The sequence below is a fragment of the Amycolatopsis sp. NPDC101161 genome (assembly GCF_044768185.1).
Classification (GTDB): domain Bacteria; phylum Actinomycetota; class Actinomycetes; order Mycobacteriales; family Pseudonocardiaceae; genus Amycolatopsis.
In genome coordinates, this window is record NZ_JBIWPI010000005.1 from 611227 (window position 1) to 724529 (window position 113303).

The following is a 113303-nucleotide window of genomic DNA, read 5'->3' on the forward strand; positions in this document are numbered from 1 at the left end:
CCGTTTTGGGGGGGGGGGGGGGGGGGTTCGGGGGTGTCCCGGGCCCCCCCCCGGGGGGGGGGGCGGGGGCGGGGGGGGGGGCGGGCCCCCCCCCCCCCCCGGCGGGTCGCGCCTCGATCTCTCCCCAGTGATCTACCGGCCACCGCTCTTACTTCTTGGCGGCGGCGACCTTCTTGCGCGGGGCGCGCTTGCGCGGCGCCGCCGGGGCCTCGGTCTCGGCCACCTGGGCCTGCTCGTAGGCCGCGATCACCTCGGACGAGAGGCGGCCGCGCTCGGAGACCTCGTAGCCGTTCGCGTTCGCCCAGGCGCGGATCTGCTGGTTGCGCTCGCGGTCGGTCGTGCTCGTCGTGGTCGACTGCCCGGTGGCGACGCGCACCTTGCGGCCGCCGATGCGCCGGCCGGCCGCGATGTAGCGGGCGAGCTCGTCACGCAGGGAGGCGGCGTTCTCGTCCGAAAGGTCGATCTCGTAAGTGACGCCGTCGAGGCCGAACTGAACGGTCTGGGCGGCGGTGCTGCCGTCGATGTCGTCCAGGATCTCGACGAGGACTTTCTGGGCCACGGGAATGCTCCTCAAGCTGGATGTGCGTCCGGGGAACGTGACGTGTGACAAGTTGCACAATGACCGACGTTCTCAGGTGGAGTGTATCCACCCGGGGATCGGTACGGCAATTTCCCCGGGACTTCCCGCGATTCAGCCGTCCTGATTGGACGCACGGCGGTGGAAACGCGGGCACTAGGTCCCGGACGGCATCGAACCCTGCTCGCCGTGGTGGTAGGGCGGATCCGTCTCGAGCGCCTCGTCGGCCTGCTCGTCGACGGGGTCCGTGAGCTCGGCCTCCCGGGCGGCCTCTTTGGCCTCTTCGATGTGCTGCCGCGAGCGGGCGAGCTCCGCTTCGGGGTCTTCGTGCTTCTCGTTCGCCGCCATCACAACTCCCTTGCCGGGGGCAATTCCGTGGTGTTCGGTTACCCGCTCGGCGGGACGGCAACCGTCGGAACGATTCTTCGGGGGTCATCGCGCAAATCCTGGCCCGGGCGACAGCTGTCCCGGGCGCGTGAGCGGTGAATTCTTCCGCTCTTCAGCGGCCGTGTGGTGAGCGTGTGACCGGGACCGGTTCCGTGTGCCCCCGCAACGCCGAAGGGCCCCGCACCAGCCGGTGCGGGGCCCTTCCGGGGTGAAACCTGGTTACTACTTCTTCTTGGCAGCCGACGTGCGCTTGGCGGGGGCCTTGGCAGCGGCCGGCTTCTTGGCGGCGGCGGTCTTGGTCGCGGCCGGCTTGGCGGCAGCCTTGGCGCGCGTGGTGGTCGCCTTCGCGGTGGTGGCCTTGGCCGCGGTGGTCTTCGCCGCCGCGGTCTTCGGGGCCGCCTTGGTGGCGGTGGCCTTGGCGGCCGGCTTCGCCGCGGTGGCGCGGGTCCGCGTGGTCGTCGAGCGCGTGGTGGCCGGCTTGGCGGCCGCGGCGCGGGTGGTGCGGGTCGTGGTGGCCTTCGCCGGAGCGGCGGCCGCCTTGGTGGCGGTCGCGCGGGTCGTCGTCGCGGCGGTGGCGCGCTTGACCGGCGTGGCCTTGGGCAGCTTCTTGCTGCCGGAGATGACGTCCTTGAAGGTGGTCCCGGCGCGGAAGGCGGGCACGTTGGTCTTCTTGACGCGCACGGCCTCACCGGTACGCGGGTTCCGGGCGGTGCGGGCCGCGCGGGCACGCTTCTCGAACACCCCGAAGCCGGTGATGTTGACCTTTTCGCCCTTGTTGACCGTCCGGATGATGATGTCCACCAGACCGTCAACGGCCTGCGAAGCCACCTTCTTGTCGCCCAGACGCTCCGACAGCGCCTCGATCAGCTGGGCCTTGTTCGTCATTCCAGTCCTCCATAGTGGAACTACTAGTCACGGCCCATCTCGGCCGACACTGCACACGGTATTACCAATACCGCACAAAATCCAACCGGGGGGTGAAATATTTCCTTGCGAGGGCGCTGGTTCCGCCTCCCGAGGGACGTCCGTGCGACGCGACCCGAAATGGAACCCGGACCTCGACCATGGCTCTGAGCAGGCAAAATACTAGGCTGGAGCCGTCCACAGTGGTCGTCCATATAGGACCCGGGGCCCTCCGGGCGACTTTTTGCGCGACACGCCGGTGTGAGGCCTCCCAGTGGGTGGCCGAGGCCGATCCCGCGCAGCGGCGGGGTTCCCGGGCCCGCCGGCGGCCCCCGGATCAGGCTTGCCGGGGCGCCGCCGGGGATCCCGCCGCGGCGCCCGGGAGCGTCACCCAGCCGATCGCGTACGTCTCCTTCACCGCAACTTCGACGGGGCGGAAGGCGGCCGCGTCGATCGACGGTGTCTGCCGGACGACTTCCTCGTGGAACCAAGCGGAAGTGATCAAGGCGAGCGGAGTCGGGGACGCCAGTAAAGCGGCCTTCACCTGCGCGGCTTCCAGTAGCCGGAAGGCGTGGTTGATCGACGGGGCCGTAACGCCGTACTCGTCGTGCACGACCTCTCCGGCGTGCAGGGCCATTCGCAGCCGCAGCTGTTCCTCGGTCCGGTGCCCGGCATTGTGGCGTTCCAGCCTGCGCACCAGTGCGTGCGGCAGGGAAGCTGCGATGGCCCCTTTGGGGATTCCGGGCGGCACCAGGACCAGCACGCCGTCACCGCAGTCGACGTGCCGGCAGTCCTTCCAGGTGACGCCCGAGTCGGCGAAAGCCCGCCGCAGGGCCTGATACAGCGCCTGCCTCAGGACCAGCCGGTGCCCGCTGGTCCGGCGAGCGTCCCCGTACCCGGAGACGTCGACCACCACGATCGTCCGGTGGACCGCCTGGTGGGGCCCGGTTTCGCGCCTGCCCACTCAGATCACCTCCTGCGCGGTCAGGACCTTCCTCAGCCGCGTCAGGGCGCGGTGCTGGGCGACGCGGACGGCGCCGGGAGTGGAGCCGACCGCGTCCGCGGTCTCCTCGGCTGACAAGCCGACGACCACGCGCAGCAGCACGATCTCCCGCTGCTTGTCCGGCAACACTTCGAGCAACCGCGACATCCGCTCGTTCAGCTCCCGCTGCAGTTCGTGCTGTTCGGGCCCGGCACCGTCGTCGGCCTTGTCGGGGATCTCGGCCACCGGTTCGGTTCGATCGCGCGTCGCCGCGCGGTGCGCGTCAGCCACCTTGTGCTGGGCGATCCCGTAGACGAACGCCAGGAACGGGCGGCCTTGGTCGCGGTACGAAGGCAATGCCGTGAGCACCGCCAAGCACACTTCCTGTGCGACATCGTCCGCGGAGGCGAACGACCGCTCCCGCCTGCCGACCCGGGCGCGGCAGTACCGCACCACCAACGGCCGGATGGCCGCGAGCAGCCGTTCCACTGCCCGGGGATCTCCTTCGACCGCGGCGGCGACCGGCTCGTCCAGCCCGTCGACGACGGTGGTCGAACCGGCTCGACGGCCCGCGGAAGCCGTGGCGGCAACCGGCACCGCGACGGTGCGCAGGGCGGCGGCCTGCCGCAGGACATTCCGCCGGAAGGCTTCCGTGCGCACCTCGTTGTCCAGGTCGAGGGTGAAGAGACTGTCGAGGTAGCCGTCCGCGATGGTCATGCGCCGGGTGAGCTCGTCGTGTCGTCGGCTGATCATCGGTCCCTCCCTTCGAGTTTCGCCAGCAACCGTCTGCGGCCCCGGGAGACCCTCTGCTTGGCCGCGGAAAGCGAGATGCCCAGGATCTCGGCGATGGCTTCCCGCGAGTGGCCAGCGAGCGCGAGCGCCACGGCGTGGGCTTGGTCTTCGGGTAGCGCGCGGATCGCGTGCAGCGTCTCCACCACCTCGAGGTGCAAGTCGGGCGAAGCCCAGGTCGTTTGGCACAAGCGGTCGCCGAACTGGTCGATGTCCGCGTTGTCGAACCGCCGCTGATGCCGCCGTGCGCTCATCACCATGTGCCGCACCGTGCGGTACAGCCGAGCGCTCTCGTTCCGGACCGGATCCTGGCCGGGCCGCTTCAGCGGGCGCATGACCAGTTCGACGTCGTAAAGCTTGCGGAGGCTCATCGCGCGCTCGGCCAGCGCGCGGTCTGCTTCACCGGGGCCGTCCGTCACGCCGGATCCGGATGTTCGGGCGCCGGTGGGGCTCCGCGGGAAGACCCGCAGCACCGTGCGGTGTCGGACATCTGTTCGGCCGGTCTGCTCACCGTGGACTTCTTCGTCACACCCATGTCGGTAAGTGACGGAAAAAGGCCTGCGGTGACTGAAGATCTTCCCCGTAGGGTGAACTCACTCGTTCGGCCCAGCGTGACCACTCCGGTACCCAGCACGCACAACGCCGTGTTGGGCGCGGGACTGTCGGTCCGGCGGGCTAGTCTGCCGCGGGAGGAAGACCCGGGCGGACAGGGAGAACCGTGGACCAGGAGACGCTCACCACCGTGGTCGGCCGGGTGGCCGGGACCGAGGACTCGACGCCGCTGCAGTTCCACGTGGCCATCGATCCCGAGGCCTACCTGCAGCTCGACGACGTCGTCGTCACGCGGCGGGAACTCCCCGGGCTCGGCGAAGTCACCTCCTACGGCGTCGTCACGCAGGTGAGCGCGCGGCACGAGGGCGCCAGCTTCGGCAGCGACGTCTTCCTGATCTCCGACGGCGTCCTGCCCGCGCAGGTGCAGGAGATCGCCGAGATCGCCACCACCCGCGTCGAGCCCGAGTGCTACGTGCCGCCGCGGCCGGGGGCCGTCGTCCAGCGGGCCGTGGGGGAGGATCGCGCGCAGGCGCTGTACTTCGACAACATGACCCGCCAGGTGGCCGTCGGCCTGGGGCGGGACGGCGAACCCGTCTACCTCAACATGGACTTCCTCGACGGCACCCGCGGCGCGCACGTCAGCATCAGCGGCGTCTCCGGCGTCGCCACCAAGACGTCGTTCGCGTTGTTCCTGCTGCACTCGATCTTCCGCGGCGGCGCCCTGCCGAACGCCCACAACGCCAAGGCCCTCGTCTTCTCCGTCAAGGGCGAGGACCTGCTGTTCCTCGACACCCCGAACCGCGCGCTCGACGAGAAGCTCAGGGACGAGTACCTCAAGCTGGGCCTGCCCGCCGAGCCCTTCGCCTCCGTCGGCTTCTACGCCCCGCCGACGCCGTCGGACACCACGGGGAAGCCGTACGTCACCGGCCGGACCTCCGGCGTCGGCGCCTTCTGGTGGACCATCGCGGAGTTCTGCGCGAACGACCTGCTGCCCTACGTCTTCGCCGACGCCGAAGACGAGCGCAACCAGTACACGATGGTCATCCACCAGGTCGCGAACCGATTGCGGCTCGACAGCACCCCCGCGGGCAAGGACGGCGCCGCGAACGTCGACGGCGTCCTGTGCCGCACCTACGCCGAGCTCATCGACGTCATCTGCGAGCGCGTCACCGACGAGGAAACCCGCGCGAGCTGGGCGGGTGCGGTCACCGGCGCCGGCACGGTCAACGCGTTCATCCGCCGCCTGCGGTCCAGCCAGCGCGCGCTCAACGGCCTCATCCGCGGCGACCTCACCGACCACGCCGCGCGCAAGCTGTCCACGGAGAACCAGCAAGTCACCGTCGTGGACATCCACAACCTCGTCGAGCGCGCGCAGCGGTTCGTCGTCGGCGTCACGCTCGCCGCGGAGACCGCGCGCAAGGAAGCCGCGGGCCCGGGCGGCCTGCTGTTCACCATGCTGGACGAGCTGAACAAGTACGCCCCGCGCGAAGGCAGCAGCCCCATCAAGGAGGTGCTGCTGGACATCGCCGAGCGCGGCCGTTCCCTCGGCGTCATCCTCATCGGCGCGCAGCAGACCGCCAGCGAGGTCGAACGCCGGATCGTCAGCAACAGCTCGGTCCGGATCGTCGGCCGCCTCGACGCCGCCGAGGCCTCGCGCCCGGAATACGGCTTCCTCCCGGCCAGCCAGCGGGTCCGTGCGACGCTCGCCACACCCGGCACGATGTTCGTGAGCCAGCCGGAGATCCCGGTGCCGATCGCCGTCGGCTTCCCGTTCCCGGCCTGGGCCACGCGGCTTTCCGAGGCCGGGCAGATCCCCGCGACCACCGCGTCGTCGAAGAAGTCCGATCCCTTCGCCGGCCTGCCGACGCGCGGCAGCGACCCGTTCGGCGACGACCCGCCGCCGTTCTGAGCCCGCCGCCCGCCGACCGCACGCAAGAACGGAAGGACGAAGCGTGAAGTTCCTGCACACCTCCGACTGGCACGTCGGCAAGACGCTCAAGGGCCGCAACCGCCTGGACGAGCAGCGTGCGGTGCTCGGCGAGATCGTCCGGATCGCGCGGGACGAGCAGTTCGACGCGATCCTCGTCGCGGGCGACCTCTACGAGACGTCGGCGCCGTCGGCGGCCGCGCAGGAGCTCGTGGTGCGGGCCCTGATGGCCCTGCGCGAAACCGGCGCCGAGGTCATCGCCATCGCCGGGAACCACGACCACGCGGCGACGTTCGAGGCGTACCGGCCGCTGCTCAAGGCGGCGGGCATCCAGCTCACCGGCGACCCGCGCCCGGTCCACGACGGCGGCGTCTACTCGTTCGACGCGCGGTCGACCGGCGAACGCGTCAACGTCGCCGTGCTGCCCTTCCTTTCCCAGCGCTACGCGGTCCGCGCGGCCGAGCTGCTCGCCGGGACCCCGGCGGACAACGTCGGCGAGTACGACCAGCGCGTGCGCGACATCCTGGAGCACCTCAAGACCGGGTTCTCCGCCGGCGCGGTGAACCTCGTCATGGCGCACCTGACGGTGACCGGCGGGACGATGGGCGGCGGCGAGCGCGCGGCGCAGTCCATCTTCGAGTACCACGTGCCGGCCACGGCGTTCGGCGCCGACCCGCACTACGTGGCGCTGGGCCACCTGCACCGGCGCCAGTCGCTGCCCGCCGCGTGCCCGGTGCACTACAGCGGTTCGCCGTTCGCCGTCGACTTCGGCGAGCAGGACAACAAGAGCGTCGTCCTGGCCGTCGAGGTGACGCCGACGACGCCCGCGAAGATCACCGAAATCCCGATGACGCAGGGGCGGCGGCTGCGGACCGTGCACGGCACGGTGGCGGAGCTCGTCGGCCGCAAGGAGGAGTTCGGCGAGGACTACCTCCGCGTCTACGTCCGCGAAGCGACCAGGGCCGGGCTGCGCGAAGAGATCCAGGAAGCCCTGCCCCAGGCCCTGGAAATCCGCATCGACCCGGAGTTCGCCGCCCCGGTGACGACGGCGGGCGGCGACCGCGCGGTCGCGGACCGTTCGCCGGGGGAGCTGTTCGCGAGCTACTGCGAAGAACGCACGGTCGACGACAAGCGCGTCCAGTCGCTCTTCGCGCGGCTGCACGACGAAGAGACGAGCGGGGTGTGACATGCGGCCTGTACTGCTGGAGATGACCGGCTTCGCGTCGTTCCGCGACAAGACCGAAGTCAGCTTCGCGGACACGGACTACTTCGCGCTCGTCGGGCCGACCGGGGCCGGCAAGAGCACCGTGATCGACGCGCTCACCTTCGCCCTCTACGGTTCCGTCGCCCGCTGGGACCACGAAGGCCTCGTCGCGCCCGCGCTCGCCCCGACGGCGAACCGCGCGACCGTGCGGCTGGTGTTCGACGCGGGCGGCGCGCGCTACCACGTCGTGCGCGAAGTCCGGCGCAGCGGCGGGAAGAAACCCACGGTCAGCGTCAAGAACGTGCGCCTGGAACGGCTCATCGACCCCACCGCGCTCGGCGGCCCGGAGGACGACGCCGACCCGGTCGCCGCGGACTCCGAGGTCACCCCGGCCGTCGAGCGGCTGCTCGGGTTGACGTTCAAGCACTTCTGCACCTGCGTCGCGCTGCCCCAGGGCGATTTCGCCGAGTTCCTGCACGCCAAGGCCGCGGACCGGCAGAAGATCCTCATCAAGCTGCTGGGCCTGGAGGTCTACGAGCGGATCGGCCGCCGCGCCGGCGTCACGGCGGAGCAGCAGAAGCAGCGGGCCGCTGTCCTCACCGAGCAGCTCGGCAGCTACGCCGACGCCACCGGGGAAGCCGTCGAAGAGCTGGCCGCGCGGATGGAGGCGCTGGCCGGCTTGGACGCGCGCGTGACCGCGGCCCTGCCGGGGCTCGACGACGCGACCCGCGCGCACGACGAAGCCCGGCAACGCGTCGCGACGCTGACGAAGGAGCTGAGCGTCCTCGACGCGCTGGAACGCCCCGAAGGCGTCGAGGACCTCGAGACCCGGCGGCGCGCCGCGGCGGAGGCGGCGACCACCGCCCGGACCGGGCTGGAGGCGGCCGAAACGGCGGACGAGGCGGCCCGGGCCGCGCTCGCGTCCGCGCCCGCCCGCGGCGAGCTGGAACGGATCCGCGCCGCCCGCACCGAGCTCGCCGAGGCCGAGAAGGCGCTCCCGGACCTGGAAAAGGCCGCGAAAGCGGCGTCGGAGGCGAAAGCGGCCGCCGCCGCCGCGGTCACGGAAGCCGTGTCCGCGGTCGAGGTGGCCCGCAAGACGCGGGACACGACCGCGCGGGCGGCCGAGAACGCGGCCGGCGAAGCGGCCCGCGCCCGCCAGGAGCGCGACCGGCTGGCCGGGCTGCGGCCGCCGGAAGATCTCGGGGACCTGGCGAAGGAAGCGGCACGGGTGGCGAAGCGCACCGCGGACGCCGACACGCGCCTGCGTGCGGCCGAGGCCGCCGACGCCGAAGCGCGCGCGGCGCTGGCCGCGCAGCCGGACGTCGCCCCGCTCGCCGCGGCCCGGTCCGACGCCCGCACGCTCTACACGGTGTGCGACGCGCAACGAAAAGCCGCGCCCGAGCAGGCCGCGCGCCGCACGGAGCTCGAAGCGGCGCGAGCCGCCTTCGCCCGCGCCGACGCCGAAGTCGCCGCGGCGAAGACGGCGGTGACCGAAGCCGAACGGGCCGGGCAGGCGCTGACGCTGCGGGCCGGGCTCGCCGTCGGGCACCCGTGCCCGGTGTGCGAGCAGGAAGTCGCGACGCTGCCCGACGCCGGCGGCCACGCCCACCTGGCCGAAGCGGCGGAACGCCTGGAGCGCGCCGAACGCGAGCGTGCCGCGGCCGAGTCCGCGCTGCGCAAGCTGGAGCGGGCCGTGGACCGCGACGCCGACTCGGCCGCGTCGGCGGCCGCGCAGGCGGAAGAACTGCGTGCGGTGCTCGCGGACGTCGATGGGCCACCGGAGTCGCCGGTGCTGCGGCGCAAGGTCGAGGCGTCTTTTTCCGAGCAGGACTACGCCGACCTCGTCACGGCCGTGCGCGAGCGGGGCGAGTGGCTGTCGGCGACGATCGACGGCCGCACCCGCGTCGCCGAGGCCGCGCACTCAGCCGACAAGGAACTGGCGGCGGCTCGCGCCGACCGCGGGGCGGCGCAAACCGCGGCCGACGGCGTCGAGAAGTCGTTCGCGGCGGCCAGGGAAGCGCTGCGGGCGGCGCGCGACCCGCTGGTGGAGCTGGGCGCGCCCGCGGTCGACGACGCCGACGTCCCGGCGGGCTGGCAGCGGCTGACCGCGTGGGCGGCGGCGACCCTCGAAGACCGGCGGACGGCGCTGGCCGCGCTCGAAGCGGCCGCCGAAGCTGCGGGCAAGGAAGCCGTCGTCGCGGCCGACGACCTCGCTTCGGCCGAGCGGGCCGCCGAGCAACGGCGGAAGCGGGCGCAAGAGGCGGCGCTGGCCGAGCAGTCGGCGACCACCGCGCTCACGACCACCCGGCAACGCCACGGCGAACTGACCGCGAGCCTGGCGGACGCGCCCGCCGCCGAGGTCGTCACCGAGCAGCTCGCGAAGGTCGCCGAACTCGAGCAAGCCGCGAAGAAGGCGGACGCGGACCTGCGGACCGCCCGCGCCGCCGCGAAACAAGCCGCCGAAGCCCAGGCGCGCATCGCCGACCAGGTCGACGCGGAACGGCAGCGGCTGTCCCGGGCGCGCGACCCCCTGGTCGGCCTCGGCGCCCCGCCGATCGACGGCGACAGCCTCCTCGGCGCCTGGACCGCGCTGACGGATTGGGCGGCCGGGCAGGCGAACGAGCACCGCGACCGCCTGGCTGTCGCGACGACGGCCGAGGGCGAAGCGGCCGAAGCGTTGCGAGCGGCCGAACGCGCGGTCGTCGACGACGTCACCGCGCTCGGCGTCGCCCTGCCGGAGGGGCCGGTGCGCGATCGCGTGCCGGTCGCTTTGGCCACCGCGCGGGCGCGCGCTGAAGCCGACCACACGGAGATGAAGCGGCGCGTCGCGCACGTGGCGGGCCTGCACGGCGACATCGCGGCCGCGGAGTCCGAAGCGCAGGTCGCGCGGCTGCTCGCGGATCTGCTGCGGTCGGACAAGTTCCCGCGCTGGCTGATCGCCGGGGCGCTGGACACGCTCGTCGCCGAGGCGTCGGCGTCGCTGCTGGAGCTGTCCGGCGGCCAGTTCGAGCTGACCCACGACAAGGGCGACTTCCTGGTGGTGGACCACAACGAGGCCGACGCCCGCCGTCCGGTGAAGACGCTCTCCGGCGGTGAGACGTTCCAGGCGTCGCTTTCGCTGGCCCTCGCGCTGTCGTCGCAGCTGGGCGCGATGGCCGCGGAAGGCGCCACCAAGCTCGAATCGATCTTCCTCGACGAGGGCTTCGGCACCCTGGACGAGGCCACCCTCGACGTCGTCGCGTCCACATTGGAGAACCTGTCCGCGACCGGCTCCCGGATGGTCGGGGTGATCACGCACGTGCCGGCGCTCGCCGAGCGGGTGCCGGTCCGGTTCCTGGTCACCCGCGACGGCTCCGGCTCGCACATCAGCAGGGAGGGCGCATGACGGCGGTGGCCGGGATGCACTTCAGCGTCGACTCGTGGGACCCGGGCTACGGCAGCTCGATGGAGGCCGAGGAGCTGGCGCGGTCCGGGGCGGAGGTCGAGCTCGAAGTCGAGGTGCCCATGGCCGAATGGGCCCCGATCGACCCGTCGCCGGTTGCGCCGCCCGACGCGGTGTTGTTCGTCGACGGCGTCCGCCGGATCGACGCCCGCGTGTGGATCGACGACCCGGCCGGGACGAACTCGGCGTCCATCGGGCTGTGCGCGTCCTACGCGGCCGGGGTGGTGTGCTGCTGCGACGGACGCGCGCACGTCGTCGGGACCGACGTCCGGCGCGGGGTGTTCACGGTGGCCCAGGAAGCCGCCGACATCGTGACGCCGGCGGGGGTCTACCGGGCGTTCCGCGCCGCGGCCAAGGAGGACAAGCCGCTGGCGGTGGTGCTGTCGTCGGCGTTGCAGGAGCAGCTGGCCGAAGCCGAGCTGGACACGGCCACGGCGGCGCGGCAGGCGATCGCCGGCCACGTCGGCAGCGACCTGCTGGTGGTGGACGGCCCGCTGAGCGGCCGCACGCACCTGTCGCGGGCGGTCGGGTTCATCAAGAGCCACCAGACGACGTACCTGCCGGGCGAGCTCAACGCGATGGTCGGCCGGCTGGAGCCCCACCAGCGCACCCCGGTGTTCCTGATGGGCACGACGTGGGTCCGGCATTCGTGGTACCTGCGGCTGCCGTCGGTGGGCGGCCCGCCGTGGTCGGGGGTGGTCCGCGTGGAGGCGGCGCCCCACCTCGGGCGCGAGGAGGTGGCGGGCCTGGCGAACCTGACGCAGTCGGTGCTGGGCCGGTTCGCCTCGGTGGAGTACAAGGACTCGCGGGCCCCGCAGAACCTGTACCCGATCGCGGGCCTGGAGCGCGATCTGCGGCACCGGCTGGGGGACCAGCAGTTCGTCTACCGCGCGTTGCGGCTGGCCGCGGCCCGCTGAGACCGGCCCGGCGGGGGTGATCAGCTCCCGCCGGGCCGGACCCGCCCTCTGGGGTGGGCGGGTCCCCGGGGCGGGCCGCCTGGGGGCACGCGCCCGGCCCGGGGTGTCCTTTGTGGAGGGTCAGCCCGCCGGGCCACCCGCGTGCGCCGGAGCGAGCGTCGTCGCCGCGGCCGTTAGTCCGATCAGTGCTTTCTTCGGCAAGCTCACGCCCCTCTCCTGCGTGCTCCCTCCACGCGTGAGCCGGGGAAACGGTTGAGCCGCTCCGATGTTCAAGTACGTGAACGACTATCGAGTCTATGTTTACTGGTCACGTATGCGTTAACTTGTCCGCCGTTGATCCCGTTCGACGGCGAGGGAGACCGCGATGCGCACCGGCCGGCTCGTTCTTGCGGCGGTACTGGGGTTGTCGCTCGCGGCACCGGCCACGGCGGTCGCGGACGCGCAGCCGTGGCGCGATGCCCGCCAGTCGCCCGACCGCCGCGCCGCGGAGCTCGTCGCCGCGATGACCCTCGACGAGAAGATCTCCCAGCTGCACCTGCAGCCCGACGCCCAGCACCAGCGGTTCGTCCCGCCCATCCCGCGTCTCGGCGTCCCCGGCTTCCGGATCGCCAACGGTCCCGCCGGGATGGGGCCGGCCGACGACAAACCGCAGAAGCCGGCGACCGCGCTGCCCGCCACGATGGCGCTCGCGTCGACGTTCGACACCGACCTCGCGCGCCGCTACGGCCGCCTGATCGGCGACGAAACCCGCGCGCTCGCGCACAACGTGTCCGAAGGGCCCGACATCAACATCGCCCGCGTCCCGCGCAACGGCCGGACGTTCGAGGGCATGGGCGAGGACCCGGTGCTCGTCGGGGCCCTGGCCGCCGCCGACATCCGCGGCATCCAGGAGAACGGCACCATCGCCGAGGTCAAGCACTACGCGGCGAACAACCAGGAGACCCAGCGCCAGAGCATCGACGAGCACATCGACGAGCGCACCCTCAACGAGCTCTACCTGCCGCACTTCGAGCAGGCGGTCACCGAAGGCCACGCGGGCTCGGTGATGTGCGCCTACCCGAAGATCAACGGCGTCTTCACGTGTGAGAACCCGGCGCTGCTGCAGGACAAGCTGCGCGACGACTGGGGCTTCAAGGGGTTCGTCCAGTCGGACTGGGGTGCCGCGCACAGCACCGTCGGCTCGGCGAACGCGGGCATGAACCTCGAGATGATCGACGGCACCTGGTACGGCGAGAAGCTGAAGCAGGCCGTGCTCGCCGGGCAGGTCAGCGAACAGCGCGTCGACCAGCTGCTGCTGCCGCGGTTCCGCACGATGTTCGCGTTCGGGCAGTTCGACCACCCGCCGGTGCTCAGCCCGCTGCCGACCGCGCAGCACGACGCCGCCGCGAAGCAGTTCGCCGAACGCGGCATGGTGCTGCTGCGCAACGAGCACGCCCAGCTGCCGCTCGACCCCGCGGTGAAGTCGATCGCGCTGATCGGGCCGTTCGCCACCAAGGCCAAGACCGGCGGCGGGGGCAGCTCCGCCGTCATCCCGACGTCCACTGTGGACCCGTTGACGGGGCTGCGGGCGCGGGTCCCGGGGGCCGCGGTGACGTCGGACGACGGCAGCGACCCCGCCCGGGCAGCCGCGCTGGCGGCCGGTGCCGAGGTCGCGGTCGTGATGGTCGGCGACAACGAAACCGAGGGCAAGGACCGGCCGAGCCTGGCCCTGGACGGCAACCAGGACGCGCTGGTGGCGGCGGTCGCCTCGGCGAACCCGCACACGGTGGTCGTGGTGAAGAGCGGCGGCCCGGTGCTCATGCCGTGGGTGTCGTCGGTGCCGGCGATCCTGCAGGCGTGGTACCCGGGCCAGCAGGACGGCGCGGCGGTGGCGGGTGTGCTGTTCGGCGACGTCAACCCGTCGGCGAAGCTGCCGATCACGTTCCCCGCGGCGGACGCGGACACCCCGGCGAACACGGCGGCGCGGTTCCCGGGCGTGAACGGGGTCGCGGAGTACTCGGAGGGGCTGCAGGTCGGCTACCGCTGGTTCGACGCGCAGGGCAAGGAACCGCTGTTCCCGTTCGGGTACGGCCTGTCGTACACGACGTTCGCCTTCTCGGGGCTGTCGGTGCGCTCGGCGGGCGACGGCGCGACGGCGACGTTCACGGTCCGGAACACGGGCCACCGCGCGGGAGCGGAAGTGGCCCAGCTGTACTTGGGCTTCCCGGCGGCCGCGGGTGAGCCGCCGCGGCAGCTGAAGGGGTTCTCGCGGGTGGAGCTGGCGCCGGGGCAGTCCCGCCGGGTGACGATCCACCTGGACGCGCGCGACTTTTCGGTGTGGAACGCGGGCAGCCACGCGTGGACGCCGGTGAAGGGCGGGTTCACGGTGCAGGTGGGCGACTCGTCGCGATCGCTGCCGCTGCAGGTACCGCTCGTGCGGCGCTGACCGGCCGCGGCAGGCTCGTCAGGCCTTGCAGCCCGGCGCGCTCGCCGCCGCAGTCAGCAGCTCCGGGGACTCCGCCAGCGGGGCCACCGGGTCGTACGTCCCGTCGATGTCCTGCTGGGCCTGGTTCAGCGCATTCCACGCCGGGTCCTGCGAAGCCGCGTCGCCCGGCTTCGCGCCGTCCAAAGCCGCCTTCGCGTCGCGCGCTCGGTCGTGGGCCGTCGTGTACTTCTGGATGAACGCCTTGCGGACCGTCTCGGCCAGCGGTGCCGGCGCCGGCGGGAGCGCCTTCAGGCGGTCGACCACCTCGCCCGTCCGGTCCGCGAGGCCGCCCAGTTCCCGGCTCAGCGCACGTTGAGCCTCCTCGACCGAGCCCGGCGCCGAGGTTCCGGGGACCGCCTCCGTGTTGTTGCGCTTCCGGTAGTCGTGGATCGCCGAGCAGAACCCGTCCAGCCAGCCGAGCGTCGCCGGGTCCACCGTCGGCGGGGTGGCCGGCGCCGTCACCGTCACCGTCGGCGGCGGGGTCGTCGGACCGGGCTCCGAGCACGCGGTCAGCAGCAGGCAGGCCCCCAGCAGACCCGGCACGATCTTCATGGCGTCCCCTCCCGGTTTGCGAGTACACGCGCGAGGGGCGCCGCCGGTTGCGTCACGCCGCGGCGAGCGTCCCGCCCAGCGCCGAGCGGCCGTCGTCGGTCAGCTCCGCGCGCGCCCACTGCCCGACCGCCACCACGCGGTCCGGCCGGATCAGCCCCGCCCGCGCCAGGTCGTGCGCCGTCGCCTGGTCGCAGCACGGCAGCCCGTCGACCCGCAGGTCCGGTTCGCAGCTGCAGGTCAGCTCGGCCCGCCCGGCGCCGACCGCCCGCAGCATCGCCAGTGCCCTTCTGTTCAACATGGTCGTTCCCCCTCCGTGGTGCTGTCCTGGAAGAGACGTGACCGCCGTCACCGAATACGCGGTTTTCGCGAGGTTCCCCCGAACGGTGCATGCCCGGAACGTGGGCGACCGCACCGCGTTCCGGGCCGCGCCGGCTTCGGACGCCACGATGTGCGACGACGGCACCGACCGCGACCTCGCGAAGTGGTCCGAAAAGGAGATCTTCGCCGGCCGAGGTCACCTCGAAGTGGAGATCGCTCAGGACGAGGCGACGCGGTGGGCGTTCACCGTTCGCGACGGCAAGGTGGCGCGCTTCGAAACCGGCCAAGCCTGACCTTCCCAGCACGCTTTTGTGACTCCTGGGACGGGAGTTACAGGCGTTCCTGCAGCGCGTCCGCCGCGGCGAGCAGGTCCGCGGCCCAGCGCGCGCCCGGCTTGCGGCCGATGCGCTCGATCGGGCCGGACACCGACACCGCGGCCACGACCGTGCCCGCGGAATCGCGCACCGGCGCCGAGATGCTCGCCACGCCGGGCTCGCGCTCGGCGACGCTCTGCGCCCACCCGCGGCGCCGCACCTCCAGGAGCGTCCGCTCGCCGAAGACCGCGTCGGCCAGGATCGTGCGCTGGGTGTGCGGATCCGCCCACGCGGCGAGGACCTTCGCGCCGGAGCCGGCCGTCATCGGCAGCCGCGAGCCCACCGGGACCGTGTCCCGCAGGCCGGACGGCGGTTCCGCCGTCGCGACGCACACGCGCTGGACGCCGTCGCGGCGGTAGAGCTGCACGCTTTCGCCCGTGACGTCCCGCAGTTTCGGCAGCACCACGCCCGCCGCGTCGAGCAGCGGATCGGTCGAACCGCCGGCCAGTTCGGCCAGCGCCGTACCGGGACGCCAGCGGCCGTCCGGACCGCGGCGCAGCAGCCGGTGCACCTCGAGCCCGACCGCGAGCCGGTGCGCGGTGGCCCGGGGCAGGCCCGTCCGCGTGCACAGTTCCGCGAGGCCGCAGGGGTCGTCCGCGACCGCCTGCAGGACGGCCACTGCTTTGTCCAGTACTCCGATACCGCTATGCTGTCCCACGACCCGATACTAGCGTCCCGCACTTTGGGAAGTCCAGCATCTGGGAAAACCCTGAACTCGAGCTGCGCCCTTCCTTCGCGGCTCGCATCCGTTCCGCAGGTGCGCGCCCGAGTTCCGACGTCGAACCGTGGAAGGAGCCGGAGATGACCAGCCCGACCGGCAAGGCCCGCACGCTGGCGGAGAAGGTGTGGGAAAGCCACCTCGTGCGCCGAGGCGAAGGCGCCGAGCCGGACCTGCTCTACATCGACCTCCACCTGCTGCACGAAGTGACCAGCCCGCAGGCCTTCGACGGCCTCCGGCTGGCCGGGCGGCCGGTGCGCCGCCCCGACCTGACCATCGCGACCGAGGACCACAACGTCCCGACCGTCGACATCGAGCTCCCCATCGCCGATCCGGTCTCGCGCACCCAGGTCGACACCCTTCGCCGCAACTGCAAGGAGTTCGGCGTCCGGCTGCACCCGATGGGTGACGCCGAGCAGGGCATCGTGCACGTCATCGGCCCGCAGCTCGGCCTGACGCAGCCCGGGATGACCGTGGTCTGCGGCGACAGCCACACCTCCACGCACGGCGCGTTCGGCGCCATCGCCTTCGGCATCGGCACGTCCGAGGTCGAGCACGTGCTCGCCACGCAGACGCTTCCGCTGCGTCCCTTCAAGACGATGGCGATCACCGTCGACGGCGAGCTGCGGCCCGGCGTCACGGCGAAGGACATCATCCTCGCGGTGATCGCCAAGATCGGCACCGGTGGTGGCCAGGGCTACATCCTGGAGTACCGCGGCCAGGCCATCGAGGCGCTTTCGATGGAGGCGCGGATGACCGTCTGCAACATGTCCATCGAGGCCGGCGCCCGCGCCGGGATGATCGCGCCGGACGAGACTACGTTCGCGTACCTGAAGGGGCGTCCGCACGCGCCGGCCGGCGCCGACTGGGACGCGGCGGTGGAAAACTGGCGGCAGCTGCGCACCGACGAAGGTGCCGAGTTCGACGCCGAGGTGCACCTGAACGCGAGCGAGCTGACGCCGTTCGTGACCTGGGGCACCAACCCCGGCCAGGGCCTCCCGCTGGGCGCCGAGGTGCCCGACCCGGAGCAGATCCCGGACGAGAACGACCGCATCGCCGCTGAAAAGGCCCTGTCCTATATGGACCTGAAGCCCGGCACGCCGCTGCGCGAGATCTCGGTGGACACCGTCTTCCTCGGCTCCTGCACCAACGGCCGGATCGAGGACCTGCGGGCCGCGGCCGAGGTGCTGCGCGGTCGGAAAGTGGCGGACTCGGTCCGGATGCTGGTGGTTCCCGGCTCGATGCGCGTCCGCAAGGCCGCCGAGGAGGAGGGGCTCGACCAGGTCTTCACCGAGGCGGGCGCGGAGTGGCGCCAGGCCGGCTGCTCGATGTGCCTGGGCATGAACCCGGACCAGCTGAAGCCGGGCGAGCGCAGCGCGTCGACGTCGAACCGCAACTTCGAGGGCCGGCAGGGCAAGGGCGGCCGGACGCACCTCGTGTCGCCGCTGGTCGCCGCCGCGACGGCCGTGCGGGGCACGCTGTCGTCGCCGGAAGACCTGCTGACCGCCGCCCGCTGACCCACCCGAGGAGCTACCGACATGGAACCGTTCACCCAGCACACCGGCATCGGCGTCCCGCTGCGCCGGTCCAACGTGGACACCGACCAGATCATCCCGGCGGTCTACCTCAAGCGGGTGACCCGGACCGGGTTCGAGGACGGCCTGTTCGCCGCCTGGCGCGGTGACCAGGACTTCATCCTCAACACCGAGCCGTTCTCGCGGGGCAGCGTGCTGGTCGCGGGGCCGGACTTCGGCACCGGGTCGTCCCGCGAGCACGCCGTCTGGGCGCTGATGGACTACGGCTTCCGGGTCGTCATCTCCGCCCGGTTCGCCGACATCTTCCGGGGCAACTCCGGCAAGGGCGGCCTGGTGGCCGCCCAGTGCGAGCAGCACGACGTCGAGCTGCTGTGGAAGCTGCTGGAGAACGAGCCCGGCACCGAGGTCACGGTCGACCTCGAGACCAAGACCGTGCGGGCCAAGGACTTCACCGCGCCCTTCCAGATCGACGACTACGTCCGCTGGCGGCTGCTGGAAGGTCTCGACGACATCGCTCTCACGTTGCGCCATGCCGGTGAGATCGACGCGTTCGAGTCGGCTCGCCCGTCCTGGAAGCCGACAACCACGCCGATCGCCGCTCCGTAGCCCGTTCAGGGGCGGAATCCCTTGCGCTGCCGGGGATTCCGCCTCTTGTGCGGTCGGCTGCGATACCACACCGAACGGCTCTCGCGGGGATCTCCCGCGAGGCGGAACCCGCCCCGGGACAAGGGAAAGATTCCGCGTACCGTTTGGAATTTGTGCTGCCTTGGTAATACCGTGTCGCTAGTCGGCCCGACGCGGCCGTGGACGAGTACTTCCTTCTTGGAGGACTGGTATGGCCAACAAGGCCCAGCTGATCGAGGCGCTGACGGAGCGCCTGGGCGACAAGAAGGCCGCTTCCGAGGCGGTCGACGGTCTGGTCGACATCATCATCCGGACGGTCAACAAGGGTGAAAAGGTCAACATCACCGGCTTCGGGGTGTTCGAGAAGCGTGCTCGTGCCGCTCGCACCGCGCGCAACCCGCGCACCGGTGAGGCCGTGAAGGTCAAGAAGACCAACGTGCCGGCGTTCCGCGCCGGGACCACCTTCAAGGACGTCGTCTCCGGCGCGAAGAAGCTGCCGAAGGCCACGCCGGTGAAGCGCGCGACTTCCCGCGCCACGACCACGTCTTCCCGCGCGACGACGACCACGCGTGCGGCGGCGGCCAAGCCGGCGACGACGCGCTCGACGACGACGCGAACCCGCGCGGCGGCAGCCCCGAAGGCGGCCACGACAACGCGCGCAACGGCGACGAAGGCCGCCCCGGCCAAGGCGACGACGACCCGCGCGAAGGCGGCCCCGAAGGCGGCGGCGACGGCGGGGCGGACGACGGCCGCGAAGACGACGGCCGCGAAGCCCGCGGCGACGCGGACGACCGCCGCGAAGACGACAGCGGCGAAGTCCACGACGGCCCGCAAGACCACGGCCGCCAAGGCCCCGGCCCGGCGCACCACGGCGGCGAAGAAGAGCTGACCGGCCAAAACTGTCGGACCCCTGCGGTAACGTGAAATCGGGGGTCCCCCAGGGGGTGACCCCCGCTGGGCGTAGGACTTTCACGGCAGGGCCCCGCGCACCCGGTGCATGGGGCCCTGCCGTGTTTTGCGGACTTGGTGGGGGAGTGGCGATCGGGCGTGGTCGGCCCGTGGCCACGGAATCGGCTCGGTGTCCGGGCAAGCTGGCGGGAGAGAGGCGGTCCGGCTCGGGCGGCCCGATGGGCCTGCGGGGGCCGGTTCGGGTGTCCGGATGGAGCTGGTGGGAAGAAGCGATCCGACTCGGGCGGATCTGCGGGGCCGGTTCGGGTGTCCGGATGGAGTGGGGGAGAAGCGATCCGCCCCCACCCACAGAATCGGCCCGGTGCCAGAGGGCCGGTCCGCAAGCCGCCCCTTCGAGCGCGCGAACCGGCCGCACCCGGCCCGACTTCACAGCCACCCCTCAAGCGCGCACAGCCGGCGTTACCCACTGCCAAGATCGGCCGTCCGAACGGGACCCGTGCACCACCCGCTCGGAGCACCCACCCAGGCCGCAACCGGTTCCGCCCAATTTCGCAAAGTTGCTTGAGCGCCCGGCCGAGTGATGCCACGCTGCGTTCCTCGGGGTCCGCGTCCGGCGGTGCCCGGCGGCGCGGCGAACCTGGGGGCGACCACCATCGACATCCGGCTGCTCGGCCCGTTCCAGGCGCTCGTCGGCGGTTCGCCGGTCGTGCTGACCAGCTCCCGGCAACGCGCGCTGCTCGCGACGCTCGCCCTGTCCGCGGGCCGCCTGGTGACGATCGACGCCCTCGCGCGCGGGGTGTGGGGCGAAGCGCCGCCCGCGCACATCCGCGGCAGCCTCCAGACCTACGTCATGCGCCTGCGCCGGCTGTGCGGCGAAGACACCGTCGTCACCGAACCGGACGGGTACCGGCTGGTCGTCGACCCGTCCCGGGTGGACGCGCTGCGCTTCCTCCGCACCCTCGACCAGGCCGCCGCCTCCACCGACCCCACCCGCCGCCGCGCGCTGCTCACCGCCGCCCTCGCCGCCTGGGGCGGCACGCCGCTCGAAGGCGTCGGATCCGCCGTACTCGCCGCCGAATGGGCGCCGCTGCTGACCGAGCGGTACCTCTTCGCCGTCGAACAGCGCATCGACCTCGACACCGGGCTCGTCCCCGACGCCCGGCTCGTCGCCGAGCTCACCGACCTCGTCGCCCAGCACCCGCTGCGGGAATCGTTGTGGGAACGGCTGGTGCGCGTCCTCGCCCGGTCCGGCCGCCGCGCCGAAGCGCTGTCCCGCTACGCCGGGCTGCGCGCCCTGCTGGCCGACGAACTGGGCGTCGAACCGGGCGAGGACCTGCGCCGCCTGCACGCCGAACTGCTCGCCGCCGACGCCGGGCCCGCCGTGCACACCGTGCCGCGCCAGCTGCCCTTCGACGTCGCCGGCTTCACCGGCCGCGGCCCCGAACTCGCCGAGCTCGACCGCCTCCCGCCCGGCGGCGCGTCCGGCATCGTCGTCATCGAAGGGACGGCCGGGGTCGGGAAAACGTCGCTGGCCGTGCACTGGTCCCACCGCGTCCGCGACCGCTTCGCCGGCGGCCAGCTGTTCCTCGACCTGCGCGGGCACTCCGCGGACACGCCCGTCACGCCCGGCGCCGCGCTGGCCGGGTTCCTGCGCGCGCTCGGCGTCCCGCCCGAAACCCTGCCTTCCACAGTGGAGGAACGCTCCGCGCTCCTGCGCAGCCGCCTCGCCGGCAGCCGCACGCTCATGCTGCTCGACAACGCCCGCGACGCCGACCAGGTCCGCCCGCTCCTGCCCGGGCCGGACAACCTCGTCGTCGTGACCAGCCGCAACCAGCTGCGCGGCCTCGTCGCCCGCGACGGCGCCCGCCGGATCGCGTTGCGCTCCTTCGACGACGTCGACGCCGCCGCCCTGCTCGCCGGCAGCGTCGGGCCGCAGCGCCTCGCCGCCGAACCGGACGCCGTCGCCGAGCTCGTCCAGCTGTGCGGCCGGCTCCCGCTGGCGCTGGCGCTGGCCGGGGAACGCGCGTCGCGGTTCTCCGGTGTCTCGCTCGCGGGGATCGTCGAGGAGCTGCGCGACCAGCGGCTGCGGCTCGACACCCTGCGCGACCCGCAGGACGCCGGCACGGACCTGCGGGCCGCGTTCTCGTGGTCGTACAAGGCGTTGCGCCCGGCCGCCGCGCGCTTCTTCCGGCTGCTGGGCCTGCACCCCGGCCACGGCTTCAGCCTGTCCTCGGCCGCCGCGCTGGCCGGGGCGAACCTGCGGGAAGCCCGCGAGCTGGCCGACCAGCTCGCCGCCGCGCACCTGCTCAACCAGCCCAGCACCGACCGCTACCAGTTCCACGACCTCCTGCGCGTCTACGCCGCCGAGCTCGTCGAAACCGAGTCGAGCGCGGCCGAACGCACGGCCGCGCTGCGCCGGCTCCTCGACTGGTACCTCGCGAGCGTCGCCGAAGCGACCAAGCTCGTCCGCCCCGACCTGCTCACCGACGACATCGCGCTCGACGCCCCGCCGCTGCCGGCCGTCCCGTTCACCCAGCACGAACAGACGATCGCCTGGTACACGACCGAACGCACGGCCCTCACCGCGCTCGTCGGCATCGCCGCCGAAAACGGCTTCACCGCGCACGCGTGGAAGCTCGCCTGGCTGCTGCGCGGGTTCTTCGCCGAACGCCACGACCGCGACGACTGGATCACGACGGCCCGCACGGCCGTCACCGCCACCCGCGCCGCCGACGACAACACGGGCCTGCAGTACAGCGCCAACAACCTGGGCTCGGCCTACCTGCGCACGCTGCAGCCCGACAAGGCGCTCGAAGCCCTGGAGGAGGCGCGCGCGGCGTCGGAGCGGGGCGACGGGACGGCGCTGGCCGTGGCGATCCTGTCCAACCTGGCCGGCGCGTACTACGTCCGGGCCGAGTACGCCGAGGCCGAGCGCCACGCCCTGCAGGCGGTCCGGCTCGCCCGCGACCACGGCCAGCGGACGTTCGTGCCGCACGCCCTGCTGAACGTGAGCGCCAGCCGCATCGGCCTGCGCAACTACGACAACGCCGCCGAAGCGGCCCAGGCCGCGCACGAAGCCTTCGAAGGGCTGGGCGACCGCTACCACGCGGCGCTGGCGCTGGGGAACGTCGCCGAAGCGCTCGAAGGGGCCGGGCGGTACGACGAAGCGGAGAAGGCGGGCCTGGAAGCGCTCGCCGAGCTGAAGGACCTGAACGCCGACTACGGCACCATCGACGTCCGGATCACCCTCGGCCGCCTCAAGCTCCGCACGGGCCGCGGCGAAGAGGCGCGGCGGCATTGGGCCGAGGCGCTGAGCGTCTGCCAGCGCCTCGGCGACCCCCGCATCCCGGAGATCCAGGCCCTGCTGGCGACGGTGCCGGCAGTCGGGTCCCCGGCCCGGGATGCGCCGTACCCCTAGCCCGGCGCAGCCCAGCGGGACCCGGGACAAGTACACCAAGATCGACTGTCACGACGCTGTCGCGGGACAGCGGCGCCTCAGCGGTGGCTGGGCGAGGGCGTCGGCAGGGCGCTCGGGTAGTAGTCGGCCGCCAGGAGGAGCGGGCCGTCCTCGGCCGTCGGCGGGCGGAACGACAGGACCCAGAACGAGCCCTTCTTGCTCGGCACCACGCCGCCGCGCGCGGCGGCCAGCTCCACGCCGTCCCGGTCGGCCAGGGCACTGACCAGGTCCGGGATCACGCCGCCCTGGCTGCACACCACCGGGGTGCCGCCGTCGCCCGCCAGCGCCAGCAGGCGCGCGACGCCCAGCACCGGGTCCGGCCAGTAGCCCTCTTCCGACAGCAGCGGCTCGTGGCGCACCTCGGCGCCGAGGTCCTCGGCGACCCCGTGCACCGTCTGCACGCACCGCAGCCGCGGCGCCGACAGCACCCGGTCCGGTCCGAACAACCCCAGCACCCGCCGCAGCGCCGACGCCTGGCGCAGCCCCGCCTCCGACAACGGCCGCAGGTCGTCGTCGCCGGTCCACTCGTCCCGCTTGCCCGCCTTCGCGTGGCGCACCAGCACCAGCGTCGTCAGGCCGACCGGCACCTCGCAGAAAGCGCGCAGCACCCGCACGTCTTCCGGCCGCGTCAGCAGCTTTTCCGCCGCCGTCGGGCCGAGCCAGCGCAGCTCGTCGACCTCGTCGTTCGCGGCGAACTCGCCGGACACGGCTTCGGCGCTGAAGTAGTCGACCGTCTTCGGCACGGTGCCGTGGCCGGTGCGCGCGGGCACCGGGTACCGCGTCCGGGCCAGGTAGCGGCCCAGGACCGCGTCGAACCCGGTCTCCTCGCGCACTTCGCGCACGGCGGCCTCGGCGATCGTCTCGCCCGGATCGAGTTTTCCCTTCGGCAGCGACCAGTCGTCGTACCGCGGGCGGTGGACCAGGGCGACTTCCGTCACCCCACCGGCGACGCGCCACAACACCGCGCCGGCCGCCCGTACCTCGTGGGTCATCCGGCGGCCCCGTGCAGCTTCGCCAGCTCGAGCTGGTGGTCGCGCACCTGCGAGCCCTCAGCCGGGAACGGCGACCACTCGCCGCTTGCGGTCAGCACCCAGCACCGCGTCGCGGGGTCGAGCGCCGAGTCGAAGATGTCGTCGAGCTGCGCGGTCAGCTTCGGGTCCTTGACGCGCACCAGCGCCTCGATCCGCCGGTCGAGGTTGCGGTGCATCATGTCCGCGCTGCCGATCCAGTGCGTGCCGCCGGCGCGGAAGTTGAAGATCCGCGAGTGCTCCAGGAACCGGCCGAGGATCGACCGGACGTGGATGTTCTCCGACAGCCCTTCGACGCCGGGCTTGAGCGTGCAGATCCCGCGCACCACGATCTCGACCTTCACCCCGGCCTGCGACGCGTGGTAGAGCGCGTCGATGACCTGCTCGTCGACCAGCGAGTTGCACTTGATCCGGATCCCGGCGTCCTGCCCGGCCCGCGCCAGCTCGATCTCCTCGCCGATCGCGCGCACGATGCCGCGGCGGATGCCGTGCGGCGACGTGAGGATCGTCCGGTAGGTGTCCTGGCGGGAGTAGCCGGTGAGCACGTTGAACAGGTCGGTGACGTCCGCGCCGATGCTCGGGTCGGCGGTGAACAAACCGATGTCTTCGTAGAGCCGCGCGGTCTTCGGGTTGTAGTTGCCGGTGCCGATGTGGCAGTAGCGGCGGATGGTCGAGCCCTCCTGGCGCACGATCATCGACACCTTGCAGTGCGTCTTGAGCCCGACCAGGCCGTACACGACGTGCACACCCGCGCGCTCCAGCGTGCGCGCCCAGGTGATGTTGGCCTGCTCGTCGAACCGCGCCTTGATCTCGACCAGCGCGACGACCTGCTTGCCCGCCTCGGCGGCGTCGATCAGCGCGTCGACGATCGGCGAGTCACCGGACGTCCGGTACAGCGTCTGCTTGATCGCGAGGACCTTCGAGTCGGCCGCCGCCTGCTCGATGAACCGCTGCACGCTCGTGGAGAACGAGTCGTACGGGTGATGCACGAGCACGTCACCCTCGCGCAGCGTCGCGAAAACGCTTTTCGGCGTCTCGCGCTCGCCGAACGCCGGGTGCGTCGCCGGCACGAACGGCCGGTCCTTCAGCTCCTTGCGGTCCACACTGGACAGCTGGTGCAGGCAGGTCAGGTCGAGCAGGCCGGGCACCTCGACGACGTCCGCCGGGTCGACGTCGAGCTCGCGCAGCAGCAGCTCGAGCATGTGCTCGCTCATGTCCTGCGCGACCTCGAGGCGCACCGGCGGGCCGAAGCGGCGCTGGGCCAGCTCGCGCTCGAGGGCCTGCAGGAGGTCTTCGTCGCGGTCTTCGTCGACCTCGAAGTCGGCGTTGCGGGTGACGCGGAAGACGTGGTGCTCGGTGACGTCCATGCCGGTGAACAGCTCGCCGAGGTGGGCAGCGATGAGCTCCTCGAGGGGCAGGAACGTCGCCGTCCGGCTGGTGCGCTCGGTCTCGACGCGCATCAGGCGCGGCACGTTGCTCGGCACCTTGACGCGCGCGAAGCGCTCAGTGCCGCCTTCCGGGTCGCGGACCGTGACGGCGAGGTTGAGCGAAAGGCCCGAAATGTACGGGAACGGGTGCGCCGGGTCGACGGCCAGCGGCGTCAGCACCGGGAAGATCTGCTCGGAGAAGTAGCTGGACAGCCGGAGCTGGTCGGCGCCGGAGAGGTCGGCCCAGCCGACGATCAGGATGTCGTGCTCGGCCAGCTGCGGGCGCAGGTGCTTCTCGAACGCGCCGGTCTGCCGCTCGACCAGGTCCTGGTTGCGCTTGGCGATGTAGTCGAGCTGTTCGCGCGGGGTGAGCCCGTCCGCGCTGCGCACCAGCAGGCCGGTCTCGTCGCGGCGCTTCAGGCCGGCGACGCGGACCATGTAGAACTCGTCCAGATTGGACGCGAAGATGGCGAGGAACTTCGCCCGTTCGAGCAGCGGCTGCGACTCGTCCTCGGCCAGCGCGAGCACGCGGGCGTTGAAGTCCTGCCACGAGAGCTCACGGTTGAAGTACCGGTCGTCCGGCAGCGTCTCGACGGCGGTCGGCGCGGCGGTGACCGCGGGCGGCGCGGACGGCACGGCCCGGAACTCCTCGGGGCCGCGCGCGTTGCCTTGGGCGGAGCTGCGGCGCCGGGTCGTGGCCGGGGTGGCCGCGGCGGCGGTGGTCTTGCGGGTCCTGGCCTTGCCGGCGGTGGCACGGGCCGCGGTGTCGCGCGCGGTGGACTTCGACGGGACCTTCTTGGCGGTGGTCGCCTTCTTCGCCGTCTCCGAAGATCCGCTCGCCGGGTTCCGTCGCCTCCGCTGTGCGGGCGTGCCGCCGTCTTCTGTGCTCACGGACCCCATTGTTCACCAAGCCCCGCCGAATTGCGCAGGCCGCGGTGAAGGTCAGGTGAACAGCTCCGCGGTGTGTTTCCCGACACCCAGGGTTTTGACGTGGGCGAGGTCTTCGGGGGTGTCGACGTCGCTGCGCAGGCTCGGCAGTTTTTTCCGGAGCGGGACGGCGCCGGAGGCTCGGTGGTGCTGGGCCGAGCCGGGGCCGAAGCGCGGGTCGAGGGGGGCGCCGGGCGCGGAGAGCAGGAGGGTGGTGCCGGTGCCTTGGCGGTCGGCGACGAAGGCCCTCCGGTCGTCGCTTTCGGCGATGGCGTCGGTGAGGTCGATGGCTCGCAGGGCGGGGAGATCGGCTTGGAGCGCTCCGACGACGGAGTGCGGATCATCTCGCCGGAGCAGCTCGGCACCGTGCCGGAAGGCGGCGTTGAGGGTCTTTTCGGCGGGCTCGGCGACGATTTCGATCCCGAGCTCCCCGAACTCGGCCAGGGCGGCCGGATCGGCGGCGACGAGCAGCACGCGCCGCACCCGCGCGGTCGAGGTGACGGCGGCGAGGGTGTCGGCGGCCAGCGCGAGGACGAGCCCAGGGTGCCGCTCGGGCGCGACGGCCCCACGCAGCCGCGACTTGCCGTCGCGGGGGTGTTTCATCGGCACGACCAGGTCCACGTCCACGTGTCCATCTTTACCCGAAACCGCGGGTGGGTGTCGGCGGGAGGGGCGGGTTGTCCACAGGTGATGGGTGTTGTGGACAAGTCGGGGTCGTGGGTGCCTGGGCCAGGGGCGCCGGCTGGCCTCGCGGTTCGGTCGGCGCTTGTGCCGCGCTGATGGCGTCCGCGGAGTCTGAGCCCGCCGAGCGATGCCATGCCCCGGCCCGGTCAGCCCGCGGCGCCCAGCCGAGCCACCGCCCCCGAACCCGGCCCTGACCACTACCGATCACCCGCTGATCACCGGCCAAGGACACCCTCCCTGGACTGCCCTCACCCCGGCGCGGCAGGATCTGGGGAGCTGACGTGGAGGAGGAGATCGTGGCCCGGCGTGAGAAGGGCGGCTTCTGGGTGGGGCTGGCCGCCGTACTGTTCTACCCGCTCACCGGCATTGCCCGGCGGGTCTACGTCGGGGACGAGAAGATTCCGCGGCAAGGGCCCGCGCTGCTCGTCATGAACCACATCTCGCACCTCGACCCCGTTGTCGACGCCGTCTTCGTGCACCGGCAGAAGCGCGTCCCGCGGTTCCTCTTCAAGGAGAGCCTGAAGCGCGCGCCCATCCTCGGGCCGATCGTCTCCAGGTCCGGGCAGATCCCCGTCTCGCGCGGGTCCGCCGCCGCCGGGGACAGCCTCAAAGCCGCGCACCAGGCCCTCGAAGAAGGCAAGATCGTCGTCATCTACCCCGAGGGCACCATCACCAAGGACCCCGCCGGCTGGCCGAAGGAGTCCTTCACCGGCGCCGCCCGGCTCGCGCTGCAGAACGACGTCCCCGTCATCCCGATCGCGCGCTGGGGCACCAACCAGATCTTCAACGGCTACACGAAGAAGTTCACGCCCTTCCCGCGCAAGACGATCACCCACTCCGTCGGCGACCCGATCGACCTGTCCGCCTACCGCGGCGGCAACACCCGCAGCGCGTCGAAGCTGCGCGAGGTCACCAAGGTCATGATGGACGAGGTCACCCGCCTGCTCGGCGAGATCCGCCACGAAGAACCGCCGACGGCGAAGCCGGGGGACCCCGTCTGATGCGCGCCGACGTCCAGCGGGTCACCGTGCTCGGGGCCGGCTCGTGGGGCACCGCCTTCGCGAAGGTGCTCGGCGACGCCGGCCGCGACGTCACGATGTGGGCGCGCCGCGAGCAGGTCGCCGAAGACATCCGCGAGCGGCACGTCAACAGCGCCTACCTGCCCGGCGTCGGCCTGCCGGAGAACATCACCGCCACCAGCGACCCGGCGAAGGCCCTCGACGGCGCCCAGGCCGTCGTGCTGGGCGTCCCCAGCCAGAGCCTGCGGGCGAACCTCACGGAGTGGCGCCCCCTGCTGCCGCCCGACGCGATCCTCGTCAGCCTCGCCAAGGGCGTCGAACTCGGCACGCTCAAGCGGATGAGCGAGGTCATCGGGGAGATCGTCGGGATCGACCCCGGCGACGTCGTCGTCGTCACCGGGCCGAACCTCTCCAAGGAGATCGCCGCCGGGCAGCCGGCCGCGGCGGTGCTCGCCTGCGCCGACCACGAACGCGCCGTCGCGGTCCAGCGCGCCTGCGCCAACTCCTACTTCCGCCCGTACACCAACACCGACGTCGTCGGCTGCGAGCTCGGCGGCGCCTGCAAGAACGTCATCGCGCTGAGCACCGGCATGGCCGCGGGCCTGGGCCTGGGCACGAACACGATGGCGACGCTCATCACCCGCGGCCTGGCCGAGATGGCCCGCCTCGGCGCGAAGCTGGGCGCCGACCCGCTGACCTTCGCCGGGCTCGCCGGCGTCGGCGACCTGGTCGCGACCTGCTCGTCGCCGCTTTCGCGCAACCGGACCTTCGGCGAGCGCCTCGGCCGCGGCGAGACGCTCGAACAGGCGCAGGCGGCGGCCGGCGGGCAGGTCGCCGAGGGCGTCATGTCGTGCTCGTCGATTCGCGCGCTGGCCCAGAGCGTCGGTGTCGACATGCCGATCACCGACGCGATGCACCGGGTCTGCCACGAGGGCGTCGACCCGCGGCAGGCGGGCGCGGAGCTGCTGGGCCGCTCGCAGAAGCACGAGTGGTCCTGATCTCCCGGAAGCTGGGACGGCTTGACCGGGCCGGGGGCGATGCGGAACTCTGGTTGCCATGTTCGCGTACGAGATGACTGAGCTGCGGGGCCGCACGGGCCTCCGCGCCGTCATGTGCGCGTGTCGCTGTTGTCGGTGAACCCCGCCCCGGCCCAGCTCGACACCCCTTTTCTCCCGTGAGGACCCTCATGTTCGCCGTTCCGGACAACACCCTGCTGCGTCCCGAAAACCCCGCGCTGCGCCACCCGGTGCGCGTCGCGCTGGAGGTCGCCGCCGACCGCGACCGCTGGAAGCACCTGCTGCGCTACGACCCCGAAGAGCGCTTCGCGGCGCTCGTCGAGAAGGACGAGCAGCAGGAGGTGTGGCTGATGAGCTGGCTGCCCGGCCAGCGCACCGACCTGCACGACCACGCGTTCGCCAGCGGCGCGTTCACGCTGGTCAGCGGCCGGTTGACGGAGGCGGTGACCCGCCGCGCGCCGGACGGCCGCGCGGTCACCGAGCTGCACGCGCTCTCGGCGGGGCAGTCGCGGGTGTTCGGCCCGGGGTACGTGCACGAGGTGCGCAACGACGGCCCGGACCCGGCGATCTCGGTCCACGTCTACCGCGACGCGGGTCGCGCGATGCGCCCGTACCACCTGGACGCGCTGGGCGGCCCGGTCCTGGACTGAACGACTCAGTCCAGGTCGCCGCGGGCGCGGAACTCGCGCTCGATGGCCGCCCGGTCCGCGCCGGACGCCAGCAGCGCGTGCAGCAGGATCCGCGCCTTGCGCGCGTCCAGCCAGCCGGCCATCGTCGCGCCCATCGCGATCAGGCTCGACTCCGAGCCGTGGAAGCCGTACGTCGACCGCAGCGTCGGGCCGGCGCCCGTCCGCGAAGCCACGACCACCGGCAAGTCGGAGACCAGCCGCGAGAGCACGTCGGCCGTGCCGGCGGACACGTGGCCCACACCGGTCGCCGCGACCACGATCCCGCGCACATCGGGCTGCGTGGCCGCGTGCGCGAGCATCGCCCCCGAGTCGTCCAGACCGGTTTCGACCACGGGGACCAACCCCGAAAAGTCCGTCCCGGCCAGCGCGGGCAGCCGCGGCGGCGACGGGTGGAACCAGTGCACGGCGTGCTCGACGACCATGCCGAGCGGACCCGCCGGCGCCGACGAAAACGCTTCCAGGTGGCTCGAGTGCGCCTTCCGCACCCAGCGCGCCGCGTGGACGTCGTCGTTCAGCGTCACCAGCACGCCCCGGCCGCGGCTGCGCGGGTCGGCCGCCACGGTCAGCGCGTTCCGGAGATTGGCCGGGCCGTCCGGACTGAGCAGCCCCGCGTTGCGCATCGCCCCGGTGACCACGACCGGGACGTCCGACGGCCAGGTCAGCTCCAGGAAGTAGGCCGTCTCCTCCAGGGTGTCCGTGCCCTGGACGACGACGAACCCGTCGGCGTCCTGCCGCATGCCCCACTCGCGGCACCGCAGCAGCGTCGCGAAGTCCAGCGACGCGCTGCCGATGCCGGCGAGCGTCTCGGCCAGGACGTCCATCGGCAGGTCGCCGAGGCCGCCCAGCAGATCGGCCGCGCCGAGCCGGGGCACCGCACCGCTTTCTCCGGGCACCGGGGCCATGGAGATGGTTCCGCCGAGGGTGGCGACCGCGATCAAGGGCATGCGCCCACCCTATTCAGCCGGTCTTGACCGCCTGGAGCGTGTAGCTCGCGGCCACCCGCGACGGCGTGTCCGTCATCCGCCACTCGTCCGTGGCCTCGTCACGCGTCATCTGCCCGGGGATCGCGTTCCACGGCACGCTGTCGTGCTCGGTGAACCCGGTCAGCGTCAGGCCGTTGTCCAGCAGGGCCGTGATGATCTCGCCCAGCGAGTGGTTCCACGAGTGGCTGACGCTGTTCTCCAGCTTCCGCTCCACTTCGACGTACGTCTCGGGCTCGTCGAACACCAGCGGTTCGGCGTGCTCGAAGTAGGGGTACCGCGGCACCGCCGGGTTCGCCGTCTCGTCGAGCGACCAGAGCATCGGGTGCCCCTCGCGGACGAACAGCCGGCCGCCGGGCCGCAGCAGGCCGGCGACCACCGCCGCCCAGCGCGCGATCGACGGCAGCCAGCACAACGCGCCGATCCCGGTGTAGACCAGGTCGAACCGCCCGGCACCGAGTACCTCGACCGCGTCGTAGACGTTGGCCTCGTGGAAGTCGATCTCGGCGTTCGCGGCGGACGCGAACCGCCGCGCTTGTTCCAGCGCCCGTCCGGAGAAGTCCAAGCCCGTCACGGAGGCACCCAGCCGGGACAGGGAAACCGTGTCCGTTCCGAGGTGGCATTGGAGGTGCACCGCGCGCAGCCCGCCGAGGTCGCCCAGGCGCGGCCGGTCGAACCGCACGACCCCGCTCAGGTGCTCCGGATCCGAAACGTAGGTCTCGAAGCCGTAGTCCGGCGACGCCGCGTGCAGCACCGCGCGTTCGTCCCAGTTGGCCTTGTTGACGGCGAACGAATCCGTCATGACGTCGCGGCTCGTTCGGCCGCGCTGCGCAGGACGCAGAACTCGTTGCCCTCGGGGTCGGCGAGCACGGCCCAGCCGGTGCCGTCCGGGTTGCGGCGGTCGTCGACCAGCGTCGCACCCAGGCCGAGGATGCGCTCCACCTCGTCGTCGCGCGGGCCGTCCGGCTGCAGGCACACGTGGAGGCGGTTCTTGACCGTCTTCGGTTCGGGGACGCGCAGGAACAGCATGTCGATGCCGCCCTCGAGCGCGATGCCGCACTCGTCGTCGCCGGGCTGGTCCTCTTCCGGGACCGGCTTCCCGGTGACCTCGCTCCAGAACTGGCACAGCTTGTACGGGTCGGCGCAGTCGACGGACACGTGCAGCACGGACGACGGCATGGCTCTCCTCGGGGCAGACGGCTGCTCCCGAGTCTGGCCGAGCCCCCGGACGAGCGCGACCGGATTACGACGCCAGCGCGAGGCCCGCCGTCCGGTGCACGCGGCGGCTGTCGTCGACGATGAGGATCTCGCAGTCCGGCCGGTCGGCCGCCCACGTGATGCCCTCGGTGCCCATCGCGAACGCCGCCGTCGCGAGCGCGTCCGCGGTGACCAGGTCGCGGGCCATGACCGTGACGCTCAGCAGCCCGGTCGCCGGCGCGCCCGACCGGCCGTCGAGGATGTGCGAGCCGCGCTCGTAGGCCGCCGACGTCGCGATGGCGCCGTTGCGCGACTCCAGCACCGCGCACACGGCCAGGGGTTGCTCGGGGTGCCGCACGCCGACCCGCCACGGCCGTCCGGGCCGCGGCTCGCCGGCGGTGACGACGTCGCCGCCGGCGTTGAGGCAGAACGTCGTCGCGCCGTCGGCCTTGAGCATGTCGGCGGCGCGCTGCACCGCCCAGCCCTTCACCACCGCGCACGGGTCGAGGCCGCGGCCGGGCAGCCGCGCGCGGAACGCGCCGCCGGAGAGCTGCTCGTAGTAGGCGCACAGCTCCAGCACCTCGAGGAGGTCGTCGCTCAGTTCCGCCGCCGTCAGCTCGCCGCGGTCGTAGCGGCTGACCTCGCTGTCCTCCTTGAAGGGGCTGAACTTCGCGTCGACGTCGCGGAGCCAGGCGAACACGTCGTCGACGATCTCGGCGAAGTCGCCTTCGTCCCGCAGGTCGAGGGAGATCGGCAGGCCCATCACCTGCTCCACGCGCGTGGTCATCTGCTGCCCCGCGCGTCGATGGCCGCCCGCAGCGACGTCTTGTAGGACTCGCTCGTCTCGGTCGCCCCGGTGATCGTGTCGATGTCCGCGCTCTGGGCCTTGATCGCTTCTTCCTGCAGGCGCGGCAACGCGGTGAGCGCGCGGCCGTCGTCCGGGGCCTGCAGCAGCGTGACCGCGATCATCCGTGACCCGGTGAACGTCACCTGGACCTGGACGGTGCCGTAGGTGCTCGACTCGGGTGTGCCCTGAGTGGTGACTGTCGCGTTCGCACTGTCCGGAGTGGACGGAGTGGCGCCGGTCGTGGCCGGGGGAGCCGGGGCGGTGGACGGCGCGGCGACGCTGGGCGGCGGCGCGGCGACGGCGGTGTTGTGCACCGGCCCCGGCTCGAACCGCCAGACCGCGATGAACCCCGCGATCGACAGCGCGACGACGAAAATGGTCTTCTTCACGAGAGAATCCCCTTAGGCCGCAAGGCTGAAGCGTTCGGCGTGGACCTGGGTCTTCGGCACCTTCAGCTCGCGCAGGCTGCGCAGCACGGCCGACGTCATCCCCGGCGGGCCGCAGACGAACACGTCCCGTTCATGGACGTCCGGCACCATCATGTGCAGGTTCGCCGGGCCGAGCATCGTGCCGCGCGGGCCGACCGCCTGGTCCGGTCCGGTGAGGACGCTGATGACGGCGCCGCGGGCCTTGGCCAGCCCGTTCAGCTCGGGCAGCAGGACCGCGTCGGCCTGCGTGCGCACCCGGTAGAGCACGACGACGTGGCCGTCGATGTCCTCCAGCAGCGCGCGGATCGGCGTGATGCCGACGCCGCCCGCCACGAGCAGCGCGTTGGGCCGCTGCTGGTGGATCGTCGTGAACGCGCCGTACGGGCCTTCGGCGAACACGCGCGTCCCGATCTTCAGGCTGCGCAGCCCGGCGCTGGAGTCGCCGAGCGCCTTCGCGGTCAGCCGCAGCGTGCGGCCGTCGGGCGCGGCCGACAGGGAGAAGGGGTTGGCCTGCCACCAGCGGTCCTTCGTCAGGAACCGCCACAGGAAGAACTGGCCCGCCCGCGCCGGCATCTTGTCGAGGTGCTTGCCGGTCATGTACACCGAAACGACGTCCGGAGCCTCGGACACCACCGCGGTCACGCGCAGCTGGTGGCGCAGGTTCCGCCACAGCGGGAGCACGACGCGCCCGGCGAGCACGGCGGTGCCGGCGCCCAGCCAGAGCGTCCACCAGTAGGTCTTCGCCGTCTCCGAACCGGCGAACGACTGGCCCAGCGCGATCTGGTGGGTGAACGCCAGCAGCACCGCGGCGTAGGTGTAGAGGTGGATGAAGTGCCACGTCTCGTAGGCCAGCCGCTTGCGCGCGAACTTCGCCGAAGCCGCCCCGACGATCAGGATCACCGCGAACGCGACGAGCGCCCGCAGGATGCCCTCGAGGGTGTTGGCCATCTCGACCAGCTCGTCGACGACGCCCTTGCTCGACACCTCGGCGTAGCCGAACGCGATGAACACCAGGTGCGCCAGCAGGGTCCACAGGATCGTGAAGCCGGTCCAGCGGTGCCACGTCGTGAGCCGGTCCATCCCGATCCGCCGGTCCAGCCAGGGCAGCCGCGCGACGAGCAGCAGCTGGACCGCCATGGCCAGCGCGCCGTACATGCCGGCGAGCCGGCCGATGCTGATCAGCACGTTCTGCGACAGGCCGGCCTGCGCGAACAGCGCCGTGACGGCCCCCACGTTGGCGCCCAGGAAGAGGAAGAGGCCGGATTTCGCGGCGATCCGGGGGCGGATCGCCGGGCGCGTGGCCTCGGCGGTCTGCGTCATGGTGGTCACACGGATCCCCTTCGGTTTCGGTTCACGAAGGCCAGCCTCGCCACGGACCCTGTGGCGAGTCTGGGTACCGGCTGTCGGATTCCTGTCGGCCCGCGCCACCGGTCGCCGGGCGCGCGTGCGCCGGGAGAAGATGGGGTGGTGCAGCCCTCCGAACCCGTGCGCCTGCTCGTCGTCGACGACGAGCCGCACATCGCCGACCTCGTCGCCACCGTCGCCCGGTACGAGGGCTGGCACGCGGTCACGGCCGGGTCCGGGAAGGCCGCGCTGAGCCAGGCCGCGGAGTTCGGGCCGGACATCGTCGTGCTCGACCTGATGCTGCCCGACCTCGACGGCTTCACCGTGCTCGACCGCCTCCGGGAGAACGGCAGCGCGGTGCCCGTGGTGTTCCTCACGGCCAAGGACGCGACGGCCGACCGGGTCGCCGGGCTCACCCGCGGGGGTGACGACTACCTCGTGAAACCGTTTTCCGTCGAGGAGCTGATGGCCCGGCTGCGGGCGGTGCTGCGGCGCAGCTCCGGCGTCACGCACCAGGTGCCGACCCGCGGGGCCGTGCTGCGCGTCGGGGACCTGACGCTGGACGAGGACACCCGCGAGGTCCGCCGCGGCGACCGCCCGGCCGAGCTGACGCCGACCGAGTACGAGCTGCTGCGCTACCTCATGCGCCGGTCGCCGTCGGTGCTGACGAAGGCGCAGATCCTCGACCACGTCTGGGAGTACGACTTCGGCGGGCGGTCCAATGTGGTCGAACTCGTCATCTCGCACCTGCGGCGCAAGGTCGACGCGGGCGGCGGCGAACCGCTGATCCACACCGTGCGCGGCGTCGGGTACGTCGTGCGCCAGGCCAACCGGTGAAGCGCTTCTTCCGCCGGTGGTACGGGGCCTGGCAGCGCACGCGGCTGGGCACCCGGATCACGCTCGGCCTCGGCGCGCTCGCCCTGGTCGTGTTCGCCGCCGTCGGCGTCACCACGGTCGGGATCATGCACGGCTACCTGGACCGGCGGCTCGACGAGCAGCTGTCCAAGAGCCAGAACACCCAGCTGCCGCTGCTGCGCGAGACCCACGGCTCGCCGCAGTCGGTCTACTCGTGGTTCTCGGCGCTCTACAAGGTGCGCGACGGCGTCGCGACGCCCGAGCCCGGCGGCCAGCTGCCCGGCGACGCGAAGGAGCTGGCGAAGATCGCCGCCGACGCGGTGGACGGCGACGTCACGCGCACGATCTCCCTCCCCGAAGACGGGCCGTACCGGGTGCGCGCGTGCCCGGTCGACAACGGGTCGGTGCTGCTTTCGGCCGCTCCGCAGAAGGACCTCGACGGCACGGTGCGGCAGCTGATCTGGGTGGAGGTCGGGGCGTTCGCGTTCGCGCTGGCCGTGCTGCTGGTCGTCGGGCGGCTGGTGCTGAGCCGCGGCCTGCGCCCGCTGGCCGACATGGCCGGCACCGCGCACGACATCGCGTCCCACGACCTCACGGCGAACGCCGACCTGCCGGTGCGCGCGGCGGGCGCCGGCGGCGGCGCCGAGGTCGAGGAGCTGCGGACGGCGTTCAACGTGATGCTGGCCCACATCGACACGTCACTGGCGGCGAAGACCGAGGCGAACGAGCGGCTGCGCCGGTTCGTCGCGGACGCCTCGCACGAGCTGCGGACGCCGCTGACGTCGATCCGCGGCTACGCCGACCTCTTCCGCTACGCCGCGGCGAACGAGCCGGCGGAACGGGAGGCGCACCTGGCGAAGATCCGCTCCGAGACGGCGCGGATGAGCGTGCTCGTCGACGACCTCCTGCTCCTGGCCCGGCTCGACGCGAGCGCCGCCGAGACGCCGTTGCGGCCCGAGCGCGTCGACCTGGCGGAGCTGGCCGGCGACGCGGTGGACGCGTTCGCCGCCGGGCGGCCCGACCACCCGGTTTCCTCTTCGCTCACGCCGGCGTTCGTTTCCGCGGACCCGCTGCGGTTGCGGCAGGTGCTCGACAACCTGCTGGCCAACGCCGCCGTGCACACCCCACCCGGGACCGCGGTGCACGTCTCGGTGGTGGTTTCCGGGGCCGAGGCGGTCGTCGAGGTCAGCGACGCGGGACCGGGGATCGCTTCGGGGGATCAGGAGCGGATCTTCGACCGGTTCTTCCGCGTCGACGACTCGCGCACCCGCGGCAACGGCGGCACCGGGCTCGGGCTGTCCGTGGTCCAGTCCCTGGTGACGGCGCACGGCGGGACGGTCGCGGTGTCGTCGGAGCCGGGCCGGACGACCTTCACGGTCCGGTTGCCGCTCGCTCGGTGACGTGCGCCGGCGTGGTCCAGCCGGGGGAGAGGTCGGTCGACGGCTCGGGCGCGCCGAAGACGGTGCGGACCGGCAGGACTCCGGCCCACGCGTTGTCCGCGTCGAGGTCCTCCGGTTCGTCGTCCGGGCCCTCGGCGCGCATCTTCACCGACGCCTCCGCGAGGTCGAGGGCGAGCACGCTGACCGCGGCGAACTCCTTCGCGTTGACCTCGCGCGCGTGCTCCCACGAGCCCGGTGCGAGGTGGTCGGTGAGCACCTTGAGGCCGTGCATCTTCGCTTCGGCGTCGAGCACCGGCGTCGCCTTCCCGAAGATCACCGCGCTGCGGTAGTTCATCGAGTGGTTGTTGACCGAGCGCGAGTAGACGATGCCGTCGAGGAGCGTCACGGTGACGCAGACGTCGAGGTCCTGCGCCGCCGTGCGGAGGCTGGCCGCGCCGGTGGAGCCGTGCAGGTAGAGCGTGTCGCCGTCGCGGCCGTAGCCGGTCGGCAGGACGAGGGGCGCGCCGTCGCGGACGATGCCGAGGTGGCAGATCAGGCCCTCGTCGAGGACGGCGTGCAGCGCCGAGCGGTCGGTGACGGCGCGGTGCTTCTTGCGGCCGAGCGTGGTGCGGGACGTGGTGGACAGCATGCGACCAGCGTCTCCCAGTGCAGTGGCATCGGAAAACGGCCACTTCTCGTACACTTGGGAAGTCCACTCGAGGAGGTCCCGTGACCCACGCCGACACCGCGCTCCCGGTCAGCCTCGACCGTTCGGCGGTGACGCCGCTGGCCGTCCAGCTCGCCGACGCGTTGCGCGAAGCGGCCGCTTCAGGCCACCTGCGGGGTGGCGACCGGCTGCCGTCGACGCGGGCGCTGGCCGGCCGCCTCGGCGTCAGCCGCACGGTGACGTCGGCGGCGTACGAGCAGCTGCACGCGGAGGGTTGGATCGCCGGCCGGCACGGCTCCGGCACGTACGTGACGACACCGCCGTCCTTCTCGGCGTCGGAGGTCCCGGCCCCGGCCGTCCCGGCGCCCGAAGCGGCGGCGCCGTCGCTTCTCGACCTGGGCCCGGGCACGCCGTGGGCGGACGGCCTGGACCGCGCGGCCTGGCGCCGGGCTTGGCGGGCGGCGGCCGACCCGGATCCCCTGGTCCGCGCCCACCGCGCGGGGCTGCCGGAGTACCGCGCGGCGGTGTCGGAGCACTTGCTGCGCCACCGCGGGCTGGCGGCGGGTTCGGTGCTGGCGACGGGCGGCACGACGGCGGCGGTCGTCGAGCTGGCGGCGGCGGTGCTGGAGCGCGGGGACGTCGTCGCGGTCGAGGAGCCGGGGTACCAGCGGGCGGTGCAGGCGTTCCGCCGGGCGGGCATGCGGGTGGTGGGCGTCCCGGTGGATGACGAGGGGTTGCGGCCTTCCGCGATCCCGGCGGGCACGCGGGCGGTGTACTGCTCACCGGCGCACCAGTACCCCATGGGCAGCCGGCTTTCGGCGGCGCGGCGGGTATCGCTGGTGGAGCTGGCGCGGTCGTCGTCGATGTTGATCATCGAGGACGACTACGACGGAGAGTTGCGGTTCGACGTGGCGCCGTTGCCGATGTTGGCTTCTTTGGCGCCGGACGTGGTGGCGCACCTGGGGACGACGTCGAAGATCCTCACGCCGACGCTGGGGGCGGGGTGGATGGTGGCACCGGAGGCGATCACTTCGGCGGTTTTGGCGTATCGGGATTCGACCGGAACGCGTCCTTCGCCGGCGGGACAGCGGGTGTTGTACGAGTTCGCGCGCAACGGAGATTTGGGCCGGCACCTGCGAAAGCTGCGCCGCGAGATGGCGGAGAGGCGGACGTTGCTGGCGGGGGCGTTGTCGGCGGCGGAGATCCCGGTCCGCGGAGACGACGCGGGGGCGCACTTGGTGGTGCCGTTTTCGTCGGCTTCGGTGGAGGCGTCGGTGATCGCTTCGGCCGAGCGTCGGGGAATCCGGTTGGACGGGTTGGCGCGGCATTTCGCCGGGACACCGTCGGCGCACGGGGTGGCGATCGGGTACGCGGGGTGTTCGCGGGAGGCTTTGGTGGCGGCTTTGCCGACGTTGGTTTCTTTGCTGCGCTGAGGTTTCTCGGTTGTCCACAGGGGCGTTGTGATGTGGACAAGTGTGGGTTTGGTGGTGGCTTTTCGCGGCTTTGGGTGGGTTGGGGGCGATATCGTCAATCCGGTGGAGGTTCCCCCTGGGAGGGCGGGGTCTGTCTCGGCGTGGCGGGGCGGGGCTCGTGGTGGAAGGTCGTTCAGCGCGCGGATGGCAGGGGTGCGGCACGGTCGGCGTCCTGGGGCGGCGGAGCTGCCCGTCGTTGCGACTTTGACGGAACCCTGGTGCGGGATGGTGTGAACGACTCTTCATGTCGCCGGGAGCCGGGAGCCGGGAGCCGGGAGCCGGGAGCCGGGAGCCGGGAGCCGGGAGCCGGGAGCCGGCCGCGCGGGAGCTGGGAGCGCGGAGCTGGCCGCGCGGAAGCGGGGGCGAGAAGCAAGTAGCGCGCGAGCCGAAAGCGCGTGAGCCGGGAGCCGGGAGCCGGCCGCGCGGGAGCGGGGGACGGAAGCGGGGGCAAGAAGCAAGTAGCGCGCGAGCCGAAGGTGCGTGAGCCGAGAGCCGGGAGCAGGCGGCGAGAGCAGCAGCGCGTGAGCCGAAAGCCTGAGTGCGGGAGCGTGAGAGCCGGAGGCGCGGGGGCCGGTAGCGCGGGAGCGGAAGCGCGGAGTCGGCCGCGGGGTGAGCAGCAAACAGCGCGCGAGCCGAAGGTGCGTGAGCCAGCGTGCGGGAGCCGGGAGCAAGAACCAACCCCGAGAACCAAGAGCCGCGAACCACGTACCCCGGCAGCCGAACCCCAAGGCGCAAGCACCGAAGACCAAGCACCACCCACCCCGGAACCCGAACCCACCGCCCCCTCGACCTACCGGACGCACCACCCCCTCCCCGGTTGCGTTCACCGCCCACCACGCACCTCCCGCCGCACCGGGTTGGGCTGTTCCGCGAGGTCACCGGGTACGGTGGCTCACCATGAGCGAGAAGATCCGGGTGGCGGTCGTCTTCGGCGGGCGCAGCAGCGAGCACACCATCTCCTGCCTGTCCGCCGGCAGCGTCCTGGGGAACCTCGACCCCGCGCGGTTCGAGGCGGTCCCGGTCGGCATCACCCGGGACGGCCGGTGGGTGCTCGGCACCGGGGACTCCGCGCAGCTCGCCATCCGCGGCCGCGAACTGCCGTCCGTCGACGACGGCAAGAGCCTCGTCCTCGCCGGTGATCCCTCCAGCCGGGGGCTCGTCGCCGTCGAGCCCGGGCGGGAAAGCGAGCTCCTCTCGCAGGTGGACGTCGTCTTCCCGGTGCTGCACGGCGCCTTCGGCGAGGACGGCACCATCCAGGGCCTGCTCGAGCTCGCCGGCATCCCGTACGTCGGCCCCGGCGTGCTCGCCAGCGCCGCCGCCATGGACAAGGAAACCGCGAAGAAACTCCTGGCCGCCGAAGGGCTTCCGGTCGGGACCTTCGCCGCACTCAAGCGCGGTCAGTCCACTTTGGACGACGACGACCGGGCCAAGCTCGGCCTGCCCGTCTTCGTCAAGCCGTCGCGCGCCGGGTCGTCCGTCGGGATCAGCCGCGTGACGACCTGGGACGACCTCGACGCCGCCATCGAGTTCGCCCGCGCCACCGACCCCAAGGTCCTCGTCGAGGCCGCCGTCGTCGGGCGCGAGGTCGAATGCGGGGTCCTCGAATTCCCGGACGGGCACGTCGAAGCCTCGCTGCCCGCCGAGATCCGCGTCCTCTCCGAAGACGAAAACGCTTGGTACGACTTCGAAACCAAGTACCTGGGCGACGACGCGGAGCTCGACATCCCGGCCAAGCTCGACGACTCGCTCACCGAGAAGCTCCGCGCGATGGCGGTCCAGGCCTTCCAGGCGCTCGACTGCCAGGGCCTCGCCCGCGTCGACTTCTTCGTCGGCGCCGACGGCGAGCTGACCATCAACGAGGTCAACACCATGCCCGGCTTCACGACGAAGTCCGCCTACCCGAAGATGTGGGAGGTCACCGGCGTGGACTACGCGACGCTGCTGACCACGCTCATCGACACGGCCATCGCGCGCGGCACCGGCCTGCGCTGACCGAAGCTCAGGAAAACCGCAGCGGCCGAGCCGGCAGCTTCGCCGCCACCGTGTCGGAGATCGTCTGCAACGGGCCCGTCCCCGCGCTGTCCGGCACGGTCAGCGCCGCGTAGACCTCGCGGTCCACGACGTACCACGTCGACGCGCCCTCGCCCGGCACCTGCAGCCACTGGACGCCGTTCACCAGGCGCAACGCCGCCGTCGGCGTCAGCTCCGGCGGACGGTTCAGCCCGCACCGCAGCACCAGCGGGTCGTCCGTGCCCCAGGCCACCGTCGCGGGCGGCGCCGGGGCGGCCAGCTCGCGCACCTTCAGAGGAGTCCCGTTGGACTTCAGCTCCGTCGGGACCGCGCTCAGCAACGTCGTGCAGGCCGGCGAGGTCGCGAACGGTGCCGGCACGGGGACCAGCGGCAGGGGACCGGCGTCGGAAGCGGGATCCGAGGAGCGCTGGGTCAACGCGAAGACGGCGACGGCGACCGCCAAGGCCACGGCGAGCGCGGCCGCGGTGACGAGGACCACCCGAGGCGGGGCACCGGTGTCGGAATCAGGCACCCGACCACTACACCACTGGTCAGAGGTGGACGACCGGGCAGGTCAGCGTCCGCGTGATGCCCTCCACGTTCTGCACCTTCGCGACCACGAGCTGGCCGAGCTGGTCCACGTTGTCGGCGGCCGCGCGGACGATCACGTCGTACGGTCCGGTGACATCCTCCGAGCTGGTCACACCCGGGATGCTGGAGATCTCGGCAGCCACCGCGGCCGCCTTGCCGACCTCGGTCTGGATGAGGATGTATGCGTGGACCACGGCGCGCCCTTTCGTCGGGATCGATCGGCTCAAGGTAGGAACGTCATCAGCAACGTATCGCCAGCTCACGGAAAAACATAGGGCATCCGACTATCGGTGATCGATCTTTGTCCCGGTAGAGAAAGCAGAGGTGACCGGTGTCACCGAACGACGGAACGGTCGCCGAGACCGGCGAGTTCGCGCTCATCCGCGCCGTCACCGAAGGACGGCGCCAGCCCCCGGGCACGCTGCTCGGCCCGGGCGACGACGCGGCCGTCGTCGCGGCCCCCGACGGCCGCGTGGTCGCCAGCACCGACGTGCTCGTCCAGGGCGTCCACTTCCGGCTCGACTGGTCGCCGCCCGAGTACGTCGGGCGCAAGGCCGTCGCGGTCAACCTGGCCGACATCGCCGCCATGGGCGCCACCCCGACCACCGTCCTGGTCGGGATCGCGTGCCCGCCCGACACCCCGCGTGAGGTCGTCACCGGCCTCGCGGACGGCATGTGGGCCGAAGCCGGACGCGCCGGTGTCGGCGTCTCCGGCGGCGACATGGTCCGCGCCGACCAGCTCGTGATCAGCGTCACCGCGCTCGGCGACCTCGGCGACCGCGAACCCGTGACGCGCTCGGGAGCCCGCCCCGGCGACGTCCTCGCCGTGAACGGGCGCCTCGGCTGGGCCGCCGCGGGCCTCGCCGTGCTCGGGCGCGGGTTCCGCTCCCCGGTCGGCGTCGTCAACGCCCAGCGCTGCCCGGAACCGCCCTACGAAGCCGGTCCGCGCGCCGCGCTCGCCGGGGCCACGGCCATGATCGACGTCTCCGACGGCCTGCTCGCCGACCTCGGGCACATCGGCGAGGCCTCCGGCGTCGGCATCGACGTCCGCACCGCCGACCTCGACGTCCCCGCCCGGCTCACCGAAGTGGGCGCCGCGCTGGGCGCGGACCCCCTCGACTGGGTCCTGACCGGTGGCGAGGACCACGCGCTGGCCGCCACCTTCCCGCCGTTCGCCGAACTGCCCGAAGGCTGGCGCACGATCGGCGTCGTCACGATGGCGGACTCCGGGATCACCGTGGACGGCAAGCCTTTTGCGCGAGAAGGCGGCTGGACGCACTGGCGCTGATCTAGGCTCGGAAAGCGTGAGAATCGTTCCGGTCCCCTACGACCATCCCGACGCGGCCAAGCTGATGGCCGCGGTGCAGCAGGTGTACGTCGAGCGCTACGGCAGTGAGGACGCCACCCCGATGAGCCCGGCGGACTTCGACCCGCCGGAGGGCCTGTTCCTCGTCGGCTACCAGGGCGAGGAAGCGGTCGCCTGCGGTGCCTGGCGCGCCCACGACGGCCCGGCGCCGGACTTCCGGGACGGCGACGCCGAGTTCAAGCGGATGTACGTCGCCGATTCCGCCCGCGGGCGCGGGTTCGCGCGGATGATCCTGTCCGAACTGGAGCGGACAGCGGCGTTGTGCGGCCGCAAGCGCGCGGTCCTGGAAACCGGCACCAAGCAGCCCGAGGCCATCGCGCTCTACACGTCGTCGGGGTACGCCGAGATCCCGAACTTCGGCGTGTACAAGAACGAGCCCGAAAGCCGCTGCTTCGGCAAGGACCTCACCTCGGTGTGAGCTTCAGCAGGGCCGCCGCGTGCGGCCGCAGGGTCGAGGAAACGGAGCCGACGGCAGTGCCCGTTTCCCGGTGGGCCCACAGATCCCGGACGCGCCACGCGCCCGGGATTGACGCGGAGACGGTCGCGGTGGTGCTGCCGGTGTTGAGCAGCACCACCGCGAACCCGCCACCGGTAAGCGGTTTCCCCCACACCTGGTAGCCGGGGCCGGCGCCGAGCTGCCGGCCCTGGCCGCCCGCGAAGTCCTGGTCGACGGCGATCGCCTCGGGGTTGCCGAGGGTCGCCAGGTCGGTGTCGCTCAGCTTCGCCGGGTCGGTGCCGGCGAACAGCGGCGCGTTCAGCACGGCCCAGACGCTGAAGTGCGCGCGGGCCTCGTCCGCGGTCAGCGTGCCGTTGCCGACCTGCAGCATGTCCGGGTCGTTCCAGCCGCCCGGGCCGCCGCTGTGCACGGCGACGGCGGCCTGCTGGTCGATCGTCGCGAGCACCGAGTCCCAGGTCGGGACCAGGTCGTAGGTGGTGCGCCAGAGGTTCGCCACCGGCCGCGCCCAGGTCCACGGGCTCGAGACGCCGTACTCGGAGATCGCGTAGACGATCGGGCGGGGCAGCGCGGCCAGTTCGTCGCGCATCTTCTCGAAGGCGGCCTTGCGGTCGAGGCCGTCGACGGTGTCGGCGTTGCACCAGTCGTACTTGAGGTAGTCGACGCCCCAGCGGTCGAACGTCTCGGCGTCCTGGCGTTCGTGGCCGAGCGAGCCGATGCCGGACGCGGGGTAGGCGTCGTTGGCCATCGCGCAGGTCCGGCTGCCGGGCACGGCGTAGATGCCGAACAGCAGGCCGCGCGAGTGGACGTAGTCGGCGAGGTCGGCGATGCCGTGCGGGAAGCGCGTCGGATCGGCCTGCAACGAGCCGTCGGCGGCGCGCGCGGGGGCCTGCCAGCAGTCGTCGACGACGACGTACTTGTAACCCGCGTCACGCAAGCCGGTGTCGGCGAGCGCGTCGGCCGCCTTCTTGACGACGTCCTCGGTGAGGTCGTAGCAGCGGACCTGGTTCCAGCTGTTCCAGCCCATCGGCGGCGTCCCGGCCAGGCCGTTCGCGAGCGCGGGCGACGCGACCGGCAGGCTGAGCAGCCAGGTCAGCACGACGAGGAGGAGCACGAGGGCCGTGCTCCCGGTACTGGCGTTCCTGTCCGCGGCGATGGCGTGATCCAATCGCACGGGAAGTGAAACCGCAGTCACCCGGAGGCGGCATGCCGATCTACGCACTCGGTTCGCTCGAGCCGACGATCCACCCCGACGCCTACGTCCACCCGGACGCGACGGTGATCGGCGACGTCCGGATCGGCGCGTTCGCGTCGGTCTGGCCGCAGACGGTGCTGCGCGGCGACCACGGCTACATCGAGATCGGCGAGCGCTCGAACGTGCAGGACGGCTGCGTCCTGCACTGCACCGAGCGCCACCCGACGATCCTCGGGCCGTCGTCGGCGATCGGGCACGCGGTGCACGTCGAGGGCGCGGCGATCGGCACCGGCTGCCTGATCGCGTCCGGCTCGGTGGTGCTCAACGGCTCGGTCATCGAGGACGGCGGCATGGTCGGCGCGGGCGCGGTGCTCTCGTACGGCAGCCGCGTCAAGACCGGGGAGATCGCGCTGGGCGTGCCGGCGAAGGTGCGGGAGAACACGTCGTTCGGGCCGGAAAGCATCGCGATGGTGGTGGATTCCTACGTCGAACGCGGGAAGCGGTTCCGCACCGAGCTGAGGCGGCTCGACCCGCTCGGGTGACGTCGGCCACGCCCGGTAGGCTTGCGCGCCGTGACCGCACGACCGCTGCAGGACATCGTCGAGGCAGGCTGGGCCGAGGCCCTCGAACCGGTGGCGCCGCAGGTCGCCGCGATGGGGGAGTTCCTCCGCGCGGAGATCGCCGCGGGCCGGACCTACCTGCCGGCGGGGGAGCACGTCCTCCGCGCGTTCAAGCAGCCGTTCCACGACGTGCGCGTGCTGATCGTCGGGCAGGACCCGTACCCGACGCCCGGGCACGCGGTGGGCCTGAGCTTCTCGGTGGCGCCGGACGTCCGGCCGATCCCGAAGAGCCTGGTCAACATCTACAAGGAGTACGCCGACGACCTCGGCCACCCGCTGCCGTCCAACGGCGACCTGACGCCGTGGGCCGACCAGGGCGTGCTGCTGCTCAACAGGTCGCTGACCGTGCAGCCCGGGAAGTCGAACTCGCACCAGGGCAAGGGCTGGGAAGCGGTCACCGAGCAGGCGATCAAGGCGCTCGCGGCCCGCTCGGAGCCGATGGTGGCGATCCTGTGGGGCCGCAACGCGCGCAACCTGCGGCCGATGCTCGGCGAGGTCCCGTGCATCGAGTCGGCGCACCCGAGCCCGCTCTCGGCGCACAACGGCTTCTTCGGGTCACGGCCGTTCAGCCGGGCCAACCAGCTCCTGGAGCAGCAGGGCGCGGCGCCGGTCGACTGGAAACTCCCGTAGGTTCGGTGTCCGGATCCGCGTGACGGCTCCGACCAGGGGTAAACCTTTGGAGGAAGCATGAACGTCACTTCGGCCGACGGCACGGCCATCTTCTTCGAGCGGCGCGGGTCGGGCGCGCCGGTGATCCTGGTCGGCGGCGCGTTCAACGACCGGACGACGGTCGCGGGCCTGGCCGAGGTCCTCTCCGGGGACTTCACGACGATCGCCTACGACCGGCGGGGCCGCGGTGACTCCGGCGACTCGGCCGAGTACGCGATGGAGCGCGAGATCGAGGACATCGCGGCGCTGATCGCCGAGGCCGGCGGCTCGGCGTCGGTGTTCGGGCACTCGTCGGGCGCCATCCTGGCGCTGGAGGCGGCGGCCGCGGGGCTCCCGATCGACAAGCTGGTGGCGTACGAACCGCCGTACGCGACCGCGGAACACCCGCGTGGCGACGTCCTGGACGAGGTGCAGGCGCAGCTCGCGGCGGGCGACCGCGACGGCGCCGTGGCGACGTTCCTGCGGGTCGCGGGCACCCCGGCGGAGATGGTCGAGGGGATGAAGCAGGCGCCGGTGTGGGGCTGGTTCACGGCGCTGGCGCACACGCTCCCGTACGACCTGACGATCTGCGGCCCGGGCGCCCGGGTCCGCGAGGACCACTTGGCGAAGATTTCGATCCCGACGCTGGTGATCGGCGGCGGGGCGAGCCCGGAGGAGCTGCAGGCAGGTGCCCAGGCGGCGGCCGCGGCAGTGCCCGGGGCGCGGTACGAGACCCTGGCGGGGCAGGACCACGGGGTGCTGCAGGTCCCGGAAACGCTGAAGGACTTGCTGACCGGCTTCCTCAAGTAAAGAAAAGGGCGGGTGCTCCGAGGAGCACCCGCCCTTTTCGAACTCTTCTCGCCTCAGCCGCGAACGACCTTGCCCGCCTTGATGCACGAGGTGCACACGTTCAGGCGCTTGCGCTGGGACACACCCACCTTGGCGTGGACGGTCTGGATGTTCGGGTTCCACCGGCGGTTGGTACGGCGGTGGGAGTGCGAGACCGACTTGCCGAAGCCGGGTCCCTTGCCACAGACGTCGCACACGGCAGCCACGTCGAACTCCTTTGGATCTGGGTCATAGAAATGAGCCCAGATGCACTGGGCAACTCGACCATAGTAACTACTGCGATCGAGGCCCTCGGCACCGGGTCGATACGCTGCCGGAGGACCGGTCAGGAGGTTACGGGGTGCGGGTGCTGGACGCGGCGGCGGTGTCGGCCTGGGCGGCGGGTTGTGTGCACAGCCTGGCGAGCCTGCGGCCGGCCATCGACGAGATCAACGTCTACCCCGTCGCCGACTCCGACACCGGCTCCAACATGCTCTTCACGATGACCGGCGCGGCCGCGGAACTGGCCGGTGCCACCCCGGAAGACGCCGCCGGCGCGTTGAAGGTCCTCGCCCGCGGTGCCGTCGCCGCCGCCAAGGGCAACTCCGGCGTCATCCTGTCCCAGGTCGTGCGCGGGCTGGCCGACCGCGCCGAAGGCGAGCTGGACGGCGCGTGGCTGGCGAAAGCGCTGGGGCACGCCGACGAGGTCGCCACCGGCGCCGTGAGCCGCCCGGTCGCCGGGACCATCCTGACCGTCCTGCACGCCGTCGCGCTCGCCGTGCGCGGCGAGACGCGCAGCCTCGGCGAGGTCGCGCGGAAAGCCGCGGAAGAGGCCGCGCACGCCCTCGAGAAGACGCCCCTGCAGCTGCCCGCCCTGGCCAAGGCCGGGGTGGTCGACGCGGGTGCGCGCGGGCTCGTCGCCGTGCTCGATGCCCTGGTCGGCGTCCTCACCGGCGCCGAGATCGAGCGGGAACACGCCCTCGCAGTGCCGACCGCGCAGGAGCAGGCCTTCGCCTGGGAGGTCATGTACCTCCTCGACGGCGTCGACGAGCAGAGCCTGCCGACCCTGCGCAAGGAGCTGAGCGGCCTCGGCGACAGCGTCACGGTCGCCGGCGACGGCTCGGGCAGCCACGCCGTGCACGTCCACTGCGCCGACATCGGCGCCGCCATCGAAGCCGGGCTCGCGCTCGGCCGGCCGCGCAAGATCCGCGTCGAACCCCTGCTCACGCCGACGCCGATCGAACCCGGTGGCGGGATCGACCGCACGGTCGTCGCCGTGGTGCACGGCGGCGCGTTGGCCGAGCTGCTGCGCGCCGAAAGCATCCCGGTGCTGGCCGTGCCCGAGGGGGAGACGCCGAGCGTCGAAGACGTGATCAGCCTGCTGAACGAAGCCGCCGGCCGGCACGTGACGGTGCTGCCGGGCAGCGTCGGGCTCACCGCGGCGGTCGACACGGCGGCCGGGCACGCGATGGCCGCCGACCGGGACGTCGTGGTCATCCCGTGCGTCTCGCCGGTGCAGGTGCTGGCCGCGCTCGCCGTGCACGACGCCGGGCGCCGCACCAACGACGACGTCGTCGCGATGGCCGAAGCGGCCGCCGCGACCAGGCGTGGCGAACTGCGGATCGCGCAGGAGGAGTCGCTAACCTGGGTGGGCCGGGCCCAGTCCGGCGACGTCGTCGGCCTGGTCGACGACGAGGTGGTGCACATCGAGCCCGCGCCGGCGTCGGAGACGAACCTGGTCGCGGCCGCGATGAAGGTGCTCAACCGGATGCTGGCGCTCGGCGGGGAGCTGGTGACGGTGCTGAGCGGGGCCGACGCCCCGCCCGGGGTCGCCGAGGAGCTCGCGGAGCAACTGCGGGTGGAGCACCCCGAGGTGGAGCTGACCAGCTACGCCAGCGGCCAGGCGGAAGCCGTGCTGCTGATGGGAGTCGAATAGCCGATGGCCGGACTGCGCGACAAGCTGCCGCTGCTGCTGGGCGCCAAGACGGCGAAGGCGCTCGCCACGTCGCTGGGCATCGAGACGGTCAGCGACCTGCTCCGCCACTACCCCCGCCGCTACGCCGAACGCGGCGAGCTCACCGACATCGCCGGCCTCGAGCTGGGCGAGCACGCGACCGTGCTGGCGCGCGTCGAGAAGGTCAGCAAGCGGCGGATGAAGTCCCGCAACGGGACCATCCTCGACATGGTGATCACCGACGGGAAGCGCCGGCTCACCTGTGCCTTCTTCAACCAGGCCTGGCGCGAGAAGGACCTCGTCCCCGGCAAGACCGGCCTGTTCGCCGGCAAGGTGTCCGCCTTCCGCGACACCCTGCAGCTGACCAACCCCGAGTACGAGCTGTTCGAAGCCGACCGCGCCGACGAGGCCATGGACGACTTCCTCGCCGCGATCATCCCGGTCTACCCGGCGGCGCAGGGGATGCCGACGTGGTCGATCGCCAAGTGCGTCCGGCAGGTCCTCGACGTCCTGGAGGTCGACGAAGACCCGATGCCGGCCGAGCTGCGGCGGCTGCACAAGCTGTCCGACCTCGACACCGCGCTCCACGGCATCCACCGCCCGGCCAACTGGGCGCACCTGGAGGCGTCGAAGAAGCGGCTGAAGTGGGACGAGGCCATGGCCGTCCAGCTGATCTTCGCGCAGCGGCGGCACTCGGCCATCTCCCGGCCGGCGAAGGCGAACCCGCACGTCAGCGGCGGCATCCTGGACGCGTTCGACAAGCGGCTGCCCTTCGACCTCACCGCGGGGCAGCGGGGGATCGGCGACGAGATCGCCGCGGACCTCGCCTCCGAGCACCCGATGAACCGCCTGCTGCAGGGCGAGGTCGGCTCGGGCAAGACGATCGTCGCGCTGCGGGCGATGCTGCAGGTCGTCGACAACGGGCGGCAGGCCGCGATGCTCGCGCCGACCGAGGTCCTCGCCGCCCAGCACGCGCGGTCGCTGCGGGAGATGCTCGGCGACCTCGGCCAGGCGGGCGAGCTGGGTGCCGCGGAGAACGCCACGAAGGTGACGCTGCTGACCGGGTCGATGGGCGCGAAGGAACGGAAGAAGTCGCTGCTGGAGATCGTCAGCGGCGAGGCGGGCATCGTCGTCGGCACGCACGCGCTGATCCAGGACCACGTCGAGTTCGCCGACCTCGGCCTGGCCGTCGTCGACGAGCAGCACCGCTTCGGCGTCGAGCAGCGGGACGCGCTGCGCACCCGCGGGGCCGGCGACACCAGCCCGCACGTCCTCGTCATGACGGCGACGCCGATCCCGCGCACGGTCGCGATGACCGTGTACGGCGACTTGGAGGTCTCCGCGCTGCGCGAAATGCCGGTCGGGCGGTCGCCGATCTCCACCACGGTCGTGCCGGTCGCCGAGAAACCCGCGTGGTTCGAGCGGATCTGGCAGCGGGTGCGCGAAGAGGTCGGCAAGGGGCACCAGGGGTACGTCGTGTGCCCGCGGATCGGCGACGAGCCGCCGTCGGACAAGAGCGACAAGCGGCCGCCGCTCGCGGTCCTCGACGTCGCCCCCGAGCTTGAGCACGGCGCGTTGCAGGGCCTGAAGATCGGCGTGCTGCACGGGCGGATGCCGCCCGACGACAAGGACGCCGTGATGCGGGCGTTCTCCGCGGGCGACCTCGACGTCCTGGTGGCCACCACGGTGATCGAGGTCGGCGTCAACGTCCCGAACGCGACCGCGATGGTGATCATGGACGCCGACCGCTTCGGCGTCAGCCAGCTGCACCAGCTGCGCGGCCGCGTCGGCCGGGGCAGCGTGCCGGGGCTGTGCCTGCTGGTCACCGAGGCCCTCGACGGCACGGCGACGCGCGAACGGCTGGCGGCGGTCGAGTCGACGACCGACGGCTTCGAGCTGTCGCGCCTCGACCTGGAGCTGCGCCGCGAAGGCGACATCCTCGGCGCTGCGCAGTCCGGGAAGCGGTCCGGGCTGAAGCTGCTTTCGCTGCTGCGCGACGAGGACGTGATCGCCGCGTCGCGGGCGAGCGCGCAGGAGATCGTCGAGAAGGACCCGGACCTGGAGAAGTACCACGGCCTGGCGCAGATGGTCGCCGACGTCGTCGACGTCGAGCGCGCGGAGTACCTGGAGAAGACGTGATCCGTGAAGCGACGGTGGCCGACGCGCCCGCGATCGGCGAGGTCCACGTGCGGTCGTGGCAGGCGGCTTACGACGGGCTGATCCCGGCGGACTTCCTCGCCGGGCTGTCGGCCGAGCCGCGCGCGGCGTCGTGGGCCCGGCAGATCAGGGACGGCGGCCGGGTGCTGGTCGCGGAGGACGACGGCGTCATCGCGGGGTTCGCCGCCTTCGGGCCCGGGCAGCTCTTCGCGCTGTACCTGCTGCCGGAGCACTGGGGGCGGGGCCTCGGCCGGGCGCTGCACGACCGGGTCGTCGACGAGCTGCCCGGCGACAGCGCCATCCTGTGGGTGCTCTCGACGAACGAGCGGGCGAAGGCCTTCTACGCGCGGCAGGGCTGGGTCGACGACGGCGTCACCCAGACCGAGACGATCGACGACGGCCGCGTCACGCTGGAGGAACGGCGGTTCAGTCGCCGGCTGCGGTGAACACGCCGGCTTTCGCGGCCGCGGCGGCTGCTGCCGCGGCGATACCCGCGTCTTCCGGTGTGACGCCTTCGCGGGAGACGAACAGGCGGTAGAAGACCGGGCCGCACGCGACCCGCACGACCTCGACCGGATCGGTGCCCGCCGGGACTTCGCCGCGTTCGACGGCCCGGTCGACCACCACGGCCGAGCGGGCGTGGCGGTCCACGTAGAACTCACGCAGGGCGTCGGCGGCGCGGGCCGACAGGAACGCCGCCGAGATCGACGCCGTCGGCAGCTCGCGCTCGCCCGGCGAGGTGAAGTAGTGCACCAGCTCCAGGTTGATCCCGCGCAGGTCGCCCTCCAGCGAGCCGGTGTCCGGCGCCGTCCACTCCTGCTCGGTGCCCATCAGCAGGGCGGCGGCGACCAGGCCTTCGGCGGACTCCCAGCGGCGGTAGAGCGTCGTCTTGTGGACGCCGGAGCGCTCGGCGACCGCCTCGACGGTCAGCTCGGCGTACCCGCGTTCGCCGAGCAGCTCGAGGGTGGCGTTCAGGGCGGCGAGGCGGGTCCGCTCGGTGCGTCCGCCCGGCCGTCGCGTGCCGGAAATCTCGGTTGCCAACTGCTACTCCTGTTGCGTTAGTGTGCCCAGTATGCCAGCAACCGTCGCCGTGACCGAGATCGCCGACCTGATCGGCGACGCCGAGGTCGTCGCCATCGGGGAGAACAACCATCACATCCGCGAGTTCGGCGCGCTGCGCGACCGGTTGCTGCGGCACCTCGTCACCGAGCGCGGGTTCACCGTGCTCGGGTTCGAAGGCGGGTTTCCCGAAGGGCGCCTGGTCGACACATGGCTGCGGGGTGGACCGGGCGAGGTCGCCGACGTCGCGCGGGACGGCTTCACGTTCGGCTTGGGCGACTCGGCCGAGGTCCACTCGATGCTGACCTGGCTGCGGGGTCGTGGCGTCCGGTTCTGCGGGCTGGACGTGCCGGGTTCGGCCGGGTCGCCGGTGCCCGCGCTGCGAGCGGTCCGCGAAGTCCTGGCGCGGGTGGACCCGGCCAATGTGTCCCTTGTGGACACAGCGTTGGCGGCCTGCGAGCCGTACGCGTCGGTGAGCAGTGCGGTCGCGCCGGGCCGGTACCAGGGGATGAGCGTCGCGGCGCGGGACGCGGCCACCACGGCGCTGACCGTCCTCAAAGGACACGTCGAGTCGCTGGCGCCCGAAGCCGCGCACGACGCGGAGGGCGCGCTGCGCGTCGACCTGTACCTGCGGGAGCTGGCCGCGCTGATGGCCGGGCAGGCGCCGGAGCCGCAGAGCTCGTCGCGGGACACGTACATGGCGGCCACCGTCCGGTTGCTGCGACGGCGGTTCCCCGGCGAGAAGATCGTCCTGATGCTCCACAACGGACACCTCCAGCGCGTGCCGTTCTCGCCGATGCCGGGCATGACGGCGCCCTCCGCGGGCACGCACCTGGCCGCCGAGCTGGGGGACCGCTATTTCGCGCTCGCGTTGACCGCGGTTTCGGGGACGACGACCGGGCTCGTTCCCGACGAAGGTGCGCGGCTCGGGTTCCGGATGTTCGAGCAGGCGTTGGACGAGCCGGCGGAGGGCAGTGTCGAGGCGGTGCTGGCCGCCGAGGCGCCGTGCGTGGTCGCGCGTCCCGCGGCGTCGAGCATCCGGCACGCGCACATGACTGTGGCGCTCGACGTCCCTTCGGCGTTCGACGCGGTCGTCTGCCTGAACGGGCAGGAAACGATTTTCCGGGCCTGACCCGGTCAGGTGTGCCCGTTCGGCTGATTGCCGCAGTGGGTTCGTGGGCGTTTCCTACCGGTATGGCCGGGCGGAGGCGGGCGTTGATCGTCGCCAACGGCGAGTACGACAACGCGGGGTTGCAGCGGCTGGGCTCGCCCGCGGCGGACGCCGACGCCCTCGCCGGGGTGCTGGCCGACCGCGCGATCAGCGACTTCGACGTGCGGGTGGTCCGCAACGAGACCGCGCACGTGGTCCAGGCGGAGATCGAGGACCTCTGCGCGGAGGGCCGTCCCGACGACGTCCTGCTGCTGCACTTCTCCTGCCACGGCTTGAAGGACGACGCGGGCGGCCTGTACTTCGCCGCGCGCAACACGCGTCCGGACCGGTTGCGGTCGACGGCCGTGCCCGCCCAGTTCGTCCAGCAGTGCATCCGGCAGACCCGCTCGCGCAGCGTGGTGCTGCTGCTGGACTGCTGCTACGGCGGGGCGTTCGGGCAGGGCGTGGCGGTCCGGGCGTCGGGCGACGCGAACGTCCTGGACAGCTTCCGCGGCGGCCGCGGGCGCGCGGTGATCACGGCGTCGAACTCGATCGAGTACGCGTTCGAGGGCGCGACGCTGGCTTCGGACGAGCCGGCCCAGCCGTCGGTGTTCACGGCGGCGCTGGTGGAGGGGCTGCGCACGGGCGAGGCCGACCGCGACGAGGACGGCTGGATCGCGCTGGGCGAGCTGTACGAGTACTTGTTCGACCGCGTCCGCGAGCGCAACCCGAAGCAGACGCCGAGCCGCGACATCGAGATGCAGGGCGAGCTGTACCTGGCGAAGAGCCGGCGCCGGCGCATCAAGCCGTCCCCGGTCCCGCCGGACCTGGCGGGGGCCATCGCGGCGGAGAACCCGTTCACGAGGCTGGGGGCGGTGGCGGAGCTGCGCCGCCGGCTGACGAGCGACAACCTCCCGGTGGCGGTGGGGGCGTTCGAGGCGCTCCGGTCGATGGCGGGCACGGACATCGAGCACGTGGCGGCGGCCGCGGCGGACGCGTTGTCGTCGGCGGTGGTCCGGGTGGACGTGCCTTCGGTGCGGCTGTCGGCGCCGGCGGGGTCCCGGGCATCGGCGTCGCTGCGGGTTTCGGGGCCACCGGTGGCGCGGGAGGTGCGGTTCGACCCGTCGCACGCGTGGATCCAGGCGGTCGAGGTGCCGGGCGGGGCAGAGCTGACGGTGACGGCGGGGGAGTCGGGAGTGCGGCGCGGCAAGGTGGTGGTGACCGGGCCGACCGGGGACGTGGTGGTGGGGGTGGAGATCGAGGCCGAGCCGGTACCGGTGGTGGAGGTGGCTGCGGCTCCGGCTGAACCTGAACCTGCCCGGGAGACGGAACCCGAGCCGGTGGCGGCCGAGCCGGAGCCGCGCACGGTCGGACCCGCGGCCGCCGGCGCGGACCGCGCTGCCGGACCGGGAAGCCCGGCGGAATCCGCGGCCGGGGCGGAGGCCGAAGACCAGGCCGCGGCGGAGCCGGCGGCCGAGCCCGCCGCGCGGCCGGTGGTCGAGCCGGCCGCGGCCGCGGAGCCGGCTGCCGCGGCCAAACCCGCGCCGGTCCCGGCACCCGCGTCCGCTGCGCAATCCGGTGCCATCGATCCCGTCGGGGGGTTCGCCGGGATTCTCGCCATCGCCGGCACCGTCTTCGCCGTCGCCGGGCTTCCGCTCGACTACCGCTACGGCAGCTACACCCTCGCCCAATACCGCCCCGGCATGGAGTACTCCGTCGGCGTCGTCGCCGCGTGCGCGCTCCTCGCCGGTGTCCTCTGCCTCGCTCCGCGGACCCGCTCGCGGACCGGTCCCGCCCTTCTCCTCGGGGCCGGCCTCGCCGCTCTCTTCGGGCTCATGCGCTTCATCGGCGAAGCGCTCACCCTGTCCACCGGCTCGGCGACCGAACTCAACGCCGGGTTCACCTTCGCCCTGCTCGCGCACCTCGCCTGGACCGTCGCCGGGATCTGTGCCCTCGTCGCCCTGCGCCGGAACGGCGTCCTGCGCGCCGGGCCGATCGGCGGGTGGGCCTCCTGGGCGGCCCTCGCGCTGGGGGTCCTGGTCGCCGCCGGCTGGGTGTTCCAGCTCGGCGAACTGGCCGCCTACGACTCCGACGGCGCCGGTCGCAACGGCGCCTACTTCCTGCTCGGGGCCCTGGTGGCCGTCGTCGTGCCCGTGGTCGCCGTGGTGCTGCGGCCCGTCGGGGGCGCCGTGCTCGCCACGGGGCTCGCCGGGCCGGTCGCCGTGCTGCCGCCGACCTTCGCCGCGCTGGCCGACTACTCGTCCCTCACCTACGCCGGGCAAGTCGTCGCCGTGGTGGCGCTCGTGCTGCTGGCCGCCGACGCCGCCGTGCTGGCCCGGCGGAATCAGCCGATCGAGCGACAGCCCTGAGTTGTCGCCCCGGCACTCCCGGGGTACGACGACGATCATGAAGACAGCGACAGTGGCAGCCGCCGTGGCGGTCGTGCTCGCCGGGCAGACCCCCGCCCTCGCCGACGGCGGGGTGCAGGCCGATCCGCCCAGTTGGGGCCTCGACCGGATCGACCAGCGCACCGGGCTCGACCACGCCTACCACTTCGCCACCGCGGCCGAAGGCGTCTCCATCTACGTCATCGACAGCGGCGTCGACGCGAACCACCCCGACTTCCAGGGCCGCGTCGCCCCCGGGCGCGACTTCCTCAACGGCGGCTCCGACACGTCCGACACCAACGGCCACGGCACCCGCCTCGCCGGGCTCGCCGCGGGCAAGGACTACGGCGTCGCGAAGGGCGCGCAGATCGTGCCCGTGCGCGTGCTCGACAAGGACGGCGGCGGCGCCACCGACCAGATCATCGCCGGCATCGACTGGGTCGCGCAGAACGCCCGGCAGCCCGCGGTCGCCGTCCTCGGCATCGGCGGGGTCCCGAACGACCGGCTCGACGCCGCGGTCAAGCGGCTCGCCGCCGTGGTCCCGATCGCCGTCCCGGCGGGCAGCGAGACGGCGGACGCGAGCGGTTTCTCCCCGGGCCGGGTCGCCGAGGCGCTGACCGTCGGGGCCACCGACGCCCAGGACCACCCGGACAAGGCGTCGAACTTCGGCCAGGACGTCGACCTGTACGCGCCGGGCGTCGACGTCCCCGGCCCGATCGCGGGCGGCACCGGCGCGGGGCCCGAGTCGGGCACGTCGATGGCGGCGGCGTTCGCGGCCGGTGTGGCGGCGCTCTACCTCGCCCAGCACCCGGAATCGACCCCGGCCCAGGTGGACCAAGCGCTTGTTCAGGCCGCGACGACGGACGCGCTGAACGGTGTCCCGGACGGCACGGCCAACCGGCTGCTTTACGCACCGGCGGGATCCTGACAAGCTGCCCAGACGCCCACCCGGCCAACCCCCCAGCGGCGCATGATGTCCATCACCCGGGACTGAACTCCCGCAGAGCGGGAAGAACCGGGTAACGTGCGTTGACTTACCGATCCAAATGGGAAGGACCGGGCATGTTCCGCAAGGTGCTGGTGGCCAACCGCGGGGAGATCGCGATCCGAGCGTTCCGCGCCGGCTACGAACTGGGCGCGGGGACCGTCGCCGTGTTTCCGCACGAAGACCGCAACTCCCTGCACCGGCTGAAGGCCGACGAGGCGTACGAGATCGGCGAACCCGGTCACCCCGTGCGCGCGTACCTCTCGGTCGACGAGATCGTCGCCGCCGCGAAGAAGGCGGGGGCCGACGCCGTCTACCCCGGGTACGGCTTCCTGTCGGAGAACCCCGACCTCGCGCGCGCGTGCGAAGAAGCGGGCATCACCTTCGTCGGCCCGAGCGCCGACATCCTCGAACTCACCGGCAACAAGGCCCGCGCGGTCAAGGCCGCGCGCGAGGCCGGCGTGCCGGTGCTCGGGTCGTCCGAGCCCTCCAGCGACGTCGACGCGCTGGTCGCCGCGGCCGAGGAGCTGGGCTTCCCGGTCTTCGTGAAGGCCGTCGCCGGCGGTGGTGGACGCGGTATGCGCCGCGTCGAGGACCCCGCCCAGCTGCGCGAGTCCATCGAGGCCGCCGCGCGCGAGGCCGAGTCCGCCTTCGGCGACCCGACCGTCTTCCTGGAGAAGGCCGTCGTCGAGCCGCGGCACATCGAGGTGCAGATCCTCGCCGACGGCGCGGGCAACATCATCCACCTCTACGAACGCGACTGCTCGGTGCAGCGGCGCCACCAGAAGGTCGTCGAGCTGGCCCCGGCGCCGAACCTCGACCCCGAGCTGCGCGACCGGATCTGCGCCGACGCGGTCAAGTTCGCGAAGAAGATCGGCTACCGCAACGCCGGCACCGTCGAGTTCCTGCTCGACAAGCAGGGCAACCACGTCTTCATCGAGATGAACCCGCGCATCCAGGTCGAGCACACGGTCACCGAAGAGGTCACCGACGTCGACCTCGTGCAGTCGCAGCTGCGGATCGCCTCCGGCGAGACCCTCGACGACCTCGGCCTGTCCCAGGACAAGATCTACCTGCGCGGCGCCGCGCTGCAGTGCCGCATCACCACCGAGGACCCGGCCAACGGCTTCCGCCCGGACACCGGGATGATCTCCGCCTACCGCTCGCCGGGCGGCTCCGGCATCCGGCTCGACGGCGGCACTGCCTTCTCCGGCACCGAGATCAGCGCCCACTTCGACTCGCTGCTGGTCAAGCTCACCTGCCGCGGGCGGGACTTCAAGACCGCCGTCGGCCGCGCGCGCCGCGCCGTCGCCGAGTTCCGGATCCGCGGGGTCGCGACGAACATCCCGTTCCTGCAGGCCGTCCTCGACGACCCGGACTTCCGCGCCGGCCGCGTCACGACGTCGTTCATCGAGGAGCGCCCGCAGCTGCTCACCGCGCGGCAGTCCGCCGACCGCGGCACGCGGCTGCTGACCTACCTCGCCGACCAGACGGTCAACAAGCCGAACGGCGAACGCCCGAAGACGCCGGACGCCACCCTCAAGCTGCCGAAGCTCCCGAAGGACGCCCAGCCGGCGCCGGGGTCGAAGCAGAAGCTCGTCGAGCTCGGCCCGGCCGGGTTCGCGCGCTGGCTGCGGGAGTCGCCGCACATCGGCGTCACCGACACGACGTTCCGCGACGCGCACCAGTCGCTGCTCGCCACCCGCGTCCGCACGAAGGACCTCCTGGCGGTGGCGCCGGTCGTCGCGAACACGCTGCCCGAACTGCTTTCGCTGGAGTGCTGGGGCGGCGCGACCTACGACGTCGCACTGCGGTTCCTCGCCGAGGACCCGTGGGAGCGCCTCGCCGCGCTGCGCGAAGCCGTGCCGAACATCTGCCTCCAGATGCTGCTGCGCGGGCGCAACACCGTCGGGTACACGCCGTACCCGACCGAGGTGACCAACGCCTTCGTCGAGGAGGCCACGAAGACCGGCATCGACATCTTCCGGATCTTCGACGCGCTCAACGACGTCGAGCAGATGCGCCCGGCGATCGAAGCCGTGCGCGAGACCGGGTCCGCGGTCGCCGAGGTGGCGCTCTGCTACACCTCGGACCTGTCCGACCCGGGCGAGAAGCTCTACACGCTCGACTACTACCTCAAGCTGGCCGAGCAGATCGTCGGCGCCGGGGCGCACGTCCTGGCGATCAAGGACATGGCCGGGCTGCTGCGCGCGCCCGCGGCGACCAAGCTGGTCACCGCGCTGCGCAAGGAGTTCGACCTGCCGGTGCACATCCACACCCACGACACCGCGGGCGGCCAGCTGGCCACCTACCTCGCGGCGATCAACGCGGGCGCGGACGCCGTCGACGGCGCGGTCTCGTCGATGGCGGGCACGACGTCGCAGCCGTCGCTGTCGTCGATCGTGGCGGCCACCGACCACTCCGCGCGCACCACCGGGCTGGACCTGCGGGCGATCGGGGACCTGGAGCCGTACTGGGAGAGCGTGCGCAAGATCTACGCGCCGTTCGAGGCCGGGCTGGCCTCGCCCACCGGACGCGTCTACGACCACGAGATCCCCGGCGGGCAGCTGTCGAACCTGCGCACGCAGGCCATCGCGCTCGGCCTCGGCGACCGGTTCGAGGACATCGAGGCGATGTACGCAGCCGCCGACAAGATCCTCGGCCACCTGGTGAAGGTGACGCCGTCGTCGAAGGTCGTCGGCGACCTCGCGCTGCACCTGGTCGGCGCGGGCGTCTCCCCGGCCGACTTCGAGGCCGAGCCGAACAAGTTCGACATCCCGGACTCGGTGATCGGCTTCCTGCGCGGCGAGCTGGGCGACCCGCCCGGCGGCTGGCCGGAGCCGTTCCGCACCAAGGCCCTCGAAGGCCGCGCGGCGGCGAAGCCGGTCGCCGAACTGTCCGAAGAGGACCGGACGGCGCTTTCGGAGCACCCGCGCCGGACGCTCAACCGCCTGCTGTTCCCGGCGCCCACCAAGGAGTTCGAGGCGCACCGCGAGGCCTACGGGGACACGTCCGTGCTGCCCAGCAAGGACTTCTTCTACGGGCTGCGGCCGGGGGAGGAGTACGCGGTCGACCTCGAGCCGGGGGTGCGGCTGCTCATCGAGCTGGAGGCGATCGGCGAGGCCGACGAGCGCGGCGTCCGCACGGTGATGTCGACGCTCAACGGCCAGCTGCGGCCGATCCAGATCCGCGACCGCTCGATCGCCTCGGACGTCCCGGCGACCGAGAAGGCGGAGAAGGGCAACCCGAAGCAGGTCGCGGCGCCGTTCGCCGGCGTCGTCACGCTGCAGGTCGCCGAGGGCGACACGGTCGAGGCCGGCGCGACGGTCGCGACGATCGAGGCCATGAAGATGGAGGCGTCGATCACCGCGTCCGCGGGCGGCAAGGTGGGCCGGCTGGCGATCACGAACGTCCAGCAGGTCGAGGGCGGCGATCTCCTCCTCGTCCTGGAATGACGCTGATCAACGCGGTCCCGCAGCGCCAAGGCGCCGTGGGACCGCGGGCGGCGGAGCTGCCGGACGGGTGCCTCGCGCTCGCGGAGCTGGCCGGGCACGTGCTCGGCCGGCCGGTGCACCACGTCCGGCAGACGCGTGAGGTGTCCGAAGTGGACGCCGGGATCGCGTCACGGGCCGTGCTGACCGGGCCGAACCGCGCGGCGCAGCTGGCGGCCTTGGAGGCCCCGGGCGGCCCGGTCCTGACGGTCGGCGGCGACTGCGGGGTCGAGCTGGTCCCGATCGGCGTGGCCCGGTTCCGCCACGGGCCGGGCCTGGGCGTCGCGTGGTTCGACGCGCACGCGGACCTGAACACGGCCGAGTCGTCGCCGTCGGGAGCGTTCCACGGGATGGTGCTGCGGTCGCTGTTCGGCGAGGGCGACCCGGAGTTCGCGGCCGACCCGGCGTTGTGCCCGGGCAGCGTGGCCCTGCTCGGGACGCGGGTGTTCGACCCGGAGGAACGGGCGGCGGTCGACCGCGGCCTGGCCGGCACGGCACCGGATGCCTTGACGGGCGTGGAAAAGCTGTACGTGCACGTGGATCTCGACGTGCTGGACCCGGGGGAGTTCCCCGGGCTGAACTACCCCGAGCCGGAGGGCTGGACGATCGCCCGGCTGGTGTCCGAACTGGACGCCCTGGCGCGGTTCGAGGTCGTCGGCGCGGGGATCACGGAGTGCGTGGGAACTTCGCGCGAGGTCGAGGTCCTGGAACCCGTCCTGGCCGCGCTCGGCCGCCTGCTCCGTTCGGCGTAGAGACTTGGCCGCTTGGCAGCCTTGTTCTCTACATAGCCCCTATATAGAGTTCTGGCATGCCCCCGCCGAGGATGACGATTCCGACTCAGCTGGTCTTGATGGCGCTCCGTGCGGACCCCATGCGACGCATGTACGGCTTGGAGCTCTGCGCTGAGACCGGTTTGCCGAGCGGAACCATTTACCCGATCTTGGCCCGTCTGGAGAAAGCGGGCTGGTTGGCGTACGAGCTGGAGGACATCGACCCGAGCGAGTCCGGGCGTCCGCGTCGCCGCTACTACCGGCTCGAGCCGAATTGCCTCAGTGAAGTGGACGCAGCACTGCATCGTGCTCACGCCTCCGTGCTGGCGCTCGGACGGTTGAGGCCTGGCCTCCAGGGCGGTGCGTGATGGGATTTGAGAGTCCGTCACTCGCTCCGCCCGGGTCGGAGCTCGGGCAGAGCCAAAAGTGTCCGCGGTGCGGTGCTGGCCTTCGAGTACAGGCCGGCGGCATGATGTTCTGCCCACACTGTCGGAAGGCTTACGACGTGCAGGATGAACTGCCGCGAACGTGCGCGATGTCGTGTCGTCTGATGGAGCGGGCGGTGGCATTGCTGCCCCGCGAACAGCGGGGACTCGCCGATGAGCTCCGGGCGAATCTTGCGGTGACGGCCCACGAGGGGGGCGGCTGGTGGGCTCAGGTACGCCTGGCGCTGAGTAATCTGCGCGGCGCCTGGCGACTGCGTCGCGACTCGAAGAAACCCTGGTCCTTGCCGTGGTGGAGGTATTGATGACGGCACGTCCGGAGCCAGTCGGCGACTCGCCGCATCCCCACGGTGTCGTCGGTTACACGCTCGACGACGACGACCGCACTCGCAACGCGATCCGGCTGGTCCGGTGGGCGGTACTGGGCTTGGCCATCGTGGCCGCCGCGGTAGTCGCCGTGGCCCTGGTTTCGCCGGTTGCGGCGGCCGGCTTGCTGGTCGGCGGCTCGACGGCCACCGGTGCTGCGTCAGCGTGGCGTCACCGCCGGAAAGGCAAGCGCTGAAAATCATCCTTCGTGGGCCGCGCGGACCGCGTTGAGGGCCGTCTCCAGGTCGGCGCCCAGCTCGCGGGCCTGAGCCAAGTAGGCGGTGGCCGCGGCGAGGAGCAACTCCGCGGGGGCGGGACGGCCGGGCGGGAGCGTCACGACCGTGCCGCGGGCGCGGGCCGTCGTCACCCAGCCCGCCGCCTCCAGCTCGCGGTACGCGCGCGCCACCGTGCCGGACGCCAGCCCGAGGTCCCTCGCCAGCTGGCGGATCGGCGGCAGGCGCGTCCCCTCGGCCAGTGCCCCCGTCGTCACCGCGCGGACCACCTGGTCGTGCACCTGCCGCCAGGGTGCCAGCCCGTTTTCGGTGTCGACGACGATCTTCACGCCGCTGCCGGAAGCCGTTTCAGCGGGGCCGTCACGGCCAGGAACGCGGCCAGGCCCACGATCACCATCAGGAACGACACCAGGTTGCCGCCGGGCCAGCCGATCGCCGTCACCGCGCCGATGCCCAGGCCGATCGCCACCCGCGCGCTGCGGCAGCGCAGCGCCAGGTCGGCCCGCGCCGCGCCGGCCGCCGGGCGGCGGACCGCCAGCGCCGTGATCGCCGCGCAGAGCACCACCGTGCCCGCCGCGAACGCGAGGAGTTTCCATTGCGCTGTCACGACGAGGTGCGCGACCGACCCGGCGGCCGCCAGGACACCGAGCACGAGCACCCAGGCCGGCACGATCGCCGACAGCGTGCGCGGGGCCAGGTCGGCCTCGCGGCGCGGCGCGCGGGACGGCCGCTGCGCCAGCACTTCGGCGATCAGGCCGCCCAGCAGGAGGGTGGCGACGACCGAGCCCACCCCGCCGTCGTCGAGCAGCGTCGGGATCGCCAGGAAGAGCCACGGGTACCAGAGCCGGCGCCGCTTCAGGTAGCGGACGGCCAGCGCGACCTCGGCTTCGTCCGGATCAGGGACGCCCCACCGCACCAGCAAGCGCTTTCCGTGCTTCTCGCCCGGCCAGAGCACGATCAGGATCGCCAGGCCGATCAGCCCGGCGAAGAGCGCGACCCCGAGCACGTTGTCCCACGGCATGCGGACCTCCTCGCTTGTATCAACCACACGATACAAGAGTGCCGGGTAACCGCAGCGCGGGGCGCTCGTTGGGTGTTCGACCGTTCGTACGCAGGTGACCGTGCAGTCGGCGGGGCACTTGTCAGCGTTGCGCAGCCGGGTCCGGTGAACTTGTCACGAAGCTGACAAGAAATCGGTTTCCCTTCATCCGGGTGACACATTCGGCGCTAGCTTTCCGATGTGTCCGTTGTCACCCCGCTTCAGGTGCGGGGACCGGTCACCCGGGGTCGGCGGGGCGGAGCGAAGGAGCTGCGATGTCGGTGGAGCGCGGATTCGAACACGCTGCGCCACCGGCCGCACTACCCCGCAAGCTCGCCGACATCCTGCGTCCGGAGCTGGCCAGCCTCGCGGCCGAGATCGTCGACGAGATCCGCGCGACCATCCCCGCCTACGCGCGGCCGCTCGACGGCCCGTACGGCAAGTCGATCCGCGCCGGCGTCGAATACGCGATCACGTTGTTCGTCGCGCAGATCGCCGACCCGACGGTGTCGAAGGAGCAGTCCCACGAGGTCCACCACCGGCTGGGGCAGAACGAAATGCGGGAAGGCCGCAGCCTCGACACGCTGCAGTCGGCGTACCGCGTCGGCGCGCGCGTGTCGTGGCGGCGGATCATGCGCGTGGGGCGGCGCAGCGGGCTCTCGTCGGCGGTGATGTCCCAGCTGGCCGACGCCATGCTGGCGTTCATGGACGAACTCGCCTCCGTCGCGCTCGACGGCTACCTGGAGGCGAAGGCGCGCACGGCGGGAGCGCTCGACACGTGGCGCCGCAAGCTGCTGCACCTGATCCTGGAGACGCCGCCGGCGTCCCCGAAGGCGATCGCCGAGCTGGCCCAGCTGATCGGCTGGCCGGTGCCGACGGACGCGACCCCGGTGGCGGTCTGCCCGGCCGACGGCGTGGCCCCGGCCCGCCGCCACGCGGGCCTCGACGCCGACATCCTCGCCGAGCTGGACACGCCGGACCCGAAGCTGGTGGTCCCGGGCGAGCTCGGCGGCGCCCGCCTGGCGACGCTGCAGGTGGCCCTGCCGGACTGCCGGCTCTCGATCGGCCCGTGCGTCCCGCTGGCGTCGGTGGCGGATTCCCTGCGCTGGGCGCGCAACGCGCTGCACCTGGCCGAGCGCGGCGTCCTGGCCCCGCGCCCGGTGCTGCGCGCGGAGGAGCACCTGGCGACGCTGCTGGTCAACTCCGACACGGGCCTGGTCGGCACGCTGCGGCACCGGCTGTTCGCGCCGCTGGCGGACATGACGGGCAAGCAGCAGGAGCGGCTGTTGGAGACGCTGCGGGCGTGGCTGGACAGCCAGGGCAACGTGGTGGAGATCGCGGAGCGCCTGGGGGTCCACCCCCAGACGGTCCGCTACCGCATGCGACAGCTGCAGGCGACGTTCGGCGACAGCCTCCGCGACCCGGCGGCGCGGTTCGAGATGGAGCTGGCGTTGCGCGCGGGTGCGGCACCGTTGCCGTTGCGGTACCCGGTGAGCGAGCTGCTGCCGTCGCCGCGCGCCGGCGGCTCGCGTCCACAGTGGACGGGCCGCTAGCTCTGAAGCTGACAGAGGTTGTCGACGGTCTGGGCTCCTGATCAAGGGAGGCTCATGACAGAAGAACCTGGTCAGGCGTGCGAACCGGCGCCTGGCCGTCCTGCGTCACGCTGAAGAGATCAGCGACAACCTCGCGGTGACCTGCCGGTGGAAACACCGGTGCGAAGACGAAGGCCTCGACGGGCTGAAAGACCGCTCGAGCGCCCCGCTGCACTGCCCGACGATCACTCCTCCCGAGGTGGTCGAGAAGATCATCCACCTGCGGCAGCACCACTACCGCCTGCTCGACAGTGTCGTCCTCGGGGACATCGGGGTGTTCAACGAGAAGCTGAAGGACTGGGAGGACTACTACAACCACTACCGACCGCACGGCAGCGTGGCCAGCCAGACCCCGTATGAGAGGCTGCTACAGACGACTCAGTCAACGATCAGCAGCAGCACAGCTAGCCCGTCAGGTCACCGGGATCGCCGGGCTGAACGCCGTGTTCTGCGCGGGGTTCGTCACCTTGAGGGTGCACCGCATGGTCCACGGTGTCCATTCGCCGTTCGCCTTCTTGTGGTACTCCAGCGGGAACGCCGCCGTCGTGGCCAGCGACACCGTCGCCGAGCCCGGCGCGCCCGCCGTCAGCGACGGCACCACCGAACTCGCGGACTGCGCGAACGGGACTTCGATGGCCCCGCCGGCGGGGTAGATCGTCTCCGGCACGGTCAGCCCGGTCGCCGACGGCCCGGACAGCGTCGCGCCGGCCGCCGTCAGGCCGAGGTTCGCGCTGCCGCGGAAGCCGTCGTAGCCGTACGCGGTCATGATGGCGTGCGGGCCGACGTCGAACCGCAGCACGCCACCCACGCCGGCCGGGGTGACCGTCGTGCCCGACGGGACGGAGTCCGGTGCGTCGAACCGCGCTTCGACGGTCGCCGGCTGGGGCGAGAGACCGGGGAACAGCTCGCAGAAGTACACCAACGCACCCGTCCGGTGGGTCAGGGTGGCGGCGTCCGCCTCGGCGGCCGTGGGCACCGCCAGCGCGGCGGCGCACGAAACGGTGGCCAGGATGCGCAGGAACATGTCGACTCCCCTTCGAAGTGTGTCCACAGTGGAGCGATCACCGGCTCGCGCGGAACGCCTCCGCGGGGATCGGCGCGACCGGCGGGCAGTTGCGGTGGTCGGCCTCCATGCACAGCTGGATGATCGTCAGCCGCGCCGAGGCCTGGTTGCCCGGGCCCGAGTTCTGGCCCGTGAACAACGAGCTCAGCTTCTCCGCCGCGCCGCAGTTCTTGAACGGGGGCAACGTGAAGCCGCGGTACTTCGGGTCCGCGTTCGCCGGGTCGGTGCCGATCAGGCCGCCGGTGAACGGGTCGTACTCGCCGATCATGTCGATCGGCATCGGCGTCGCCGAGACGCAGTCCGGGCCCGCGTCGAGCGGGACGCCGTTCACCTTGACGTCGCTCAGCCGCGACACCACGTCGAGGTGGTTGCGCAGGATCCCGTCGAACAGCGTGCCGAACGAGTGGATCATCGTCCCGCTGCGGTGGTCGACCGGCAGGAACTCGACCGTGGCGCTGATCGGCAGGAACCCGTAGCCGAGGTAGGACACCGTCACCGGCGCGAACGCCACCTCGCCGGTGATCTCGCTCCGGAGCGGGAACCCGTCGGGTGTGGTGATCCGGAACCAGACGCCGTTGACCAGCGCGGCCGGCTTGCTGTGGATCGTGGCGCCGGTCTTGGTGATCGTGGCCGTGTTGTCGATCTGGTTCGGCTGCAGGGGCAGGACCAGCGTGACGTTCTCGTCGGCCGGTGGCTCTTCGTCCAGCAGTCGGTGCTTCTGCGGGCCGCCGGGCTGAGGCGCCGGCGTGGCTTTCTTGCCGGGCAGCGGTTTGCCGGACGGCGCGGCGGCGGCCGCCAGCACCGCGACCGAGCCGAAGGAGAGGTCCTGGCCGGTCTCGGCGGTGCACGGCACCTGCTCGGCGGGCCGGTCCGCCGGCGCGCCCGTCGGGCCCAGCGCGAGTTTCGGGGCGGTCAACCGGATCTTCAGCAGGCCGGCGGCGGACGGGGAGAACGCCGGGAGCTTCCCCTTGGCCGTCAAGAGCAGGTCGCCGTCGGCCGGGAGCGGCGTCGCGGGGATGGTCAGCGGGACGGCGAGGGTGTCCTTGACCTTCCCCTGCTCCAGCAGCAGCTGGAAGGTCAAGCCGCCTTCGAGGGTGGGGCCCGTGCCCAGCAGCTGCTGGGCGGCGGCGCGCGGCAGCGCGAACGACACGGCCACGCCGTCGATCGTCGCGGGCTTTCCCACGGTCATCGAGGCGGGCAGCGTGGCTTCGGTCTTCACGTCGAGCTTCAGCGGCCCCACCGGATCGGCGAAGGCGCAGGACGCCGCGACCGTCTTCGCGACCTCGCGCCCGCCCTTGCCGGCGTCCGCGGCGGCGGTGCCGGGGGCGGCCGAACCCGTCCCGGTGAACGCGCCGGTGGTGACCGACACCGCGCACACCAGCGCGAGCGCGCCGCGGGTCGCCGTCCGCCGGGTCAGCCGTCGGGCCATGCCGTGCTCCTGTCCGTGCCGCGGGGAAACGAGCCGTAGGGATGGCCGGGGCCCCGGCCATCCCTACGGTGGTGCTAGTTCAGCGCTGTCACGTGATGACGAAGTTCGGCGAGAACGCGAGGTTCTGCGCCGGGCTCGTCGTCTTCGGCGTGCAGGTCATGTTCCAGTTCGCCCAGGTGTTGTTGGACGCCTTGTGGAACTGCAGGGCCGCGGTGATCGGCGTGCCGAGCGACAGGGTGTCGCTGCCCGCGGTCGCCGGGGCGGTGTAGGTCGGGATCGACGAGGTCGCCACTTGGCTGATGACCACCGTGATCGGGCCGCCGGCCGGGTAGATCGTCTCCGGGATGTTCAGGCCGCTCGCCGGGCCGGAAACCGTGCCGCGGGCGGCGGTCACCGGGACCGTCGCCGTGCCGCGGAGGCCGTCGTAGCCGACGGCGGTCAGCAGCGAGTGCACCGCGGCGGAGATCGTCGCGGTGCCGCCCACGTTGGTCGGCGTGACGGTGGTACCGGCGGGGACGGAGTCCGGCCCGGTCAGCGACGCGGTGATGCCCACGTCCTGCTGCGGGATGCCCGGGAACGTGCACCGGTAGGTGGCGGCCGCGTTGTAGGCCGTGTCGGCCGACGCCACGCCGGTGAAGACCATGCCGAGCGCACTCACGGCCGCCGCCGTGGTGACTGCTTTGAGGGACAGGTTCCTGAGTCGGGTCATGACTGTCAATCTCCTTCGATCATCCAGTTGACGTCTCGGGCGGGCGTTGCCCACGCGCCCCGCGGACCGAAGCGGTACCGCGAATTCCCCCGGGTGTTTTCCCTGGTGCAGCCCGAACCCTCGCGAGGTGGCTGTGATAAATGAGGTTACTCGCCAGTCGGTTGCGCAACAAGGATGTCACGTGGTCGGTTTTCACCGGCCATTGCCCGGATGAGTTCTTGTCAACACCGGAGCAGTGCGGTGATGACCTTGGTGCGATTTTGACAAATACTCGACCGCGTTCCGATCGGTGGTTGTCCGCGTTACTATCGATACCACGCGCGCACCGTGACCGCGGGAATCGATTCAGCGAAAGAGGATGCCGTGGCCCCCCGTTTCCGCACCGCCCACCGCCGGGCTTCCGTGCTGCTCGCCGCCACCCTGGCCGCCGTGCCGGTGGTGTCGGCCGCGTCCGCTTCCGCGCAGGCGCCGGGCACCGGCGGCGTCGTCGAATGGGGCTTCTCGAACTACATCATGGGCCCGCCGCCGGAGGCCGCCGAGGGGCTCAGCGCCGTCTCCATGGGCGGGATGGACGCCATGGGCCTGAAGGGCGGCCAGGTCCTGGTGTGGGGCGACAACAACTTCGGGCAGACCGAAGTCCCCGAGGCGGCGATGTCGGGGGTGAGCGCGATCGCCGCGGGCTGGGGCCACGAGCTCGCGCTCAAGAACGGCAGCGTCCTGGCCTGGGGGAACGACTGGTACGGCCAGGCCGACGTGCCCGCCGACGCGAAGTCCGGCGTCACCGCCATCTCGACCAGCGCCATGCACAACCTCGCCCTCAAGGGCGGGCGCGTGCTCAGCTGGGGCCTGCGGTCGGACGTCCCCGCCGCCGCGACCTCCGGCGTCACCGCCGTGTCCGCCGGTGGCGACCACAGCCTGGCGCTCAAGAACGGCGGGGTGCTCGCCTGGGGCGCCGACGACCACGGCCAGACCGACGTCCCGGCCGACGCCAAGTCGGGCGTCACCGCGATTTCCGCCGGTCACCAGCACAGTCTCGCGCTCAAGGACGGCCGGGTCATCGCCTGGGGCCGCAACGACAACCACCAGGTCGACGTCCCCGAAGCGGCGCAGTCGGACGTCGTCGCGATCGAGGCCGGGTGGACCTTCAACTTCGCGCTCAAGAGCAACGGGGACTACGTCGCCTGGGGGTCCAACGACGTGACCGAAGGCGACCCGGTGAGCTGGGGGCTCTGCGGTCCGTTCGTCTCCCTCTCCGCCGGCGACCGGTTCACCGTCGCGATCAAAGAGGATCCCTCCGCACCCTGCTGACCAGCGCGGAAGAGGGGCTTCCCGGCCGGGAAGCCCCTCTTCGCGTACCGGGTCAGCCCGCGTTCTTGGAGGCCAGGTCCAGGGAAATCGTGTTGCCCGGGCCGGACACCAGCGCGCCCAGGGCCAGGTCGGCGATGAAGCAGTTCTTGAAGTCCGGGATGGTGTACGTGCCGGTCACCGTGATCTTCGGGCCGAAGATGTCGACGTCCTTGGCGCTCAGGTCCAGGTCGAGCGGCTTGCTCGCCTTGCAGCTGCCCGGCACCGTCGGCAGCGGGATCACCGGGACCAGCACGCCGGCCCAGATGTCGTAGATCTCCATGTTCGCCTGGGCGTGCGTGGTCAGCGTGCCGTCGGCGATGGTGCCCGTGGCCGGGCCGGTCGGGGTGATCTTGACCTTCGCCTTGATCTTGAAGATGCCCGAGACCAGCGAGATGTTGGCCTGCGACGGCGGCAGCGTCAGGTCGGCGCGCAGGCCGACCGAGCCGGTCTGGTCGTCGATGATCAGGGCGCCGTCGAGGTTGCCCGGGCCCAGGCTCATCGCGCTGCCGGTCTTCTTGATGACGGTGCTGCCGGTGACCGTGTAGCCGACCGGGATCTCGACCACGTCGGCCGAGGCGGGAACGGCGGTGACAACGCTCATCGCGATGCCGGCGGCCGCCGTGACCGCGGCCGCGCGCGCCCATTTCCGGCCGTTCTTCCGAGTGCGCGACAAAGTAGGCATGCCGACTCTCCTTCACATTGTGAAACAGCGGGGAAAACGGGGTCAGCGAGGGGTGAGCCCGGTGATTTTCCAGGTGTTTCCCTCGCGTTCCGCGACCACCGAAAGCTGGGCCGCGGCGGAACTGCTGGAATTGTTGTCGGCGCGGGTCGCCGATTGGTCGAGGAACACGAGCAGCCGGGCGTGGCCGTCGCGGATCTCCTGCACCGCGGAAGACGTCACCCGCGTCGTCAGCACCAGTTTCTGGGCCGGTGCTTTTTCCTTCACCTGCGCGAACAGCCGGTCGTAGGTGGAAAGGGCGTCCCCGCGCAGGACGTCCTTCGCGGCCTGCTCGGTGACGTCGGTCCGGTCGTAGGAGTAGGAGAAGATCCGGTTGAGCGCGAGCGTCACCGCCGAGGTGACCTCCGCGGTGGCCCCGACGTCGGTCAGGGCGTGGTTGGCCGCGGCCGGGGCGTCCGCCGCCGACCGCGCCGCCAGGGTGAACGCCACCCCGGCGCCGGCCAGCAGCACCGAGACGGCGACCAGCAGCGGCAGCAGCCACCTGCGCCGCCGCGGCTCCTCCGCGACGACCTCTTCGACGGCCACCTCTTCGTCGGTGATGGAGGTGCTCATCTCGCCCCCACCGGCAGCTCGTCGAGCGCGCTGAGCTTCCAGCCGCCCTCGGTCCGGGTCAGCCCCGCGGCGAACCGGTTGCGCTTGGTCGCCGGCGCGACGCCTTCCTTCTGCGCGGTGATCTCCACCGACGCGATCAGCTTCGCGGTGCCGGCGTGCTCGTCCAGTTCGCCGATCGCCGCGTCCAGCACCTTGCCGGTGGACACCGTCGCGTCCTGCGTGAGCGTCTTCTTCGTGGCGTCGTCGGTGTGGGCGAGCCGGTCGTGCAGCGGGCCGGTCGACGCGTCGAGCCACTGCGCGAGGCCCTGGTCGAGCTGGTGGTAGTCGAGGGTGCACAGCCGCGCGACCAGCTCGCGCCCGGCGCTCAGCGCTTCGTCGCGCGCGGTGCCGTTGGTGAGCTCTTCGCTGTGCGCCGTGCGGTACCAGGTGAACCCCGACCAGCCCGCGAAGGCGGCGGTGACGACGACGGCGAGCGCCGCCGCCCGCAACGGCCACTTCACTTTCCCAGCCACAGCATCTCCTCGAGGGTCGGGGACACGGCCAGGCCATCGGACGACGCCGTGAGCGGGGCGCCCGAGCCGGGCACCGCGGCGGGCGGCACCGGCAGGTGCCGCGCGTTCTGCGAGCCGCGCACCGACGTCGCGTCGCCCGGCGCGAGCGTGCAGGACGCGCCCGTGTCGAACGGCAGCGGGGAGGTGTCCGTGCTGGGCCGGAACTTCGTGCCCTCGTAACCGGCCCGGCAGGGGAGCGGGTCGTAGAAGGTCAGCGCCATGCCGAGGTTGGCGTCGCCGCCGTCGAACGCCGTCGACGTCGCCGCGACCACCTTCGGTGTCGCGACCAGCAGCTGCTCCAGCTGGCCGGTGCGGGCCTGGAACACCTGCGCCGTGGTCAGCAGGTTGGCGAGCAGGATCGGCAGGCCGGGGTCGTTCTCCCGCAGCAGGTTCCCCAGCTCGGACGCGGCGGGCGGCGCGGTCGCGATCAGCCGCCGCAGGTCACCGTCCGAAGAGGACAGCTGAGCGGCGAACAGCTTGGCGTTGCCGGCGAACGAGCGCCATTCGGCCGACGAGTCCAGCTGCGTGCGCAGCACGGTCGAGCCGTCGTCGATCAGCTTGGTGGTCTGCGGCAGGTTGACCGACGCGTCCTTGGTGAACGACGTCGCGGTGTCGAGCAGGACCTGCAGGTCGGGGCCGGTGCCGCGCAGGGCGTCGTCCAGCTCGTCGACGACCGTGCGCAGGTCGCCGGTCGGCACCGACGCGGTCAGCGAGTCGAGGTCGCCGAGCAGGTGCTGCACCGGCATCGGCAGCGTCGTCTTCTCCCGCGGGATGACCGAGCCGCCGGCCAGGTACGGGCCGTCGGACGTCCGCGGCTGCAGGTCGACGTACTGCTCGCCGACCGCGGACCGGTTGGCCACCACGGCCTGGGCGTTCGACGGGATCGGCGGGGCCGAGCCGTCGATGACCAGGTCGGCCTCCATCCCGGACGGCGTCAGCCGCAGCTCCCCGATCCGCCCGACGGCGACGCCGCGGTAGGTCACCTCGCCGTTCGTGAAGATGCCACCGCCTTCGGCCAGCTCGAGCTTCACGGTGTAGCCGCTGCCGCCGAAGAGCCGGTCGATCCCGGCGTAGTTCGCGCCGACGAAGGCGACCGTGACGAGTGAGATCACCACGAACGCGACGACCTGGATCCGGACGCGGGTGGTCAGCATCACTGGCCTCCCGAGGGCAGCGGCAGGACCGGCAGGCCGGGCGGGGTGCCCTCGCCCGGCGGCGGGAGCGGCACCCCGGGCGCCGGGATGACCGACAGGTAGACGTTGAGGTAGTCGCCCTTGATCGCCGGGATGACCGCGTCGGTGTACGGGAAGGACGGCAGGATCTCCAGGGCCTTCGGCAGCGACGCGCCGGCGTCGGCGAGGCGGTGCAGGATCGGGGCGAGTGCCCGCAGGTCGGCGACGAGGTCGTCCTTGCTCTTGTGGATCACGTCGGTGGCGACGCCGGAGAGGTCGTCGAGCGACTGCAGCATCGCCACGAGCTGGGTGCGCTGGTCGGTCAGCGTGCGCAGGCCCGGCGTCAGGTCGGTCAGCGCGCCCGACACCTGCTTGTCGCGGCCGGCGAGCGTCGTGGCCAGCTGGTTGACGCCTTCGAGGGCCGCGGTGATGTCCTGGCGGTGCGCGTCGAGGTCGGTGGCGAGGGTGTTGACGCCGGAGAGGAACGAGCGGATCTGCGTCTCGTTGCCGGTCATCACCTTGGACAGCTCGCGGTTGATGGTCTGCAGCTGCCCGATGCCGCCGCCGTTGAGCAGCAGCGAAAGCGCGCCGAAGACCTCTTCGAACTCGGGGTTGCGGTTGGTGCGCGCCACCGGGATCACGGCGTTGTCGGCCAGCCGCGCGCTCGCCTTCGTCTCCCCTTCCGGAGCGGCGAGTTCGACGAACTTCTCGCCGAGCAGGCTGGACTGCCGCAGCCGCGCGACGGCGTCGGCGGGCAGCACGACGTCGCCGTTGACCTCGACGACGGCCTCCGCGGTCCAGCCGTCCGCGCCGAGCCGGATGGTCTCGACCCGCCCGACCGGGACGTCGCCGACCTTCACCGCGGCCTGCGGCACCAGGTCGAGGACGTCGGCGAACTGGACGGTGACGTGGTACGGGTGGTCGCCGACGTCGGCGCCGCCGGGCAGCGGGAGGTCGTAGACGCCCTTGAACTCGCCCGAGCAGGCCGTCAGCACCAGGCAGCAGCCGGCAGCCAGGGCCGTGACGCGTCGCCACCGATTTCGGGGGTTCCGGGTGGCGGAGCCCCCGGCCCGGGGCGAAGCCCCGGATGTCACAGTTCTCATCGCCCGCCCGCCTCGTTCGTGTAGACGGACCCGGTCACCGGCAGCGGCAGGTAGTCGAGCAGGTCGGTGCGGCTCTGCAGGGCCCCGGTCGCCGGGTCGATCGTCCGGAGCAGGTTGTCGGCGGCCAGCGGCGCGGTCTCCAGGGTCTCGGCCAGCGACGCGCGCTGGTCGACGAGCGTCTGCGTGGTCACCGCCAGCTTGTCCACATTGGACTTGATGAGCGCGCGGTTGTCCTTGAGGAACCCCTGGATGTCGGCGAGCGCGCCGCCGAGCGAGCGCAGCGCCGACGCCAGTTCTTCGCGGTTGGCCGACAACGTGCCGGACACCGACGAGAGCTGCTGGTTGACCTTCGTCACCTGCGCGTCGTTGTCGGCCAGCATGGACGTGAACCGCTGCAGCTCCCGGACGGTGGTGAACAGGTCGCCGGAGTTGCCGGCCAGCGTCCGGGCCAGCTCGGAGAGCTGCTTGACGGAGTCGTGGAACGCGGTTCCGTTGCCGCGCAGGTTGTTCGCGCCGGTGGTGAGCAGGTCCGACAGCGCACCGTTCTTGTTGGCGCCGTCCGGGCCGAGTGCCTTGGTGAGCGTGTCGAGGCTGGCGTAGAGCTCGTCCAGCTCGACCGGGGTCGCGCTGCGGTCGACGCCGATGGTCGCGCCGTTCACCAGCCGCGGGCCACCGCGCGCGGGCTTGGAGAACTGGACGTACCGGTCGGCGACGACGCTGGGGGCGATGACGACGACGTCGGTGTCGGCGGCGATCGGCGCGGAGCCGTCGTAGGTCAGCGTCACCTCGACCTGCTCGCCGCGCGGGGTCACCGACTCGACCTGGCCGATCCGGACGCCGAGCAGCCGGACGTCGGAGCCGCTGTACACGCCGACCGCGCGCGAGAACAGCACGGTCGCGCGGTCGAGGCCGGTGCCGGAGAAGATCCACCACAGCCCGGCCACGACGACGAGCGCCGTCACGACCGCCGCGGCGAGGAACCGGTAGGTGCGGGTGGCGTTCACTTCGGGGCTCCGAACTGCTTCGGCGGCGTGCACGGGTCGCGGTTCTCCGGCAGCAGGCCGCAGAGGTAGGCGTCGATCCAGCGGCCGTTGCCGAGCGCGTTGTTCGCGAGCCGGAAGTACGGGCCGGCGGCGGCCAGGCTCCGCTCCAGGTTGCCGTTCTGGCGGGACAGCAGGTCGGTGACCGTGTTCAGCTGGCTCAAGGCGGGCTTGAGCGCCGCGGTGTTGTCGGCGACCAGGCCGGAGAGCTGGGTGGCCAGGGCCTGCGCGCCGGTCAGCAGGTCGTGGATGGCCTGGCGGCGCCGGTCCAGTTCGCCCAGCAGGAGGTTGCCGTCGGAGAGCAGCTGCTCGAAGTCCTCGTTGGAGTTCGCCAGCGTCGTGGTGATCTTCTTGGCGTTGGCCAGCAGGTCGGCGAGCTGGTCGTCGCGCGAGGACACGGTCTTCGACAGCGCGGACAGGCCGTCGAGCGCGGTGCGCACGTGCGCCGGGGCGTTGCGGAAGGTGTCGCTGATCGCGGTGAAGCTGTCGGCGAGCTGCGTCGTGTCGATCGAGCCCGCGGTGTTCGCGAGGCCGTTGAACGCCTCGGTGACGTCGTAGGGCGTGACCGTCCGGGTGCGCGGGATCGCCTGGTCCGGGTCCTGCACGGCGTCGCCGGTGGGCTTGAGGGCGAGGAACTTGCGGCCCAGCAGCGTCTTGATCCGGATCTCCGCCGACGTCCGGTCGCCGACCCACGCGTTCTTGACGCGGAAGGTGACGAGCACGTGGTCGTCGGCCAGCTCGACGTCGCGCACCTCGCCGACCTTGATGCCGGCGACGCGGACCTCGTCGTCGGCCTGCAGCCCAGCCGCTTCGGAGAACTCGGCGCGGTAGGTGGTGCCGCCGCCGACGACCGGCAGGTTGTCGTAGTTGAACGTCACGGTCAGCAGCGCGGCGAGCACGACGCTCCCGGCGACGCCGAGGGTGAGCGGGTTGCGTTCCTTGAAGGACTTCACGAGCCGCACCTCTCCGCCGTGACCGGCGTCCCGCGCGGGGGCGTGGTCCGCAGGGTGGCGCTGCAGAGGTAGAAGTTCATCCACGAGCCGTAGGAGGCGATCCGGCCCAGCCCGTTCAGCTTCTCCGGCAGCGTGCTCAGCGTCTGTTCGAGACCGGGCAGCGTCTTCTCGTCGGCGAGGTTCTGCGTGACGCGGTCGAGCCCGGTGATGCTGTCCTTCAACGGCGTCCGCGCGTCGCCGAGCAGGCCCGCGGTGGCCGTGGAGAGGTCGCCGAGGCCGCCGATCGCGTCGCCGATCGCGGTGCGGTCCGCGGCCAGGCCGGAGACGAGCTCCCGCAGCGTCGAGATCAGCGTCGTCAGGGCGGTTCCCTTGCTGTTCACCGTGCCGAGCACGTGGTTGAGGTTGGTGATGACGTCGCCGATGAGCTGGTCGCGGCTCGCCAGCGTCGAGGTCAGCGAGCCGGTGTGGGCGAGCAGTTCCTCGACCGTGCCGCCTTCGCCTTGCAGCACCTGGACGATCTCGCCGGAGAGCTGGTTGACGTCGGTGGGCGAGAGCGCCTGGAACAGCGGCTTGAAGCCGTTGAAGAGGTCGGTCAGGTCCAGCGCCGGTGTCGTGCGGTCCAGCGGGATCTCGCCGCCCACCGGCAGTGTGCCCTTGCCGCCCGCGCCGCGTTCGAGCGCGATGTAGCGCTGCCCGACCATGTTGCGGTACTTGATGACCGCGCCGACGTCGGCGGGCAGCTGCCGGCCTTCGTCGAGGGAGAACTTGACGTGCGCCAGGTTGTGGTCGGCGATCTCGAGCTCCTCGACCTGGCCGACCCGGACGCCGGAGATCCGGACGTCGTCGCCGACGTTCAGCGACGTCGCGTCGGTGAACGTGGCGCCGTAGAGGTCGGTCCGGCCGACGCCGGTGTTGGCGATGGACACGGCCAGCAGCACGGTCGCGGCCGTGGTGACCAGGATGAAGATCAGGCTCTTGACCAGCGGGGCGGCGAACTTCCTCACTTGAGCGTCACCTCCGTGCCGCGGTAGAGCGCGCCGACCAGCACGCTGCTCCAGTCCGCGACCTGTCCGGTCGGCACGCCCAGCTGCGGCGCCAGGATCGTGGCGAGCAGTTCGCGTTCCTGCGGGGAGTTCGCGACGCCGAGGTCGTCGCGCGTGCCGGTCACCAGCGGGTGCTGCGGCGCGCCGGGCGCGACCGCGGCGGTGCCGGTCGTCGGGGCGACGCCGCTGGGGTAGCAGCGCGGCCCGCCGCCGTCGGCCGGGTACATCGGGTCGTCCTTTCCGGGCACGTACTTGCCGCGTGCCTGGGTGACGGTGACCTGCGCGTGCATGCCGGGCTGGTTCGTGCCCTTGCCCAGGGCCTCGTCGACCGGCTCGCGCAGCGCGTCCATCGCCTTGATGGTGCAGGGGAAGCTGGGGGAGTAGCGCGCCGCGACCTCCAGCGCCGAACGGCTGTCGGCGGAGAGCCCGATGATGGTGTTCTTGTTGCGGTTCAAGAACTCCCGGACCTCACCGGCCGAACCGGACACCTCCTGGTAGACCGTCGCGAGGTCGGGTGCCTTGTCCCGCACGGTGTTCAGCGTGACGGCGGAGTCGGTGAGCGCGTCCAGGAGGTCGGGGGCGATGTCGCCGTACAGCCGCGAAACCGAAGCGAGGTCCTGGACGTCCTTGGTGAACGCCGGCAGCTGCGGGTTGAAGTCCGTCAGGTAGTTCGCGGCGGTGGAAAGCGTGTCGCCGATCTGCTCGCCGCGGCCCTGCAACGCTGTCGACACCGCGGTCAGCGTCGTCGCGAGCTTCTGCGGCTGGACGGCTTTCAGCAGCGGCAAGAGGTTGTCGAAGACGCGTTCCAGCTCGATCGCGTTGGCCGAGCGGTCCTGCTCGATCACGGAACCGGCGACCAGGTGCGGGGCCCGGACACCGTCCGGAATGGACAGCTGGACGTACCGCTCGCCGAAGAGCGTCTTCGGCACCAGCAGCGCGGAGACGTTGCCGGGCAGCATGTCCACCTTGTCCGGCTCCAGGGCAAGCGCTATCTCGGCGCCCTGCGGCGTCGCCCGGACGCCGCGGATCTCGCCGACGAGCACGCCGCGGGCCTTGACCTGGCCACCGGCCTGGAGCTGGTTGCCGATCCGGCTCGCCTTGAGCGTCACCGGGACTGTGCTGACGAAGTCCTTGTCGTACACCTTGATCGAGAGCGTCACGAGCACGCCCAGCACCACCAGGAACAGCACGCCCGCGGTGCGGATCCCGGCCTTGCGGCGGGTTTCCCTTCTCATCCGGCCACCTGCACGGTGGTCGTCGCACCCCAGATCGCCAGGGACAGGAAGAAGTCGAGCACGCTGATCGCCACGATCGCGGTGCGCACCGCGCGGCCGACCGCGACGCCGACGCCCGCCGGGCCGCCGCTCGCGCGGAAGCCGTAGTAGCAGTGGGCCAGCACCACGACGACGCTGAACACCAGGACCTTCCCGAACGACCACAGGACGTCGCCGGGCGGCAGGAACAGCAGGAAGTAGTGGTCGTAGGTGCCCGCGGACTGGCCGAAGAACCACACGGTGATCTGCCGCGACGCGAGGTAGCTCGACAGCAGCCCGATCGCGTACAGGGGGATGACGGCGAGGAAGCCGGCGATCACCCGGGTCGTCACCAGGTAGGGGACGCTGGGGATGCCCATGACCTCGAGCGCGTCGATCTCCTCGGAGATCCGCATCGCGCCGAGCTGGGCGGTGAAGCCGCAGCCGACGGTGGCGCTCAGCGCGAGCCCGCTCACCAGCGGCGCGATCTCGCGGGTGTTGAAGTAGGCGGAGACGAACCCGGCGAACGCCGACGTCCCGACCTGGTTGAGCGCGGAGTAGCCCTGCAGGCCGACGACCGTGCCGGTGGCGACGGTCATCCCGATCATCACGCCGATCGTGCCGCCGATGACGGCGAGCGCGCCGCTGCCGAAGCTGACTTCGGCCAGCAGGCGGACGATCTCGCGCAGGTAGCGGCGGAGAGCGCGCGGGATCCAGGCGATCGCGCGGAGGAAGAAGAGGATCTGGTCGCCGAGGGTGTCGAGGAAGCCGAAGCGGCGGTCGACGGCTTCGCGCACGCGCGTCGTTCTCGGGAGGTCCGTGGTCGTCACGATCAGCTCCCCTTGGGCGGCACGAGTTGCAGGTAGACGGTGGTGAGCACCAGGTTCAGCACGAACAGCAGCAGGAACGTGATGACCACGGACTGGTTGACGGCGTCGCCGACGCCCTTCGGCCCGCCCTTGGGGTTCAGCCCGCGGTAGGCGGCCACGACCCCGGCGACGAACCCGAAGATGACCGCCTTGATCTCGCTGATCCACAGGTCGGGCAGCTGGGCCAGCGCGGAGAAGCTCGCCAGGTACGCACCCGGTGTCCCGTGCTGCATGATCACGTTGAAGAAGTAGCCGCCGAGCACGCCGACGACGCTGACCATGCCGTTGAGGAAGACGGCGACCCCCATCGCGGCGAGCACCCGCGGCACGATCAGCCGCTGGACGGGCGAGACGCCGAGGACCTCCATGGCGTCGATCTCTTCGCGGATGGTGCGAGACCCGAGATCGGCGCACATCGCGCTGCCGCCCGCGCCGGCGATGAGCAGCGCGGTGACGATCGGGCTGGCCTGCTGGATGATGGCGAGGACGCTGGCGGCACCGGTGAAGGACTGCGCGCCGATCTGCGTGGTCAGCGATCCGATGTGCAGCGCGATGACCGCGCCGAACGGGATGGAGACCAGGGCGGTCGGCAGGATCGAGACGCTCGCGATGAACCAGAACTGCTGGATCAGCTCACGCAGCTGGAACGGGCGCCGGAACGTCAGCCGGACGACGTCCAGGCCGAGCCCGTAGAGCCGCCCGGTCTGCCGCAGCGCGGCGGCCCCGGGGAACGACGCCGTCGTCGTCCGTTCGGCCATTCGTGTGCCTCCCCAGCGGTTTCGGCGGCACGCCGAATACACCCGAGATGAGCAAGGGGAAATGGTCCGAACGGGGTAACAATGGTCGGCCATTCACGGTCTCGGGGGACACCGTGCCGTTTCCTACTGGTCGGTACGCTAACGACGGCCCTGCTGGGAGACAAGAACTTGAGCGGGATCACGCGGTCACGGGCTGGTAACCGCGCATTTCTTGTCCGGCACTGACAAACGGACCGGATCTTGTTGTCAAAGAAGGAAAAGAAAATACCGACCCGGCTGTCGGAATCGGGGGAAGGGTACCTTTGTAACACCGGACGCGCCGAAGGGCACCTCCAGCGCGCGGAGGTGCCCTTCGGCGTCCTTCAGGACTTGAGGCCGGCCAGCAGCTCGTAGGACCGCACCCGGTCGGCGTGCCCGTGCACCATGGTCGTGACCATCAGCTCGTTCGCGCCCGTGTCGGCGAGCAGCTGCTCCAGTCCCTTGTGGACCGTCTCCGGCGAGCCGATGATGCTCGAGCCGAAGCGGTCGGCCAGGAACGCGCGGTCGATCTCCGTGTACGGGTACTCGGCCGCCTCCTCCGGCGTCGGCAGCGCGATCGGGCGGCCCCGGCGCAGGCTCAGGAACGTCAGCCCGGACGGCCCGGCCAGGAACTGCGCGCGCTCGTCCGTCTCGGCCGCGACGACCGACACCCCGAGCATCACGTACGGCTCTTCGAGCACGCCCGGCCGGAAGTTCTCGCGGTACAGCTGCACCGCCGGGATCGTGTTCTCGGCCGCGAAGTGGTGGGCGAACGAGAACGGCAGCCCCAGCCGCCCGGCGAGCTGCGCGCTGAAGCCGCTCGAGCCGAGCAGCCAGACCGGCGGCTGGTTGCCCTCGGCGACCACCGCGTTGACGCCGCGGGCCTCCGAATGGGTGAAGTAGCCGATCAGCTCCTGCAGGTGCTCCGGGAAGTTGTCCGCGGACAGCCCGCCGGGGCCGCGCAACGCCAGCGCCGTCCGCTGGTCGGTGCCCGGCGCGCGGCCGATACCGAGGTCGATGCGGCCCGGGTGGAACGCCTCCAGGGTGCCGAACTGCTCGGCGACGACCAGCGGCGCGTGGTTGGGCAGCATGATCCCGCCCGAGCCGACGCGGATCCGCTCGGTCGCGTCGGCGACGTGCCCGATCAGCACGGCCGTCGCCGAGCTGGCGATGCCGGGCATGTTGTGGTGCTCGGCGAGCCAGTAGCGGGTGAAGCCCAGCCGTTCCGCGTGCCGGGCGAGGTCCAGGGTGTTGCGCAGCGTCTCGCCGACGGTGTTCCCCTCGGAAACGGGGGACAGGTCGAGCACGGACAGCGGCACATCAGGCAGTGAGCTCACAACCGGGTCCAACGCCCCGGTGCCGCGATTGCTTCCCGGCTCCTGCGCTGTGACGGCTGTGACGGCCTTCACGAACCGGGGAAGATGACGTGTGGCCGAGCTTCCCCTTGCCGACCGTGCGGGCAACCTCCTGCCGGCCGTGCGCCAGGTCGTCGAAAGGATCTCACGCGGCCGGCCGCGGCGGTCCCGGTGCCCGCCTCCCTGGTCGTGACCGTCCACGCCGGCGTCGTCCTGATGATGTTCGACCGGCGGCGGCAGCACCCCGGCCCGCGCGCCGGGAGCTGCTCGCCGTCCACCGCACCGATCTCGGCGCCGCGCCCCGGCTCAGCCCGGGCGAAGAAGGGCTCGGCTTCCGCTGGTGGCCGCCCGGCGGGCGCGCGGGTCCTCGCCGGAGCCGGCTGAACGGGGTTTCGCCGAACGGGCCCGGTCCGGCGCGGGAGCCGATACCGTGGGACGGAAACCGGAACAGGGAGGACGGGGTGCCGCGTCCGGAGCGACCCTTGGATCCCGGGGACGACCCGCTGACCGGATTCGCCGCCGATCTGCGGCGGTTGCGGGAAAGCGCCGGGAATCCGACGTACCGCGAGCTCGGCCGGCGCGCGCACTATTCGGCCGGGACGCTTTCGGAGGCCGCCGGCGGGCGGAAGCTCCCCAGCCTCGCCGTGACCCTCGCCTACGTCCGGGCCTGCGGCGGGGTGCCCGGTGAATGGGAAGAGCGCTGGCACGCCGTCGCCGACGGCACGCGGCCGGACGAGGCCGCCGCGCCCGAGCCGGAAACCGGGGAAAAGCCGCCGTACGTCGGGCTGGCCGCATTCACCCCCGCCGACGCGAGCCGGTTCTTCGGCCGCGAACGGCTGGTCGAAAAGCTCGTCGCCCGGCTTTCGGGACAGCGTTTTCTCGCCGTTCTCGGCGCCTCCGGTTCCGGGAAGTCGTCGCTGCTGCGGGCGGGTCTGCTGCCCTCGGTGAAGGACCCGGTCATCCTGCTGACCCCGGGCGCCCGGCCGCTGCAGGAGTGCGCCGTGAAGTTCGCCGCCGCGCTGGGCCTCGCGCCCGGCGCGCTGCTCGACGACTTCGCCGCGCACCCGCGCAACCTCGGCCTCGCCGCCCGCCAGCTCGCCGAAGTGGACGACACCGACGTCGTCCTGGTCGTGGACCAGTTCGAAGAGGTCTTCACGCTGTGCCAGGACGAGCGGGAACGCGCGCGGTTCCTCGACGCGCTCGTCACCGCGACCACCGAGCCCGGCAGCCGGACCCGGGTCGTCCTCGGTATCCGCACCGACTTCTACACCCACTGCGCGCGGCACGCGGACCTCGCCGAAGCCATGCAGGACGCGCAGGTCCTCGTCGGCCCGATGACCACCGAGGAGCTCCGGCAGGCGATCTCGCGGCCCGCCGTCGACGCCGGGTACCGCGTCGAAACGGCGCTCGTCTCGCAGCTCGTCGCGGACGCGACCGGCCGCCCGGGCGTGCTGCCGCTGCTCTCGCACGCCCTCCTCGAAACGTGGCGACGCCGGCGCGGCACCACGCTCACCCTGGCCGGGTACGAGTCCACCGGCGGCATCGAGCGGGCCATCGCGCAGACGTCGGAAAGCACTTTCGCGCGGTTCTCGCCGCGCCAGCAGCGGCTGGCCCGGCAGGTCTTCCTCCGGATGACCGCGCTCGGCGAAGGCACCGAAGACACCAAGCGCCGGATCGGCCGCGGCGAGCTCGACACCGACGACGAGGACACCGCCGTCGTGCTCGACGGCCTCGCCGCCGCGCGCCTGGTCACCCTCGACGACACCGGCATCGAGATCACGCACGAGGCCCTCATCCGCGGCTGGCCGCGGCTGCGCGAATGGCTCACCGAAGACCGCGAAGGCCTGCGCGTGCACCGCCAGCTCACCGAGGCGACCGACGCCTGGGAAGCCGTCGGCGAGGACTCCGGCTGGCTCCACCGCGGCACCCGGCTGGCCGTCGCGCGGGAGTGGGCCGCGCGCCAGGACACCGCGCTTTCCCAGCGGGAACGGCGGTTCCTCGACGCCAGTCTCGCGGCCGAGCACGCCGAAAAGGAGCGCGACCGCCGGCGCACCCGGCGGTTGCGGCAGCTCGTCGCGCTGCTCGCCGTGCTGCTGGTGGTCGCGGTCGCGGCCACCGCGTTCGCCGTGCACGCGCAGAGCACGGCGACCGACCAGCGCAACAGCGCGCTCGCGCAGAAGGTCGCCGGGCAGGCGCTGGCCATGCGCGCCACCAACCCCGCGCTGGCCGCGCAGCTCGCGCTCGCCGCGTACCGCCTCGACCCGAGCGCCGAAGCGCGCAGCAGCGTGCTCGGGGTGTTCGCGACGCCGTATTCGACCCGCGTGACCGGGCACACCGGCCGGGTCAACACCGTCGCGCTGCGCCCGGACGGCCGCGTCCTCGCGACCGCGAGCTGGGACGGCACCGCGCGCCTGTGGGACGTCCACGACCCGCACCACCCGGTGCCGCTGGGCGTGCTGACCGGCCACACCGGCAACGTCAACAACGTCGCCTTCAGCGCCGACGGCCGGACGGTCGCCACTGCCGGGTTCGACGGCACCGCCCGGGTCTGGGACGTCGGCGACCCGGCCCGGCCGGGTCCGGGGATGATCGTCGAGCAGCACGAAGGCAAGTCCTACGCGGTCGCCTTCAGCCCGGTCGCGCCGCTGCTGGTGACCGGCGACGTCACCGGCGCGCTCCGGCTGTACGACACCACCGACCCCCGCCACCCGCGGCCGGCGGGGGAGCTGACCGGGCACACGTCCTACGTCAACAACCTCGCGTTCAGCCCGGACGGGCGGCTGCTCGCCTCGGCGTCGGCCGACAAGACCGCCCGCCTCTGGGACGTGGCCGGGCGGCGCCCGCTCGGCGTCGCGGCCGGGCACACCGACGTCGTGCACTCCGTCGCCTTCAGCCGCGACGGGCACACCCTCGCCACGGCGAGCGCCGACCAGACCGCGCGCCTGTGGGACGTCACCGATCCCGCCGCGCCGGCGCAGCTGGCGTCGCTCAGCGCGCACAAGGCGATCGTCCGGTCGGTCGCGTTCGGGCCCGACGGGCACACCCTGGCCACGACCGGCTTCGACCGGACCGCGCGGCTGTGGGACGTCGCCGATCCGCGGCAGCCGCGCGAGCTGCAGTCCCTGCCCGGGCACATCGGCGCCGTCGGGTCGGTGGTGTTCAGCCGCGACGGGCGCACGCTCGCCACGGCCAGCGACGACCAGTCCGCCCGGCTCTGGGACCTGCCCGGCCCGGCCCTGCCCGCCCACACGGCGCGGGCCTGCCACGAAGCGTTCGGCCGCGGGGTGCTCGCGACCGGCGGCTACGACCAGGTGGTGCGGCTGCACGACCTCGCCGACCCGGGCGCGCCCCGGACGGTCGCCACGATCGGCGGCTTCGGCGACGCGGTCTGCGGCGTCGCGATCAGCCCGGACGGCCGCACGCTGGCCACCGGCAGCTGGGACCACACGATGACGCTGCGGGACATCACCGACCCGGCCCACCCCGGGCCGCCGACGGTGTTCTCCCGGCCGCGCGACGAGATCGACGCGGTCGCGTTCAGCCCGGACGGCAAGGTCCTCGCGACGGCGGGCGACGGCCACACCGTCCGGCTCTGGGACCTCGCCGACCGCCTGCACCCCGTGGAGATCGCGAAGCTGCAGGGGCACGACGACGACGTCCACACGCTCGCCTTCAGCCCCGACGGCCGGACGCTGGCCAGCGGCAGCTGGGACCACACCGCGCGGCTCTGGGACGTCTCGTCGCCCCGGGCGCCGCGGTCCCTCGCCAAGCTCGAAGGGCACACCGACACGATCTTCTCGGTCGCGTTCAGCCCGGACGGCCGCACGCTGGCGACCGCGGGCGCCGACCGCGTCGTGCGCCTGTGGTCGGTCGCGGACCCCGCCGCCGCGCGGGTGTCAGCCGTCCTCGCCGGGCACACCGACATCGTCATGGGCGTTTCGTTCAGCGGCGACGGCCGGGTGCTGGCGTCCGGCAGCTACGACCGCACGATCCGGCTGTGGGACGTCGCCCGCGCCGAGCCGTACGCGACCCTGCCCGAGGAAGCGGACCGGGTCTACGCCGTCCGGTTCGCGCCGGACGGCCACACGCTGGCGGGCGCGGTCGCGGACGGGAAGGTACGGTTCTCGGAGACCGATCCTGACCGGGCGGCCGACCGGATCTGCGCCGTCGCGGCGCCCCGGATCACCGAAGCGGAGTGGTCGGCGAGCCTGCCGGGCATCGACTACGCCCCGCCGTGTTCATAACGAGTTGTTCGGCGTTGTTGTTCGGTGCCGGCGCGCGGACACCGAACAACTTTTGTCCACTAGACATGCCCTCGGACGGCGTCCGTCCGCGAGACGTTTCTTCACCGGGGGTCTGAAGGGCTCCTTCAAGGGCACGGGAGCCCCCGCATCCCGCCCCTCGAAGGAGCCCTTCAGCGTGTCCGGGGTCGGTCAGGCGGCCGGGATCCAGTCGGGGTTCGAGGCCAGCACGATCAGCTGCTGCGTCGCCCGGGTCAGCGCCACGTACAGCACCCGCCGGCCGGTCGTCGACTCGACGATCAAGTCGTTCGGCTCCACGAGCACCACCGCGTCGTACTCCAGGCCCTTCGAGTCCAGGCTGCCGACGACCTTGAGCCGCTCGTCCGCGTGCCCCGAGACCCAGCCCGCGACCTCCGGTACCCGGTCCATCGCCGTGATGACGCCGACCGTGCCCTCGACCGCGCCGAGCAGCTCCTTCACCGCCGCCTGCGTCGCGGCCGCCAGGCCGGCCGCCTCGACCGGGCGGACCTCCGGCTCGACGCCCGTCTTGCGCACCGCCACCGGCAGCTCGCCCGCCTCCGCGTGGCCCGCGACCACCTTCGCCGCGAGGTCGAAGATCTCCGCCGAGTTCCGGTAGTTCGTCCGCAGCGTGAACCGCCGCCGGGCCGTCTTCACGCCGAACGCCTGGTCGCGCGCCTGGGCCGCCTCCGCCGGGTCCGGCCACGAGCTCTGCACGGGGTCGCCGACCACCGTCCAGCTCGCGTACTTGCCGCGCCGCCCGACCATCCGCCACTGCATCGGCGAAAGGTCCTGCGACTCGTCGACGACGACATGCGAGTACTCGTCGTAGTGCTCCGGCCGCGTCGGCGCCCCGCCGGAGCGCTCCGGCTCGACCTCGATCATCTGGCGCCGCTTCCGCTTCGGCGGCGGCCCGATCAGCACGCGCAGCTCGTCGAGCAGCGCGACGTCCGCGATCGACCAGCCCCGCGAGCGGTCCGCCAGGTCCGCCGCCAGCAGCGAGATCTCTTGCCGGTTCAGGACGCCCTTCGCCACCGACGCCAGCCGCTTCTCCTCGCCGAGCCACTTGAGGATCTGCGCCGGGTACAGCACCGGCCACCACACGACCAGGAACCGGTGGAAGTCGATCCGCTCGCCGAGGTCGGTGATCAGCTCGGCGCGGTCGAGCTGCTTGCCGTCAGCCTTCGCGTACTCCTCGGCCTTCGCCGCCAGCGCGTCGAGCAGCAGCTCCGCCGCCCGGATCCGCGACCGGTTCGGCGGCGCCCCCTGCGTGTGGGCCTTGCGGCGCACCTTCTCCAGCTCGCGCGCGTTCAGCTTCAGGACCTCGCCGCGGTAGACGATCCGCATCTCCTCCGGCGCCTCCGGCGGGGTGTCCCGCAGGGCCCGCAGCAGGATCTTGCGCATCCGCAGCGACCCCTTGATGGCGGCCAGCGGCGCCGCGTCCTGCCGGGTCGCCTCCAGGCCGTCGAGGACCTCGCCGAGCGCGCGCAGCTCGACGTTCGTCTCCCCCATCGAGGGGAGGACGCGCGAGATGTAGCTGGTGAACACGCCCGACGGCCCGATGACCAGGACGCCGGCCCCGCCGAGCTGACGGCGGTAGCGGTAGAGCAGGTAGGCCGCGCGGTGCAGGGCGACGGCGGTCTTGCCGGTGCCCGGCCCGCCGGTGATCTCGGTGACCCCGCGCCACGGCGCCCGGATGACCTCGTCCTGCTCCTTCTGGATGGTCGCGACGATGTCGCGCATCTTCTCGCCGCGCGAGCGCCCCAGCGCGGCCATCAGCGCGCCTTCGCCGACGATCTGCATGTCCTCGGGGACGGCGTCGGCGATCAGGACGTCGTCGTCGACGTCGAGGACGTTCTGGCCCGAGCAGCGGATCACGCGCCGCCGCACGACGTCCATCGGCTCTTCGGCGGTGGCCTGGTAGAACGCGGCCGCGGCCGGCGCGCGCCAGTCCGTGACGAGGTTGTCGAACTCGGCGTCGCGGATGCCGAGCCGGCCGACGTAGGTGCGTTCCCCTTCGCGGTCGTCGAGGCGGCCGAAGACGAGCCCCTCGTACTCGGCGTCGAGCGACTGGAGCGTCTGGTTCGCGTGGTAGACCATCATGTCGCGCTCGAACAGCATCGACGCCTGCTCGAAGATCGCCTCGCGCTGCGCGCCCTGGCCGATCTCGTAGCCCTTGGTGCGCATCGCCTCGGCTTGGGTGCGCAGTTCGTCCAGACGGGTGTACACGCGATCGACGTGGGCTTGTTCGATGGCGATCTCGGCCCGTCTGACCCGAGGTTCCGACACGCATGGCTCCTTGACAGCTCTGGATCGCCTCCGAGGGCGAAGAACGACTCTACGCGTTGGCTCCGGCGGGCACACCGATGTCCCGGCCATCAGTGCTCCGTGTCATCCCCGCACAATCGGGGGGTGACCAGGATCGTGGCCGGGACGGCGGGCGGGCGGCGGCTGAAGGTGCCGCCGAAGGGCACCCGGCCGACGTCGGAGCGCGTGCGGGAAGCCCTGTTCAACGCCCTGGAGACGGCGGGCGAGGTGGCCGGAGCCCACGTCCTCGACCTCTACGCGGGCTCCGGCGCGCTCGGCCTCGAAGCGCTCTCCCGCGGCGCGGCGGACGCGCTGTTCGTGGAGGCCGACCGGCGCGCGGTGGAGGTCCTGCGCGGCAACGTCGCGGCACTCGGCCTGGGTGGCACCGTCCGGGCCGGGCAGGTCGAGGCGGTCGTCGGGGCGCCCGCGCCCTCTCCGTTCGACCTGGTGCTGGCGGACCCGCCGTACGCCGTCGACGCGGCCGCGCTGGGCAAGGTGCTGACGGCGCTGGCGGCGGGCGGCTGGCTGGGGCCGTCGGCGCTGGTGGTCATCGAACGCGCGGCCCGCGACGGCGCGCCGGCGTGGCCCGCGGGCTTCGAACCCACGCGTGAGAAGAAGTACGGCGACACGGCGGTCTTCTGGGCCGAATACACGCCTGTGGCGTGAGCCACGCGGCGGAAACCGGGTGCGGCACGGTAGCGTCCGCGCCATGCGGCGTGCGGTCTGTCCCGGTTCCTACGATCCGGCCACCAACGGCCACCTCGACATCATCGAACGGGCCAGCGTGCTGTTCGACGAGGTCGTCGTCGCGGTGGGGGTGAACAAGAGCAAGAAGGGCCTCTTCGAGGTCGAAGAGCGCCTGGACATGCTGCGCGAGATCACCTCGAAGCTGCCGAACGTGCGCGTCGACTCGTGGGAGGGCCTGCTGGTCGACTACTGCCGCGAGAACGACATCGCGGCGGTCGCCAAGGGCCTGCGCTCGGTCAGCGACTTCGACTACGAGCTGCAGATGGCCCAGATGAACCGCGAGCTGACCGGCGTCGAGACGCTGCTGATGGCGAACAACCCGGCGTACGGGTTCGTGTCCAGCTCACTGGTGAAGGAGGTCGCGGCCCTCGGCGGCGACATCGAGCACCTGGTCCCGGCGGTGGTCTACGAGCGGCTCTCGGAGAAGTTCCCGAAGCTCGGCCGCTGATCGGCCCCCTACGTTCGTCGGGACTTGCGGCCGCTGCCGCCCGAGTTCACGTTCTCGCCTTCTGGTGATCATCCGATCGAGTTACGGTCCGAAAATGACCAACAATCGATCACGCCTGGTCGCGGTCCTCTTCGCGCTCCTGGCCACGTTGTCCATGGGGGTCACCGCTGCCGAAGCGGTGACGAATTCACCCGCGGTCGCCGCGCAGAACGCGTGCGGCAACCTGTCCGGGTTCTCGCACACGACGCTCCCGGCCCTGCCCGCCGAGGCGACGACGACGTACAACCTGATCCAGAAGGGCGGCCCCTTCCCGTACCCGCAGAACGACGGCGTCGTCTTCGACAACCGCGAAGGCGTCCTCCCGTCCTGCGCGTCGGGTTACTACCACGAGTACACGGTGCCGACGCCCGGCTCGAGCAACCGCGGCACGCGCCGCATCGTGACCGGCGGCGGCGGCGAGTACTTCTACACCGGCGACCACTACGCGACGTTCAAGGTCATCGACATCTCCGGCGGCGGCACAACGCACGCCTGCGGCGACCTGTCGGGCCTGACCAAGATCGGCTACTCGCAGCTCTCGTCGGCCGCTCGCACGGTGGTCGACAACGTCCGCGGCGGAGCTTCCAGCAGCACGACGTACGAGAACCGCGAAGGCGTGCTCCCGGCCTGCGCGTCGGGCTACTACAAGCTCTTCACCGTCGGCACGAACGACCGCGTGATCTCCGGCAAGGCGGGCGAACTGGCCTACACGCCCGACCACTACGCCACCTTCAAGCGGATCGACCTGAATTCCTGAGCTCCCGTGCAACGCGCCGCGCTTCCCCGTCCGTGAGTACCGGGGGAACATCGGACGGGGAGGCGCGATGCGGGCTGGGGACGAGGCGGGGTTCCGGGAGTTCGCCAGGGAACGGGCGTTGCCGCTGCGGCGGACGGCGTTCCTCCTGTGCGGCGACTGGCACCTGGCCGAAGACCTGGTCCAGGTCGCGCTCATCAAGCTCCACCGGGTCTGGCCGAAGGTCGCCCGGACGGGGCCCGTCGACAACTACGCGAGACAGGTCCTGCTCCGCTGCTGGCTCGACGAGCGGCGACGACCCTGGCGGCGCAACGAGCGTCGCGACGGCGTCGTCCCCGAAGAGCCGCAGCCCGATGCCGCCGACGCCGGCATCTCCGGTGACCTGCTCCGCGCCCTCGCCGGGGTTCCGCCGAAGCAGCGCGCCGCCGTCGTGCTCCGCTACTGCGCCGACCTCCCGGTCGCCGAGGTCGCGAAGGCACTGCGCTGCTCCGAAGGAACCGTCCGGAGCCAGACCGCGCGCGGGCTCGAAGCCCTGCGCGCGGAGCTGAAGCGGCTCGAGGCCGCCGAGAGGAGCGTGTGATGACCGACCTGGAGACGCGGCTGCGCGAAGTGTCGTTCGCCGAGCCGCCCCTGGGGTTCGACCCCGACGACGTCGTGACGAAGGCGGCGAAGCGGCAGCGCACCCGCCGCGCGACCGTGGCGACCGTGGTCGTGACGCTGGGGATCGCCGGCGCCGCGGTGGTGGCGCTGCGGCCGTCGCCCCCGCCACCCGCGCCCCCGGCGACGACCTACCTGCCGCCCGAGATCGTCGTGAAGCCGCCGCAGCAGCCGCAGACCCCGCTGGAGCGGCGGAACCTGGCCCACCTGAAGGAAGTGCTGCCCGGCGTGATCCCCGGCGCGCGCAAGATCGTCATCGACAGCTTCTACAGCATGGGTGGCGAGCTGCACGCCGACGAGATGAGCACGAGCATCTCCTTCGTCGACCACGAGGGGAAGGGACACGCCTTCAACCTCGCGATCCTGGGGAAGCTCACGGTGACGCGGAACACGCTGCCGGTGTCGCAGGCGTGCCCGCCCGGCGGCCGGATGCGCTGCGACAAGATCTCCCGGCCGGACGGCAGCACGGTCGTGATCTCGGAAGTCTCCGGAGGGGGACTGCCGGGCGGGCCGCCGTCCACCACGGTGGCCGGGCGCGTGGCCGCCCACTACCGCGTCGACGGGACCTCCGTCGACGTCAGCGACCTCGGGCGGGTCCCCCCGATGACGGCGGCCGAGCTGGGCATCCCCGCTCCGCCGATCGACGCCCCCGCCGGGGACGGGCTCGTGCTCGACGACCGGCAGCTGATCGCGCTCGTCACCGATCCGGGCTTCGTCGCCCAGTAGGGGGACGCCGGCACCGGGTGTGGTCCGGGGGGACACGCCCGGTGCCGGTGGCGTTCACCGGTTCCGCGCGGAAAACGGGCAGACTGATCTCAGCGACAGGGGATTGGAGTTGCCGTGTACCGGGTTTTCGAGGCGCTCGACGAGCTCGTCACCATCGTCGAGGAGGCGCGCGGCGTCCCGATGACGTCCAGCTGCGTGGTGCCCCGCGGCGACGTGCTCGAACTCCTCGACGACGTCCGCGACGCGCTGCCCGCGGAGGTCGACGACGCCCAAGACGTCCTCGACAAGCGCGACGACCTGATCCACGCCGCCCGCAAGGAGGCGGGGGAGACGGTCGCGGGGGCGAACGCCGAGGCCGAGCGCGCGATCGCGGAGGCGACGGACGAGGCGGAGCGCATCCTGGCCGACGCGCGGGCGCGGGCCGAGCAGATGCTCGCCGACGCGCACGACCAGGCCGACCGCACGGTGGCGGCGGGTCAGGCGGAGTACCAGAACCTCACGGACCGCTCCCGGGCGGAGTCCGAGCGCATGATCCAGGCCGGCCGCGACGCGTACGACCGGGCGATCGAAGACGGCCGCGCCGAGCAGGGCCGGCTGGTCGCGCAGACGGAGGTCGTCCAGGCGGCGCACGCGGAGTCGGCGCGCATCGTCGACGAGGCGCACGCGGAGGCCGACCGCCAGCGGGCGGACTGCGACGCGTACGTGGACGGGAAGCTGGCGGAGTTCTCGGAGCTGCTGGCGACGACGCTGCGCACGGTCGACTCGGGGCGCAACCACTTGAGGTCGCCGGCGAACCTGCCTGGTTCGGGCGGCCGCCCGACGCTGTACGACTACCAGGTGTGACGCGAATCTCGTCTTGAGCGGGGGTTGTCCCCAGGCCGGGCCGGTTGTGGACAACCGGCCCGCGGCGGCGGCTTTCCCGGCGTTCCGTCGGGCAGCGCCGATAGACTGGACCGGGGAACGCCCCCCTGGGAGTGGCGGGGGTCGCCCCGCCTCCGGACTCCGCGCCGCCCGAGGGCGGGAAAGAGCCGTCCACCGCGTGCGGTGAGGTGGCGGAGCCGTTCACGCCACCTGGGCCGTGCCGTGTTCGGTCGTCGCTGCCCAGCCGGGTTCGAGCGTCGCGAATGTCGCATTCGGGGCTTCGGAGGTCCCGGATGGCCCGTTCGCGGCCTTCTGCGGGGTGCTCGCCCATGCCGGCCCATCGCCGGGTCCTCGCTGCCCGGCGGCGGGAAAGAGCCGGGCCACCCCCGAGGGTCCAGCTCGAAAGAGGTGGCACCCGGTGCGTACTCTGGACTGGATGTCCGAGAACAAGACCCCCCAGCTCGACGACCGCAGCCCGTGGGTGATCGACACCCGTGAGCTCGGCCGTCACGCCGGTCTCAGCCGCGCCCTCACGCGCAGCGTGCCGGTGGAGACGCCGCTCGGCGTCCCCGATGTCATCACCATCGAAGCCGGCTCCGAGCTGGAACTCGACCTGCTGCTCGAGTCCGTCGTCGAAGGCGTCCTCGTCAGCGGCACCGCCAAGGCGATCGCGAAGGGCGCCTGCGCCCGGTGCCTCGACCCCATCACCGAAGAGGTCGAGGTCGAGGTCCAGGAGCTGTTCGCCTACCCGGGGTCGGCCACCGAGGAGACCACGGACGAGGACGAGATCCCCCGGCTGGTCGACGACCGGATCGACCTCGAGCCCACCGTGCGCGACGCGATCGTGCTGGCCCTCCCGCTGGCGCCGCTGTGCACCGAAGACTGCGCCGGGCTCTGCATCGACTGCGGCGTCAAGTGGGCCGATCTCGAGCCCGGACACGGGCATGAGAAGATAGACCCTCGGTGGGCCGCACTGGTCGAGCGTTTCGACGAGAACGCGGGCGAAAAGCCTGGGCCCAGCTGAAGAAGCAAACCTGACGAGCGCCCCAGCTCGATCCGGTGAGAAAGTTCGCTCGCACGACCGCGAGCAGACCGTCTTAAGGAGATCTACTCGTGGCCGTCCCGAAGCGGAAGATGTCGCGATCCAACACGCGCTCCCGCCGCAGCCAGTGGAAGGCGGCTCCGGTGCAGCTGGTGCCCTGCTCCAACCGCGCCTGCAAGCAGCCGAAGCTCCAGCACGTCGCGTGCCCGTCGTGCGGCCAGCACAACGGCCGCCAGGTCGTCGAGCCCGCCTGATCGGGTAGCCGACATGGGGGGCAAGACGCCCGGGGGACCACCCGCCGATCCGGCGCCGTTGCTCGAAGCGCTCGGGGTCACACTCGACCCCGAGCTGCTCCGGCTGTCGCTGACCCACCGTTCGTACGCGTACGAAAACGGGGGTCTGCCGCCGAACGAGCGGCTCGAGTTCCTCGGTGACGCGGTGCTCGGCCTGGTCGTCACCGACCACCTCTACACCACGCACCCCGACCTGCCCGAAGGTCAGCTCGCGAAGCTCCGCGCCAGCGTCGTCAACATGCACGCGCTGGCGCGGGTCGCCCGCGGGCTGGGCGAGGGCGGGCTCGGGGCGCACCTGCTGCTCGGCAAGGGCGAAGAGCTCACCGGCGGCCGGGACAAGGCGAGCATCCTCGCGGACGGCCTCGAAGCCGTCATCGGTGCCGTCTACCTCGAGCACGGCATCGAGATCGCGCGCAAGCTCGTGCACCACCTCTTCGACGGCCTGCTCGCCGAAGCGCCGCTGCGCGGTGCCGGGCTCGACTGGAAGACGAGCCTGCAGGAGCTGACGGCGTCGGCCGGTCTCGGCGTGCCCGAGTACAAGGTCGAGGACACCGGGCCGGACCACCGCAAGGAGTTCACGGCCACGGTGCTCGTCGCCGGCCGTCCCCTCGGGCACGGCACCGGCTCGACGAAGAAGGAAGCCGAGCAGAAGGCCGCCGAGACGGCGTGGCGCTCGCTGTCCGCCGAACTCGAGGCCGAGAAGAAGGACGACACGGAGTCCTGATCACCGGGAACCTCCGTTGACGATTTCCCGAACCGCTCAGTAGCGTGTGGCGATCCGCCGCGCTCGTACCTGACTGAGAGGTTGGCGGAATGCGTCTGTTCTTCGTTCCCTTGATCGCGGCGGCGCTGCTCGTCGTGCCCGGACCGGCGGCTTCGGCCGCGCAGGTCCGCGTCACGTCGCTTTCGGCGCTGCAGTCCGCGATGGACATGGCGAACCCCGGCGACACGATCGTGCTCGCCGACGGCTCCTACTCCGCGGGCTCGACGCTGTCGATCAAGCGGTCCGGCACGTCCGCCGCGCCGGTGACCGTCGCCGCCGAGCACACCGGCCAGGCGACGATCACCGGCTCGAAGACGTTCGCCTTCGCGAGCGGCGTCTCGAACGTCGTGCTGCGCGGGTTCAAGTTCCGGGGCAGCGCCAAGCTGAGCGTCCCGGCCGGCGCCTCGAACAACCGCCTGACCCGCAACGACTTCCAGCTCACCACCGACGGCAACTGGGTCACGGTCAGCGGCGACGACACCGTCGTCGACCGCAACGTCTTCCAGAACCGCACCAGCCAGGGCGTGTTCCTGCAGATCCTCGGGCCGTCCGGCGCGATGGCCAAGCGCGTCCACGTGCACCACAACTACTTCTACAACCACCAGTTCAGCGGTTCGAACGGTGGTGAGTCGATCAGGCTGGGCCTCAGCGACCACCAGTCGTACACGGCCAACGCGCTGATCGAGAACAACCTGTTCGAGAAGGCGGACGGCGACATCGAAGCGATCTCGGTCAAGTCGTCGGACAACGTGGTGCGCTACAACACGATCCGCGACAGCCGGGGCTACATCGTGCTGCGCCACGGCAACCGCAGCACCGTCGAAGGCAACTTGCTCTTCGGCTCGGGAATCCGGTTCCACGGCAACGACCACAAGATCGTCAACAACTACGTGGCGAACTCCGGCGGCCGCGCGATCGTGTTCGGTTCCGGCGACGAGGCCGACAGCGGGCCGACGAGCAAGCTGCACGACCGTCCGGACCGCGTCACGGTCGCGTACAACACCGTGCTGGGCAGCAGCAGCGTGATCGACGGCGACGGCGGCAACTTCAAGCCGAAGGACTGCGTGGTCGCGGACAACATCGTCAAGGGGACGTCGGGGACGCTCGTGACGCTGCCGAGCGGGTCGACGGTCAAGTACGAAGGCAACATCACGTCCGGCGGCACCGCGGGGATCCCGTCGCGGTCGGTGGATCCGAAGCTGGTCAAGGACGCGGCCGGGCTGTACCGGCTGGCTGCCGGCAGCCCGGCGATCGACGCGGGCGTGGGTTCGTACCCGTTCGCCGCGAAGGACTTCGATCTGCAAGCCCGCAGCGGTGCTTACGACGTCGGCGCGGACGAGTACTTCGCGTCGGGCACGACCCGCGTCCCGCTGACGAAGGCCGACGTCGGACCCACCGCGCCGTAGGTGTCTTTTCAAAAAGTGTCGGACCTCCCGGGCACAATGGCCGCATGCCCGAACTCCCCGAGGTCGAAGTCGTCCGCCTGGGCCTGCAGGCGCACGTCGCGGGCCGGACCATCCGCGAGGCGGAGGTCCTGCACCCGCGCGCCATCCGCCGGCACGCGCTGGGCGCGGAGGACTTCACGAAGCGGCTGGCCGGCACCCGCGTCGAAGCGGCGCGGCGCCGCGGCAAGTACCTGTGGCTGGAACTGTCCGACAAGGAGGCGCTGCTGGCGCACCTCGGGATGAGCGGGCAGATGCTCGTCCAGCCCGAGGGCGCGCCGGACGAGAAGCACCTGCGCGTCCGGCTGCGCTTCGCGGACGACGGCCCGGAGCTGCGGTTCGTCGACCAGCGGACGTTCGGCGGCTTGGCGCTCGACGACCTCAGTGACATCGGCAGCGACGTGCTGCTCCCGGACACGATCGCGCACATCGCCCGCGACCCGATGGACCCGGCGTTCGACCTCGACGCCGCGGTCCGCGCGCTTCGGTCGCGGCGCACGGAGGTCAAGCGCGCGCTGCTGGACCAGACGCTGGTGTCGGGCATCGGCAACATCTACGCGGACGAGGCGTTGTGGCGCGCCCGCCTGCACTGGGCCAGGCCGACCGAGAAGCTGACGCTCGCGAAGGGGCGCGAGCTGCTGTCGGCGGCGTCGGACGTGATGAACGCGGCCCTGGGCGCGGGCGGCACGTCGTTCGACGCGTTGTACGTGAACGTCAACGGGCAATCGGGGTACTTCGACCGTTCGCTGGACGCGTACGGCCAGGAAGGCATGCCCTGCCACCGCTGCGGCACGGCGATCCGGCGGGAGCCGTTCATGAACCGGTCGTCGTTCTCCTGCCCGCGGTGCCAACCCCGGCCGCGCGCCAACTTGCGTTGATAAATGGTGTTCAGCTTTCAGCTAGGATGAATGTGCCTGGCAGCTGAGGGAGTGCATCGTGGTCAAGGAGCCCGGAAAGTCGACGCTGGCCGACAAGATCGACCGGCTGTTCCACGTGGTCCGCAGGCCCGATCGGGAGCCGTACAGCAACGAAGAGGTCGCGAAGGCGTGCCGCGAGGCAACGGGCGAGAGCTTCTCGACGACGTACTTGTGGCAGCTGCGCACGGGCCGCCGCGACAACCCGACGAAGCGGCACTTGGAGGCACTGGCCCAGTTCTTCGGAGTCCCTCCGGCATACTTCTTCGACGACGAGCAGAGCACGAAGATCGCGGAAGAGCTGGCGCTGCTGGGAGCGCTGCGCGACGCGGGGGTCCGGGACCTGGCACTGCGAGCGGTGACGCTGTCCTCGGACGGCTTGGACACGATCAGCGACATGATCGACGCGATCGCCCGAAGGGAGGCGGGTCGCGGCGCACCGAAGAGGGAGGGCTGAGGTGGCGGCTCCGCTGGCTGCCGGCCCGAGCCGGGAGCCGAGGGTGGTGGCGGCCGAACGGCCGGGCGCTCGGGTGGGTTGCCGGTCGGGTGTGGCCGCGGGCCGCTGGGCGAGCGCGGATTTCCGTCACCGGCTCGGCGTTCCCGTCGGCCGTTGGCCGGGCGCCGCCCCGAAATCCGCGTTGGCGATCTTCTTCCCCTCGCGTATCCCCGTCGCTGCCCCGGCGTTGAACCGGCCGAGGCCGTGGGGGCGCGGCATGAGGGAGGGCTGACGTGGCGCAACCATCGCGGCGCGCGGGGCGGGCTCTGTGGAAGCGGGCGCGGGAAGTCGCCGACTCCGTCACCCTGCCCGAACCCTTCGATGCCGAGACCTTCGTCGCGAGCCTCGCCGCGACGCGGAAGCGGCCCATCGAGCTCATGCCCGTCAGCGCCCCCGAAGGCGCTCCCTGCGGGCTGCTCATGAGCACCGAACGCGCCGACTACATCCTCTACCCGACCAACACCACCGCCCTGCACCGGCGGCACATCCTGCTCCACGAGGTCGGCCACCTGCTCTGCGGCCACACCGGCGCCGACGGTGGCGCGGACGGCGTCGCCATCGACGCCGCCGCCGGGCGGCAGCTCATGCCGAACCTCTCGCCCGAACTCGTCCGGCGTGTGCTCGGCCGCACCACCTACACCGAGGTCGAAGAGCGCGAAGCCGAGCTCGTCGCGAGCCTGCTCGCCCAACGCGCCGTGCGCCCCGAAGAGCCGCGCGAGCTCGCGCCCGACGTCCCGGACGGCCTGCGGCGCTTCGACTCCCTCTTCGGCGGCCGGTCCCGCCGCCGGACGCCGTGATCGAGACCCTGGCCTACCACCTCTGCGTGGTGGGGTTCGCCGGGTTCGGGTACAAGCTCGTCGAGGCGCGCCGCAGCCAGCCGGTGCGCACCATGTGGCTCCTCGCCGGCTTCGGCATCTGCATCGCCACCGGCATCCTCGTGCTGACCCCCGCGATGGCCGCCCTCGCCGGGCCCGGCCCGGTCACCGAATGGGTGCTGAGCCTGGCCGGCGACGAGCTCAAGCTGGGCGCGATCGGGTTCGCTGTCGCGTTCACGCAGTCGGTGTGGCGCGGTGAAGGCGCCCGGCTCGCGCCGCACGCGCTGTTCACCGGCGCGACCATGGTGCTGCTCGCGGTCTGCTTCACCCTCTCGAAGCCGCGACGCGTCGGTGACGACACGGTCTTCTCGTCCGCGGACCTGCCGTTCGCCCTCGCCGACAAGATCCTCTTCCTCGGCTACAGCCTGATCAGCCTCGGCCTGCTGATCGCGGTGTTCGCCCGCAGCGCGTGGCACGCCGAGCCGGGACCGCTGCGCACCGGGCTCTGGCTGCTGGTGGTCGGCGTGGTGGCCGCGTTCGCGTGGACGTTCTGGGACGTCGACGACGTCCGCCGGCTCGCCGAGACCGCGCGGATCGGCGCGCGCGAAGACCTGCCGTCGTCGGTGCTCGCCGCGACGACGATCGGGTTCGTCACCGCGGGCGCGACGCTCTCCGCGTGGTCGCCCGCGGTGTCGTCGGTGCTCGGCCGGGTGCGGGCGTACCGCGCGTACCGCCGCATCGAGCCACTGTGGACGGCGTTGCGCGCGGCCGTGCCGGGCATCGCGCTCGACCCGGGCCGCGGGCTGGCGGGCGGCGCCGAATTCGCGTTGTACCGCAGGGTGATCGAGATCCGCGACGGCCACCTGGCGCTCCGCGCGCACTTCGACCCGGACCTCCCGGCCCGCGTGGAGACGGCGGCCCGCCGCGCGGGCGTCCGCGACGCCGACCTGGCGCCGACGGTCGAAGCGGTGGTCCTGGCCGCCGCGATCGAGGCGGGCCGCGAGGGACGCCGCTTCGAGCCGGCGCGCGGCGAGCCGGGCGATCTGGCGGAAGCCGACGCGGACGTCGAGGCCGAAGCGGCGTGGCTGGTCCGGGTGAGCCGGGCTTGGCAGCGCGGCGCGGTGGTGGACCGGGTGCGGGCTAGCGCGGGTAGCGCGCCCCGTTGACCGTCACCCGCAGCGTGTAGACCGAGCTCGACGCCGTGATGAACAGCTCGTTCCCCCTCGCCCCGCCGAACGTGAAGTTGGAGCAGATCTCCGGCACCCGCAGCTTGCCGATCAGCGTCCCGTCCGTGGCGAAGCAGTGCAAGCCGTCGTGGGCCGCAGCCCAGACCTGGCCTTCGCTGTCCACGCGGACGCCGTCGAACACGCCGTTGTCGCACGTCCCGAAGATCTCGCCGCCGGACAGCTCGCCTCCGGAACCCACGCCGAACACCCGGATGTGGCTCGGCTGCTGCCGGGTGTCCACTATGTACAGCAGCGACTCGTCGGCCGAGAACGCCAGCCCGTTCGGCCGCGAAAAGTCGTCGGCGACGATCCGCACCGCACCCGACGGGTCGATGCGGTACACGTGGCACGCGCCGATCTCGCTCTCCGCCTTGTACCCCTCGTAGTCGCTGTCGATGCCGTAGCTCGGGTCGGTGAACCAGACGGACCCGTCGGAGTGCTCGACGACGTCGTTCGGGCTGTTGAACCGCTTGCCCTCGAACTCGGCGGCCAGCACGGTGATCGAGCCGTCGTGCTCGGTCCGCGTGACGCGGCGAGTGCCCTGCTCGCAGCTGATCAGCCGTCCGTGGCGGTCGACGGTGTGCCCGTTCGAGTACTGCGACGGCTGCCGGAAGACCCCGACCTGCCCGGTCGTCTCGTCCCAGCGCAGCGTGCGGTCGTTCGGGATGTCGCTGAAGACGAGGTAGCGCCCGGCCGGGAAGTACGCCGGCCCCTCGGTCCAGCGGCAGCCGGTGTGCAGGCGCTGCATCCACTCGTCACCGTTGACGCGCGCGAAGCGCTCGTCGAGCACCTCGAAGTCGGTCTTGACCAGATCCATCCGCTCACCCCTAATGAGATTCTGTGACAAGCATGTATTGCCGAACCTGATATGGTCAAGTAGTGGACGACGTGGATCGCATGCTGCTCGCCGAACTCCAGCAGGACGCGACGCAGGCCTACACCGTGCTCGGCAAGGCCGTCGGCCTTTCGGCTGGAGCGGCCCACGAGCGCGTCCGGAAGCTGCGCGAGCAGGGCGTGATCCGCCGGACCACCGTGGACGTCGACCCGGCCGCGGTCGGCCGCGGCGTCGCGGCGTACGTCCTGGTCGAGGCGAACGCCTGGATGGGGGACGAGCCGGTGCGCGCGGCTCTCGAGGCGCTGCCCGAAGTGGTCGAGGCGCACGTCATCGCCGGGCCGGCGGCCCTGCTGGTCAAGGTGCGCACGCCGACGACCGAGCAGCTCCAAGCCTCGCTGCGCCGGCTCTTCGCGATCGACGGCGTCACCGGTACGCAGACCGTCGTGGTCCTCGAATCCTTCTTCGAACGCCCGGTGGATCCCACCGCCTGACCGCACCCGGCACACCGACGGCACTCCGCCGTGCGCACTACTGCGCAATGCGTGGTACCTTTCCATGCGTAAGACTGGAGGGTGCAGTGGAGATCAGTCAGCTGCTCAAAGGGGTGCTCGATCTCGCCGTGCTCGCGGTGCTCCGCGAGGAAGACGGCTACGGGTACGACGTCCTGCGAAGACTCAGGAGCGCCGGCCTGGACGAGGTGGGGGACGCGTCGGTGTACGGGACGTTGCGCAGGCTCTACAAAGCCGGCCTGCTCACCTCGTACGTGGTGCCCAGCGAAGAGGGCCCGCACCGCAAGTACTACAGCCTGAACGAGCCGGGCCGCGAACGCCTCGCCGAGTCCGGCAAGACCTGGCAGAGCTTCGCATCGACGATGAACGTGCTTTTGGGAGAGGCAGCATGAGCGACAAGCCGACCGCCGTGCGGGTGTATCTGGCGCGGGTCCGCACCGCGCTCGCCGACCTGCCCGCGAGCGAGATCGAAGAAATCCTCGAAGACGTCCGCCCGCACCTGGCGGAGCTCGAAGCCGAGCTGGGGGAGGGCGCCCGCGTCGAGGCCCTGATCGAACGGCTCGGCACGCCCGAAAGCTACGCCGCCGAGCTGCGCGCGTCCGGCGGGTACCCGCCGGCGGCCGAAGGGGCGACGCAGGTGCTCACCACCGCGAAGGCGCCGAGCCTCGCGAAACCGCGGATCGCGTTCTGGGGCCTGGTGCTCTGCGCCGTGGCGCTCGCGCTGTTCGCGTTCGGCGCCGCCGTGCGGGTCGACCCCAGCGGGCTGCTGGGCGCCGTGCTCTTCCTGCCCGTGTTCGTCATCAGCCTCCTCCTGCTGCTGCGCGGCGGGGTCGAGCCGGTGCTGGCGCTGCCGGAGGTGGTGTGGTTGCGGCAGGCCCTCGCCAAGGGGCGCGAGCAGGAGGACTCCGGGAAGGCGATGAGCTACCTCGCGTCGCTCAAGCCGGCGTGGTGGATCCTGTGCGCCGTCGTGCTGATCGCCTTCGGGCTGTTGCTGATGCTGCGGTCCCGCAGCGCGGTGCTGCTGCTGCCGTTCCTGCTGCTCGCGGGTGTCGCGGCGGTGTGGGCGGGTCCGCGCGTGCGCGGTGACCGGCGGCTGCTGTGGCTGGCCGTGCCGATCTCGGCGTTCGTCATCGGCGGCATCCTGGGCGGTTTCGGCGCGGCTGTCGACCTGATCTCGCACGGGCGCTCCTACACGAGCTCGCCGTCGTACTACCCGTCGTCCGACCGGTACGGCAACGAGCAGCTGACCTACGGCGGCGCCGAGGTCGAGAACGTCTACGCCTTCGACGCCGACGGCAAGCCGCTGACCGAGGTCTACCTCTACGACGAACAGGGCCGGCCGCTCACGCTGACCCGCTACGGCTGCGAGCGCTCGAGCGGGACCAAGGAGAAGATCGGGGCGGACAACCGGTTCCCGCGGCCGAAGATCGAGCAGGGCGTCACCGACGACCAGGGCAACTACAACGGCTACAACGGGTACCGCTCGGCCTGCCGCGAGGACGCGGGCGTGCCGTTCAGCGCGGCGATCCCCAAGGTGACGGTCCCGCCTTCCCCGTCCAGCGCACCGACGTCTTCGTCCGCACCGGCCACGCCGACGCCGACGAAGTAACGGGGGAACGAACGCCGGGAGCCGGGTCGGGGCCGCTCCCGGCGTTCACCCGATGCCAACGTGCCCGAAACGTCCCGCGAACGCGGACGTGCTGAGCTGGACCGGTGCCACTCACGGAGGTCGGGGCGGACACCTTCGCCCCGCGCACACGGGTCGTCCACGGGTACGAGCGCGCCTACCGGATCGCCGGGAGCGGACCCGCTCTGCTGTTCCTGCACGGCATCGGCGACGACTCGGCGACCTGGCTGGACCTGCTCGCCTCGCTGTCGGCCGACCACACGGTGATCGCGCCCGACCTGCTCGGCCACGGCGCCTCGGCCAAGCCGCGCGCCGACTACTCCGTCGCCGCCTACGCCTGCGGCATGCGCGACCTGCTGACCACGCTCGACGTCGACCGGGTGACGGTCGTCGGGCACTCGCTCGGCGGCGGGGTCGCGATGCAGTTCGCCTACCAGTTCCCGGAACGCTGCGAACGCCTCGTCCTGGTCGGCTCGGGCGGGGTCGGGGCGAGCGTGCACCCGCTGCTGCGGCTGGCCGCCGCGCCGGGCGCGGGACTGGTGCTGCCGCTGCTGGGCAGCCGGCCGGTGCTGCCGGTGCTGCGCGGGTTCGCCGAGCTGCTGCGGGTGTCGGAGGGCCTGGGGCTCGGCCCGGACCTCGACTACGTGCTGACCCGCTACGTCCGCCTGCTCGAGCCGAGCACGCGCTCGGCGTTCCTGCGCACGCTGCGCTCGGTCGTCGACTGGCGCGGCCAGGTCGTCAACATGCTGGACCGCTGCTACCTGACCGAGGGGATCCCGACGCTGCTGGTGTGGGGCACGGAGGACCGGGTGGTGCCGAGCGGCCACGCGCGGCGCGCGCACCGGGCGATGCCGGGCAGCAGGCTGGTGCTGTTCGAGGGAGCCGGGCACTTCCCGCACCGGTCCGACCCGGAGCGGTTCCTGCGGATCCTGCGCGAGTTCCTGGCGCAGACGCCGCCGGCCGAGTACGACCGGGCGCGCTGGGGTGAGCTGCTGCGCTCGGGCCGCCCGGCGGGGACCCCGGATCCGACGGGGACTCCGGACGCTCCCGCGGTGGCGTCGGGGAGCTGAGCAGCCCCCGTTTTCCACGCTACCGGCGGGCACCGACAGTTCCCGGGACCGCCGGCGGAGTTGTCCCCAGGCACGACGAAGGCCACCTCCCGGGGGAGGTGGCCTTCGCTCGTCAGTGCGTCAGTGCGTCAGTGCGTCAGTGGCCGAAGGCGCTGCGGGCCGCGAGGTCCGCCAGCAGGGCGCGGCCCTTCTCGGCGTTGCGCGGCTGCGACAGCACGTCGTACCGGCGGGCGACCAGCTGGCTCTGCGAGACGAACCCGCGCTTGTTGCGGTTCACGGCGTAGCCGAGCGCCCCGAAGAGCAGGTTGAAGCCGAGGCCGGCGACGAGGCCGAGCACGATCGGCACCAGCCCGGCACCCGGGTTCAGCAAGCTGAGGACCAGGCCGAGGAACAGACCGAACATGGCGCCGGACGTCGCCGCGCTGCCGAGGACCTTGCCCCAGGACAGCTTGCCGGCGATGCGCTCGACGAGCAGCGGCTCCACGCCCACGATCGTGACGTCGGTGACCGGGAAGTCCGCGCCCGCGAGGTGGTCGACCGCGCGCTGCGCCTGCTCGTAGGACTCGTAGGAACCGATCGGCCAGCCGGTGGGCAGGGTGGGCAGCTGCGGCCGCGCCTGCTGCTGTCCGATCGTGCTCTGCTGCGTGAATGCTGTGGTCATCGATCTCACCTCTCCTGCCCGGTTCAACGCCGGAGTACCCGGGATTCCTCCCGGTGAGGCGAATTCACAGACTCTTCTCAGCCGGGCAAACCGCACATACCGGTGGCGGGCGTCCGAGGCCCGCGGTACTAGTCTGACAGCCTCAGTCAATGGGTCAACAAAATACCTTTGTTCCGGTTGACCGCGCGGCTGCGACCGGGTAGGAAGAAGCCGCAAAGGATTCGCATCAAACCTTTGGGGCGGCTGATGGCACGCAGGCGAGGCATGCTCACGCTCGACGACCTCCGGGCGCGCGTGGACGCGGGCACGATCGACACGGTGCTCGTCGCGATCACGGACATGCAGGGCAGGCTCCAGGGCAAGCGCTGCTCGGCGGAGTACTTCCTGGACGAGGTCGTCGGCCACGCGACCGAGGCCTGCAACTACCTCCTGGCCGTGGACGTCGACATGAACACCGTCGACGGCTACGCGCTCTCGTCCTGGGACAGCGGCTACGGCGACTTCGTGCTGCGTCCCGATCTCGAGACCCTGCGCGAAATCCCGTGGCACGAAGGCACCGCGCTGGTCCTCGCCGACGTCGAGCGCGTCGAAGGCGGCCCCGTCCCGATGTCGCCGCGGCAGATCCTGCGCCGGCAGCTCGAGCGGCTCGCCGAGCGCGGGCTCGCCGCCTTCGTCGGCACCGAGCTCGAGTTCATCGTCTTCGACGACACCTACGAAGCCGCCTGGGACAAGCGCTACCACGGCCTCAAGCCCGCCAACCAGTACAACGTCGACTACTCGATGCTCGGCACCGCGCGCCTCGAGCCGCTGCTGCGCCGCATCCGCAACGACATGGCCGGCGCCGGGCTCTACCCCGAGTCCGCCAAGGGCGAGTGCAACCCGGGCCAGCAGGAGATCGCCTTCCGCTACACCGACGCGCTCTCCACCTGCGACAACCACAGCGTCTACAAGAACGGTGCCAAGGAGATCGCCGCGCAGGAGGGCAAGAGCCTCACCTTCATGGCGAAGTACAACGAGCGCGAAGGCAACTCCTGCCACATCCACATCAGCCTGCGCTCCACCGAGGGCCGCGCCGTCCTGGCCGGGGACCACGAGCACGGCTTCTCGACGCTGATGGAGCAGTTCCTCGCCGGCCAGCTGGCCGGGCTGCACGAGCTGACCTACTTCCTGGCGCCGAACGTCAACTCCTACAAGCGGTTCGTCCCCGGCAGCTTCGCCCCGACGGCGATCGCCTGGGGCACCGACAACCGGACGTGCGCGCTGCGCGTCGTCGGGCACGGCGAGTCGCTGCGCGTCGAAAACCGCGTGCCGGGCGGGGACGTCAACCCGTACCTCGCCGTCGCCGCGCTCATCGCCGCCGGCCTGCACGGCATCGAGAACGAGCTGGAGCTGGAAGAACCCTTCACCGGCAACGCCTACCACTCCGACCGCCGCACCGTGCCGACGACGCTGCCCGAGGCCGCCGCGGCCCTCGCGCAGAGCGCCCTGGCGCGCGAAGCCTTCGGCGACGACGTCGTCGACCACTACCTGAACGCGGCGAAGATCGAGATCGACGCCTACAACGCCGCCGTCACCGACTGGGAGCTGATCCGTGGCTTCGAGCGACTTTAAGCCCGTCATCGGCCTGACCAGCTACCTGGAACCCGCGAAGTTCCTGGTCTGGGAGACCGAAGCCGTGCTGCTGCACCGGGTCTACGTCGACTGCGTCGTCGCGGCCGGCGGCATCCCGGTGCTGCTCCCGCCGGTGTCCGACGCGTACGACCGGCTCGTGTCCACAGTGGACGGCCTGGTGCTCACCGGCGGCGCCGACGTCGAACCGGAGCGCTACGGCCAGGAGCCGCACCCCGCGACCTACACCCGGCCGGAGCGGGACGCGTTCGAGTTCGGCCTGTTCGCGGCGGCGCGGGCGGCGGGGAAGCCCGTGCTCGGCGTGTGCCGCGGCCTGCAGGTGATGAGCGTCGCGCTCGGCGGAACGCTGGTCCAGCACCTGCCGGAGGCGACGGAGTCCACCGAGCACCAGCCCGCGCCGGCGACGTTCGGCCGGGGGACCGTCACCCTGGCCGAAGGCAGCCGCGCGGCGGCGATCCTGGGGTCCGAGACCAAGACGCTCTGCTACCACCACCAGGCCGTCGACCGGCTCGGCGCCGGCCTGGAACCGGTCGGCTGGGCCGCCGACGGCACCATCGAAGCCGCCGAGGTGCCCGGTGAGTTCACCCTGGGCGTCCAGTGGCACCCCGAGCAGGACAGCGACGACGTGCGGCTCTTCGCGGCTCTCGTCGACGCGACCGAGGAGAGGCCATGACCAGCACGTTCGACGTCCTGAACCCCGCCACCGAGCAGGTGGTGCGGACGGTTCCGCTGACCAGCGCCGAGGAGACCGACGCGGCGATCGCCCGCGCGCGGGCGGCGTTCCCGGCGTGGCGCGACGTCACCCCCGGCGACCGCGCGCGGCTGCTGCGCCGCTTCGCCGACGCCGTCGAAGCCGACATCGAGCACCTCGCACGGCTGGAGGTCGAGAACTCCGGGCACACCATCGGCAACGCCCGCTGGGAGGCGGGCAACGTCCGTGACGTCCTCAACTACTACTCCGCGGCGCCGGAACGCCTGATCGGCAAGCAGATCCCGGTGCCGGGCGGGGTCAACGTCACGTTCCAGGAGCCCCTGGGCGTGGTCGGCGTGATCGTGCCGTGGAACTTCCCGATGCCGATCGCCGGCTGGGGGTTCGCGCCCGCGCTCGCCGCCGGCAACACCGTCGTCCTCAAGCCCGCCGAGCTGACGCCGCTGACCGCGATCCGGCTGGCCGAGCTGGCGCGCGAGGCGGGCATCCCGGAGGACGTCTTCCAGGTGCTGCCCGGCAAGGGATCCGTGGTCGGCCAACGGTTCGTGGACCACCCGGACGTGCGCAAGGTCGTCTTCACCGGCTCGACCGAGGTCGGCAAGGAGATCATGGCGGGCTGCGCGGCGCAGGTGAAGCGCGTGACGCTGGAGCTGGGCGGCAAGAACGCGAACATCGTCTTCGCCGACTCCGACCTGGAGAAAGCCGCGGCGACCGCGCCCTACGGCGTCTTCGACAACGCGGGCCAGGACTGCTGCGCGCGGTCGCTGATCCTGGTGCAGGCGAGCGCGTATGACCGCTTCATGGAACTGCTCGAGCCCGCGGTGCACGGCGTCGTCGTCGGCGACCCCGGCGACGAGAAGACCGAGATGGGGCCGCTGATCTCGGCTTCGCACCGGGAAAAGGTGGCGTCGTACGTGCCGGACGACGCGCCCGTCGCGTTCCGCGGCAGTGCTCCCACGGGCCCCGGCTACTGGTTCCCGCCGACCGTCCTCACCCCGCCCGACCTGCGGCACCCCGCCGTGGCGGAGGAGGTGTTCGGCCCGGTCGTCGCCGTAGTGCCGTTCGCGGAGGAGGCCGACGCGGTCCGGATGGCCAACGCGACCGAGTACGGCCTGTCCGGGTCGATCTGGACCCGCGACGCCGGCCGCGCGTTCCGCGTGGCGCGCGGCGTCGAAGCCGGCAACCTGTCGGTGAACTCGCACTCTTCGGTGCGCTACTGGACGCCGTTCGGCGGCTTCAAGCAGTCCGGCCTCGGCCGCGAGCTGGGCCCCGACGCCGCGGCGGCGTTCACCGAAACCAAGAACGTCTTTCTCAGCACGGAGGAGTAATGGTCCAGCGTTTCGAAGGCCGCGTCGCGGTGATCACCGGCGGCGCGAGCGGCATCGGGCTCGCCTCGGCCCGCCGCCTGGCGAGCGAAGGCGCGAAGGTCGTCATCGGCGACCTGACGCCGGATTCGGGCAAAGCCGCGGCCGACGAGATCGGCGGCGCGTTCATCCAGACCGACGTGACCGACGCCGAGCAGGTCGAGAACCTGTTCCACAGCACGGTCGAGCAGTTCGGCTCGGTCGACGTCGCGTTCAACAACGCGGGGATCTCACCGCCCGAGGACGACTCCATCCTGACCACCGGCATCGAGGCGTGGGAGCGGGTGCAGCGGGTCAACCTGACGTCGGTGTACCACTGCTGCAAGGCCGTGCTGCCGCACATGCAGCGCCAGGGCAAGGGTTCCATCATCAACACGGCGTCGTTCGTGGCGGTGATGGGCGCGGCGACGTCGCAGATCTCCTACACCGCATCGAAGGGCGGCGTGCTGGCGATGAGCCGCGAGCTGGGCGTGCAGTTCGCGCGGGAGAACATCCGCGTCAACGCGCTGTGCCCGGGGCCGGTGAACACGCCGCTGCTGAAGGAGCTGTTCGCGAAGGACCCGGAACGCGCGGCGCGGCGGCTGGTGCACGTGCCGGTCGGCCGGTTCGCCGAGCCGGAGGAGATCGCGGCGGCGGTGGCGTTCCTGGCCAGCGACGACGCCAGCTTCATCACGGCCTCCCAGTTCCTGGTCGACGGCGGCATCTCCGGCGCGTACGTCACCCCGATCTAACGGCGCGTCGGTTTCTTGACGCCGTAGACCTCCCGGAGGTAGGTCCAGGCGGCGTTGAGCTTCTTGCGCTCTTCGGAAACGAGCCGTTCGCGGCGCCGCAGCACGCGGACGGCGATTTCGGAGGCGAGGAAGGCACCGGCGGCGAAGGTGAGCACGCCGACGATGAGCGTGAGGGCGATGATGGTGGTGGTCATGCTCACAGCGTCGGGCGCGGGTGGGCGATTCGTCCCTGCGCAAAGCTAGCGGGTTTCGTTAGCTTTGTGAGGTGACGCACTGGCGCGCCGGCGAGTGGGCGGAAGCGGTCCGGACCGGGATCCGCTCGCGGGGCCTCTCCCTGGACGAGGCCGCGCGGCGCGTCGGCGTCCCCACCTCCACCCTGCGCAGCTGGATCGAGCACCGGCACGCGCCCAAGGTCACCGTCTTCGACCACTGGGCCCAGCTCGCCGAGGTCACCGGGCTGACCGAAGCCGAGCTGCTGCGCGTCGCCGGCGTGCTGCCCGACTCCCTCGCCAGCCCGGTGCACGTCGCCCAGGCCGCGAAGTCGCTGCGCGAGGGCATCGAGCAGGCCGGGCAGTTCCTCCGGCAGGCCACCGCGCTCGTCTACTCCTCGCCCGGCACCCAGGTCGCCAACGCCATCGCCGCGTCGCCGATCGACTGGGAGATGCGGATCCGCTCCGCCACCCGCGGTGACGAGGTCCGCATCACCTACCACCACTACGTCGGGATCGTGCCGCCGCGGGACTTCCCGCACGACGACGCCGAGGTGCGCCGGATCATCGAGCACGACATCCTCGGTGAGCTGTGGCGGCCGCTCGGGCTCTACTGGCGGGTCGCCGAGGTGCACGACTGGCACGAGCCGCCGCGGCTGGTCATCCAGGTGCCCGAACAGGAGGCGACGCGCCCGCCGGCGCCGTCGCCCGTGGTCGCCGCGCCGCCGGTCGTGGTGCTGTCGCCGATCTGGGGGTACGGCGAGCTGCTGGCGTCGCTCGTCGCCGACGGGCTCGGGTTCGGCAACGTCGACTTCCGCTACTTCGGCCTCCCGGACGCGATGGCCGACCGCGTCCGGATCACCGCCCGCGAGCTGGCCGAACCCGCGCCGCGCCTGGTGCACTCGGTGCCGCCGATCATGCTGCTGCACGGGCTGGCCGTGCCGGACCTGACCGGGCGGCTCCCGGTCGTCGTCCGCTACGGCCCCCGCATGCGCGAGCGGGCAGCGCGGATCTACCGCGAGCCGCTGCTCGAAGCGGGGTTCGCCGACCCGCTCGCGGGCGCGCGGGCGATCGAGGAAGCGATCTCGGTCCCGCCGGGCTGCGCGTACTTCGAGGTCACGCTCGCCGACGAGGACGTCTTCGACGGCGACCGCCCCTCGCTGGACCGGCTCAACGACTCGGTGGCCTGGTTCGCCGAGCAGCTCGTCGAGCAGGTGCTGCTGGGCGCCGGGCACCCGCCGGTGCCGGTGGGCGGGCCGCTGAAACGCCTGGTCCTGCCCTCGGGCCGGGTCCGCCGGCCCCCGGCGCTGGCCGGGGGCGTCGTGCGGCGGGTCGCTCACGGCTAGCACACATCGCGAGGTATTCTGGCCGACGAACACGAGCGCACCTGATAACTGGGGAGGACCAGTCGTCGGCTCGCGTGTCGATCATCAGCACTGTCGTTTCGGTCCTCAAGGGCATGTCTGCCCCGCTCTGTGGGCCGTCGCGCTCATCGCCGTGGCCGTGTGCTGCTCCCTCCTCGTGTCGTATCGGATGCACCTCAAGGCCCGCGAGCCGGGAGGCCGCTCCAGTTTCAAGGGATGGGGCATCGAGTCGATCCATGAACCGGCGGGCAGGTCCGAGCAGTCTGCGACCTCTTCTTCGGAGACCTCGGAGCGGCATGAGCAGATCGGCGCCGTCGACGAACGCCGAACCGCCGGCGACTCCGCTCAGGCACCGCGCCGGAACAGGTTCCTCCAGCGGATCAGTCTTCTACGCCGGCCGCGGCCGCGATCAGGCGCCGGTCGAGGCGGGATCGAAGGGTGATGTGGCGTTGCCCGGGTGAAGTAGACGGACCTCGAACCCGGCAGGTACCGTGACCGTCACAACTGCAGATCGGGCCGTAGAGCCGAGGCGGGAGAGCCCCCACGAAACCGGTGGGGCACCGAAGGAGCAAACTCCCCAGAATCTCTCAGGTACCTGTTACCGCTTCGTGCGAGGCCACTCTGGAAAGCAGGCGCACCCGCGCCTCACCCAAGGTGAAAGCCGCGTCTCACGCGGTGAAACTCTCAGGTGCCATGACAGAGGGGGAGTTCCCAGCGCACCCGTGTGCCCGGCCCGAGGAGCTCCCCATCACTTCAACGCAGTTCGACGCCCGCCACATCGGCCCGTCCGAGGCCGAACGCGCGAAGATGCTGGCCGAATGCGGCTACGGCAGCCTGGACGCCCTCGTCGGCGCCGCCGTCCCGAGCGCCATCCGCGCCACGCGTGAGCTGGTCCTCCCGCCCGCCGCGTCCGAAGAGGACGCCACCGCGGAGCTGCGCGCCCTCGCCGCGCGCAACCGGCCGATGACGCAGATGATCGGCCTCGGCTACTCCGACACCGTCACCCCCGGCGTGATCCGCCGCAACGTCCTCGAGAACCCGGCCTGGTACACCGCGTACACGCCCTACCAGCCGGAAATCTCCCAGGGCCGCCTCGAAGCGCTGCTCAACTTCCAGACGATGGTCGCCGACCTGACCGGCCTGGCCACCGCGAACGCGTCCCTGCTGGACGAGTCGACCGCGGTCGCCGAAGCCGTCACGCTGATGCGCCGCGCGTCCAAGTCGAAGTCCAACAAGGTCGTCCTCGACGCCGAGTGCCTGCCGCAGACCATCGCCGTCGTGCGCACCCGCGTCGAGGCGCTGGGCATCGAGGTCGAGGTCCGCGACCTGCTCACCGGCCTGCCGGAGGAGTTCTTCGGCGTCGTCGTCCAGTACCCCGGCGCGTCCGGTGTGCTGCGCGGCCGCGGCTTCTACCACGCGATTTCCGAGTCGGCGAAGGCCGCGGGCGCGCTCTTCACCGTCGCCGCGGACCTCCTCGCGCTCACGCTGATCACCTCGCCCGGCGAGTTCGGCGCCGACGTCGCCGCCGGGTCGACGCAGCGCTTCGGCGTCCCGCTCGGCTACGGCGGCCCGCACGCCGGGTACATGTCCGTCCGCTCCGGGCTCGAGCGCTCGCTGCCCGGGCGCCTGGTCGGCGTCTCGGTCGACGCCGACGGCAACTCCGCCTACCGCCTCGCGCTGCAGACGCGTGAGCAGCACATCCGCCGCGAGAAGGCGACTTCGAACATCTGCACCGCGCAGGTCCTGCCCGCCGTGCTGGCCGCGATGTACGCGGTCTACCACGGCCCGGACGGCCTGAAGAAGATCGCCCAGCGCGTCCACGGCCTCGCCGCGGGCTTCGCCGGTGCCCTGCGCACGGGCGGTGTCGAGGTCGTGCACGAGTCCTTCTTCGACACGGTCGTCGCGCGCGTCCCGGGCCGGGCCGCCGAGGTCCACGCGGCCGCCCGCGAGGCCGGCATCAACCTCGGTCACGTCGACGCGGACCACGTCCGCGTCGCGTTCGACGAGGTCAGCACCCCGGCGATCACCGCGAAGGTGCTCAACGCGTTCAAGGTCGAGGCCGATGTCGAAGACGGCGTCGCGCTGCCCAACGGCCTGGCCCGCGAGAGCGGCTTCATGGGCCACGAGGTTTTCGGCACCCACCGCTCCGAGACGGCGATGCTGCGCTACCTGCGCCGGCTGTCCGACCTGGACTACGCGCTCGACCGCGGCATGATCCCGCTCGGCTCCTGCACGATGAAGCTCAACGCCACCACCGAGATGGAGCCGATCAGCTGGCGAGAGTTCGCCGGCATCCACCCGTTCGCCCCGGCCGAAGACGCTGAGGGCTACCACGTCCTCGTCGCGCAGCTGGCCGAGTGGCTGGCCGAGGTCACCGGCTACGACAAGGTGTCGCTGCAGCCGAACGCGGGCAGCCAGGGCGAGCTGGCCGGCCTCCTCGCGATCCGCGCCTACCACCGCGCGAACGGCGACGACGCTCGCGACGTCTGCCTGATCCCGTCGTCCGCGCACGGCACGAACGCCGCGTCCGCGGTGCTCGCCGGGATGCGCGTGGTCGTCGTGAAGTGCACCGACGAGGGCAACGTCGACCTCGCCGACCTGCGGTCCAAGGTGGACACCCACCGCGACACCCTGGCGGCGATCATGGTGACGTACCCGTCCACGCACGGCGTGTACGAGCACGACATCGACGAGCTGGCCAAGATCGTCCACGACGGCGGCGGCCAGGTGTACGTCGACGGTGCGAACCTCAACGCCCTGCTGGGCCTGGCCAAGCCGGGCGAGTTCGGCGGCGACGTCTCGCACCTGAACCTGCACAAGACCTTCTGCATCCCGCACGGCGGTGGCGGCCCCGGCGTCGGCCCGGTCGCGGTGCGCGCGCACCTCGCGCCCTTCCTGCCGAACCACCCGCTGCTGGACGCGGCCGGCCCGGCGACCGGCGTGGGCCCGATCAGCGGCGCGCCCTACGGCTCGGCGTCGATCCTGCCGATCTCCTGGGCCTACGTCCGGATGATGGGCGCGCCCGGCCTGACCGCGGCCACCAAGGTCGCCGTGCTGGCCGCGAACTACGTCGCTTCGCGGCTGGCCCCCCACTACCCGGTGCTCTACACCGGCCAGGACGGCCTGGTCGCGCACGAGTGCATCCTCGACCTGCGCCAGATCACCAAGGAGACCGGCGTGACGGTCGACGACGTCGCGAAGCGGCTCATCGACTACGGCTTCCACGCGCCGACCATGTCGTTCCCGGTCGCGGGCACGCTGATGGTCGAGCCGACCGAGTCCGAGGACCTGGGCGAGATCGACCGGTTCTGCGCCGCGATGATCGCGATCCGCGCGGAGATCGACGAGGTGGCGAACGGCAAGTGGAGCGCCGAGGAGTCGCCGCTGCGCGGGGCGCCGCACACCGCGGAGACGCTGGTCGGGGAGTGGGACAAGGCCTACGACCGCGAGCTGGCCGTGTACCCGGCGGGTGTTTCGCGCAAGAACAAGTACTGGCCCCCGGTGCGTCGCATCGACGGCGCCCGCGGCGACCGTAACCTCGTGTGCTCCTGCCCGCCCCTCAACGCTTACGAAGGCTGAGCCCAAAGTGTCTCGCGAAACCTCCTTGCACGGAGTCCACAAGGGACTCGGCGCGCTGTTCACCGACTTCGCCGGCTGGTCCATGCCGGTCCGCTACGCCAGTGAGCTGGCCGAGCACAAGGCCGTCCGCGAGGCGGCCGGGCTGTTCGACCTGTCGCACATGGCCGAAATCCACGTCACCGGCAAGCAGGCGGCCGACGTCCTGGACTTCGCGCTGGTCGGCAACCTGACCGGCGTCAAGCCGGGCCGGGCGCGGTACACGATGATCTGCAACGAGTCCGGGGGTGTCCTGGACGACCTGGTCGTCTACCGACTGGCCGACGAGCACTACCTGGTCGTCGCGAACGCGGGCAACGCGAAGGTCGTCGCGGACGCTCTGACCGAGCGGGTCGCGGGCTTCGATGCCGTCGTGGACGACCGGTCCGAGACCACCGCGCTGATCGCCGTCCAGGGGCCGAAGGCCGTCGAGATCCTGGGTGCCGTGACCGACGCCGACCTGGACGCGCTGAAGTACTACGCCAGCGTCCCGGCGTCGGTGAAGGGCCACGACGTTCTGCTCGCCCGCACCGGTTACACCGGCGAAGACGGCTTCGAGCTGTTCGTCGACGCCGACGAGGCCCCCGCGCTGTGGCGGCTGCTGCTGGAGGCCGGCGAGCCGCACGGCTTGGTCCCGGCGGGCCTCGCCTGCCGCGACACGCTGCGCCTCGAAGCCGGGATGCCGTTGTACGGCAACGAACTCACCGTCGAGCAGAGCCCGTTCGAGGCGGGGCTCGGCCGGGTCGTCAAGTTCGAGAAGCCGGGCGACTTCGTCGGCCGCGCGGCCCTCGAGGAGCGGTCCAAGCAGGACGTCCCGCGCGTGCGGGTCGGGCTGAAAGGCGCCGGCCGCCGTGCTCCGCGGCACGGCTACGCGGTGCTGGCCGACGGCACCGAGATCGGCGAGGTGACCAGCGGCGCCCTGTCGCCCACGCTGGGTTACCCGATCGCGATGGCGTACGTCGATCGGGCGTACGCCGAGCCCGGCACCGAGCTCTCCGTCGACATCCGGGGCAGGATCGAGCCCGTCGAGGTCGTCGCCCTGCCCTTCTACTCCCGCGCGTAAAGGACTCCCAGCTGTGAGCATCCCCGAGAACCTGAAGTACACCAAGGAACACGAGTGGCTGTCCGTCGAAGACGGCGTCGCGACCGTGGGCATCACCGCCTTCGCCGCCGAGTCGCTCGGCGACATCGTGTTCGTCCAGCTGCCCGACGCGGGCTCGACGATCACCGCGGGCGAGGTGTTCGGCGAGGTCGAGTCGACCAAGTCGGTCAGCGAGCTGTACGCGCCGGTCTCCGGCGAGGTCGTCGA

107 protein-coding genes, 1 pseudogene and 1 riboswitch (1 of these 109 running past the window's edge) are annotated in these 113303 nt (G+C 71.9%); of the genes and pseudogenes, 63 read left to right on the top strand and 45 right to left on the bottom strand.

Annotated elements, in window-relative coordinates:
• Nucleotides 1-148 precede the first annotated feature (148 nt).
• The 6 genes from ACIRSS_RS36310 to ACIRSS_RS36335 all read right to left on the bottom strand — a co-directional run bounded on the left by ACIRSS_RS36310 (nucleotide 149) and on the right by ACIRSS_RS36335 (nucleotide 4057).
• Nucleotides 149-559 carry an Lsr2 family protein gene (locus tag ACIRSS_RS36310; RefSeq protein ID WP_400903304.1) on the bottom strand — a complete coding sequence of 137 codons (411 nt, stop codon included), beginning with the start codon at nucleotides 557-559 and terminating at the stop codon, nucleotides 149-151.
• A gap of 174 nt (nucleotides 560-733) precedes the next feature.
• Nucleotides 734-925, bottom strand: coding sequence for a hypothetical protein (locus ACIRSS_RS36315; protein ID WP_400903307.1), 192 nt, complete (start codon nucleotides 923-925; stop codon nucleotides 734-736).
• Between the two features lie 261 nt (nucleotides 926-1186).
• Nucleotides 1187-1849 carry an HU family DNA-binding protein gene (locus ACIRSS_RS36320; protein ID WP_400903309.1) on the bottom strand — a complete coding sequence of 221 codons (663 nt, stop codon included), beginning with the start codon at nucleotides 1847-1849 and terminating at the stop codon, nucleotides 1187-1189.
• A 355-nt stretch (nucleotides 1850-2204) separates the two neighbouring features.
• Nucleotides 2205-2831 (bottom strand): hypothetical protein, encoded by a 627-nt coding sequence (locus ACIRSS_RS36325; RefSeq protein ID WP_400903311.1) that lies wholly within the window; start codon nucleotides 2829-2831, stop codon nucleotides 2205-2207.
• Nucleotides 2832-3566 (bottom strand): sigma-70 family RNA polymerase sigma factor, encoded by a 735-nt coding sequence (locus ACIRSS_RS36330; RefSeq protein ID WP_400904023.1) that lies wholly within the window; start codon nucleotides 3564-3566, stop codon nucleotides 2832-2834. It lies immediately after the preceding gene.
• A 32-nt stretch (nucleotides 3567-3598) separates the two neighbouring features.
• Nucleotides 3599-4057, bottom strand: coding sequence for an RNA polymerase sigma factor (locus ACIRSS_RS36335; protein ID WP_400903312.1), 459 nt, complete (start codon nucleotides 4055-4057; stop codon nucleotides 3599-3601).
• Between the two features lie 299 nt (nucleotides 4058-4356).
• Between ACIRSS_RS36335 and ACIRSS_RS36340 the strand changes: the two genes are divergently transcribed.
• From ACIRSS_RS36340 to ACIRSS_RS36360, 5 genes are all read left to right on the top strand, one after another.
• Nucleotides 4357-6099, top strand: a complete 1743-nt coding sequence (locus ACIRSS_RS36340) for an ATP-binding protein (RefSeq protein ID WP_400903314.1) — start codon at nucleotides 4357-4359, stop codon at nucleotides 6097-6099.
• 43 nt (nucleotides 6100-6142) lie between these two features.
• Nucleotides 6143-7303 carry an exonuclease SbcCD subunit D gene (locus tag ACIRSS_RS36345; RefSeq protein WP_400903316.1) on the top strand — a complete coding sequence of 387 codons (1161 nt, stop codon included), beginning with the start codon at nucleotides 6143-6145 and terminating at the stop codon, nucleotides 7301-7303.
• A gap of 1 nt (nucleotide 7304) precedes the next feature.
• Nucleotides 7305-10706, top strand: a complete 3402-nt coding sequence (locus ACIRSS_RS36350; protein WP_400903318.1) for an AAA family ATPase — start codon at nucleotides 7305-7307, stop codon at nucleotides 10704-10706.
• Complete coding sequence (locus ACIRSS_RS36355) at nucleotides 10703-11680, top strand: hypothetical protein (RefSeq protein ID WP_400903320.1); 978 nt, start codon at nucleotides 10703-10705, stop codon at nucleotides 11678-11680. Before ACIRSS_RS36350 ends, ACIRSS_RS36355 begins: the two co-directional genes overlap by 4 nt.
• A gap of 364 nt (nucleotides 11681-12044) precedes the next feature.
• Nucleotides 12045-14105: a glycoside hydrolase family 3 C-terminal domain-containing protein gene (locus tag ACIRSS_RS36360; RefSeq protein ID WP_400903321.1), complete on the top strand. Its 2061-nt coding sequence runs from the start codon at nucleotides 12045-12047 to the stop codon at nucleotides 14103-14105.
• 18 nt (nucleotides 14106-14123) lie between these two features.
• On the opposite strand, the gene ACIRSS_RS36365 is transcribed toward ACIRSS_RS36360, so the two are convergent.
• Nucleotides 14124-14696 (bottom strand): hypothetical protein, encoded by a 573-nt coding sequence (locus ACIRSS_RS36365; protein ID WP_400903323.1) that lies wholly within the window; start codon nucleotides 14694-14696, stop codon nucleotides 14124-14126.
• 52 nt (nucleotides 14697-14748) lie between these two features.
• Nucleotides 14749-14994: a hypothetical protein gene (locus ACIRSS_RS36370; RefSeq protein ID WP_400903325.1), complete on the bottom strand. Its 246-nt coding sequence runs from the start codon at nucleotides 14992-14994 to the stop codon at nucleotides 14749-14751.
• 100 nt (nucleotides 14995-15094) lie between these two features.
• Here ACIRSS_RS36370 and ACIRSS_RS36375 point away from each other — a divergent pair, with 100 nt between their 5' ends.
• On the top strand, nucleotides 15095-15307 hold the full coding sequence (locus ACIRSS_RS36375; RefSeq protein WP_400903327.1) for a hypothetical protein: 213 nt from the start codon (nucleotides 15095-15097) through the stop codon (nucleotides 15305-15307).
• 37 nt (nucleotides 15308-15344) lie between these two features.
• Here the strand turns inward: ACIRSS_RS36375 and ACIRSS_RS36380 are convergent, their stop codons facing one another.
• Nucleotides 15345-16046: an IclR family transcriptional regulator gene (locus ACIRSS_RS36380; RefSeq protein ID WP_051183801.1), complete on the bottom strand. Its 702-nt coding sequence runs from the start codon at nucleotides 16044-16046 to the stop codon at nucleotides 15345-15347.
• Between the two features lie 143 nt (nucleotides 16047-16189).
• On the opposite strand from ACIRSS_RS36380, the gene leuC reads away from it, so the two are divergent.
• From leuC to ACIRSS_RS36400, 4 genes are all read left to right on the top strand, one after another.
• Nucleotides 16190-17623 (top strand): 3-isopropylmalate dehydratase large subunit, encoded by a 1434-nt coding sequence (gene leuC, locus ACIRSS_RS36385; RefSeq protein WP_400903329.1) that lies wholly within the window; start codon nucleotides 16190-16192, stop codon nucleotides 17621-17623.
• 21 nt (nucleotides 17624-17644) lie between these two features.
• Nucleotides 17645-18247: a 3-isopropylmalate dehydratase small subunit gene (leuD, locus tag ACIRSS_RS36390; RefSeq protein ID WP_400903331.1), complete on the top strand. Its 603-nt coding sequence runs from the start codon at nucleotides 17645-17647 to the stop codon at nucleotides 18245-18247.
• 229 nt (nucleotides 18248-18476) lie between these two features.
• Nucleotides 18477-19154, top strand: coding sequence for an HU family DNA-binding protein (locus ACIRSS_RS36395; RefSeq protein WP_400903333.1), 678 nt, complete (start codon nucleotides 18477-18479; stop codon nucleotides 19152-19154).
• Nucleotides 19155-19790: 636 nt separating this feature from the next.
• Entirely contained in the window at nucleotides 19791-22592 is a 2802-nt protein-coding gene (locus tag ACIRSS_RS36400; protein WP_400903334.1) for a BTAD domain-containing putative transcriptional regulator, read from the top strand.
• A gap of 77 nt (nucleotides 22593-22669) precedes the next feature.
• Here the strand turns inward: ACIRSS_RS36400 and ACIRSS_RS36405 are convergent, their stop codons facing one another.
• From ACIRSS_RS36405 to cofC, 3 genes are read right to left on the bottom strand one after another with little or no spacing between them, the layout of a single operon-like run.
• On the bottom strand, nucleotides 22670-23623 hold the full coding sequence (locus tag ACIRSS_RS36405) for an NUDIX domain-containing protein (RefSeq protein ID WP_400903336.1): 954 nt from the start codon (nucleotides 23621-23623) through the stop codon (nucleotides 22670-22672).
• The gene (locus ACIRSS_RS36410; protein WP_400903338.1) at nucleotides 23620-25986 is read right to left on the bottom strand and encodes an RNA degradosome polyphosphate kinase; all 2367 of its coding nucleotides are present in this window, start codon (nucleotides 25984-25986) and stop codon (nucleotides 23620-23622) included. Before ACIRSS_RS36410 ends, ACIRSS_RS36405 begins: the two co-directional genes overlap by 4 nt.
• A gap of 42 nt (nucleotides 25987-26028) precedes the next feature.
• Nucleotides 26029-26640: a 2-phospho-L-lactate guanylyltransferase gene (cofC, locus tag ACIRSS_RS36415; RefSeq protein ID WP_400903339.1), complete on the bottom strand. Its 612-nt coding sequence runs from the start codon at nucleotides 26638-26640 to the stop codon at nucleotides 26029-26031.
• Between the two features lie 338 nt (nucleotides 26641-26978).
• On the opposite strand from cofC, the gene ACIRSS_RS36420 reads away from it, so the two are divergent.
• The 3 genes from ACIRSS_RS36420 (at nucleotide 26979) to ACIRSS_RS36430 (ending at nucleotide 29382) form a co-directional block, all read left to right on the top strand.
• A complete protein-coding gene (locus ACIRSS_RS36420) occupies nucleotides 26979-27698 on the top strand; it encodes a lysophospholipid acyltransferase family protein (protein ID WP_400903341.1) in 720 nt (239 codons plus the stop codon).
• Nucleotides 27698-28714: an NAD(P)H-dependent glycerol-3-phosphate dehydrogenase gene (locus tag ACIRSS_RS36425; protein ID WP_400903343.1), complete on the top strand. Its 1017-nt coding sequence runs from the start codon at nucleotides 27698-27700 to the stop codon at nucleotides 28712-28714. The genes ACIRSS_RS36420 and ACIRSS_RS36425 overlap by 1 nt, the downstream gene beginning before the upstream one ends.
• Nucleotides 28715-28902: 188 nt before the next feature.
• A complete protein-coding gene (locus ACIRSS_RS36430; RefSeq protein ID WP_400903345.1) occupies nucleotides 28903-29382 on the top strand; it encodes a cysteine dioxygenase in 480 nt (159 codons plus the stop codon).
• A gap of 5 nt (nucleotides 29383-29387) precedes the next feature.
• Here ACIRSS_RS36430 and ACIRSS_RS36435 read toward each other — a convergent pair whose 3' ends face one another.
• The 6 genes from ACIRSS_RS36435 to ACIRSS_RS36460 form a co-directional block, all read right to left on the bottom strand.
• Nucleotides 29388-30365, bottom strand: a complete 978-nt coding sequence (locus ACIRSS_RS36435) for an asparaginase (RefSeq protein ID WP_400903347.1) — start codon at nucleotides 30363-30365, stop codon at nucleotides 29388-29390.
• 13 nt (nucleotides 30366-30378) lie between these two features.
• On the bottom strand, nucleotides 30379-31203 hold the full coding sequence (locus tag ACIRSS_RS36440; protein WP_400903348.1) for a class I SAM-dependent methyltransferase: 825 nt from the start codon (nucleotides 31201-31203) through the stop codon (nucleotides 30379-30381).
• Nucleotides 31200-31580 (bottom strand): VOC family protein, encoded by a 381-nt coding sequence (locus ACIRSS_RS36445; protein ID WP_400903350.1) that lies wholly within the window; start codon nucleotides 31578-31580, stop codon nucleotides 31200-31202. The genes ACIRSS_RS36440 and ACIRSS_RS36445 overlap by 4 nt, the downstream gene beginning before the upstream one ends.
• 64 nt (nucleotides 31581-31644) lie before the next feature.
• Nucleotides 31645-32385 (bottom strand): FAD:protein FMN transferase, encoded by a 741-nt coding sequence (locus ACIRSS_RS36450; RefSeq protein WP_400903352.1) that lies wholly within the window; start codon nucleotides 32383-32385, stop codon nucleotides 31645-31647.
• Entirely contained in the window at nucleotides 32382-32834 is a 453-nt protein-coding gene (locus ACIRSS_RS36455) for an FMN-binding protein (protein WP_400903354.1), read from the bottom strand. Before ACIRSS_RS36455 ends, ACIRSS_RS36450 begins: the two co-directional genes overlap by 4 nt.
• A gap of 12 nt (nucleotides 32835-32846) precedes the next feature.
• Nucleotides 32847-34193 (bottom strand): ferric reductase-like transmembrane domain-containing protein, encoded by a 1347-nt coding sequence (locus ACIRSS_RS36460; RefSeq protein WP_400904025.1) that lies wholly within the window; start codon nucleotides 34191-34193, stop codon nucleotides 32847-32849.
• A gap of 147 nt (nucleotides 34194-34340) precedes the next feature.
• On the opposite strand from ACIRSS_RS36460, the gene ACIRSS_RS36465 reads away from it, so the two are divergent.
• Nucleotides 34341-35054, top strand: coding sequence for a response regulator transcription factor (locus ACIRSS_RS36465; RefSeq protein ID WP_400903356.1), 714 nt, complete (start codon nucleotides 34341-34343; stop codon nucleotides 35052-35054).
• A complete protein-coding gene (locus ACIRSS_RS36470) occupies nucleotides 35051-36472 on the top strand; it encodes a sensor histidine kinase (protein WP_400903358.1) in 1422 nt (473 codons plus the stop codon). The genes ACIRSS_RS36465 and ACIRSS_RS36470 overlap by 4 nt, the downstream gene beginning before the upstream one ends.
• Here the strand turns inward: ACIRSS_RS36470 and ACIRSS_RS36475 are convergent.
• Nucleotides 36444-37100, bottom strand: a complete 657-nt coding sequence (locus ACIRSS_RS36475) for a pyridoxamine 5'-phosphate oxidase family protein (RefSeq protein ID WP_400903360.1) — start codon at nucleotides 37098-37100, stop codon at nucleotides 36444-36446. The genes ACIRSS_RS36470 and ACIRSS_RS36475 overlap by 29 nt on opposite strands.
• Nucleotides 37101-37180: 80 nt before the next feature.
• Between ACIRSS_RS36475 and ACIRSS_RS36480 the strand changes: the two genes are divergently transcribed.
• Entirely contained in the window at nucleotides 37181-38551 is a 1371-nt protein-coding gene (locus ACIRSS_RS36480; RefSeq protein ID WP_400903362.1) for a PLP-dependent aminotransferase family protein, read from the top strand.
• A gap of 936 nt (nucleotides 38552-39487) precedes the next feature.
• The gene (locus ACIRSS_RS36485; protein ID WP_400903364.1) at nucleotides 39488-40582 is read left to right on the top strand and encodes a D-alanine--D-alanine ligase family protein; all 1095 of its coding nucleotides are present in this window, start codon (nucleotides 39488-39490) and stop codon (nucleotides 40580-40582) included.
• 7 nt (nucleotides 40583-40589) lie between these two features.
• On the opposite strand, the gene ACIRSS_RS36490 is transcribed toward ACIRSS_RS36485, so the two are convergent.
• Both ACIRSS_RS36490 and ACIRSS_RS36495 read right to left on the bottom strand, forming a co-directional pair.
• A complete protein-coding gene (locus ACIRSS_RS36490; protein ID WP_400903365.1) occupies nucleotides 40590-41132 on the bottom strand; it encodes a DUF3515 domain-containing protein in 543 nt (180 codons plus the stop codon).
• Nucleotides 41133-41151: 19 nt separating this feature from the next.
• A complete protein-coding gene (locus ACIRSS_RS36495; protein WP_003091994.1) occupies nucleotides 41152-41385 on the bottom strand; it encodes an Lrp/AsnC family transcriptional regulator in 234 nt (77 codons plus the stop codon).
• 137 nt (nucleotides 41386-41522) lie between these two features.
• Here ACIRSS_RS36495 and ACIRSS_RS36500 point away from each other — a divergent pair, with 137 nt between their 5' ends.
• Nucleotides 41523-42479 (top strand): thiamine-phosphate kinase, encoded by a 957-nt coding sequence (locus ACIRSS_RS36500; protein ID WP_400903367.1) that lies wholly within the window; start codon nucleotides 41523-41525, stop codon nucleotides 42477-42479.
• Nucleotides 42480-42495: 16 nt separating this feature from the next.
• Nucleotides 42496-42975 (top strand): GNAT family N-acetyltransferase, encoded by a 480-nt coding sequence (locus tag ACIRSS_RS36505; RefSeq protein ID WP_400903369.1) that lies wholly within the window; start codon nucleotides 42496-42498, stop codon nucleotides 42973-42975.
• Here the strand turns inward: ACIRSS_RS36505 and ACIRSS_RS36510 are convergent.
• Entirely contained in the window at nucleotides 42962-44125 is a 1164-nt protein-coding gene (locus ACIRSS_RS36510) for a glycoside hydrolase family 27 protein (protein WP_400903371.1), read from the bottom strand. The two genes, ACIRSS_RS36505 and ACIRSS_RS36510, sit on opposite strands and share 14 nt — an antisense overlap.
• Nucleotides 44126-44217: 92 nt before the next feature.
• Between ACIRSS_RS36510 and ACIRSS_RS36515 the strand changes: the two genes are divergently transcribed.
• Genes ACIRSS_RS36515 through ACIRSS_RS36525 form a run of 3 tightly spaced genes read left to right on the top strand, consistent with a single transcriptional unit; the run spans nucleotide 44218 to nucleotide 46284 of the window.
• Nucleotides 44218-44748, top strand: coding sequence for a gamma carbonic anhydrase family protein (locus ACIRSS_RS36515; protein ID WP_400903373.1), 531 nt, complete (start codon nucleotides 44218-44220; stop codon nucleotides 44746-44748).
• Between the two features lie 30 nt (nucleotides 44749-44778).
• The gene (locus ACIRSS_RS36520) at nucleotides 44779-45456 is read left to right on the top strand and encodes a uracil-DNA glycosylase (RefSeq protein WP_364529375.1); all 678 of its coding nucleotides are present in this window, start codon (nucleotides 44779-44781) and stop codon (nucleotides 45454-45456) included.
• 57 nt (nucleotides 45457-45513) lie between these two features.
• Complete coding sequence (locus ACIRSS_RS36525; protein ID WP_400903374.1) at nucleotides 45514-46284, top strand: alpha/beta fold hydrolase; 771 nt, start codon at nucleotides 45514-45516, stop codon at nucleotides 46282-46284.
• Nucleotides 46285-46337: 53 nt separating this feature from the next.
• On the opposite strand, the gene rpmB is transcribed toward ACIRSS_RS36525, so the two are convergent.
• Nucleotides 46338-46529 (bottom strand): 50S ribosomal protein L28, encoded by a 192-nt coding sequence (rpmB, locus tag ACIRSS_RS36530; protein ID WP_003091970.1) that lies wholly within the window; start codon nucleotides 46527-46529, stop codon nucleotides 46338-46340.
• Between the two features lie 134 nt (nucleotides 46530-46663).
• On the opposite strand from rpmB, the gene ACIRSS_RS36535 reads away from it, so the two are divergent.
• Genes ACIRSS_RS36535 through ACIRSS_RS36545 form a run of 3 tightly spaced genes read left to right on the top strand, consistent with a single transcriptional unit; the run spans nucleotide 46664 to nucleotide 50859 of the window.
• A complete protein-coding gene (locus ACIRSS_RS36535) occupies nucleotides 46664-48238 on the top strand; it encodes a DAK2 domain-containing protein (protein WP_400903376.1) in 1575 nt (524 codons plus the stop codon).
• A gap of 3 nt (nucleotides 48239-48241) precedes the next feature.
• Complete coding sequence (recG, locus tag ACIRSS_RS36540; protein WP_400903378.1) at nucleotides 48242-50395, top strand: ATP-dependent DNA helicase RecG; 2154 nt, start codon at nucleotides 48242-48244, stop codon at nucleotides 50393-50395.
• Nucleotides 50392-50859, top strand: coding sequence for a GNAT family N-acetyltransferase (locus ACIRSS_RS36545; protein WP_400903380.1), 468 nt, complete (start codon nucleotides 50392-50394; stop codon nucleotides 50857-50859). The genes recG and ACIRSS_RS36545 overlap by 4 nt, the downstream gene beginning before the upstream one ends.
• Here the strand turns inward: ACIRSS_RS36545 and ACIRSS_RS36550 are convergent.
• A complete protein-coding gene (locus ACIRSS_RS36550) occupies nucleotides 50840-51454 on the bottom strand; it encodes a TetR/AcrR family transcriptional regulator (RefSeq protein WP_400903382.1) in 615 nt (204 codons plus the stop codon). The two genes, ACIRSS_RS36545 and ACIRSS_RS36550, sit on opposite strands and share 20 nt — an antisense overlap.
• A 31-nt stretch (nucleotides 51455-51485) precedes the next feature.
• Between ACIRSS_RS36550 and ACIRSS_RS36555 the strand changes: the two genes are divergently transcribed.
• The 7 genes from ACIRSS_RS36555 to ACIRSS_RS36585 all read left to right on the top strand — a co-directional run bounded on the left by ACIRSS_RS36555 (nucleotide 51486) and on the right by ACIRSS_RS36585 (nucleotide 61260).
• The gene (locus tag ACIRSS_RS36555; protein ID WP_400903384.1) at nucleotides 51486-52604 is read left to right on the top strand and encodes an erythromycin esterase family protein; all 1119 of its coding nucleotides are present in this window, start codon (nucleotides 51486-51488) and stop codon (nucleotides 52602-52604) included.
• 62 nt (nucleotides 52605-52666) lie between these two features.
• A complete protein-coding gene (locus ACIRSS_RS36560; RefSeq protein WP_400903386.1) occupies nucleotides 52667-54991 on the top strand; it encodes a caspase domain-containing protein in 2325 nt (774 codons plus the stop codon).
• 37 nt (nucleotides 54992-55028) lie between these two features.
• Nucleotides 55029-55937 carry a S8 family peptidase gene (locus ACIRSS_RS36565; RefSeq protein WP_400903388.1) on the top strand — a complete coding sequence of 303 codons (909 nt, stop codon included), beginning with the start codon at nucleotides 55029-55031 and terminating at the stop codon, nucleotides 55935-55937.
• Between the two features lie 134 nt (nucleotides 55938-56071).
• The gene (locus tag ACIRSS_RS36570) at nucleotides 56072-59449 is read left to right on the top strand and encodes a pyruvate carboxylase (protein ID WP_400903390.1); all 3378 of its coding nucleotides are present in this window, start codon (nucleotides 56072-56074) and stop codon (nucleotides 59447-59449) included.
• Nucleotides 59446-60237, top strand: a complete 792-nt coding sequence (locus ACIRSS_RS36575) for an arginase family protein (protein WP_400903392.1) — start codon at nucleotides 59446-59448, stop codon at nucleotides 60235-60237. Before ACIRSS_RS36570 ends, ACIRSS_RS36575 begins: the two co-directional genes overlap by 4 nt.
• Nucleotides 60238-60365: 128 nt before the next feature.
• Nucleotides 60366-60623 (top strand): PadR family transcriptional regulator, encoded by a 258-nt coding sequence (locus tag ACIRSS_RS36580; RefSeq protein ID WP_400903393.1) that lies wholly within the window; start codon nucleotides 60366-60368, stop codon nucleotides 60621-60623.
• Between the two features lie 379 nt (nucleotides 60624-61002).
• Nucleotides 61003-61260: a hypothetical protein gene (locus ACIRSS_RS36585; protein ID WP_400903395.1), complete on the top strand. Its 258-nt coding sequence runs from the start codon at nucleotides 61003-61005 to the stop codon at nucleotides 61258-61260.
• Nucleotides 61261-61263: 3 nt separating this feature from the next.
• Here the strand turns inward: ACIRSS_RS36585 and ACIRSS_RS36590 are convergent, their stop codons facing one another.
• Together ACIRSS_RS36590 and ACIRSS_RS36595 are read right to left on the bottom strand one after the other, a co-directional pair.
• Nucleotides 61264-61626 (bottom strand): GntR family transcriptional regulator, encoded by a 363-nt coding sequence (locus ACIRSS_RS36590; RefSeq protein ID WP_400903397.1) that lies wholly within the window; start codon nucleotides 61624-61626, stop codon nucleotides 61264-61266.
• A complete protein-coding gene (locus tag ACIRSS_RS36595) occupies nucleotides 61623-62318 on the bottom strand; it encodes a hypothetical protein (protein WP_400903399.1) in 696 nt (231 codons plus the stop codon). The genes ACIRSS_RS36590 and ACIRSS_RS36595 overlap by 4 nt, the downstream gene beginning before the upstream one ends.
• Before the next feature lie 293 nt (nucleotides 62319-62611).
• Between ACIRSS_RS36595 and ACIRSS_RS36600 the strand changes: the two genes are divergently transcribed.
• Both ACIRSS_RS36600 and ACIRSS_RS36605 read left to right on the top strand, forming a co-directional pair.
• On the top strand, nucleotides 62612-63889 hold the full coding sequence (locus tag ACIRSS_RS36600) for a PucR family transcriptional regulator (protein WP_400903401.1): 1278 nt from the start codon (nucleotides 62612-62614) through the stop codon (nucleotides 63887-63889).
• Nucleotides 63890-64025: 136 nt separating this feature from the next.
• Nucleotides 64026-64094: pseudogene (locus ACIRSS_RS36605) on the top strand (hypothetical protein); the annotation flags it as partial.
• A gap of 246 nt (nucleotides 64095-64340) precedes the next feature.
• Here the strand turns inward: ACIRSS_RS36605 and ACIRSS_RS36610 are convergent.
• From ACIRSS_RS36610 to ACIRSS_RS36620, 3 genes are all read right to left on the bottom strand, one after another.
• On the bottom strand, nucleotides 64341-64952 hold the full coding sequence (locus ACIRSS_RS36610) for a DUF6801 domain-containing protein (protein WP_400903403.1): 612 nt from the start codon (nucleotides 64950-64952) through the stop codon (nucleotides 64341-64343).
• Between the two features lie 37 nt (nucleotides 64953-64989).
• On the bottom strand, nucleotides 64990-66420 hold the full coding sequence (locus ACIRSS_RS36615; RefSeq protein WP_400903404.1) for a DUF6801 domain-containing protein: 1431 nt from the start codon (nucleotides 66418-66420) through the stop codon (nucleotides 64990-64992).
• A gap of 88 nt (nucleotides 66421-66508) precedes the next feature.
• Nucleotides 66509-67129: a DUF6801 domain-containing protein gene (locus ACIRSS_RS36620; protein WP_400903405.1), complete on the bottom strand. Its 621-nt coding sequence runs from the start codon at nucleotides 67127-67129 to the stop codon at nucleotides 66509-66511.
• Nucleotides 67130-67492: 363 nt separating this feature from the next.
• Here ACIRSS_RS36620 and ACIRSS_RS36625 point away from each other — a divergent pair, with 363 nt between their 5' ends.
• Entirely contained in the window at nucleotides 67493-68437 is a 945-nt protein-coding gene (locus tag ACIRSS_RS36625) for an RCC1 domain-containing protein (protein WP_400903406.1), read from the top strand.
• Between the two features lie 52 nt (nucleotides 68438-68489).
• Here the strand turns inward: ACIRSS_RS36625 and ACIRSS_RS36630 are convergent, their stop codons facing one another.
• The 12 genes from ACIRSS_RS36630 to ACIRSS_RS36685 form a co-directional block, all read right to left on the bottom strand.
• Complete coding sequence (locus tag ACIRSS_RS36630) at nucleotides 68490-69158, bottom strand: hypothetical protein (RefSeq protein WP_400903407.1); 669 nt, start codon at nucleotides 69156-69158, stop codon at nucleotides 68490-68492.
• 42 nt (nucleotides 69159-69200) lie between these two features.
• Nucleotides 69201-69767, bottom strand: coding sequence for a hypothetical protein (locus ACIRSS_RS36635; RefSeq protein WP_400903408.1), 567 nt, complete (start codon nucleotides 69765-69767; stop codon nucleotides 69201-69203).
• Nucleotides 69764-70279, bottom strand: a complete 516-nt coding sequence (locus ACIRSS_RS36640) for a hypothetical protein (RefSeq protein WP_400903409.1) — start codon at nucleotides 70277-70279, stop codon at nucleotides 69764-69766. The genes ACIRSS_RS36635 and ACIRSS_RS36640 overlap by 4 nt, the downstream gene beginning before the upstream one ends.
• The gene (locus tag ACIRSS_RS36645; protein ID WP_400903411.1) at nucleotides 70264-71472 is read right to left on the bottom strand and encodes an MCE family protein; all 1209 of its coding nucleotides are present in this window, start codon (nucleotides 71470-71472) and stop codon (nucleotides 70264-70266) included. The genes ACIRSS_RS36640 and ACIRSS_RS36645 overlap by 16 nt, the downstream gene beginning before the upstream one ends.
• A complete protein-coding gene (locus tag ACIRSS_RS36650) occupies nucleotides 71472-72485 on the bottom strand; it encodes an MCE family protein (protein WP_400903413.1) in 1014 nt (337 codons plus the stop codon). The genes ACIRSS_RS36645 and ACIRSS_RS36650 overlap by 1 nt, the downstream gene beginning before the upstream one ends.
• Before the next feature lie 104 nt (nucleotides 72486-72589).
• Nucleotides 72590-73597: an MCE family protein gene (locus ACIRSS_RS36655; RefSeq protein WP_400903414.1), complete on the bottom strand. Its 1008-nt coding sequence runs from the start codon at nucleotides 73595-73597 to the stop codon at nucleotides 72590-72592.
• Nucleotides 73594-74586 (bottom strand): MCE family protein, encoded by a 993-nt coding sequence (locus ACIRSS_RS36660; protein WP_400903416.1) that lies wholly within the window; start codon nucleotides 74584-74586, stop codon nucleotides 73594-73596. The genes ACIRSS_RS36655 and ACIRSS_RS36660 overlap by 4 nt, the downstream gene beginning before the upstream one ends.
• Nucleotides 74583-75590, bottom strand: a complete 1008-nt coding sequence (locus ACIRSS_RS36665) for an MCE family protein (RefSeq protein WP_400903418.1) — start codon at nucleotides 75588-75590, stop codon at nucleotides 74583-74585. Before ACIRSS_RS36665 ends, ACIRSS_RS36660 begins: the two co-directional genes overlap by 4 nt.
• Complete coding sequence (locus ACIRSS_RS36670) at nucleotides 75587-76864, bottom strand: MCE family protein (protein WP_400903420.1); 1278 nt, start codon at nucleotides 76862-76864, stop codon at nucleotides 75587-75589. The genes ACIRSS_RS36665 and ACIRSS_RS36670 overlap by 4 nt, the downstream gene beginning before the upstream one ends.
• Complete coding sequence (locus ACIRSS_RS36675) at nucleotides 76861-77712, bottom strand: MlaE family ABC transporter permease (protein ID WP_400903422.1); 852 nt, start codon at nucleotides 77710-77712, stop codon at nucleotides 76861-76863. The genes ACIRSS_RS36670 and ACIRSS_RS36675 overlap by 4 nt, the downstream gene beginning before the upstream one ends.
• Nucleotides 77713-77714: 2 nt before the next feature.
• Nucleotides 77715-78509, bottom strand: coding sequence for an MlaE family ABC transporter permease (locus tag ACIRSS_RS36680; RefSeq protein ID WP_400903423.1), 795 nt, complete (start codon nucleotides 78507-78509; stop codon nucleotides 77715-77717).
• Nucleotides 78510-78871: 362 nt separating this feature from the next.
• On the bottom strand, nucleotides 78872-79864 hold the full coding sequence (locus tag ACIRSS_RS36685; RefSeq protein WP_400903425.1) for an LLM class flavin-dependent oxidoreductase: 993 nt from the start codon (nucleotides 79862-79864) through the stop codon (nucleotides 78872-78874).
• Nucleotides 79865-80053: 189 nt separating this feature from the next.
• Between ACIRSS_RS36685 and ACIRSS_RS36690 the strand changes: the two genes are divergently transcribed.
• Together ACIRSS_RS36690 and ACIRSS_RS36695 are read left to right on the top strand one after the other, a co-directional pair.
• Nucleotides 80054-80266: a hypothetical protein gene (locus ACIRSS_RS36690; protein WP_400903427.1), complete on the top strand. Its 213-nt coding sequence runs from the start codon at nucleotides 80054-80056 to the stop codon at nucleotides 80264-80266.
• Nucleotides 80267-80364: 98 nt separating this feature from the next.
• A complete protein-coding gene (locus tag ACIRSS_RS36695) occupies nucleotides 80365-84126 on the top strand; it encodes a hypothetical protein (RefSeq protein WP_400903429.1) in 3762 nt (1253 codons plus the stop codon).
• 189 nt (nucleotides 84127-84315) lie between these two features.
• On the opposite strand, the gene ACIRSS_RS36700 is transcribed toward ACIRSS_RS36695, so the two are convergent.
• On the bottom strand, nucleotides 84316-86430 hold the full coding sequence (locus tag ACIRSS_RS36700) for a HelD family protein (protein WP_400903430.1): 2115 nt from the start codon (nucleotides 86428-86430) through the stop codon (nucleotides 84316-84318).
• Between the two features lie 123 nt (nucleotides 86431-86553).
• Between ACIRSS_RS36700 and rsmD the strand changes: the two genes are divergently transcribed.
• From rsmD to ACIRSS_RS36770, 14 genes are all read left to right on the top strand, one after another.
• A complete protein-coding gene (gene rsmD, locus ACIRSS_RS36705) occupies nucleotides 86554-87114 on the top strand; it encodes a 16S rRNA (guanine(966)-N(2))-methyltransferase RsmD (protein ID WP_400903431.1) in 561 nt (186 codons plus the stop codon).
• 43 nt (nucleotides 87115-87157) lie between these two features.
• Nucleotides 87158-87643 (top strand): pantetheine-phosphate adenylyltransferase, encoded by a 486-nt coding sequence (gene coaD, locus ACIRSS_RS36710; protein WP_400903433.1) that lies wholly within the window; start codon nucleotides 87158-87160, stop codon nucleotides 87641-87643.
• A gap of 94 nt (nucleotides 87644-87737) precedes the next feature.
• On the top strand, nucleotides 87738-88439 hold the full coding sequence (locus ACIRSS_RS36715) for a ribonuclease domain-containing protein (protein ID WP_400903435.1): 702 nt from the start codon (nucleotides 87738-87740) through the stop codon (nucleotides 88437-88439).
• A gap of 67 nt (nucleotides 88440-88506) precedes the next feature.
• Nucleotides 88507-89016, top strand: a complete 510-nt coding sequence (locus tag ACIRSS_RS36720; protein ID WP_400903437.1) for a SigE family RNA polymerase sigma factor — start codon at nucleotides 88507-88509, stop codon at nucleotides 89014-89016.
• Nucleotides 89016-89819 carry a hypothetical protein gene (locus ACIRSS_RS36725; RefSeq protein WP_400903439.1) on the top strand — a complete coding sequence of 268 codons (804 nt, stop codon included), beginning with the start codon at nucleotides 89016-89018 and terminating at the stop codon, nucleotides 89817-89819. Before ACIRSS_RS36720 ends, ACIRSS_RS36725 begins: the two co-directional genes overlap by 1 nt.
• A gap of 114 nt (nucleotides 89820-89933) precedes the next feature.
• Complete coding sequence (locus ACIRSS_RS36730; RefSeq protein WP_400903440.1) at nucleotides 89934-90662, top strand: DivIVA domain-containing protein; 729 nt, start codon at nucleotides 89934-89936, stop codon at nucleotides 90660-90662.
• A gap of 454 nt (nucleotides 90663-91116) precedes the next feature.
• The gene (locus ACIRSS_RS36735; protein WP_400903441.1) at nucleotides 91117-91704 is read left to right on the top strand and encodes a YceD family protein; all 588 of its coding nucleotides are present in this window, start codon (nucleotides 91117-91119) and stop codon (nucleotides 91702-91704) included.
• An 89-nt stretch (nucleotides 91705-91793) separates the two neighbouring features.
• On the top strand, nucleotides 91794-91976 hold the full coding sequence (rpmF, locus tag ACIRSS_RS36740; protein WP_003090635.1) for a 50S ribosomal protein L32: 183 nt from the start codon (nucleotides 91794-91796) through the stop codon (nucleotides 91974-91976).
• Nucleotides 91977-91989: 13 nt separating this feature from the next.
• Nucleotides 91990-92739, top strand: a complete 750-nt coding sequence (gene rnc / locus ACIRSS_RS36745) for a ribonuclease III (protein WP_400903443.1) — start codon at nucleotides 91990-91992, stop codon at nucleotides 92737-92739.
• A gap of 89 nt (nucleotides 92740-92828) precedes the next feature.
• Nucleotides 92829-94184, top strand: a complete 1356-nt coding sequence (locus ACIRSS_RS36750) for a chondroitinase-B domain-containing protein (RefSeq protein ID WP_400903445.1) — start codon at nucleotides 92829-92831, stop codon at nucleotides 94182-94184.
• 44 nt (nucleotides 94185-94228) lie between these two features.
• On the top strand, nucleotides 94229-95098 hold the full coding sequence (gene mutM, locus ACIRSS_RS36755; RefSeq protein WP_400903447.1) for a bifunctional DNA-formamidopyrimidine glycosylase/DNA-(apurinic or apyrimidinic site) lyase: 870 nt from the start codon (nucleotides 94229-94231) through the stop codon (nucleotides 95096-95098).
• 58 nt (nucleotides 95099-95156) lie between these two features.
• On the top strand, nucleotides 95157-95591 hold the full coding sequence (locus tag ACIRSS_RS36760) for a helix-turn-helix domain-containing protein (RefSeq protein ID WP_372670481.1): 435 nt from the start codon (nucleotides 95157-95159) through the stop codon (nucleotides 95589-95591).
• Between the two features lie 272 nt (nucleotides 95592-95863).
• A complete protein-coding gene (locus ACIRSS_RS36765) occupies nucleotides 95864-96427 on the top strand; it encodes a hypothetical protein (RefSeq protein WP_400903448.1) in 564 nt (187 codons plus the stop codon).
• Nucleotides 96424-97611 carry an MAB_1171c family putative transporter gene (locus ACIRSS_RS36770; protein ID WP_400903449.1) on the top strand — a complete coding sequence of 396 codons (1188 nt, stop codon included), beginning with the start codon at nucleotides 96424-96426 and terminating at the stop codon, nucleotides 97609-97611. Before ACIRSS_RS36765 ends, ACIRSS_RS36770 begins: the two co-directional genes overlap by 4 nt.
• Here ACIRSS_RS36770 and ACIRSS_RS36775 read toward each other — a convergent pair.
• Entirely contained in the window at nucleotides 97586-98488 is a 903-nt protein-coding gene (locus ACIRSS_RS36775; RefSeq protein WP_400903451.1) for an SMP-30/gluconolactonase/LRE family protein, read from the bottom strand. The two genes, ACIRSS_RS36770 and ACIRSS_RS36775, sit on opposite strands and share 26 nt — an antisense overlap.
• Before the next feature lie 62 nt (nucleotides 98489-98550).
• On the opposite strand from ACIRSS_RS36775, the gene ACIRSS_RS36780 reads away from it, so the two are divergent.
• From ACIRSS_RS36780 to ACIRSS_RS36795, 4 genes are all read left to right on the top strand, one after another.
• Nucleotides 98551-98997, top strand: a complete 447-nt coding sequence (locus tag ACIRSS_RS36780) for an Lrp/AsnC family transcriptional regulator (RefSeq protein ID WP_400903453.1) — start codon at nucleotides 98551-98553, stop codon at nucleotides 98995-98997.
• 86 nt (nucleotides 98998-99083) lie between these two features.
• A complete protein-coding gene (locus ACIRSS_RS36785) occupies nucleotides 99084-99407 on the top strand; it encodes a PadR family transcriptional regulator (protein ID WP_400903454.1) in 324 nt (107 codons plus the stop codon).
• Nucleotides 99404-100624: a DUF1700 domain-containing protein gene (locus ACIRSS_RS36790; protein ID WP_400903455.1), complete on the top strand. Its 1221-nt coding sequence runs from the start codon at nucleotides 99404-99406 to the stop codon at nucleotides 100622-100624. The genes ACIRSS_RS36785 and ACIRSS_RS36790 overlap by 4 nt, the downstream gene beginning before the upstream one ends.
• Nucleotides 100625-100728: 104 nt before the next feature.
• Nucleotides 100729-101712, top strand: coding sequence for an alpha/beta fold hydrolase (locus tag ACIRSS_RS36795; RefSeq protein ID WP_400903457.1), 984 nt, complete (start codon nucleotides 100729-100731; stop codon nucleotides 101710-101712).
• A gap of 136 nt (nucleotides 101713-101848) precedes the next feature.
• On the opposite strand, the gene ACIRSS_RS36800 is transcribed toward ACIRSS_RS36795, so the two are convergent.
• Nucleotides 101849-102373 (bottom strand): general stress protein, encoded by a 525-nt coding sequence (locus ACIRSS_RS36800; protein WP_400903458.1) that lies wholly within the window; start codon nucleotides 102371-102373, stop codon nucleotides 101849-101851.
• Between the two features lie 264 nt (nucleotides 102374-102637).
• Between ACIRSS_RS36800 and ACIRSS_RS36805 the strand changes: the two genes are divergently transcribed.
• Genes ACIRSS_RS36805 through ACIRSS_RS36820 form a run of 4 tightly spaced genes read left to right on the top strand, consistent with a single transcriptional unit; the run spans nucleotide 102638 to nucleotide 106806 of the window.
• Nucleotides 102638-103984: a glutamine synthetase family protein gene (locus ACIRSS_RS36805; protein ID WP_400904026.1), complete on the top strand. Its 1347-nt coding sequence runs from the start codon at nucleotides 102638-102640 to the stop codon at nucleotides 103982-103984.
• Nucleotides 103965-104675 carry a gamma-glutamyl-gamma-aminobutyrate hydrolase family protein gene (locus ACIRSS_RS36810; protein WP_400903459.1) on the top strand — a complete coding sequence of 237 codons (711 nt, stop codon included), beginning with the start codon at nucleotides 103965-103967 and terminating at the stop codon, nucleotides 104673-104675. Before ACIRSS_RS36805 ends, ACIRSS_RS36810 begins: the two co-directional genes overlap by 20 nt.
• A complete protein-coding gene (locus ACIRSS_RS36815; protein WP_400903461.1) occupies nucleotides 104672-106039 on the top strand; it encodes an aldehyde dehydrogenase family protein in 1368 nt (455 codons plus the stop codon). The genes ACIRSS_RS36810 and ACIRSS_RS36815 overlap by 4 nt, the downstream gene beginning before the upstream one ends.
• Entirely contained in the window at nucleotides 106039-106806 is a 768-nt protein-coding gene (locus ACIRSS_RS36820) for a 3-oxoacyl-ACP reductase (RefSeq protein WP_103343553.1), read from the top strand. The genes ACIRSS_RS36815 and ACIRSS_RS36820 overlap by 1 nt, the downstream gene beginning before the upstream one ends.
• Here ACIRSS_RS36820 and ACIRSS_RS36825 read toward each other — a convergent pair.
• Nucleotides 106803-107000: a hypothetical protein gene (locus ACIRSS_RS36825; protein ID WP_400903463.1), complete on the bottom strand. Its 198-nt coding sequence runs from the start codon at nucleotides 106998-107000 to the stop codon at nucleotides 106803-106805. The two genes, ACIRSS_RS36820 and ACIRSS_RS36825, sit on opposite strands and share 4 nt — an antisense overlap.
• Before the next feature lie 71 nt (nucleotides 107001-107071).
• Here ACIRSS_RS36825 and ACIRSS_RS36830 point away from each other — a divergent pair, with 71 nt between their 5' ends.
• The 4 genes from ACIRSS_RS36830 to gcvH all read left to right on the top strand — a co-directional run.
• Nucleotides 107072-108361: a helix-turn-helix domain-containing protein gene (locus ACIRSS_RS36830; RefSeq protein ID WP_400903464.1), complete on the top strand. Its 1290-nt coding sequence runs from the start codon at nucleotides 107072-107074 to the stop codon at nucleotides 108359-108361.
• 538 nt (nucleotides 108362-108899) lie between these two features.
• Nucleotides 108900-108993: riboswitch (glycine riboswitch) on the top strand.
• A 79-nt stretch (nucleotides 108994-109072) separates the two neighbouring features.
• Complete coding sequence (gcvP, locus tag ACIRSS_RS36835; protein WP_400903466.1) at nucleotides 109073-111958, top strand: aminomethyl-transferring glycine dehydrogenase; 2886 nt, start codon at nucleotides 109073-109075, stop codon at nucleotides 111956-111958.
• A gap of 7 nt (nucleotides 111959-111965) precedes the next feature.
• Nucleotides 111966-113057 carry a glycine cleavage system aminomethyltransferase GcvT gene (gcvT, locus tag ACIRSS_RS36840; protein WP_400903468.1) on the top strand — a complete coding sequence of 364 codons (1092 nt, stop codon included), beginning with the start codon at nucleotides 111966-111968 and terminating at the stop codon, nucleotides 113055-113057.
• A 13-nt stretch (nucleotides 113058-113070) separates the two neighbouring features.
• A protein-coding gene (gcvH, locus tag ACIRSS_RS36845; RefSeq protein WP_400903470.1) for a glycine cleavage system protein GcvH crosses the window boundary here: on the top strand, nucleotides 113071-113303 show its 5' portion. The gene runs 145 nt beyond the window's last position; the window shows 233 of its 378 coding nt (coding positions 1-233); its start codon is at nucleotides 113071-113073; the stop codon falls past the right edge of the window.

Excerpts from the sequence above, each read along its gene's own strand:
- ACIRSS_RS36315 (WP_400903307.1), bottom strand. The coding sequence starts at position 925 with ATGGCGGCGAACGAGAAGCACGAAGACCCCGAAGCGGAGCTCGCCCGC.
- ACIRSS_RS36320 (WP_400903309.1), bottom strand. The coding sequence starts at position 1,849 with ATGACGAACAAGGCCCAGCTGATCGAGGCGCTGTCGGAGCGTCTGGGC.
- ACIRSS_RS36330 (WP_400904023.1), bottom strand. The coding sequence starts at position 3,566 with ATGACCATCGCGGACGGCTACCTCGACAGTCTCTTCACCCTCGACCTG.
- ACIRSS_RS36350 (WP_400903318.1), top strand. The coding sequence starts at position 7,305 with ATGCGGCCTGTACTGCTGGAGATGACCGGCTTCGCGTCGTTCCGCGAC.
- ACIRSS_RS36355 (WP_400903320.1), top strand. The coding sequence starts at position 10,703 with ATGACGGCGGTGGCCGGGATGCACTTCAGCGTCGACTCGTGGGACCCG.
- ACIRSS_RS36360 (WP_400903321.1), top strand. The coding sequence starts at position 12,045 with ATGCGCACCGGCCGGCTCGTTCTTGCGGCGGTACTGGGGTTGTCGCTC.
- ACIRSS_RS36365 (WP_400903323.1), bottom strand. The coding sequence starts at position 14,696 with ATGAAGATCGTGCCGGGTCTGCTGGGGGCCTGCCTGCTGCTGACCGCG.
- ACIRSS_RS36370 (WP_400903325.1), bottom strand. The coding sequence starts at position 14,994 with ATGTTGAACAGAAGGGCACTGGCGATGCTGCGGGCGGTCGGCGCCGGG.
- leuC (WP_400903329.1), top strand. The coding sequence starts at position 16,190 with ATGACCAGCCCGACCGGCAAGGCCCGCACGCTGGCGGAGAAGGTGTGG.
- leuD (WP_400903331.1), top strand. The coding sequence starts at position 17,645 with ATGGAACCGTTCACCCAGCACACCGGCATCGGCGTCCCGCTGCGCCGG.
- ACIRSS_RS36395 (WP_400903333.1), top strand. The coding sequence starts at position 18,477 with ATGGCCAACAAGGCCCAGCTGATCGAGGCGCTGACGGAGCGCCTGGGC.
- ACIRSS_RS36405 (WP_400903336.1), bottom strand. The coding sequence starts at position 23,623 with ATGACCCACGAGGTACGGGCGGCCGGCGCGGTGTTGTGGCGCGTCGCC.
- ACIRSS_RS36410 (WP_400903338.1), bottom strand. The coding sequence starts at position 25,986 with ATGGGGTCCGTGAGCACAGAAGACGGCGGCACGCCCGCACAGCGGAGG.
- ACIRSS_RS36425 (WP_400903343.1), top strand. The coding sequence starts at position 27,698 with ATGCGCGCCGACGTCCAGCGGGTCACCGTGCTCGGGGCCGGCTCGTGG.
- ACIRSS_RS36430 (WP_400903345.1), top strand. The coding sequence starts at position 28,903 with ATGTTCGCCGTTCCGGACAACACCCTGCTGCGTCCCGAAAACCCCGCG.
- ACIRSS_RS36435 (WP_400903347.1), bottom strand. The coding sequence starts at position 30,365 with ATGCCCTTGATCGCGGTCGCCACCCTCGGCGGAACCATCTCCATGGCC.
- ACIRSS_RS36440 (WP_400903348.1), bottom strand. The coding sequence starts at position 31,203 with ATGACGGATTCGTTCGCCGTCAACAAGGCCAACTGGGACGAACGCGCG.
- ACIRSS_RS36445 (WP_400903350.1), bottom strand. The coding sequence starts at position 31,580 with ATGCCGTCGTCCGTGCTGCACGTGTCCGTCGACTGCGCCGACCCGTAC.
- ACIRSS_RS36450 (WP_400903352.1), bottom strand. The coding sequence starts at position 32,385 with ATGACCACGCGCGTGGAGCAGGTGATGGGCCTGCCGATCTCCCTCGAC.
- ACIRSS_RS36460 (WP_400904025.1), bottom strand. The coding sequence starts at position 34,193 with ATGACGCAGACCGCCGAGGCCACGCGCCCGGCGATCCGCCCCCGGATC.
- ACIRSS_RS36475 (WP_400903360.1), bottom strand. The coding sequence starts at position 37,100 with ATGCTGTCCACCACGTCCCGCACCACGCTCGGCCGCAAGAAGCACCGC.
- ACIRSS_RS36485 (WP_400903364.1), top strand. The coding sequence starts at position 39,488 with ATGAGCGAGAAGATCCGGGTGGCGGTCGTCTTCGGCGGGCGCAGCAGC.
- ACIRSS_RS36515 (WP_400903373.1), top strand. The coding sequence starts at position 44,218 with ATGCCGATCTACGCACTCGGTTCGCTCGAGCCGACGATCCACCCCGAC.
- ACIRSS_RS36525 (WP_400903374.1), top strand. The coding sequence starts at position 45,514 with ATGAACGTCACTTCGGCCGACGGCACGGCCATCTTCTTCGAGCGGCGC.
- recG (WP_400903378.1), top strand. The coding sequence starts at position 48,242 with ATGGCCGGACTGCGCGACAAGCTGCCGCTGCTGCTGGGCGCCAAGACG.
- ACIRSS_RS36555 (WP_400903384.1), top strand. The coding sequence starts at position 51,486 with ATGCCAGCAACCGTCGCCGTGACCGAGATCGCCGACCTGATCGGCGAC.
- ACIRSS_RS36560 (WP_400903386.1), top strand. The coding sequence starts at position 52,667 with ATGGCCGGGCGGAGGCGGGCGTTGATCGTCGCCAACGGCGAGTACGAC.
- ACIRSS_RS36565 (WP_400903388.1), top strand. The coding sequence starts at position 55,029 with ATGAAGACAGCGACAGTGGCAGCCGCCGTGGCGGTCGTGCTCGCCGGG.
- ACIRSS_RS36570 (WP_400903390.1), top strand. The coding sequence starts at position 56,072 with ATGTTCCGCAAGGTGCTGGTGGCCAACCGCGGGGAGATCGCGATCCGA.
- ACIRSS_RS36575 (WP_400903392.1), top strand. The coding sequence starts at position 59,446 with ATGACGCTGATCAACGCGGTCCCGCAGCGCCAAGGCGCCGTGGGACCG.
- ACIRSS_RS36580 (WP_400903393.1), top strand. The coding sequence starts at position 60,366 with ATGTACGGCTTGGAGCTCTGCGCTGAGACCGGTTTGCCGAGCGGAACC.
- ACIRSS_RS36585 (WP_400903395.1), top strand. The coding sequence starts at position 61,003 with ATGACGGCACGTCCGGAGCCAGTCGGCGACTCGCCGCATCCCCACGGT.
- ACIRSS_RS36595 (WP_400903399.1), bottom strand. The coding sequence starts at position 62,318 with ATGCCGTGGGACAACGTGCTCGGGGTCGCGCTCTTCGCCGGGCTGATC.
- ACIRSS_RS36600 (WP_400903401.1), top strand. The coding sequence starts at position 62,612 with ATGTCGGTGGAGCGCGGATTCGAACACGCTGCGCCACCGGCCGCACTA.
- ACIRSS_RS36610 (WP_400903403.1), bottom strand. The coding sequence starts at position 64,952 with ATGTTCCTGCGCATCCTGGCCACCGTTTCGTGCGCCGCCGCGCTGGCG.
- ACIRSS_RS36615 (WP_400903404.1), bottom strand. The coding sequence starts at position 66,420 with ATGGCCCGACGGCTGACCCGGCGGACGGCGACCCGCGGCGCGCTCGCG.
- ACIRSS_RS36620 (WP_400903405.1), bottom strand. The coding sequence starts at position 67,129 with ATGACCCGACTCAGGAACCTGTCCCTCAAAGCAGTCACCACGGCGGCG.
- ACIRSS_RS36630 (WP_400903407.1), bottom strand. The coding sequence starts at position 69,158 with ATGCCTACTTTGTCGCGCACTCGGAAGAACGGCCGGAAATGGGCGCGC.
- ACIRSS_RS36635 (WP_400903408.1), bottom strand. The coding sequence starts at position 69,767 with ATGAGCACCTCCATCACCGACGAAGAGGTGGCCGTCGAAGAGGTCGTC.
- ACIRSS_RS36645 (WP_400903411.1), bottom strand. The coding sequence starts at position 71,472 with ATGCTGACCACCCGCGTCCGGATCCAGGTCGTCGCGTTCGTGGTGATC.
- ACIRSS_RS36670 (WP_400903420.1), bottom strand. The coding sequence starts at position 76,864 with ATGAGAAGGGAAACCCGCCGCAAGGCCGGGATCCGCACCGCGGGCGTG.
- ACIRSS_RS36680 (WP_400903423.1), bottom strand. The coding sequence starts at position 78,509 with ATGGCCGAACGGACGACGACGGCGTCGTTCCCCGGGGCCGCCGCGCTG.
- coaD (WP_400903433.1), top strand. The coding sequence starts at position 87,158 with ATGCGGCGTGCGGTCTGTCCCGGTTCCTACGATCCGGCCACCAACGGC.
- ACIRSS_RS36715 (WP_400903435.1), top strand. The coding sequence starts at position 87,738 with ATGACCAACAATCGATCACGCCTGGTCGCGGTCCTCTTCGCGCTCCTG.
- ACIRSS_RS36720 (WP_400903437.1), top strand. The coding sequence starts at position 88,507 with ATGCGGGCTGGGGACGAGGCGGGGTTCCGGGAGTTCGCCAGGGAACGG.
- ACIRSS_RS36725 (WP_400903439.1), top strand. The coding sequence starts at position 89,016 with ATGACCGACCTGGAGACGCGGCTGCGCGAAGTGTCGTTCGCCGAGCCG.
- ACIRSS_RS36735 (WP_400903441.1), top strand. The coding sequence starts at position 91,117 with ATGTCCGAGAACAAGACCCCCCAGCTCGACGACCGCAGCCCGTGGGTG.
- rnc (WP_400903443.1), top strand. The coding sequence starts at position 91,990 with ATGGGGGGCAAGACGCCCGGGGGACCACCCGCCGATCCGGCGCCGTTG.
- ACIRSS_RS36750 (WP_400903445.1), top strand. The coding sequence starts at position 92,829 with ATGCGTCTGTTCTTCGTTCCCTTGATCGCGGCGGCGCTGCTCGTCGTG.
- mutM (WP_400903447.1), top strand. The coding sequence starts at position 94,229 with ATGCCCGAACTCCCCGAGGTCGAAGTCGTCCGCCTGGGCCTGCAGGCG.
- ACIRSS_RS36775 (WP_400903451.1), bottom strand. The coding sequence starts at position 98,488 with ATGGATCTGGTCAAGACCGACTTCGAGGTGCTCGACGAGCGCTTCGCG.
- ACIRSS_RS36790 (WP_400903455.1), top strand. The coding sequence starts at position 99,404 with ATGAGCGACAAGCCGACCGCCGTGCGGGTGTATCTGGCGCGGGTCCGC.
- ACIRSS_RS36800 (WP_400903458.1), bottom strand. The coding sequence starts at position 102,373 with ATGACCACAGCATTCACGCAGCAGAGCACGATCGGACAGCAGCAGGCG.
- ACIRSS_RS36805 (WP_400904026.1), top strand. The coding sequence starts at position 102,638 with ATGCTCACGCTCGACGACCTCCGGGCGCGCGTGGACGCGGGCACGATC.
- ACIRSS_RS36815 (WP_400903461.1), top strand. The coding sequence starts at position 104,672 with ATGACCAGCACGTTCGACGTCCTGAACCCCGCCACCGAGCAGGTGGTG.
- ACIRSS_RS36820 (WP_103343553.1), top strand. The coding sequence starts at position 106,039 with ATGGTCCAGCGTTTCGAAGGCCGCGTCGCGGTGATCACCGGCGGCGCG.
- ACIRSS_RS36825 (WP_400903463.1), bottom strand. The coding sequence starts at position 107,000 with ATGACCACCACCATCATCGCCCTCACGCTCATCGTCGGCGTGCTCACC.
- gcvP (WP_400903466.1), top strand. The coding sequence starts at position 109,073 with ATGACAGAGGGGGAGTTCCCAGCGCACCCGTGTGCCCGGCCCGAGGAG.